The organism is Methylosinus sp. KRF6, from assembly GCF_018887255.1.
Lineage (GTDB): Bacteria > Pseudomonadota > Alphaproteobacteria > Rhizobiales > Beijerinckiaceae > Methylosinus > Methylosinus sporium.
The window spans coordinates 2,777,591-2,888,501 of sequence record NZ_JAHLJF010000001.1 but is presented as its reverse complement, the minus strand read 5'-3'; the positions used below and the strand labels follow the sequence as shown (position 1 = coordinate 2,888,501).

General features: G+C 65.7%; 106 protein-coding genes, 2 tRNA genes and 4 pseudogenes (1 of these 112 only partly in view). 57 read left to right on the top strand and 55 right to left on the bottom strand.

Annotated elements, in window-relative coordinates:
* Nucleotides 1-185 carry the 5' portion of a multicopper oxidase family protein gene (locus tag KP010_RS13820; protein ID WP_142863441.1) on the bottom strand. Its footprint begins 1,192 nt before the window's first position, so the window shows 185 of its 1,377 coding nt (coding positions 1-185); its start codon is at nt 183-185; its stop codon lies off the left edge, out of view.
* 20 nt (nt 186-205) lie between these two features.
* On the bottom strand, nt 206-1,567 hold the full coding sequence (locus tag KP010_RS13815; protein ID WP_246659895.1) for a TolC family protein: 1,362 nt from the start codon (nt 1,565-1,567) through the stop codon (nt 206-208).
* A 699-nt stretch (nt 1,568-2,266) separates the two neighbouring features.
* On the opposite strand from KP010_RS13815, the pseudogene KP010_RS23335 reads away from it, so the two are divergent.
* From KP010_RS23335 to KP010_RS13800, 4 genes and pseudogenes are all read left to right on the top strand, one after another.
* Nucleotides 2,267-2,365: pseudogene (locus tag KP010_RS23335) on the top strand (DUF2905 family protein); the annotation flags it as partial.
* Nucleotides 2,366-2,408: 43 nt separating this feature from the next.
* Nucleotides 2,409-4,628, top strand: a pseudogene (locus tag KP010_RS13805) (copper-translocating P-type ATPase); the annotation flags it as partial.
* Between the two features lie 90 nt (nt 4,629-4,718).
* A complete protein-coding gene (locus tag KP010_RS22790; protein WP_371824237.1) occupies nt 4,719-5,276 on the top strand; it encodes an OmpA family protein in 558 nt (185 codons plus the stop codon).
* Nucleotides 5,277-5,693: 417 nt separating this feature from the next.
* Nucleotides 5,694-8,543: a DEAD/DEAH box helicase gene (locus KP010_RS13800; protein ID WP_142863444.1), complete on the top strand. Its 2,850-nt coding sequence runs from the start codon at nt 5,694-5,696 to the stop codon at nt 8,541-8,543.
* 446 nt (nt 8,544-8,989) lie between these two features.
* Here the strand turns inward: KP010_RS13800 and KP010_RS13795 are convergent.
* Nucleotides 8,990-9,066, bottom strand: a tRNA-Met gene (locus KP010_RS13795).
* Nucleotides 9,067-9,410: 344 nt separating this feature from the next.
* On the opposite strand from KP010_RS13795, the gene KP010_RS13790 reads away from it, so the two are divergent.
* Nucleotides 9,411-9,758, top strand: a complete 348-nt coding sequence (locus KP010_RS13790) for a transposase family protein (RefSeq protein WP_185966480.1) — start codon at nt 9,411-9,413, stop codon at nt 9,756-9,758.
* A 13-nt stretch (nt 9,759-9,771) separates the two neighbouring features.
* Nucleotides 9,772-10,122, top strand: a complete 351-nt coding sequence (yidD, locus tag KP010_RS13785; protein ID WP_142862718.1) for a membrane protein insertion efficiency factor YidD — start codon at nt 9,772-9,774, stop codon at nt 10,120-10,122.
* Here the strand turns inward: yidD and KP010_RS13780 are convergent.
* Complete coding sequence (locus KP010_RS13780) at nt 10,086-10,919, bottom strand: hypothetical protein (RefSeq protein WP_142862719.1); 834 nt, start codon at nt 10,917-10,919, stop codon at nt 10,086-10,088. The two genes, yidD and KP010_RS13780, sit on opposite strands and share 37 nt — an antisense overlap.
* A 122-nt stretch (nt 10,920-11,041) precedes the next feature.
* Nucleotides 11,042-11,488 carry a hypothetical protein gene (locus KP010_RS13775; RefSeq protein WP_246659818.1) on the bottom strand — a complete coding sequence of 149 codons (447 nt, stop codon included), beginning with the start codon at nt 11,486-11,488 and terminating at the stop codon, nt 11,042-11,044.
* A 137-nt stretch (nt 11,489-11,625) separates the two neighbouring features.
* On the opposite strand from KP010_RS13775, the gene KP010_RS13770 reads away from it, so the two are divergent.
* Together KP010_RS13770 and KP010_RS13765 are read left to right on the top strand one after the other, a co-directional pair.
* Nucleotides 11,626-11,997 (top strand): helix-turn-helix domain-containing protein, encoded by a 372-nt coding sequence (locus KP010_RS13770; protein WP_108915322.1) that lies wholly within the window; start codon nt 11,626-11,628, stop codon nt 11,995-11,997.
* Nucleotides 11,998-11,999: 2 nt separating this feature from the next.
* On the top strand, nt 12,000-12,845 hold the full coding sequence (locus KP010_RS13765; protein WP_108915323.1) for a DUF6456 domain-containing protein: 846 nt from the start codon (nt 12,000-12,002) through the stop codon (nt 12,843-12,845).
* Here the strand turns inward: KP010_RS13765 and KP010_RS13760 are convergent.
* Nucleotides 12,840-12,986 carry a hypothetical protein gene (locus KP010_RS13760; RefSeq protein WP_158271721.1) on the bottom strand — a complete coding sequence of 49 codons (147 nt, stop codon included), beginning with the start codon at nt 12,984-12,986 and terminating at the stop codon, nt 12,840-12,842. The genes KP010_RS13765 and KP010_RS13760 overlap by 6 nt on opposite strands.
* A 222-nt stretch (nt 12,987-13,208) precedes the next feature.
* Between KP010_RS13760 and KP010_RS13755 the strand changes: the two genes are divergently transcribed.
* On the top strand, nt 13,209-14,990 hold the full coding sequence (locus KP010_RS13755) for an ABC transporter ATP-binding protein (RefSeq protein WP_108915591.1): 1,782 nt from the start codon (nt 13,209-13,211) through the stop codon (nt 14,988-14,990).
* A gap of 84 nt (nt 14,991-15,074) precedes the next feature.
* On the opposite strand, the pseudogene KP010_RS23330 reads toward KP010_RS13755, so the two are convergent.
* A pseudogene (locus tag KP010_RS23330) lies at nt 15,075-15,170 on the bottom strand (putative addiction module antidote protein); the annotation flags it as partial.
* A 12-nt stretch (nt 15,171-15,182) separates the two neighbouring features.
* Nucleotides 15,183-16,223: a RhuM family protein gene (gene rhuM / locus KP010_RS13750; RefSeq protein ID WP_216280971.1), complete on the bottom strand. Its 1,041-nt coding sequence runs from the start codon at nt 16,221-16,223 to the stop codon at nt 15,183-15,185.
* Here rhuM and KP010_RS13745 point away from each other — a divergent pair.
* A complete protein-coding gene (locus tag KP010_RS13745; protein WP_216280970.1) occupies nt 16,207-16,923 on the top strand; it encodes a helix-turn-helix domain-containing protein in 717 nt (238 codons plus the stop codon). The two genes, rhuM and KP010_RS13745, sit on opposite strands and share 17 nt — an antisense overlap.
* On the opposite strand, the gene KP010_RS13740 is transcribed toward KP010_RS13745, so the two are convergent.
* Nucleotides 16,902-16,991 (bottom strand) — tRNA-Ser (locus KP010_RS13740). The genes KP010_RS13745 and KP010_RS13740 overlap by 22 nt on opposite strands.
* Nucleotides 16,992-17,450: 459 nt before the next feature.
* Here KP010_RS13740 and KP010_RS13735 point away from each other — a divergent pair.
* The 6 genes from KP010_RS13735 (at nt 17,451) to KP010_RS13710 (ending at nt 24,259) form a co-directional block, all read left to right on the top strand.
* The gene (locus tag KP010_RS13735; RefSeq protein ID WP_216280969.1) at nt 17,451-18,857 is read left to right on the top strand and encodes a M23 family metallopeptidase; all 1,407 of its coding nucleotides are present in this window, start codon (nt 17,451-17,453) and stop codon (nt 18,855-18,857) included.
* Between the two features lie 80 nt (nt 18,858-18,937).
* The gene (locus tag KP010_RS13730; protein ID WP_216280968.1) at nt 18,938-20,752 is read left to right on the top strand and encodes an ABC-F family ATP-binding cassette domain-containing protein; all 1,815 of its coding nucleotides are present in this window, start codon (nt 18,938-18,940) and stop codon (nt 20,750-20,752) included.
* Between the two features lie 278 nt (nt 20,753-21,030).
* A complete protein-coding gene (gene rpiA, locus KP010_RS13725) occupies nt 21,031-21,738 on the top strand; it encodes a ribose-5-phosphate isomerase RpiA (protein ID WP_142862723.1) in 708 nt (235 codons plus the stop codon).
* A 48-nt stretch (nt 21,739-21,786) separates the two neighbouring features.
* Nucleotides 21,787-22,338 (top strand): DUF2059 domain-containing protein, encoded by a 552-nt coding sequence (locus tag KP010_RS13720; RefSeq protein ID WP_142862724.1) that lies wholly within the window; start codon nt 21,787-21,789, stop codon nt 22,336-22,338.
* Nucleotides 22,339-22,430: 92 nt separating this feature from the next.
* Complete coding sequence (gene gor / locus KP010_RS13715; RefSeq protein ID WP_142862725.1) at nt 22,431-23,798, top strand: glutathione-disulfide reductase; 1,368 nt, start codon at nt 22,431-22,433, stop codon at nt 23,796-23,798.
* A 98-nt stretch (nt 23,799-23,896) separates the two neighbouring features.
* Nucleotides 23,897-24,259, top strand: a complete 363-nt coding sequence (locus tag KP010_RS13710) for a cupin domain-containing protein (RefSeq protein ID WP_142862726.1) — start codon at nt 23,897-23,899, stop codon at nt 24,257-24,259.
* Nucleotides 24,260-24,403: 144 nt separating this feature from the next.
* Here the strand turns inward: KP010_RS13710 and KP010_RS13705 are convergent, their stop codons facing one another.
* Nucleotides 24,404-26,908 (bottom strand): TonB-dependent receptor, encoded by a 2,505-nt coding sequence (locus KP010_RS13705; RefSeq protein WP_142862727.1) that lies wholly within the window; start codon nt 26,906-26,908, stop codon nt 24,404-24,406.
* Between the two features lie 78 nt (nt 26,909-26,986).
* Complete coding sequence (locus KP010_RS13700; protein ID WP_142862728.1) at nt 26,987-27,367, bottom strand: DUF2946 family protein; 381 nt, start codon at nt 27,365-27,367, stop codon at nt 26,987-26,989.
* A 109-nt stretch (nt 27,368-27,476) separates the two neighbouring features.
* Between KP010_RS13700 and KP010_RS13695 the strand changes: the two genes are divergently transcribed.
* The 8 genes from KP010_RS13695 (at nt 27,477) to KP010_RS13660 (ending at nt 32,510) form a co-directional block, all read left to right on the top strand.
* Entirely contained in the window at nt 27,477-27,893 is a 417-nt protein-coding gene (locus KP010_RS13695; RefSeq protein WP_142862729.1) for a DUF2946 family protein, read from the top strand.
* Between the two features lie 179 nt (nt 27,894-28,072).
* Nucleotides 28,073-28,714, top strand: coding sequence for a MotA/TolQ/ExbB proton channel family protein (locus tag KP010_RS13690; protein WP_108915335.1), 642 nt, complete (start codon nt 28,073-28,075; stop codon nt 28,712-28,714).
* Entirely contained in the window at nt 28,714-29,226 is a 513-nt protein-coding gene (locus KP010_RS13685; RefSeq protein WP_142862730.1) for a biopolymer transporter ExbD, read from the top strand. The genes KP010_RS13690 and KP010_RS13685 overlap by 1 nt, the downstream gene beginning before the upstream one ends.
* A complete protein-coding gene (locus KP010_RS13680; protein ID WP_142862731.1) occupies nt 29,223-29,936 on the top strand; it encodes a hypothetical protein in 714 nt (237 codons plus the stop codon). Before KP010_RS13685 ends, KP010_RS13680 begins: the two co-directional genes overlap by 4 nt.
* Before the next feature lie 25 nt (nt 29,937-29,961).
* Entirely contained in the window at nt 29,962-30,474 is a 513-nt protein-coding gene (locus tag KP010_RS13675) for an energy transducer TonB (RefSeq protein ID WP_142862732.1), read from the top strand.
* A gap of 15 nt (nt 30,475-30,489) precedes the next feature.
* On the top strand, nt 30,490-30,702 hold the full coding sequence (locus KP010_RS13670; RefSeq protein ID WP_142862733.1) for a hypothetical protein: 213 nt from the start codon (nt 30,490-30,492) through the stop codon (nt 30,700-30,702).
* Nucleotides 30,703-30,799: 97 nt separating this feature from the next.
* Complete coding sequence (locus KP010_RS13665) at nt 30,800-31,159, top strand: energy transducer TonB (protein WP_142862734.1); 360 nt, start codon at nt 30,800-30,802, stop codon at nt 31,157-31,159.
* Between the two features lie 67 nt (nt 31,160-31,226).
* Complete coding sequence (locus tag KP010_RS13660) at nt 31,227-32,510, top strand: sialidase family protein (RefSeq protein WP_142862735.1); 1,284 nt, start codon at nt 31,227-31,229, stop codon at nt 32,508-32,510.
* Between the two features lie 19 nt (nt 32,511-32,529).
* On the opposite strand, the gene KP010_RS13655 is transcribed toward KP010_RS13660, so the two are convergent.
* The 5 genes from KP010_RS13655 to KP010_RS13635 all read right to left on the bottom strand — a co-directional run bounded on the left by KP010_RS13655 (nt 32,530) and on the right by KP010_RS13635 (nt 37,760).
* On the bottom strand, nt 32,530-33,072 hold the full coding sequence (locus tag KP010_RS13655; RefSeq protein WP_142862736.1) for a transcription termination/antitermination protein NusG: 543 nt from the start codon (nt 33,070-33,072) through the stop codon (nt 32,530-32,532).
* Between the two features lie 293 nt (nt 33,073-33,365).
* Complete coding sequence (locus KP010_RS13650) at nt 33,366-35,684, bottom strand: ATP-dependent helicase (RefSeq protein ID WP_246659820.1); 2,319 nt, start codon at nt 35,682-35,684, stop codon at nt 33,366-33,368.
* A gap of 125 nt (nt 35,685-35,809) precedes the next feature.
* Complete coding sequence (locus tag KP010_RS13645) at nt 35,810-36,601, bottom strand: DNA-binding domain-containing protein (RefSeq protein WP_142862739.1); 792 nt, start codon at nt 36,599-36,601, stop codon at nt 35,810-35,812.
* A complete protein-coding gene (locus KP010_RS13640) occupies nt 36,598-37,443 on the bottom strand; it encodes a DUF692 domain-containing protein (RefSeq protein ID WP_142862740.1) in 846 nt (281 codons plus the stop codon). The genes KP010_RS13645 and KP010_RS13640 overlap by 4 nt, the downstream gene beginning before the upstream one ends.
* Nucleotides 37,444-37,529: 86 nt before the next feature.
* Nucleotides 37,530-37,760: a hypothetical protein gene (locus KP010_RS13635; RefSeq protein ID WP_108915593.1), complete on the bottom strand. Its 231-nt coding sequence runs from the start codon at nt 37,758-37,760 to the stop codon at nt 37,530-37,532.
* 134 nt (nt 37,761-37,894) lie between these two features.
* On the opposite strand from KP010_RS13635, the gene KP010_RS13630 reads away from it, so the two are divergent.
* Entirely contained in the window at nt 37,895-38,062 is a 168-nt protein-coding gene (locus KP010_RS13630; protein WP_166141413.1) for a hypothetical protein, read from the top strand.
* A gap of 134 nt (nt 38,063-38,196) precedes the next feature.
* On the opposite strand, the gene KP010_RS13625 is transcribed toward KP010_RS13630, so the two are convergent.
* The 3 genes from KP010_RS13625 to moaA all read right to left on the bottom strand — a co-directional run bounded on the left by KP010_RS13625 (nt 38,197) and on the right by moaA (nt 40,940).
* Complete coding sequence (locus tag KP010_RS13625) at nt 38,197-39,072, bottom strand: NAD(P)-dependent oxidoreductase (protein WP_142862742.1); 876 nt, start codon at nt 39,070-39,072, stop codon at nt 38,197-38,199.
* Between the two features lie 63 nt (nt 39,073-39,135).
* Nucleotides 39,136-39,903 (bottom strand): transporter substrate-binding domain-containing protein, encoded by a 768-nt coding sequence (locus KP010_RS13620; RefSeq protein ID WP_142862743.1) that lies wholly within the window; start codon nt 39,901-39,903, stop codon nt 39,136-39,138.
* Nucleotides 39,900-40,940, bottom strand: a complete 1,041-nt coding sequence (gene moaA, locus KP010_RS13615) for a GTP 3',8-cyclase MoaA (RefSeq protein WP_216280967.1) — start codon at nt 40,938-40,940, stop codon at nt 39,900-39,902. Before moaA ends, KP010_RS13620 begins: the two co-directional genes overlap by 4 nt.
* 139 nt (nt 40,941-41,079) lie before the next feature.
* Here moaA and KP010_RS13610 point away from each other — a divergent pair, with 139 nt between their 5' ends.
* Entirely contained in the window at nt 41,080-41,457 is a 378-nt protein-coding gene (locus tag KP010_RS13610; RefSeq protein ID WP_108915594.1) for a gamma-butyrobetaine hydroxylase-like domain-containing protein, read from the top strand.
* A gap of 57 nt (nt 41,458-41,514) precedes the next feature.
* Here the strand turns inward: KP010_RS13610 and KP010_RS13605 are convergent, their stop codons facing one another.
* The 3 genes from KP010_RS13605 to KP010_RS13595 all read right to left on the bottom strand — a co-directional run bounded on the left by KP010_RS13605 (nt 41,515) and on the right by KP010_RS13595 (nt 44,656).
* On the bottom strand, nt 41,515-42,099 hold the full coding sequence (locus tag KP010_RS13605; protein ID WP_216280966.1) for a L,D-transpeptidase: 585 nt from the start codon (nt 42,097-42,099) through the stop codon (nt 41,515-41,517).
* 225 nt (nt 42,100-42,324) lie between these two features.
* Nucleotides 42,325-42,735, bottom strand: coding sequence for a MucR family transcriptional regulator (locus KP010_RS13600; RefSeq protein WP_216280965.1), 411 nt, complete (start codon nt 42,733-42,735; stop codon nt 42,325-42,327).
* A gap of 382 nt (nt 42,736-43,117) precedes the next feature.
* Nucleotides 43,118-44,656, bottom strand: a complete 1,539-nt coding sequence (locus tag KP010_RS13595; RefSeq protein ID WP_216280964.1) for an FAD-dependent oxidoreductase — start codon at nt 44,654-44,656, stop codon at nt 43,118-43,120.
* A gap of 221 nt (nt 44,657-44,877) precedes the next feature.
* On the opposite strand from KP010_RS13595, the gene KP010_RS13590 reads away from it, so the two are divergent.
* The gene (locus KP010_RS13590; RefSeq protein ID WP_216280963.1) at nt 44,878-45,366 is read left to right on the top strand and encodes a CDP-archaeol synthase; all 489 of its coding nucleotides are present in this window, start codon (nt 44,878-44,880) and stop codon (nt 45,364-45,366) included.
* A 97-nt stretch (nt 45,367-45,463) separates the two neighbouring features.
* Nucleotides 45,464-46,342: a c-type cytochrome gene (locus KP010_RS23325; RefSeq protein WP_216280962.1), complete on the top strand. Its 879-nt coding sequence runs from the start codon at nt 45,464-45,466 to the stop codon at nt 46,340-46,342.
* Nucleotides 46,343-46,361: 19 nt separating this feature from the next.
* Here the strand turns inward: KP010_RS23325 and KP010_RS13580 are convergent, their stop codons facing one another.
* Complete coding sequence (locus KP010_RS13580; protein ID WP_371824210.1) at nt 46,362-47,141, bottom strand: serine protease; 780 nt, start codon at nt 47,139-47,141, stop codon at nt 46,362-46,364.
* 123 nt (nt 47,142-47,264) lie between these two features.
* Nucleotides 47,265-48,224 carry a metallophosphoesterase gene (locus KP010_RS13575; protein ID WP_246659821.1) on the bottom strand — a complete coding sequence of 320 codons (960 nt, stop codon included), beginning with the start codon at nt 48,222-48,224 and terminating at the stop codon, nt 47,265-47,267.
* 177 nt (nt 48,225-48,401) lie between these two features.
* Between KP010_RS13575 and KP010_RS13570 the strand changes: the two genes are divergently transcribed.
* Together KP010_RS13570 and KP010_RS13565 are read left to right on the top strand one after the other, a co-directional pair.
* The gene (locus tag KP010_RS13570; RefSeq protein ID WP_142862748.1) at nt 48,402-48,923 is read left to right on the top strand and encodes an Hsp20/alpha crystallin family protein; all 522 of its coding nucleotides are present in this window, start codon (nt 48,402-48,404) and stop codon (nt 48,921-48,923) included.
* Nucleotides 48,924-48,987: 64 nt separating this feature from the next.
* Nucleotides 48,988-49,938 carry an endonuclease/exonuclease/phosphatase family protein gene (locus KP010_RS13565; protein WP_142862749.1) on the top strand — a complete coding sequence of 317 codons (951 nt, stop codon included), beginning with the start codon at nt 48,988-48,990 and terminating at the stop codon, nt 49,936-49,938.
* On the opposite strand, the gene KP010_RS13560 is transcribed toward KP010_RS13565, so the two are convergent.
* Both KP010_RS13560 and KP010_RS13555 read right to left on the bottom strand, forming a co-directional pair.
* Nucleotides 49,939-50,340: a DUF3775 domain-containing protein gene (locus KP010_RS13560; RefSeq protein ID WP_108915355.1), complete on the bottom strand. Its 402-nt coding sequence runs from the start codon at nt 50,338-50,340 to the stop codon at nt 49,939-49,941.
* Nucleotides 50,341-50,343: 3 nt separating this feature from the next.
* Nucleotides 50,344-50,952, bottom strand: coding sequence for a nicotinamidase (locus KP010_RS13555; protein WP_108915356.1), 609 nt, complete (start codon nt 50,950-50,952; stop codon nt 50,344-50,346).
* Between the two features lie 26 nt (nt 50,953-50,978).
* Here KP010_RS13555 and KP010_RS13550 point away from each other — a divergent pair, with 26 nt between their 5' ends.
* Nucleotides 50,979-52,013 (top strand): hypothetical protein, encoded by a 1,035-nt coding sequence (locus tag KP010_RS13550; RefSeq protein WP_142862750.1) that lies wholly within the window; start codon nt 50,979-50,981, stop codon nt 52,011-52,013.
* Here KP010_RS13550 and KP010_RS13545 read toward each other — a convergent pair.
* The 3 genes from KP010_RS13545 to KP010_RS13535 are packed head-to-tail and all read right to left on the bottom strand — an operon-like array spanning nt 51,997 to nt 55,540.
* Nucleotides 51,997-53,373, bottom strand: a complete 1,377-nt coding sequence (locus tag KP010_RS13545) for a nicotinate phosphoribosyltransferase (protein WP_142862751.1) — start codon at nt 53,371-53,373, stop codon at nt 51,997-51,999. The two genes, KP010_RS13550 and KP010_RS13545, sit on opposite strands and share 17 nt — an antisense overlap.
* Nucleotides 53,370-54,887 (bottom strand): ribose-phosphate pyrophosphokinase, encoded by a 1,518-nt coding sequence (locus tag KP010_RS13540; RefSeq protein ID WP_142862752.1) that lies wholly within the window; start codon nt 54,885-54,887, stop codon nt 53,370-53,372. The genes KP010_RS13545 and KP010_RS13540 overlap by 4 nt, the downstream gene beginning before the upstream one ends.
* Nucleotides 54,884-55,540, bottom strand: a complete 657-nt coding sequence (locus KP010_RS13535; protein WP_246659822.1) for a dienelactone hydrolase family protein — start codon at nt 55,538-55,540, stop codon at nt 54,884-54,886. Before KP010_RS13535 ends, KP010_RS13540 begins: the two co-directional genes overlap by 4 nt.
* A 119-nt stretch (nt 55,541-55,659) precedes the next feature.
* On the opposite strand from KP010_RS13535, the gene KP010_RS13530 reads away from it, so the two are divergent.
* The 4 genes from KP010_RS13530 (at nt 55,660) to KP010_RS13515 (ending at nt 58,559) form a co-directional block, all read left to right on the top strand.
* A complete protein-coding gene (locus tag KP010_RS13530) occupies nt 55,660-56,226 on the top strand; it encodes a cold shock domain-containing protein (protein ID WP_142862754.1) in 567 nt (188 codons plus the stop codon).
* 75 nt (nt 56,227-56,301) lie between these two features.
* Nucleotides 56,302-56,949, top strand: coding sequence for a phosphoribosyltransferase (locus tag KP010_RS13525; RefSeq protein ID WP_142862755.1), 648 nt, complete (start codon nt 56,302-56,304; stop codon nt 56,947-56,949).
* A 12-nt stretch (nt 56,950-56,961) separates the two neighbouring features.
* A complete protein-coding gene (gene ald, locus KP010_RS13520) occupies nt 56,962-58,077 on the top strand; it encodes an alanine dehydrogenase (protein ID WP_142862756.1) in 1,116 nt (371 codons plus the stop codon).
* 20 nt (nt 58,078-58,097) lie between these two features.
* Nucleotides 58,098-58,559 (top strand): YbhB/YbcL family Raf kinase inhibitor-like protein, encoded by a 462-nt coding sequence (locus KP010_RS13515; RefSeq protein WP_108915363.1) that lies wholly within the window; start codon nt 58,098-58,100, stop codon nt 58,557-58,559.
* A 9-nt stretch (nt 58,560-58,568) separates the two neighbouring features.
* Here KP010_RS13515 and KP010_RS13510 read toward each other — a convergent pair whose 3' ends face one another.
* The 5 genes from KP010_RS13510 to KP010_RS13490 form a co-directional block, all read right to left on the bottom strand.
* Entirely contained in the window at nt 58,569-59,195 is a 627-nt protein-coding gene (locus KP010_RS13510; RefSeq protein ID WP_246659823.1) for an LptA/OstA family protein, read from the bottom strand.
* Nucleotides 59,192-59,893 carry an LPS export ABC transporter periplasmic protein LptC gene (lptC, locus tag KP010_RS13505; RefSeq protein ID WP_142862757.1) on the bottom strand — a complete coding sequence of 234 codons (702 nt, stop codon included), beginning with the start codon at nt 59,891-59,893 and terminating at the stop codon, nt 59,192-59,194. The genes KP010_RS13510 and lptC overlap by 4 nt, the downstream gene beginning before the upstream one ends.
* Nucleotides 59,894-59,949: 56 nt before the next feature.
* On the bottom strand, nt 59,950-60,564 hold the full coding sequence (locus tag KP010_RS13500) for a ribonuclease D (RefSeq protein WP_142862758.1): 615 nt from the start codon (nt 60,562-60,564) through the stop codon (nt 59,950-59,952).
* A gap of 80 nt (nt 60,565-60,644) precedes the next feature.
* Nucleotides 60,645-61,118, bottom strand: a complete 474-nt coding sequence (locus KP010_RS13495; RefSeq protein WP_108915367.1) for a CYTH domain-containing protein — start codon at nt 61,116-61,118, stop codon at nt 60,645-60,647.
* A 19-nt stretch (nt 61,119-61,137) separates the two neighbouring features.
* Nucleotides 61,138-61,731: a hypothetical protein gene (locus KP010_RS13490; RefSeq protein WP_142862759.1), complete on the bottom strand. Its 594-nt coding sequence runs from the start codon at nt 61,729-61,731 to the stop codon at nt 61,138-61,140.
* Nucleotides 61,732-61,840: 109 nt separating this feature from the next.
* On the opposite strand from KP010_RS13490, the gene KP010_RS13485 reads away from it, so the two are divergent.
* From KP010_RS13485 to KP010_RS22780, 4 genes and pseudogenes are all read left to right on the top strand, one after another.
* Nucleotides 61,841-64,183 carry a tetratricopeptide repeat protein gene (locus KP010_RS13485; protein WP_371824236.1) on the top strand — a complete coding sequence of 781 codons (2,343 nt, stop codon included), beginning with the start codon at nt 61,841-61,843 and terminating at the stop codon, nt 64,181-64,183.
* A 100-nt stretch (nt 64,184-64,283) separates the two neighbouring features.
* The gene (ftsH, locus tag KP010_RS13480; protein WP_142862761.1) at nt 64,284-66,179 is read left to right on the top strand and encodes an ATP-dependent zinc metalloprotease FtsH; all 1,896 of its coding nucleotides are present in this window, start codon (nt 64,284-64,286) and stop codon (nt 66,177-66,179) included.
* Nucleotides 66,180-66,796: 617 nt separating this feature from the next.
* Nucleotides 66,797-69,088 (top strand): annotated as a pseudogene (locus KP010_RS13475) (heavy metal translocating P-type ATPase); the annotation flags it as partial.
* Between the two features lie 87 nt (nt 69,089-69,175).
* Complete coding sequence (locus tag KP010_RS22780) at nt 69,176-70,069, top strand: efflux RND transporter periplasmic adaptor subunit (RefSeq protein ID WP_370464666.1); 894 nt, start codon at nt 69,176-69,178, stop codon at nt 70,067-70,069.
* A gap of 130 nt (nt 70,070-70,199) precedes the next feature.
* Here KP010_RS22780 and KP010_RS13470 read toward each other — a convergent pair whose 3' ends face one another.
* From KP010_RS13470 to KP010_RS13430, 9 genes are all read right to left on the bottom strand, one after another.
* Entirely contained in the window at nt 70,200-70,943 is a 744-nt protein-coding gene (locus KP010_RS13470) for a cytochrome b/b6 domain-containing protein (protein WP_142862763.1), read from the bottom strand.
* 28 nt (nt 70,944-70,971) lie between these two features.
* A complete protein-coding gene (locus KP010_RS13465; protein WP_142862764.1) occupies nt 70,972-71,463 on the bottom strand; it encodes a cytochrome c in 492 nt (163 codons plus the stop codon).
* A gap of 29 nt (nt 71,464-71,492) precedes the next feature.
* Nucleotides 71,493-72,047, bottom strand: coding sequence for a peroxiredoxin (locus KP010_RS13460; protein WP_166141387.1), 555 nt, complete (start codon nt 72,045-72,047; stop codon nt 71,493-71,495).
* Between the two features lie 7 nt (nt 72,048-72,054).
* Complete coding sequence (locus KP010_RS13455) at nt 72,055-72,618, bottom strand: rhodanese-like domain-containing protein (protein ID WP_246659824.1); 564 nt, start codon at nt 72,616-72,618, stop codon at nt 72,055-72,057.
* A 16-nt stretch (nt 72,619-72,634) separates the two neighbouring features.
* The gene (locus KP010_RS13450) at nt 72,635-73,525 is read right to left on the bottom strand and encodes a dienelactone hydrolase family protein (RefSeq protein ID WP_108915376.1); all 891 of its coding nucleotides are present in this window, start codon (nt 73,523-73,525) and stop codon (nt 72,635-72,637) included.
* A 16-nt stretch (nt 73,526-73,541) separates the two neighbouring features.
* Nucleotides 73,542-73,955: a hypothetical protein gene (locus KP010_RS13445; RefSeq protein WP_142862767.1), complete on the bottom strand. Its 414-nt coding sequence runs from the start codon at nt 73,953-73,955 to the stop codon at nt 73,542-73,544.
* A 75-nt stretch (nt 73,956-74,030) separates the two neighbouring features.
* Nucleotides 74,031-75,488 carry a DUF1501 domain-containing protein gene (locus KP010_RS13440; protein ID WP_216280960.1) on the bottom strand — a complete coding sequence of 486 codons (1,458 nt, stop codon included), beginning with the start codon at nt 75,486-75,488 and terminating at the stop codon, nt 74,031-74,033.
* Nucleotides 75,489-75,505: 17 nt separating this feature from the next.
* A complete protein-coding gene (locus KP010_RS13435; protein WP_142862769.1) occupies nt 75,506-77,833 on the bottom strand; it encodes a DUF1549 and DUF1553 domain-containing protein in 2,328 nt (775 codons plus the stop codon).
* A gap of 220 nt (nt 77,834-78,053) precedes the next feature.
* Nucleotides 78,054-78,695: a helix-turn-helix domain-containing protein gene (locus tag KP010_RS13430; protein WP_142862770.1), complete on the bottom strand. Its 642-nt coding sequence runs from the start codon at nt 78,693-78,695 to the stop codon at nt 78,054-78,056.
* A gap of 300 nt (nt 78,696-78,995) precedes the next feature.
* On the opposite strand from KP010_RS13430, the gene KP010_RS13425 reads away from it, so the two are divergent.
* Nucleotides 78,996-79,490: a heme-binding protein gene (locus tag KP010_RS13425; RefSeq protein ID WP_142862771.1), complete on the top strand. Its 495-nt coding sequence runs from the start codon at nt 78,996-78,998 to the stop codon at nt 79,488-79,490.
* A 38-nt stretch (nt 79,491-79,528) separates the two neighbouring features.
* Here the strand turns inward: KP010_RS13425 and KP010_RS13420 are convergent, their stop codons facing one another.
* Nucleotides 79,529-80,494, bottom strand: a complete 966-nt coding sequence (locus tag KP010_RS13420) for an LLM class flavin-dependent oxidoreductase (RefSeq protein WP_246659825.1) — start codon at nt 80,492-80,494, stop codon at nt 79,529-79,531.
* A 282-nt stretch (nt 80,495-80,776) separates the two neighbouring features.
* Here KP010_RS13420 and KP010_RS13415 point away from each other — a divergent pair, with 282 nt between their 5' ends.
* The 8 genes from KP010_RS13415 to KP010_RS13380 all read left to right on the top strand — a co-directional run bounded on the left by KP010_RS13415 (nt 80,777) and on the right by KP010_RS13380 (nt 89,569).
* A complete protein-coding gene (locus KP010_RS13415; protein ID WP_142862773.1) occupies nt 80,777-82,252 on the top strand; it encodes an amino acid permease in 1,476 nt (491 codons plus the stop codon).
* A 4-nt stretch (nt 82,253-82,256) separates the two neighbouring features.
* On the top strand, nt 82,257-83,678 hold the full coding sequence (locus tag KP010_RS13410; protein WP_142862774.1) for a deoxyribodipyrimidine photo-lyase: 1,422 nt from the start codon (nt 82,257-82,259) through the stop codon (nt 83,676-83,678).
* A gap of 58 nt (nt 83,679-83,736) precedes the next feature.
* Nucleotides 83,737-84,843, top strand: a complete 1,107-nt coding sequence (gene ccmI / locus KP010_RS13405) for a c-type cytochrome biogenesis protein CcmI (RefSeq protein ID WP_142862775.1) — start codon at nt 83,737-83,739, stop codon at nt 84,841-84,843.
* 1 nt (nt 84,844) lies between these two features.
* On the top strand, nt 84,845-85,291 hold the full coding sequence (gene ccmE, locus KP010_RS13400) for a cytochrome c maturation protein CcmE (RefSeq protein ID WP_142862776.1): 447 nt from the start codon (nt 84,845-84,847) through the stop codon (nt 85,289-85,291).
* Nucleotides 85,288-87,249 carry a heme lyase CcmF/NrfE family subunit gene (locus tag KP010_RS13395; protein WP_142862777.1) on the top strand — a complete coding sequence of 654 codons (1,962 nt, stop codon included), beginning with the start codon at nt 85,288-85,290 and terminating at the stop codon, nt 87,247-87,249. Before ccmE ends, KP010_RS13395 begins: the two co-directional genes overlap by 4 nt.
* Before the next feature lie 182 nt (nt 87,250-87,431).
* On the top strand, nt 87,432-87,911 hold the full coding sequence (locus tag KP010_RS13390) for a cytochrome c-type biogenesis protein (protein WP_185966481.1): 480 nt from the start codon (nt 87,432-87,434) through the stop codon (nt 87,909-87,911).
* A gap of 90 nt (nt 87,912-88,001) precedes the next feature.
* The gene (locus KP010_RS13385) at nt 88,002-89,153 is read left to right on the top strand and encodes a DNA cytosine methyltransferase (RefSeq protein WP_142862779.1); all 1,152 of its coding nucleotides are present in this window, start codon (nt 88,002-88,004) and stop codon (nt 89,151-89,153) included.
* 5 nt (nt 89,154-89,158) lie between these two features.
* Complete coding sequence (locus KP010_RS13380) at nt 89,159-89,569, top strand: very short patch repair endonuclease (protein WP_142862780.1); 411 nt, start codon at nt 89,159-89,161, stop codon at nt 89,567-89,569.
* Between the two features lie 49 nt (nt 89,570-89,618).
* Here KP010_RS13380 and efp read toward each other — a convergent pair whose 3' ends face one another.
* The gene (gene efp, locus KP010_RS13375) at nt 89,619-90,188 is read right to left on the bottom strand and encodes an elongation factor P (protein WP_108915389.1); all 570 of its coding nucleotides are present in this window, start codon (nt 90,186-90,188) and stop codon (nt 89,619-89,621) included.
* Nucleotides 90,189-90,401: 213 nt separating this feature from the next.
* Between efp and epmA the strand changes: the two genes are divergently transcribed.
* From epmA to msrA, 3 genes are all read left to right on the top strand, one after another.
* On the top strand, nt 90,402-91,439 hold the full coding sequence (gene epmA / locus KP010_RS13370) for an EF-P lysine aminoacylase EpmA (RefSeq protein WP_216280959.1): 1,038 nt from the start codon (nt 90,402-90,404) through the stop codon (nt 91,437-91,439).
* An 80-nt stretch (nt 91,440-91,519) separates the two neighbouring features.
* On the top strand, nt 91,520-91,837 hold the full coding sequence (locus tag KP010_RS13365; RefSeq protein ID WP_108915601.1) for a hypothetical protein: 318 nt from the start codon (nt 91,520-91,522) through the stop codon (nt 91,835-91,837).
* A 72-nt stretch (nt 91,838-91,909) separates the two neighbouring features.
* Nucleotides 91,910-92,503, top strand: a complete 594-nt coding sequence (gene msrA, locus KP010_RS13360; RefSeq protein ID WP_305799960.1) for a peptide-methionine (S)-S-oxide reductase MsrA — start codon at nt 91,910-91,912, stop codon at nt 92,501-92,503.
* Nucleotides 92,504-92,533: 30 nt separating this feature from the next.
* On the opposite strand, the gene mepA is transcribed toward msrA, so the two are convergent.
* Nucleotides 92,534-93,448 carry a penicillin-insensitive murein endopeptidase gene (gene mepA, locus KP010_RS13355; RefSeq protein ID WP_166141373.1) on the bottom strand — a complete coding sequence of 305 codons (915 nt, stop codon included), beginning with the start codon at nt 93,446-93,448 and terminating at the stop codon, nt 92,534-92,536.
* A 242-nt stretch (nt 93,449-93,690) separates the two neighbouring features.
* Between mepA and KP010_RS13350 the strand changes: the two genes are divergently transcribed.
* Complete coding sequence (locus KP010_RS13350) at nt 93,691-94,275, top strand: L,D-transpeptidase (RefSeq protein WP_166141372.1); 585 nt, start codon at nt 93,691-93,693, stop codon at nt 94,273-94,275.
* Between the two features lie 15 nt (nt 94,276-94,290).
* On the opposite strand, the gene KP010_RS13345 is transcribed toward KP010_RS13350, so the two are convergent.
* The gene (locus KP010_RS13345) at nt 94,291-95,205 is read right to left on the bottom strand and encodes a LysR substrate-binding domain-containing protein (RefSeq protein ID WP_166141371.1); all 915 of its coding nucleotides are present in this window, start codon (nt 95,203-95,205) and stop codon (nt 94,291-94,293) included.
* Nucleotides 95,206-95,378: 173 nt separating this feature from the next.
* Nucleotides 95,379-96,872 (bottom strand): FAD-linked oxidase C-terminal domain-containing protein, encoded by a 1,494-nt coding sequence (locus KP010_RS13340; RefSeq protein WP_108915393.1) that lies wholly within the window; start codon nt 96,870-96,872, stop codon nt 95,379-95,381.
* A gap of 151 nt (nt 96,873-97,023) precedes the next feature.
* On the opposite strand from KP010_RS13340, the gene KP010_RS13335 reads away from it, so the two are divergent.
* Entirely contained in the window at nt 97,024-97,437 is a 414-nt protein-coding gene (locus tag KP010_RS13335) for a heme-binding protein (RefSeq protein WP_166141370.1), read from the top strand.
* 52 nt (nt 97,438-97,489) lie between these two features.
* Here KP010_RS13335 and KP010_RS23085 read toward each other — a convergent pair whose 3' ends face one another.
* On the bottom strand, nt 97,490-97,813 hold the full coding sequence (locus KP010_RS23085; protein ID WP_255461777.1) for a DUF3572 domain-containing protein: 324 nt from the start codon (nt 97,811-97,813) through the stop codon (nt 97,490-97,492).
* Between the two features lie 163 nt (nt 97,814-97,976).
* Here KP010_RS23085 and KP010_RS13325 point away from each other — a divergent pair, with 163 nt between their 5' ends.
* Entirely contained in the window at nt 97,977-98,348 is a 372-nt protein-coding gene (locus KP010_RS13325) for a response regulator (protein ID WP_108915396.1), read from the top strand.
* A 13-nt stretch (nt 98,349-98,361) separates the two neighbouring features.
* Nucleotides 98,362-99,732, top strand: coding sequence for a PleD family two-component system response regulator (locus KP010_RS13320; protein ID WP_216280957.1), 1,371 nt, complete (start codon nt 98,362-98,364; stop codon nt 99,730-99,732).
* 358 nt (nt 99,733-100,090) lie between these two features.
* On the opposite strand, the gene KP010_RS13315 is transcribed toward KP010_RS13320, so the two are convergent.
* The 6 genes from KP010_RS13315 to KP010_RS13290 all read right to left on the bottom strand — a co-directional run bounded on the left by KP010_RS13315 (nt 100,091) and on the right by KP010_RS13290 (nt 107,338).
* On the bottom strand, nt 100,091-100,453 hold the full coding sequence (locus KP010_RS13315) for a hypothetical protein (protein ID WP_142862790.1): 363 nt from the start codon (nt 100,451-100,453) through the stop codon (nt 100,091-100,093).
* 140 nt (nt 100,454-100,593) lie between these two features.
* Nucleotides 100,594-101,205, bottom strand: a complete 612-nt coding sequence (locus tag KP010_RS13310; protein ID WP_142862791.1) for a glutathione S-transferase family protein — start codon at nt 101,203-101,205, stop codon at nt 100,594-100,596.
* Nucleotides 101,206-101,311: 106 nt separating this feature from the next.
* Entirely contained in the window at nt 101,312-104,038 is a 2,727-nt protein-coding gene (acnA, locus tag KP010_RS13305) for an aconitate hydratase AcnA (RefSeq protein WP_216280956.1), read from the bottom strand.
* A gap of 252 nt (nt 104,039-104,290) precedes the next feature.
* Nucleotides 104,291-104,833: a hypothetical protein gene (locus tag KP010_RS13300; protein WP_108915401.1), complete on the bottom strand. Its 543-nt coding sequence runs from the start codon at nt 104,831-104,833 to the stop codon at nt 104,291-104,293.
* Nucleotides 104,834-105,144: 311 nt separating this feature from the next.
* Nucleotides 105,145-106,716, bottom strand: coding sequence for a 2-isopropylmalate synthase (locus KP010_RS13295; protein ID WP_142862793.1), 1,572 nt, complete (start codon nt 106,714-106,716; stop codon nt 105,145-105,147).
* A gap of 304 nt (nt 106,717-107,020) precedes the next feature.
* A complete protein-coding gene (locus KP010_RS13290; protein WP_108915403.1) occupies nt 107,021-107,338 on the bottom strand; it encodes a hypothetical protein in 318 nt (105 codons plus the stop codon).
* 204 nt (nt 107,339-107,542) lie between these two features.
* On the opposite strand from KP010_RS13290, the gene KP010_RS13285 reads away from it, so the two are divergent.
* Together KP010_RS13285 and KP010_RS13280 are read left to right on the top strand one after the other, a co-directional pair.
* Nucleotides 107,543-109,153: a SagB/ThcOx family dehydrogenase gene (locus KP010_RS13285; RefSeq protein WP_185966484.1), complete on the top strand. Its 1,611-nt coding sequence runs from the start codon at nt 107,543-107,545 to the stop codon at nt 109,151-109,153.
* On the top strand, nt 109,150-110,868 hold the full coding sequence (locus tag KP010_RS13280; RefSeq protein ID WP_142862794.1) for an ATP-binding protein: 1,719 nt from the start codon (nt 109,150-109,152) through the stop codon (nt 110,866-110,868). The genes KP010_RS13285 and KP010_RS13280 overlap by 4 nt, the downstream gene beginning before the upstream one ends.
* Nucleotides 110,869-110,911 lie beyond the last annotated feature (43 nt).

Genomic DNA, 110,911 nt, shown 5'->3' with positions numbered 1-110,911 from the left:
CTCCACCCGTTCAACGTCACGACGGGATGAAATTCGGGACCATTCGATGGGAACAGCGGAGGTTGCGTCTCCGCGCTCGTCGCATAATGCGCCTCCGGAATGCTCGCCGCCTGCGCACGGCCGCTCAGGGCGGCGACGCTCGCAAATCCAGCCGCGGCGCCGATGAAGTTCCTTCGAGACATCATTGTCTGTCTTCCCTCATGCGTCACTGGCCGATAGCATCCATCCGCGATACGGGCGCCTCTTCGACTCGCGTTTCGACGCCGCCGATGACCGCGGCCCGAAGATCGGCATTGGCGAGCCAGAAATCCCGTTTGGCCTCGATCGCCGCGATATTCGCCATTATCCTCTGGCGCACCTCGGCGAGCAGCGGGAAGACGTCGATCAGCATCGCATTGTAACGCCGCAGACTCTCATCCGTGATGATTTTGCGCAGCGGCAAAATCTCTCGCTGATAATGATTCGCTACGTCCCATGCGGAGCGATAGGTTTGATACGCTAGGCGCGCTTCCGACCGAACGTCGACCGCCTTCGCCGCGAGGCGGTTGAACGCCTGCATGACGCTCTGCTCAGCCTCGCGCGTGCGCGCCTCGCCAAAGTCGAAGATCGGAATCTCAATCGTGGCGCCCGGGCCAAAAACCCTGAATCGAACACGCTCGGTGTCGATCGTCCCGTCGCTCGAAACTCTGGTGACGATTTCGCGAGTGTCCTTGTAGATGCCGGACAATTGGAAAACATTCACGAAGCGGGTCGCTTCGACGAGCCCGTACGATTTTGCGAGCGCGTCGAGCTCTATGCCCGCCACGAAGAGATCGGGGCGGCGCGCCACCGCTTCCTGCTCGACCATGGGCATGTTGTTTGGACGAGAGGGCGGCGCCGGCAGAGCCGCGGGCAGCCTGAAATCGAGATCGGCGCCCCACAGGCCCAGCGAGCGGATCAGCTGCTCGCGCTCCGCGATCGCGCGCTGGCGAGCCTGCGCGAGCCGAACGGTAAGATCGGCATAGAAGACTTGCTCGCGCGCCTGATCGAGCTTGTTCATCGCGCCGGTTTCGCCCAAGGCTCTGGCGAGCTGCGCGGCCGATTCGGCCGTCGAATTCGCTTTGGTGAGAAAAGCGACGAGCTCCTGCGCCGCGACGGCGCGATAATAGTCTTTGCGCGCTCGGGTCGCGAGCCGGAGCGTTTCCTCGGCGGCGCGCAGCTGCGCCTGATGAAATCGATCTGCAGCGATTTCCGCCCGCGCCGGCAAAGTCGCCAATGCGAGAATATCGGCGGCGATGATCGCCTCGAGCTCCAATTTCAACGGTCCGGCGATCCGCGAAATGGAAAAGCTCGGGTTTGGCGGAAGGACCGCTTTCACCATCGCCGCTTCCGCGGAGCCCAGCGCATTATACTCCGCTTGGAGGCCGCGATTGTCGAGCAGGGCGATTTGCACCGCAGAGTCGGCCGTCAGCGCTCGCGAGAGCAGATGCTCGACACGAGCCCGAGCGGATGCGGCGTCCTCCGGCGTGCGAATCGCCAGCACATCCTTCTCGAGCCGGCTACCGGCGACGTCCGCGACAATGCTCATGCCGCCGTCGTCCGAAAAGCCGACACAAGCGGAAAGCGTCATGGCGGAGAGCAGCGCCGCGCCGGCTCGAAGCCTCAGACCACTGTTCCGCCACCGTCGCAGCGTCGATAGAGAGCATGGGAGCCGTTTCAATGCTCATGCTCCGAACCGCCGTGATGCGCTCGCTCCGATGATCGGGTCAGTTGCGCATTTTGCTCTTTCCAGGAGCCCGGCTGGATCGGCCGTTGGCTGGCATACGAACCGACCGTAGATCGATAATATGTAGCGGGCGCAGGCGCTCCGGCGTCGAACGGTTCAGGGGCGACGAGCGGTGGTCGAATTGGCGCGCAGCCATGCGCTGCTCCAACGATCAACGAAGCAGGGCCGAGTTTCCCGAGGATGTAGATAAAGAATAAATTCTGTCGCTTCGGCTCAGCGGCGGAAGCTCGTGCGCGCGACGACATTGAGAGACCTCGGTCGCAGGGGATTCTTACGCCAGCCACCGAATCACTACGAAAAACGCTAACTCGCTCGAGCAGGGAAAAGCTATTGGTCGCTTCACGAACCCTTCGGACGGCGCGTCGGCAGGCGCGCGCTGCAGAACAGTGTCATGCAGGGCATGGCGACCGCTCGTTCGTCGAAATCTTCTTTTTCGTTCCTCGTCGGGCTGGCGCGATTCGTCGCTAAGCGGTTCGCCCTCGGCCGCCACCCGGCGACCAAGCTGTCGAATGCGGCGATTTCCGCCCCTATATTCCCCTTACGACGTCGCTGATCGTCAGCGTGGCGCTCAGCGTCATGTTCTGGTTTTTCAGTCGGTGAAGTCTGCGCATTCTAAGTCGTAGCGGCGATTTAGGGGTTCTCCATGGCCCATGAACATGCCCATGAGCACGCCAACCGACACTCTCGCGAGGAGCATCTGCATTCTCCGGCGAGGGCGGCGCCCAGGGAACAGCGCGGCCGAGGCGCGTATCCAGAGGTGATCTACACCTGCCCGATGCATCCGCAAATCCGTCAGCCGAAGCCGGGCAATTGCCCGATCTGCGGAATGACGCTCGAGCCTGTCGTCGCAAGCGCCGAGACCCGGCCGAGCCCGGAGCTCGTCGACATGGCGCGGCGCTTCTGGATCGGCCTCGCCCTCGCCGTTCCTGTCCTCGCTCTGGAGATGGGCGGACATTTTCTCGGCCTGCATCGATTGCTTTCACCGCAGACCTCCAATTGGATTCAATTCGTTCTCGCGACACCCGTCGTTCTGTGGGCCGGGTGGCCGTTCTTCGAGCGGGCGGCGCGGTCCCTCGTGACGCGCAATCTCAATATGTTCACGCTCATCGCAATGGGCACCGGCGTCGCCTGGGCCTATAGTGTGCTGGCCACTTTTGTCCCGACGCTGTTTCCGCCGGCCTTCCGCAACGCGGATGGCTCGGTCCCGATCTATTTCGAGGCCGCCGCGGTCATCACTGTCCTCGTTCTGCTCGGACAGGTGCTGGAGCTGCGCGCGAGGGAACAGACCGGCGGCGCGATCCGCGCTCTGCTCGATCTCGCGCCGAAATCCGCGCGGCGCGTCGCCGCCGATGGATCGGACGACGATATTCCGCTCGAGCAAGTCGCAGTCGGCGATCGGCTCCGCGTGCGCCCTGGCGAAAAGATCCCCGTCGACGGCGAACTACTCGACGGCCGCAGCTCGGTCGACGAATCTCTGGTCACGGGCGAGTCGCTGCCGGTGTCTAAAAACGCCGGCGACAAAGTCATCGGCGGCGCGCTCAACCAGAGCGGCGGCTTCGTCATGCGCGCCGACAAGGTCGGCCGCGACACGATGCTGGCGCGCATCGTCGAGATGGTCGCCGCGGCGCAGCGCAGCCGCGCGCCGATCCAGCGGCTCGCCGATCAGGTCTCCGGCTGGTTCGTTCCGGCCGTCATCGGCGTCGCCGTCCTCGCCTTCATAGCCTGGGCCATCTGGGGACCGGAGCCGCGCATGGCCTATGGCCTCGTCGCGGCCGTGTCCGTCCTCATCATCGCCTGCCCCTGCGCGCTAGGCCTCGCGACGCCCATGTCGATCATGGTCGGCGTCGGACGCGGCGCGCAGAGCGGCGTACTCATCAAGAACGCCGAGGCGTTGGAGCGCTTCGAGAAGATCGACACTCTCGTCGTCGACAAGACCGGCACGCTGACCGAAGGCAAGCCTCGCGTGACAGACGTCCGACCAACGGCCGAGCTCGCCGAGAATGATCTACTGCGTCTCGCCGCCAGCCTCGAACGGGCGAGCGAGCATCCGCTGGCGCAGGCGATCGTGCAATCGGCGCTCGCGCGCGGGCTCGAGCTCTCCGAAGCGAAGGAGTTCGATTCGCCGGTCGGCAAAGGCGTGACGGGCGTGGTCGATGGTCGATCGCTGATTATCGGCAATCGCCGCTTCCTGGACGAGATCGGCGTCGACGCCGGCGCCGCCGATGCAGAAGCCGAGCGGCTCAGAGAAGACGGAGTCACCGCGATTTTCGTCGCCCTAGACGGCGTCGTCGTCGGCGTGATCGGCATCGCCGACCCCGTCAAGGAGACGACGCCCGTCGCCCTGCAGGCGCTGCGGAAGGATGGCGTGCGTGTCGTCATGCTGACGGGCGACAATTGGACGACCGCGCGCGCCGTGGCGAAGCGGCTCGGCATCGACGAGGTCGAAGCCGAGATTCTTCCAGAAGACAAGAGCGAGGTGGTGAGCCGGCTGAGAGCGGCCGGCCGTGTCGTCGCCATGGCGGGCGATGGCGTCAATGACGCGCCGGCGCTCGCCGCCGCCGATGTCGGCGTCGCCATGGGGACGGGAACCGATGTCGCGATCGAGAGCGCCGGAGTCACCTTGCTGAAGGGCGATCTGCAGGGCATCGTTCGCGGCCGACGGCTCTCGGCCGCGACGATGCGCAACATTCGCGAGAATCTCTTCTTCGCGTTCATCTACAACGCCGCCGGCGTGCCTGTCGCCGCCGGCGCGCTCTATCCCGCTTTCGGACTGCTGCTGTCGCCGACGATCGCCGCCGCCGCCATGGCGCTGTCGTCGGTGAGCGTGATCGCCAACTCGCTGCGGCTGCGCCGATCATGCATCGACGAGCCGGCCCCTACCGACGCCCTCCGCCGCTCGGCGGGCTCGAGACGCTCGATATGGGCGGGAGCGACGGCCGCCGCGCTGGCGATCGTGGCCGTTCTGGCGTTGTGGCGCCCATGGCGGCCGGGCCTTCCCGTTGCCGAAACGCCGCCGCTTCCATCAGCGCAGTCCGAGGCGGCGCCGACGGCCGGGCTCGTTCCGGCTCTCCCGACGGAGCGCTCAGCCGAAACGCAGAAAGCGGAAACGCGATCCAGCGTCGTTGCGAGCGAAGGGGTGGAGTCGAAGTTGCGCGCCTTCCTCGTCGGCGAGGCGCCTCCCGGGCGAAAAATTGCCTGGTTCGAGCTCGACGGCGTCGCTTTCGAGCCGCGCGGAGCGGCCCTTCGGCCCGCCGCGCAGACGCAATTGCGGGCGGTCGCCGACATTCTGGCCGCTCATCCTCGCGCCAGAGCGACGGTCGCGGCTTATGGCGACGCCAAGAGACTGTCGAAGCGGCGGGCGGAGGCCGTGGTCGCGGCGTTGACGCGCCTGGGCGTCGACGCCGCTCGTCTCCGTGCGCTGGCGCTCGCGTCGAAGCCCTCTGGCGCCACGGGATCGAGCGAAAATTCCGTGGCGGACAGCGGCTTGCTGCTCGGCGTGCGGCTGAAGTGAGATTTTGAAGGCCAGCGAATGCCAATATCCGTCGCAACGATGAATGCGAGAACTCCGCTGATGGTAGCGGCGCCAAGCCATGAGCGTTTTTACCTCATTTTTTGAGATGATGGAAAATATCTTTCGCTGGAACGCGCGGAGAATTGACGGCCTTGGTTAGCCCGAGAGCGGCTTCGCAAAGCCCGTAAGCGACGGGCGCGCCCACGTCGGAGCCTGGACATCGGACACGTGTGACGCCGTGCAGGCGTCGGATCGATGGGGACGCAACTAAATCTTGTGCATCCGTGCGCAGGGCGTGTTGCCGAGGAGATGCGACGTGGCCACAGTTGGACGAGACTGTAGACGGTCGACACGGCGTGGCCGCTCGCATGTCCCGGGCGTCGCGCCTTTAGGCGACCACGCGATAGAGAAGCCAAAATGTCGAGACAGACGAAAGCTGGTAGCCATGCGCCGCGCAAGGAGGCGAGCAAGGTCGCCCGAAAGAAGAAAGCCGCCGCCGTGCTCGAACGCAAACCCGCTCTCGGTTGGCGCACGAGCGACGAAGACGAGATCGATCTGCGGCGCTGGCGGGGCAGCACCGAAATCCTCGATGTCGTCGCGCGCGATTCGGCCTACGAATTTTTTGGCGATTTCCGGGTCCGCTCGACGAGCGGCGCCGATTACGAGGTGGAGATAAGAAGCCTCGACGGCCTCACGAATTCCTGCAGCTGCATCGACCACCGGGTCAATGCGCTCGGGACTTGCAAGCACATCGAGGGCGCGCTGGCGGCGCTTCGGCGTGGAAGGGCCCGGGCTTTTCGCGCGGCGGGGGCGCAAGGCAGCCCGAGGATCGAGATATTTCTGGATCGTCGTGGCGAGGCGACGCCGAAGATCGCCTGGCCGGAGACAGCCGAGGCGAAATCGCTGGCGAAGGCGCGCGAATGGCTGCATCCGTGGCTCGACGAAAACGAGGCGCTCGCCGCTTCGCCGCAGCGGATCGAGGAACTGACGGCGGCCCTAGCGAAGGCGCAGCCCGCCATGCGCGCGACCATCCGAATCTCCCGCCATTTCGCTCCCTGGCTGGAGCGGGCGAGACGCCGGCGCGAACGTGTCGAAGCGGCCGCCGCCTTCTCCGCCGATGTTGCCGCCGGCCGCGCGACGCTCGACGTCCTCACCCATCCGCTGTTGCCGTATCAGCGCGAGGGCGCGATGCACCTCGCTTTCGGCGAGCGCGCTCTGCTCGCCGACGACATGGGGCTCGGCAAGACCATCCAGGCCATCGCCGGCTGCGAGCTGCTGGCGCGGCGCAAAGGCGTCGAGAGGATCCTCGTCGTTTGCCCGGCGTCGCTGAAGGCGGAATGGGAAGAGCAGATCGCCCGCTTCAGCGCCCGCACGACCAGGCTCGTGTTCGGACCGCGCGCCCAGCGCCTCGCGACCTATCGCGCGCCGGCCTTCTTCACCATCGTCAACTATGAGCAGGTGCTGAGCGACGCCCCCGACATCAACGAAATATTGAAGCCGGACATCGTCGTGCTCGACGAGGCGCAGCGCATCAAGAACTGGCTGACGAAAACGGCGCGCCGCGTGAAGTCGCTCCGCTCGCCTTACGCCTTCGTGCTGACCGGCACGCCGATCGAGAACCGGATCGACGAGCTCTATTCGATCGTCCAATATCTCGATCCGGAGCTGCTCGGCCCGCTGTTCCGTTTCAACCGCGAGTTCTACGAGCTCGACGAGCGCGGACGTCCGATCGAGTACAAGAATCTGGCTGCGCTGCGCGAGCGCATCGCTCCGCTGATGCTGCGCCGGCGAAAGGCCGACGTCGAGAAGGAGCTGCCCGGCCGCACGGTCAAGACTTACTTCGTTCCTATGGCGGAAGAGCAGAAGCTTCGTTACGAGGACTACCGCCAGCCCGCGGCGCTATTGATCGCCAAGGCGCAGCGGCGTCCGCTGCGGCAGGAGGAGTTCGATCGACTCCAGCAATTGCTCGCCTGCATGCGCATGGTCTGCGACACCCCGGCGATCCTCGATCCGAGTTGCCGCATCAGCCCAAAGCTCGAGGAGCTGGAGAAAATCCTCGCCGATCTTCTCGATGAGCCGGATCGGAAAGTCATCATCTTTTCCGAATGGGAGCGGATGCTGACGATGGTGCGCGAACTCGCGGGCGAGATGGGCGTCGAAGTCGCCTGGCACACCGGCTCGCTGCCGCAGGAGCGCCGTCGCGCAGAAATCAACCGGTTCAAGCGCGACCCCGCCTGCCGGCTGTTCCTGTCGACCGACAGCGGCAGCGTCGGGCTGAACCTGCAGGTCGCGAGCGCCGTCGTGAACGTCGACCTGCCCTGGAATCCGGCGAAGGTCGAGCAGCGCATCGCCAGAGCCTGGCGCAAAAATCAGCCCCGCTCGGTAGCGGTCGTCAATCTCGTCACGGAAGGCAGCATCGAGCATAGCATTCTTCACTTGCTCGGCCAGAAGCAGGCCCTCGCCGATGGCGTGCTCGACGGCGCCGGCGACATTTCGGCGTTGAAAATGCCGTCCGGGCGCGGCGCTTTCATCGAGCGCATGCAAGCGGTGATGGGCGAGCCTTCGCACCGTGGACCGCGGATGGCTTCGGCGCAGGACGCATTCGTCGGGGATCTCGTCGAGCGTCTGGGCGAAAAGGCCTTGCTCGTCGAAGAGCGCCGCGGCGCCGACGGGAGGCCGCATCTGCTCGTCGTTCTCGACGCGGGTAACGAGGAATTGGCGGCCGAAGCCGCGCGCGCGGCGGAAGCCGACGCCTTCACCGCAGAATTCGTGGACGCGGCCGCATGGCGCGCCATGCGGCGCTTGGCCGCCGCGGGTCTGCTTCAATTCGCCTTCGAAGCGCGGGAGCTCCATCGAGCGCGCGGTCTGCCTGCGGAATCGCCCGTCGCCGCGAGCGCTGGGCCCCGAGAGGCCGAAGCCATGGCCGAGGCCGATCGCGCGCTGCGGATGGCGAAGACCTTGGCCGATGGCGGGTTTCCGAAGGAGGCGCCCGCGCTGCTCGCCAAATCGCTGCGCGCCATGGCGACGGCGTTGCTGGCGACGCGGGGAGAGGCGCCCGTCCACGGCCAGAGCGCCGCCGACAGCGACATCCGCCGCTTGGTCGATTGCGGGGCGCTGCCGTCGGAAGCCATGGCCCTTCTCGAAGAGATGCAATCGCTTTCGAGTGGCGCCGCGATCGACGGCGTGGCGCCGGCTCTCGCCGGGGCGGCGCGAATCCTCACGGCGATCACGCGCAACGAACCGCGTCTGACCACGCAAACGGTGTAGTCGTAGCGGCGCGAACGTCGGATCGGGAGCAGGTTTCGCTGACGGAACGATCGACCGCCGTCCGGGCGCTGCGCTTTTGCAAACTCCGACGAAAAAGGCCTCCATCGGCGAACTCGCATTATTCTGCGAGCGCGTACGCCACAATAAGAAAAGTGGTAGCGGGCGGAATCGGCGGCGCGCCATCTCAGGGCTCCGAATTCAGGTTTCCAATTGGTTAACAGCCGCGTCATGCCCACGCTTGTCGCGGGCATCCACGCCGCGACATCGCGGAGAACTGCGAACACAGGCAGAACAAATCCGCTTTGATGAAGCATTGCGGAACGTCTCGGCGTGGATGGCCGGGACAAGCCCGGCCATGACGGTGGAACGTCAACGGGTTGTTAACCCGGATTCGTTGCCCTGGCGCCATCTAGCAATATATTGATTATATTGCAATATTTATGAATTGGTAGCGGAGGAGGGATTCGAACCCCCGACACAAGGATTATGATTCCTCTGCTCTAGCCGACTGAGCTACTCCGCCTCGCGCCCTTTCGGGCGAGCGTCGGCGGGTATAGTCGACGCCCGTCAAAAGTGTCAAGCCGTGGTCCGGTCCCGCATTCGGTCCCGCATTCGGTCCTGCTGCGGGACCGGACAGGGCCGAGTCTCAAATCGTCAATGATTCGTTAGCTATGTTGGATTCGAAGGGGCGCGGGGGAACGCGCCATAGTGACGGATTTCTTGGCTCATATGCGGATTGTGCCGCACCACCGCATCCCCGGCATGGTGACGTGACCTATCCGCTCGACGAGATTTTGCTGACGGCCCTTGTCGGCGTCGTCTGCGAGGCCGACGATTGGAACGGCGTCGAGGAGTCGCGGCGGGGCCTTGGATTGGTTGCGGGGCTATCTGCCGTTTGAAAACGGCGTCGCCACCACCCAGACCCTGCGCAAGGTCTTCCGGCTGCTCGACCCGAAGGCGCTGGAGCGAGGTTTCGCCGCCTGGACGGCCTCGGTGCGTCCGCTCGCCCGCGAGGTCGTCGCCGTGGACGGCAAGACGCGGCGCGGATCGCGGCAGTCCGATGGAACCGGCGCGCTGCAGCGGCCTACGCCACCTGCGCCGGCGCAGCGCGCCGTCGACGGAAAACCGCCGGCATCCGCCGCCGTTGTCGTCGCCGATCGAGCGCGAGCGCGACTTTCGGCCCGGTCGGTCCTCGGTTGTGGAGCGCGGGCGTGATAGGCTCCGCATCATGCTCCGGTCGCTTCCCGCCCGCGCCGCTCGCGCGCTCATTCTGCTCTATCGGCTCAGCCTGTCGGCATTGATCGGGCGCGAATGTCGCTATCTGCCGAGCTGCTCCGAATATGCCGATGAGGCGATTTCCCGTCACGGCCTCTGGGCCGGCGGCTGGATGGGCTTTGCGCGCGTCTGCCGATGCCGGCCGAGCGGCGGCGACGGATATGATCCGGTTCCGCAGACGACGGCGGAGGCCGCGCATCCGCTCGCGCCTTGGCGCTATGGGGTCTGGCGCGGGCCGCGCGTCTGCGAGGCTGTCGAGCGCGGGGATCAGGACCGCGCCATCAGCTCCACGGCGAGGCCGTAGATGCGCAGGCGGACCGGCTCGGGCAGCGCGCGCAGCGCCTCGAGATAGGTCTGGCCGAGGGCGCAGGTTTTCTTGTCGTCGAAGGGCGGATCGGGCGTTTTGCCGTCGAGCAGCGAGTCGATCTCCGCCTTGCGCAGCCCGCGCGCGGCCAGAGCCTTCTCCAAGGCGCGAAAATCCTCCTCGCTCGGCGCCGAGCGCTCGAGCTGCTTGGCCTGGCCGCTGGCGATCGCCTCCAGGCCGACCAGCGCCATTTCCGCCACCAGCGCGCGCCGCCGCGCGGCGAAGCTGTGGAAATCCTGATCGACGCCGCCATAGAGAAAGGCGGCGCAGAGCTTTTTGTTCTCCGACGAAATGGCGCGCAGCACATCGAGCTGCAGATCGAAGACGCGGGCGAGGACAGAGGGCTCCGCTCGGGCGGCGAGCACGCCACGCGCCTGACGTAGCCGGCGCACCGATTCGGCGAGATAGAAATCGACGCTCGCCGCCTCCGCGCCGGCGGGCCGCTCCTGCGAGAAGGAATCGATCGCGGCGGCGTAATCGGCCGGAAAGTCCTCATGCAGACGCAAGAAGAAGGTCCGGTATTCCTCGGTGGCGGCGATCGCCCGCTCGACGCGGTCGCGCGCCGAAAGGAGCGGCTCGGCGGGAGCTTCCGCGGGCGCGGCTTCGGCGAGCGGCGCGTCATGCGCCGCCTCGGCGACGCGACGGCCGGGTCCGAGCGCCATCATCGTCAGTCCGAAGCCGAGACAGATCGCGACGAACGCGCCGGTCGCCAGAGCGAGCAGCCTCTCCAAGAACATGGTCGGTCTCTCGATTTGCCCACGACGCGAAATGGACCTTCGAACGCATCGACGAATGAAACCGCTTTTTAGCCCAAACCCGCCGGCCGACAAAGGGCGTCACGCGACACGGCGCCCCGGGATCACATGGCGGGACGAGCTGAATTGTCTCCCCCCTCGCCCGTTTCTTTGCCCGTTCCTTTGCGGGACGCCTTGCTGGACGCCTGGCGCGTCAGGCGCAGCGCGCGCGCCTGCTCGGCGCGATGGGCGACGAGAAGCGCGATATGGCGGGAGAGATCATAGGTCCAATGTCCGGCGCGGGCGCGTTCGGCTCGTAGCGCGCGCTCGAGCTCCTTCAGCACGGCGGCCGCCGCCCCCGGCGTCTCGGCGGCGATGGCGCCGCGCGACAGGCGATGAAACGAGCGCAGGAACTCCTCGCGACGATAGGCGCCCGCCCTCTCCCGCAGCGCGATCTGCAGGCTTTTGCGCGCAGCCGCGCGAAGGCGATCGCGGGCTTCCGAATGATCGCAGGTCCGGAAAGGATCTCGGGCCTGGATAGGATCATGGGCAGATGATGTTCGATACGGCATGGCGGTCCTCCAGCGCCGAGCATCGCCGAGGGGAGAGAGACGGGGATAAGTTTTTTATCCGTTGTATAGGATTAAATTCATGCTAGCCTCATGAGAGTCGCCGGCTGAGAGCCGCGACGCCTGCAAGGCGAGACCAAATGCGCCCCCGACGAAACGCCGCTATCCGCACTTCCCCACTCTGCGTCGCCGCCGTCGCGGCGGCCTGCGGCGTCGCCCCGCGCGAGCTCGGCGCGCGCAGTCGCGGCCGCGCCCCTGTCGCCGACGCCCGCCATCTCGCTCTCTATCTCGACCACGTCGCTTTCGGCGCGAGCCTTTCGGCCTGCGGGCGCGCCCTGTCGCGCGACCGCGCGAGCGTTCGCCATGCTTGCGCGCGCATAGAGGATCGCCGCGACGACGCGAATTTCGATCGCGCGGTCGTCGCTCTGGAACAGGCGCTCGGCGCGCAGAAGCGCCTGCTCGAGGCGCTCGCTTTTTCTTTCATCTCGCATCCGACCGGAGAGGAGTCATGAGCATGAGCCAGCGGCATAACGACAATGACGATACGCGCGCACTCCGCCGATTGTTGGAGGCGATGAGCGAGCCCGGCGCCGAGGCGATGACGGACCCGCTCGGCGCGCGCTCGATCGTCGTGGCGGCGCCTCGCAAGGGGATCACGGTGGCGCGGGCGCGCCTCTCCCGCTCCATCGCCGATGCGGCGGCCGCGCGCGGGCTGGCGCGCTGGGAGGGGGCGGAACAGGCGCGCCGTCTGCGTTTGACGGAAGCGGGCCGCGCGCATCTGAGGCGCCTCGCCGCGCCCGCCGAGGCGAATCCGTTTTTCGCCCAGCACAGCGATCTCTCGCCGCGCATAATGGAGAAAGGCGCGCGCCCGACGCTCGTCGACGCAGGGGAGAGCCCGCTCGCCTGGCTCGCCCGCCGCAAGGATCGCGCCGGGCGGCCCTTCCTCGCGCCGGAGCAGATCGAGGCCGGCGAGCGCTTTCGCCGCGACGTCACGCAGGCCGCTATTCTCCAGCGCGTCACCGCCGATTGGGAGGCCGCGCTCGGCTCGGCGCGCGGCGGCGGCGCCGGCGCGAATATCGCCGATGTGGCGATCGACGCGCGCCGGCGCCTCGCCCGCGCCTTCGACGCCGTGGGGCCGGAACTCGGCGGCCTGCTCACCGACGTCTGCGGCTATTTGAAAGGGCTGGAGTTGGTCGAAAGCGAGCGCGGCTGGCCGCAGCGTTCCGCCAAAGTGGTGCTGAAAATCGCGCTCGAGCGGCTCGCACTGCATTATGGGCTGGCCGGCGAGGCGCGAGGGCCCGCCCGTGCGCGCGATGTGCTGCATTGGGGCGCTGAGGATTATCGTCCTACGATCTCATAGGCCGGGCGTCAGGCGGCATGGTTGACAGAGCCGCGCTTTGGGCGCATGAGTCTCGCCATATTGCAGCGCAATATGGCGCATCGCCCAGGCGATGCGGTCGTCATCTTCGAATCGGGGAGTCGCCATGATGAAATTCGTCATGTCTCATCGTTCCCCGGGCCGCGCCTAGAGAGTTCAGGCAGTGAGCCCGGTTCAAAAAATCCGGGCTGTTCTCTCTCGCGCGTCATCGCGCCGACACTGTCGGCGCTGACGAGTTTCTCTCGAAAGACATTCCGGAACGAGCCGCGACGGGGCGCTGGAGCCCGCGTCGCTTTCCTTTCGTCGCAAAAAGGGATCGGGGCGTTGGCGCGTCCCGCAGGATTCATGTCCGCCTATTTGAAAACGCTGCGCTTCGCGCTCCGCTATTGGCTGCTCTCGCCGCGTCTGCTGGCGGCGATGCTCGTCGCTCGCCTCGTCTCCAATGTCGTCGACGTCTTCGTGCCGGTCGCCTCCGGCCATCTCGCCGATGTCGTCGCCGGCGAGAGCCGCGAGCTCACGCCCGCGCTCTGGGCGCTCGCCGCGTTTCTCGGCACGGTGCTGCTGTTTCATTGCCTGCGCAATTTCGTCGCCTTCTCCGTCTGCCATGTCGCGGCGCATGGCATGGCGGCGCTGGTGCGCGAGTCTTTCGCGCGCGTGCAGAGATTTTCCGCCGACTGGCACGCCAACGCCTTCGCCGGCGCGACGGTGCGCAAAGTCACGCGCGGCGTCTGGGCGTTCGATTCGCTGACCGACACGCTCATCTTCGGCATGTTGCCGGCGGCGACGGTCATTGTCGCGATCACGGCGCTGCTGTCCTGGCGCTGGCCGCTGCTCGGCCTCGTCGTGGCGATCGGCATAGCGCTGTTTCTGGCGATGGGAATCGGGCTGTCGCTCGGCTGGATCAGCCCGGCCGCGCAAGTCTCGCAGGCGCTCGACTCCACGGTGAGCGCGCGGCTCGCCGATTCGATCACCGGCAATCAGATCGTCAAAGGCTTCGCCGCCGAGGGGCGGGAGGATGCGAGCTTTGCGGCGCTGATCGCCGAATGGCGGAAACGCACGCTCGTCGCCTGGTATCGCGGCTCCACCGTGGGGCTGCTGCAGGCGATCGTGATGATCGTCATGCAGGCCGTGCTGCTCGGCTGCGGGCTGATGTTGTGGTCGCAGGGCGGCATGACGACCGGCGACGTGGTGAGCCTCATCGGCATACAAGGGCTCATCAACGGCTATTTGCGCGACATTGGCGAGCATGTGCGCAATCTGCAGCGCGCCGTCAACGAGATGGAGGATGTCGTCGAATTCGACGCGCAGGAGCCGGATGTGGTCGACGCCCCCGGAGCGACGCCGCTCGCAGTGACGCGCGGCGAGATCGTCTTCGACAATGTGACCTTCGGCTATCCCAATGCGCGCAGGAAGCTCTATGAGAATTTCTCGCTGACGATCAGACCGGGCCAGCGCGTCGGCCTCGTCGGGGCCTCGGGCGCCGGCAAGACGACCTTCGTCAAGCTGCTGCAGCGCCAATTCGATCTCGACGCCGGCCGCATTCTCATCGACGGCCAGGACATCGCCGCGGCGACTCAAGCCTCGCTGCGGCAGGCGATCGGCATCGTCGCGCAGGAGCCGATCCTGTTCCACCGGCCGCTCGGCGAGAATATCGCCTACGGCCGACCGGACGCCGCGCAATATGAGATCGCGGAAGCCGCGCGTCTCGCCCATGCGGACATATTCATCGAGCGTCTGCCCGACGCTTATGAGACTCTGGTGGGCGAGCGCGGCGTGAAGCTCTCGGGCGGCGAGCGCCAGCGTGTAGCGATCGCGCGCGCCATTCTCGCGGCGACGCCCATATTGGTGCTGGACGAGGCGACCTCCTCGCTCGATTCCGTGTCCGAATTCCATATTCGCGCGGCGATCGAGCAATTATCGGCGGGACGCACGACGATCGTCGTGGCGCATCGCCTGTCGACGGTGCAGCGGCTCGACCGCATATTGGTGTTCGATCACGGCCGTATCGTCGAGGACGGCTCGCATGAGGAGCTGCTGCGCCTCTCGGGCGGCGTCTATCGGCGCCTGTTCGAGACGCAAGTCGGCGCCGGCGACTCGCTGGAAGAGGCGATCGAGAGGGCGGGGTGAGAGCCCCGCCCCTTCGGCGATACGAATTTTCCGTTATCGAAAATGAATTGCCGTCACCATGAAAAAATGAAAGCGCGACGCTGGTCACGGCGTCGCCGAAGAGGCCGGAATCAAAGCGATCTTGACGTTCAACGCGCGCAAGACCGCGCTGATCGTCTCGAACCGCGGATGTGAGCCGGGGGCGAGGGCTTTTTATGGCTTACGACGCGTAGACTTCGGTAGTGATTTGTCGGACTGCCTCAATTCGGCGATTATACGATCGGCAGCTTTCTGTCGCTCAATCTTGCGTCCAGCGTCAAAGATTTCGTATTGCTTTTCCGCGCGCTTCTTGGCGTCGCTCATCTTGATCCGACCGCAATGCGCCAACACGGCGCGATTTAATGATCGTAGCTGTTGATCTAACAATCGCCGTGCGTCTTCCATGATGACGAGTCTGCCCAATTCGAGTTGGTCCTCGAAGATATCCAATAGAATCGTCGTTAATCGGTTCAGCTCTTTGATTTCCGCGTCAGCGAGATAGCTTTTTGACACGGCCACGTCTTGCTTACAGATGTTATCGTTCGGCCAATTGGTGAGGCCCATGTTTGTGGCCTTCGCATTGGCTCGCGCGGCGATGATCTCGGCGGGCGTATGAGTCGTGACGGCGTATAGAAGCTTTGCCTGGGTTGTCCGATAGAACTCCTGCCAAGTTTCGGATGACCCGTCATAATCCTGGCACATCGCGCAAATGCTACGCAGCTCACGGTAGACGTTCGCCTCGTCTGATCTGATATCTCGGATGATCTCGCGTAGTTCAGCGACCCTGTCGGCATGTTCTGGCTGCTTGAGACGATTGGTATCGACTACAAAGCCTTTGGTCGCGAATTGGACTAGCTTTTCGGTCGCCCACCGTCTGAAAAGCGTGGCCTGGGCCGAGGATACCCGATAGCCAACGGAAATCACCATATCGATGCTGTAGACCGTAGCGGGCCTACCGGGAGTTGTTTGCACTTTCTGCAAAGAAGTCGATTCGTCGAGCTCTCCTTCTTCCATCACATTTGCGATATGCCTTGAAATCGTTGAGACATCTCGTCCAAAAAGTTCGCCTATTTGAGATTGTGTCATCCAAAGCGTGTCGCCGGCGTATCGAATGTCGAGACGCAAGCCCTTATCTGTGCCGTAGACGAGAAACCGGTCACCCGTCTTCTCGTCTTCGATCAAATGGACAGGCTGGTTCTTGTCGTCGTTCGGCATGCGGATCGACCTGGCTGATTCAATGAGCGAGCATTATACGCCCTTCCTCAACGTCACGCCCGGCCCCTCGCTGCTCGCCGACGACGATCCCCTGCGGCCGTTTCTCAACCACAAGAGCCTCACGGCTTGGCCCGCCGTCGGCACGCTTGCCCGGCTCGCCGGCCTCTCTGTCCGAACCGTCCAGCGGCTCTTGCGCGCCATGAAGAGCGCCGGCCACCTGTCGATTGAGGACAACGCGGCTCGGTTCGGCTGCAATCTCTTCGGCGCTCGGCTCCTTCCCGAGACCGAGGCCGCCTTGGCGAAGCCCGCCGCCGATCGCCGCGAGGTCGAACTCCACCCGGCCGAGCCCCGCCCGGCCGAATTCGTCCCTCAATCCGCGTCGAGAAACCGGAAGCGCCGATCGCTGGCGAGATCCGCAGCCCCGCGCCGCCTGGACGTCCAGAGCCGACGAGCCGACCAGCCCCACCCGAGACATGCTGCAATCTTCCCGGCCTTGCGCCCGGCTCGCGCGGTTCTCGAATCGGCTCATAGACCCGCGCGCCCCAGGACTGCATTTCGCGCCCGAATGGATTGCGGCCGCGCGGGCGCTCGGAAAGGCCTCGCCGGCTCCGAAAGAAAGACCGATCGTCGCTCATTCGGTCGCGGGCTTTGTTTCAAAAGGCGTTTTCTGCGGAGCCTTGGCGGAGAGGGAGGGATTTGAACCCCCGATACGGTTGCCCGTATGCCGCATTTCGAGTGCGGTGCTTTCAACCACTCAGCCACCTCTCCGGAGGCGAAAGCGAGGACTTTGCCCCGCTCGCGGCGAAGCGCCCAATAGCACGCGTTCGCCTCGGCGATCAAGGCTCGGCGAAGCGATTGCAGGGCAACGAATCCGGGTTAACAACCCGTTGACGTTCCACCGTCATGGCCGGGCTTGTCCCGGCCATCCACGCCGAGACGTTCCGCAATGCTTCATCAAAGCGGATTTGTTCTGCCTGTGTTCGCAGTTCTCCGCGATGTCGCGGCGTGGATGCCCGCGACAAGCGTGGGCATGACGCGGCTGTTAACCAATTGGAAACCTGAATTCGGAGCTCGGCGAAGCGATTGGACGCTTCTCTTCGTTCGGCCTCGCTCCAGGCCGGCGGCGCAGATTTGCCGATCGTTAACCTTAATGAGGTCTAACGGATCGGCCTGCCTCCCTCGCGCGCTCGCGGCTCTCGCGTGAGGGCGGGCCTCTGGAACATGCGCATGACGCCCAAAGCCAATGAACCGAGACCGCGACGAGAGCGGCGTCCCTTCGTCATCGAATTCTCGCTCGGCGCGCATTCGCGGCGGGTGGAGCTCTCCGCCCCGATTCTGGTCGTCGCCGGCGCGGCGGCGGTCGCCGCGGGGTTGCTGGCGCCTTGCGCGGCCGCCTATCTCGCCTTTCGCGACGACATGCTCGCCGAGCTGGTCGATCGCCAGACTCAGATGCGCTACGCCTATGAGGATCGCTTGGCCGCCATGCGGCTGCGGCTCGATCAGGCGACGAGCCGGCAGTTTCTCGCCCAGGGCGATGTCGAGAGCAAGGTGCAGACCCTGGTCGCCCGCCAGGCCAAGCTGGAGACGCGGGCGGCTCTCGTGGCGCGGCTCGTCGACGGCGTCGCGTCCAAGGAGGGCGGGGTCCCCGTCGCCGCGCCGCGCCGCGCGAGCGTCGTAGCGCCTGCGGGATTGCCGTCCGGCGCCAGCGCCTATGCGCCGGCGCCCGAGGAGCGGCCGGAGCCTTTCGCCGGCTTCGACAAGCCGCAGCCGGAGGGTCTGGAGCTGCGGCTGCGACGCGAGGAGGACGCGCCGGCCAAGTCTACGACCAACTCTTCGGCCGAACGCGGCGGCGCCTCGGCAGCGCTCGCGCCGCAGACCGAATCGCCCCGCCTCGCCGCCGACGCCGGCCTGCCGATGCAGTCGCGCCTCGCGCATTTGGAGGCCGCGCTCAATCACGTCGAGCGCGAGCAGACCCAGCGGCTCGGCCGGCTGGTCGAGCCGATTCGGGCGGCGACCGCGAAGCTGCGACGCGCTTTCGATGTCGCCGGCCTGCCGGTCGAGCGCTTTCTTCCCAAGGGCCGCGCCAAGGCCGATGGCCAGAGCTTCGCCGGCGGTCCCTTCGTGCCGGCCGAGCGCAGCGATCTCTTCGAGCGCGAGCTCGGCGCCGCCGAGACCGCCGCCACCACGCTCGAGGGGCTGCGCAGCGCGCTGCCCAGCGTGCCGCTGCGCAAGCCGCTCGCCGGCGCGGTGGAGACCACCTCCGGCTTCGGCTATCGCACCGATCCTTTCTTCGGGCGGGCGGCGCTGCATACGGGCGTCGATCTGCGCGATGATTACGGCTCGCCCGTGCGCGCCACGGCGGGCGGCGTCGTCGTCGGCGCCGGGCCGAGCGGCGGCTATGGGCAGATGGTCGAGATCGACCATGGCTCCGGCCTCGCCACGCGCTATGCGCATCTTTCGGCCATTACCGTTTCTGTCGGCCAGGAGGTCGCTCCGGGCGAGACGGTCGGGCGGCTGGGCTCGACGGGCCGCTCCACCGGGCCGCATCTGCACTATGAGGTGCGGGTGGACGGCGAGCCGGTCGACCCCTCGCGCTTCCTGCGCGCGGCCTCGACTCTGGCGGAGAGCCGTTAAGCCGGGCTGGCGTTATGGGGCGAGTGCGATAAAAGACGCGGGGCCGGCCTCGTCCCGCCGGCGCGGACATATCGGACCCCATGGCCCCGCCACCTCTTTTGACGCTCCAGAATGTCGGGCTGACGCTCGGCGGCAAGCCGCTGTTCGAATCGGCTGATCTTTCCGTCTCGCCCGGCGAGCGGCTGTGCCTCGTCGGCCGCAACGGCTCGGGCAAATCGACCCTGCTGCGCATCGCCGCCGGCGAGGTGGAGGCGGATTCCGGCGCGCGCTTCCTGCAGCCGGGCGCGAGCCTGCGCTATCTGCCGCAGGAGCCCGATCTCTCGAAATTCGCGACGACGCTGGATTATGTGGTCGACGGCCTCGGCCCGACCGACGATCCCTATATCGCCAAGGCGCTGCTGCTCGAGCTCGGCCTCACGGGCGAGGAAAATACGCGCAGCCTCTCCGGCGGCGAGGGCCGCCGCGCCGCGCTCGCCCGCATCCTCGCGCCGGAGCCGGACGTGCTGCTGCTGGACGAGCCCACCAACCATCTCGATCTGCCGGCGATTCTCTGGCTCGAGGAGCGGCTCGCCGGCCTGCGCTCGGCGATGGTGATCATCAGCCATGATCGCCGCTTCCTGCAGGATTTGACGCGCTCGACAGTCTGGCTCGATCGCGGGCGGACGCGATATTTGTCGCGCGGCTTCAAGGATTTCGAGGCCTGGCGCGACCGCGAGTTCGAGGAAGAGGAAAAGCAGCAGCACAAGATCGACCGCAAGATCGTCGCGGAAGAGCATTGGCTGCAGCATGGCGTCACTGGCCGCCGCAAGCGCAATCAGAAGCGCCTCTCCGATCTTCACGAGATGCGCGCGCGGCGGCGCCGGCACGTCGGGCCGACGGGCGATATCAAGCTCGAGGTCGCCGAGGCGCAGACCTCCGGCGCGCTGGTGGTCGAGGCGCGGGGAATTTCCAAGGCCTTCGGCGAGCGGACCATTGTCGATAATTTTTCGACGCGGGTGATGCGCGGCGATCGGCTGGGCATTGTCGGCGCCAATGGCGCGGGCAAGACGACGCTCATCAAAATGCTGACGGGGACGCTGGCGCCGGACGGCGGCCATGTGCGGCTCGGCGCTTCGGTCGAGATGGCGACGCTGGATCAGAGCCGCGCCAGCCTCGATCCGCAGACGACATTGAAGGACGCGCTGACCGGCGGCGGCTCGGACTTCGTCGAGATCAACGGCCAGCGCAAGCATGTCATCGGCTATATGAAGGACTTCCTGTTCGGAACCGAGCAGGCGCGCACTCCCATCGGCCGGCTCTCCGGCGGCGAGCGCGGGCGACTGCTGCTGGCCCGCGCGCTGGCGCTGCCCTCCAATCTTCTGGTGCTGGACGAGCCGACCAACGACCTCGATCTCGAGACGCTCGATCTCCTAGAGGAGATGCTCGCCGATTATCCCGGCACGCTGATCGTCGTCAGCCATGACCGCGATTTTCTCGATCGCGTCGCCACTTCCGTGCTGATGTCGGAGGGGAATGGCCGCTGGCTCGAATATGCCGGCGGCTATTCCGACATGGTGGCGCAGCGCGGCGAGGGCGTGCAGGCGCGAAGCGCCGCCGCCGCCCCGCGCGAGGAGAAGGTGAAAGCGGCGAGCGCGCCGCGGCCGAAATCCGCCGCCAAGCCGCGCCTCTCCTTCGCCGAGCAGCATGCGCTGACGACGCTGCCGGCGAAAATGGAGGAATTGCGCGGCAAGAGGGAGAAGCTGCAGAAGTTTCTCGACGATCCCGGCCTCTATGCGCGCGATCCGGCGAAATTCGCCGAAGCCGGCAAGCTCCTCGCGAAAGTGGAGGAAGATCTCGCCGCCGCCGAGGAGAACTGGCTGGAATTGGAGATCAAGCGGGAAGAGATCGGCGGGTGAGGCTTCACCCTCCCCTTTATTTGCGCAGCGTCGACGCTCCGGCGCATTCTGACGGGGCGGCGAAGGCGCCCGACGCAAGAAGCCGGTATTTGCAGATGGCGGGCGCTTCCAAAGATATCTCCGCCGATTGGCGTGGATGGCCGGGACAAGCCCGGCCAGGACGGCCGCGAATGCGATAGCCTTCAGGCGGAGGGACGCGCTCCTTCCCCGCCGTTGCTTTCGGCCTGCGAAACGACTATCCGCCTTTTCTCCTAATCGACCGACAGAGGACGCCGCCCATGCCCGCCCCTTCCGCCGATGAGCTGAAACGACAGGCGGCCGCCGTGGCCCTCGAGGCCGTCGCGCCGGGAATGCGGCTCGGGCTCGGCACGGGCTCCACGGCGGCGCATTTCGTCGATCTGCTCGGAGCAAAGGTGAAAGCGGGGCTCGACGTGCTCTGCGTTCCCACTTCCGAGCGCACGCGCGCGCAGGCCGCCGCGCTGGGCGTGCCGCTGGCGACGCTGGATGAGGCGCCGGAGCTGGACCTCACCGTCGACGGCGCCGATGAGCTCGACGCGAAAATGCGCCTCATAAAGGGCGGCGGCGGCGCGCTGCTGCGGGAAAAAATCGTCGCTGCGGCGTCGAAACGCTTCATCGTCATCGCCGACGAATCGAAGAAGGTCGAGACGCTCGGCGCCTTTCCGCTGCCGGTGGAGATCGATCCTTTCGGCGCGAAGGCGACGCGGCTGCATGTGGAGCGCGTCGCGCGCGATCTCGGCCTGATCGGGACCGTCGGCCCGCGGCTGAAGCCGGACGGCCATGTTTTCGTCACCGACGGCGGCCATTTGATCCTCGATTGCGCATTCGGCGCGATTTCCGATCCCGACGCGCTGGCGGATCGCCTCTCCGCCATCCCCGGCGTCGTCGAGCACGGTTTGTTCATCGGCCTCGCCACGGCGGTGGTCGTCGCCGGCCGCGACGGCATCACGACGCTGGGCGCGGCGTAACCGAGCGACGCACAGCCGCCGAATTGGTTTCACGAGGAGACGTCCCGAGTGATTTTTCGCCTGACGATCGGTTTCGCCGCGCTCATTCTGGCGACAGCCGCCATCGCCGCCGAGCAGCGGCCCGGCGCCGTCCCTGCGGCGGCCGTCTCGCCGCCCATCGCCTCCGCTCCGACGGTCGCGGCCACGCCGGCGCAACTGGCGTTGGCGCGCACCATCGTCGTCGATTCCGGCATAGCCTCGTCTTTCCGGCTCATCATTCCGCAATATCTCGAGCAGATCGCCCTTTCGGTGACGCGCACGCGGCCCGAAATGGTGCCGGACCTCAATCTCGTGCTCGCCGCCGTGCGGCCGGAATTCGACAAAAAGGTCGAGGAGATGATCGACAGCGCCGCGCAGCTCTACACGCAGCGCTTCTCGCCCAAGGAGCTCGAGGATGTCGCGGCTTTCTTCAAGAGCGCCTCGGGCCGCAAATATGTCGGGATGCAGCCGGTGCTGATGAGCGACATGTTCGTCGCCATGCAGGCGTGGTCGCAGAAGATTTCCGTCGACATGATGACGCGCGTGCGCGAAGAGATGCGCAAGAAGGGCCACGAGCTCTAGCCGCCCCATGAACGGAGAAATCTGGAGCGGGCGAGCTCTGGCGGGACCCGTGCGGGCCGTTCGCCCTCGGGTCGCAGATTCCGGGGTTCGAAATGGCAGAGCATGATTATGAACTCGTCGTCATCGGCGCAGGCTCGGGCGGCGTTCGCGCGGCGCGCATCGCCGCCGGCTATGGCGCGAAAGTCGCCATATGCGAGGAGTTCCGCATCGGCGGAACCTGCGTGATCCGCGGCTGCGTGCCGAAAAAGCTCTATGTGATGGCGAGCCGCTTCCACGATGATTTCGAGGACGCCGCCGGCTTCGGCTGGCGCGTCGGCGAAGTGGCGTTCGACTGGAAGGCGCTGGTCGCCGCCAAGGAGGCGGAGATCACCCGCCTTTCCGGCCTCTATGCGCAAAATCTCGAGAAGGCCGGCGTGGAGGTCATTCGCGAGCGCGGGGTGATCGCCGGGCCGAATGAAGTGTCATTCGCCGGCGGCAAGCGCGTCTCGACGCGCTACATTCTCGTCGCCACCGGCGGCGCGCCGGTGCTGCGGCCGGAAATTCCGGGCCTCGAGTACGCCATCTCCTCCAATGAGATTTTCGATCTGCCGGAAATGCCGAAGAGCCTGCTCGTCGTCGGCGGCGGCTATATCGCCGTGGAATTCGCCAGCGTCTTCGCGCGATTGGGCTCCAAGGTCCATTTGTCGCTGCGCGCCGACCTGCCCTTGCGCGGCTTCGACGAGAATCTGCGCCGCCTGCTCGACGAGGGGCTCGTCAATGCGGGCATAGAGATTCACCGCGGCGCTCTGCCGACCGAGCTCGAGAAGACCGCGAGCGGACTCGTCGCGACGCTGCAGAATGGCGCGCGGCTCGACATAGACGCCGCGCTGCTGGCGACCGGCCGCGCGCCGCTGACGCAGGGCTTGGGGCTCGAGGCTTTGGGCGTCGCGATGAAGGAGAGCGGCGCGATCATCGTCGACGAGTATTCGCGCACCAATGTCCCATCCATCTACGCCGTCGGCGATGTGACCGACCGCATCAATCTGACGCCCGTCGCCATTCGCGAGGGCCACGTCTTCGCCGATACTGTGTTCGGCGGCAAGGATGTCCGCGTCAGCCACGAACTGGTGCCGACGGCGGTGTTCACCACGCCGGAGATCGGAACCGTGGGACTCGGTGAGGCCGAGGCGCATGAGAAATACGGCCGCATTCTCGTCTTCGAGACGAGCTTCCGGCCGATGCGCGCGACTTTGTCGAAGCGCGCGGAAAAAGTCTTCATGAAGATTTTGGTCGAGGCCGCCGGCGATCGCGTCGTCGGCGTGCATATTCTGGGGCCGGAGGCGGGAGAGATGGCGCAGCTTCTCGCCATCGCGCTGCGGCTCGGCGCGCGCAAGGCCGATTTCGACGCCACAATGGCGCTGCATCCGACGCTCGCCGAAGAGCTGGTGACGATGCGCGCGCCGAGCCGCATCGTGGAATAGCGTTTCCTGTCGAAGCGGACGCCGGCGCGGCGCCGCGACCGCGTTCGAAACGAGCCGATACGAGAACGAACGCCGATTTCCCGAGGAGTTCCCTCATCATGCAGCAAGGCGACATCGCCGCTAAATTTTCGGCGTTTTCGGAGCATTGGAGGCCGAAGGTCATCGCGTCCACGAATGGACAAGAGGTCAAGCTCGCGAAGGTTCAGGGCGTCTTTCCTTGGCATCTTCACGAAGACTGCGAGGAGATGTTCGTCGTCTGGAAAGGACGCTTCCGGGTCGAGTTCAGGGACAAGATCGTCGAGATGGGGCCAGGGGAATATATCGTCGTTCCGTGCGGCGTCGAACATCGCACAGCCGCAGACGAGGAGGCCGAAATCATCATCTTCGAGCCCGCGGAGACGCGCAATACGGGCAATGTCGTCGATGAGACCTTCACCGCTCCGCAAGGCGTCGTGATTTGATGTCTGCGACCTGCGGGCGAACAGTCATCGACCCGAATCTCTCGTGACGCGTCGCGACACCGCATGGGGAATCGTCTCGAGCAGAGGCGCTCGATCCGCGTGACGAGGCGATCCGAGCGTTTCGGATCGCCTCGCTTTTTACTCTTACTTCACGAAGGACACGTCGAACAGCGGCGGCTCGTCGCCCTCGAAGAATATGCCGCGCTCGCCCTTTTCGCGGCCGAACTCATACTTCGCCGACATCGTGTAGGTGCGCTGCGGGAAGGGGTGGAACAGGAAATATTTGTAGTTGCCGATGTTGTCGACGCCGAAGTCGAAGCTGATGTGCTTGTTCCATTTGTAATGGATTTTCGTGTCGACGACGAAGAAGCGGTCGAAGCTCTGATAGACGCCATGGGCGATGTCGTTATTGGCGAGCGTCGTCCACATCTGGCCTTGATAGCGCGCCGCGACTGTGAAGGCCCAATGATCGTCGGGCCGGTAGGTCGCCTGCATTGTGGCGCGCCAATCGGGCACATTGGGCACGCGCTTGCCGGCGACCGAGAGCGCCCAATTGTCGTAATTCGTGCCGCCCGAAGGCGCCCATTTGCTGTCGGAAATGACGCGGGCGTTGAGATAGGTCGCGCTGCCGACGAGCTCGAGCCCTTGCACGAGAACGTTGTCCTTGCGCGCCGCGACCTCGACGCCGCTGTTGCGGACGCGATCGACATTGGTCGTCTGCGACGCGGTGAAATTCTGTCCAGTGACGAAAGTGCTCTGCGAGATGATCGCGTCGCGCACTTCCTCGTCGAAGAGAGAGATGCGCACCGAGCCGTCCGCGCCGATCTTGCGCTCGACCGCGAGCTCCTTGCTGAGCGCCACTTCCGGCCGCAGATTGGGGTTGGGATTGACCAGCGTGCCCGAGGCGCCGGCGATCGTCGTCAGATTATAGAGCTCCTTGGCGGTCGGGAAGCGATTGGCGAGGCCGATCGAGCCGGTGATCGTCCAATCCTCGTCCGGCGTCCATTGCAACGAGCCCTTGGGCGAGAAGCGCGTGTGATTGAGAACAGGCTGATAAGTCGGCAACATGCTGAGCGCCGTGGCCGTCGAGCCGAAGCCATTGGCGTTGATGCTTCCGAGCGATTGATTATAGCCGTCCGACGCGACCCAATGCTCCCAGCGGCCGCCGACGGTGAATTTGAACTCTTTCGATATCCTCCACGCGTCCTGCGCCCATAGGGCCTGGGTGCGGGTCGTGCCTTGGCCGATGGAGGCCGCGACGCCATAGGACGAGGCCATGCCGCTCGTCCAATTGGTGGTGAGCCAGGTGGGATTGTTCAGATGGAACTGATCCCCATGCAGGCCGAAGCTGATGTCGTGGCCCGCGAGCACGCCGTCCGGCCGCAGAATGCCCTTGAGATCGAGCAGCGTCCAATAGGTGCCGTTGTAGCGGACATCCTTGCCGGTCGAGGAATAGCCCACCGGCGCCGCCGTGTAAGGCGAGCGCTGATCGGATTGCAGATAGGTGAAATGCGAGGCGGAGATTTCGAAATCGAAGGGTCCGCCCGTGTTGGATTTCACCGCCAGCGCATTGGTGAGCATCTTCTCCTGCACGCGGTAATAGCCGCTGCCGAAGCTCTGCATCGCCGCGGAGCCGATGCTGCCCGTTCCGCTCGTCGCGCCGAAGGCCTGCAGGCCGCCGGAGACATAGGATTGCGGAATGGAGGTTCCGTCATTGCTCCAGAAGCCGAGCGTGTAGGTCGCGCGGATGGTCGGCGAGAAGTCGTAGGCCAATTTCAGCTTGGCGTTGACCTGATCGTTCTCGAGATTGCCGGAGGAGCCGAGAACGGTGGCCGGCCCGCCGGATTTGGTGTTGCTGAAATAGGCGCCAGGCCAGCCGTAGAGGCTGCTCGACGTCACATAGGTGAGCGGCTGCGTCGTGCCATGGGCGTAATTGCCGGTGAGGAACCAGGAGAAATCGCCGATCTTGTCGCCGACGGAGGCGCTCGTCACCTCGGTGTGGAACAGCTTGCTCGTTCCATAGAGCGAGAAGTCCTGCAGCGAGACGCTCTGCTTGGCGGTGACTTCCAGCTTGTCGGGCATGCGCGTGGTGATCTGCAGCACGCCGCCCATCGAATTGCCCGGATATTGCGCCGAGAACGGCCCGTAGAGCATGTCGACGCGCTCGATCTCCTCCGGCGCGACGAGGCCCCAGCGCGGCGCGCCGATGCTGTTGTCATTGCCGATGAGGGCGGTGAGCAGCAGATCGTCGGCATAGACGAGACTGCGGGCGCTCGACGAGACGCCCCATGTGCGCGTCTGCAGCACGGCCTGCGTGTCGCCGTTGTTGCGTTTGCGCACGAACAGGCTCGGCAGATATTTGACCACGTCTTCCGTGTCGATGACGTTGATCGTCTCGTCGATCTGCTTGCGGGTGATGCTGGCGACAGTGTTCGGCAGAGCGAATTTCTGCACGAAGGCCGGTTTGCCGTCGGGAAGCGTCGGCGACCAGACGGAGGCCGGCGCGGGCCGTGACTGTGTGGGCCGCCCGTCCCCGGCGATGTCGATCGTCGGCAGCGCCTCCTGGGCGCGGGCCGGCGGAAGCGCCGCGGAACAGACGATGAAGAGCGCGCCGGCGGAGACGCCGCGCAGCAAATGATGGCGATGCATATTCGGATATCCTTCCCCTGACGCCCTCGCGAGGGCGCGCGTCGAATTGCGGCGCTCGCGCGCCGCGGTCATGTCGCGTCAGGAAAAGGAGGGGGAGGCGCGGGTCGGCGCGTTGCTGTCGTCGCGCGAGAAGGGAATGGCGGCGAATATCGTGGACGGGCGCGTCGTCGCCGCGCGCAAAGGCGGCGCGCCGACCCGCTCGGCGAGAGCGAGAAACGGGAGGCCGCCGGCGCCGAGCTCGCAAAAGCCGCAAGCGCCGTGCCGATGCGATGGATCGCTTTTGCGCGTGGGCTCGCCGCGATCGCTCGCCGCGGAAGCAGCGCTCGCCACGACATGGGCGACAACGCAGAGCCTCGTCGCCTCGCCGCCCGCGACATGCGCGCGCGCTCCGCCGAGAGGCGCGCTCAGCGCCTGACCCAGCAGTGCGAAAAGGAAGAGGAGCTTGGCGACCGCCGCCATCGCGCGCGTTGACTCTACCGATTAACCAGACGCGAATTAGCGCGCTCTTCCAAATAAATCCAAGATCCCGCAGATTGTCAGAAGTTAAAAAATCCATTAAGAGACATTTATGTCACACACGGGGGGCCAGCGCATAGAACTGCGGGCGATCTGCGCGATCGCCGCCGTTTTCGCGCTCGTTTTCGCTCTCCTCGTTTCCGGCGCGCCGCATCGGCTTTCGAGCGCCGCCGCCGATGGACGCGCGGGCGATCAGATCGTCCGCGGCGTGTGCCATGACGCGCTCACGGATGCGAATGTCGGAACGCCGGGCCGGCCTATGAAGAAAGGGGCGAATTGCCCCTGCTGCCTCGCCGCGCATTCCGGTCCGGCCGTGCTGCCCGACCGCATTTCCGCCGCCCTCCGCCGGGAGGTCGCGGCGCAGCCTGCCGTCTATCGAGTCTTCGCCGCCGCGCGGCCGCCTTTCGCTCTGTCGCAGGCGGTCAATGGCGCAAGGGCGCCGCCCGCCGGTCCGCTCGCTCTCTCCTGACGACAGGCGGGTTCCGCGCCGCTGGCGCGCGGGATCGGCGAAGACGGGCTTCGACGGAGCGTCCTCTTCCCTCGCGGACGGGACATTGCCGTTGGACGAACAAAATCACAAGCAACAACAATCTGCTGATCCGCGGCGGGCGCCGTGAGATCGGGGAACCCCAAGCGCGAGTGCGTCCTATGGAATACGGCTCAATTTCTCCTGTCACCATGTTCATCAACGCCGGCCCGGTAGGCAAGGTCGTGATGGCCGTCCTGCTCTTGGCCTCGGTATGGACCTGGGTGCTCATCGTCGAAGGCGTCGTCGCCTCCGTTCGCATCGGCAAGGCGGCGCGGATCGCGCGCTCGGGCGGGCCGGCCGGCCTGCTCGCGCCCATAGAGGCGGCGGGCGAACATGCCGCGGGCTTCGACCTTCCGGGCGAGTCGATCGGCGAGAAGCGCGAGCGCGTCGCCGAGATCATGAGCCGCGTCGGCCGCGAGCTGATGACCAAGGCGGAGGGCGGCTTGCCCAATCTCGCCGTCATTTCCTCGGTCGCGCCTTTCGTCGGCCTGTTCGGCACGGTGTGGGGCATTATGACGAGCTTCGCCGGCATCGCCCAATCGCAGGACACCAGCCTCGCTGTGGTCGCGCCGGGCATCGCCGAGGCGCTCGCCGCCACCGCCTATGGCCTCGCGGCCGCCATTCCCGCCTCGGTCGGCTATAACCGCATCGGCGCCTCCTTCTCGCGCGCCGGCCAGCAGGTCGCTCATTATGTCGAGGACAAGGCGCTCGCCGTCACCAGCGGCCACATCGTCGCCTCCAGAAAGCGGGAGGCTGCGTGATGGCCGGACTTCCGACGCGCTTCAAGAGCGGCGACAGCCTCTATCAGCCGCTTTCCGAGATAAATGTGACGCCGCTCGTCGACGTCATGCTGGTGCTGCTCATCATCTTCATGGTGACGGCGCCTCTGCTCGCCAAGGGCATGAAGGTCAATCTCCCGCAGTCCAAGGCGGCGCAGCCGCTCAATCCCAAGGAGCCGATCGTCGTCGCCGTCTCCAAGGACGGCAAGGTGGCGCTCGGCGCCGATGAAGTGTCGGCCGACGCGCTGGTCGACGGCATCAAGGCGATGATGGGCTCCGACACGAGCCGCATCGTTCATGTTCGCGGCGACAAGGAGGCCAATTACGGCGAGGTGATCGCCGTGATGGACAAATTGGCGACCAATGGCATCACCCATATCGCCATACTCACCGACTCGCGGCCCAAGGGCGCAGCGGCTGCGACGCCTGCCGCCTCCGCTCCTGCGGCCCCGGCTCCTGCGGCGGCGGTCCCAGCGGGAGGGGCGACGAAATGACGGATGCGATCCTCTCATCCTTCGAAAGCGGCGGAACCTCCATGGGCGATCCACCCTCCGTCAAGCCGGCGTGGCTGCGGCCGGCGAGCGTCGCGGGCGTGGTCGTCGCCCATGCGGCGGTCGGCTGGCTGCTGCTGAAACTGGCGGTGCCGAGCATCGCCAGCCTCGACTCGGTCAGCATGGAGCTCATCCCGCAGGGCGACTTCTTCGAATCGCAAGAAGTGAGCGCCGCGGAGGAAGAGCCGCCGCCGCCCGAGGAGATCGAGCAGCCCGATCTCGCCATTCCGCCGCCGCAAGTGATGGCGCCCGATGCGCCGTCGCTGCCGCAGCAGAAAGAGATCGTCGAGAAGAAAAAGAAAATCGTCGAGAAAAAGCGCGAGGTCGACCACGACAAGAAGCGCGAGGCGCAGGCGAAGCGCCGCATCGGCGCGCCGGAAGGCCAATCGCAGAGCGAGGGCATGTCGCAGAGCGCCTATAAGGCGATGCTCAGGAGAGCGATCCTAGAGCATACGCCGGGAAGCTCGGCGCTCGGCGAGGGAACCGCGCAGTGCTCCTTCCATGTGACGGCGGGCGGCAGCATCTCCAGCATTTCCGCGACCGGCTCGTCACCCGCCCACGCCGCGCTGGCGCGGCGCATATTGGCCTCCGTCCACGCCCCGCCGCCGCCCGGCGGAGCCTTTTTCGCGAGCCAGAATTTTCATTTCCACTGATCCGAAGACATATCGAGGACGTCCTATGAGAAAGATCGCTCTTGCAATAGCGGCCGGCCTGATCGCTGGCCCCGCCTATGCGGTGGAGAATGCAGCGCCGATATCGGCCGCCGCTCCCGCCGAGACCCCCACCGCCGCTCCCTCCGCCGCCGAACCTTCCCCTGCTGCTGCGCCCGCCGAGAGCAAGCCCAGGGCGGCCAAAGCCGAGACGCACGACAAGAGCAAGGACGCGGACAAAGACAAGAGCAAGGACAGAAAGCAAGCCGAGAAGGCGAAGCCCGCCGTCTCGAGGCAGGCCTATGTCAAGCTGCTCGCCGCGGAGATCAAGCGCCATGCGCCAAAGTCCTCGGAGGCGCAGACCGGCTCGATCCATGTCGCCTTCACCATCGGCTCCGCCGGCCGCGTCGTGTCGCACAAGGTGCAGAGCGCGTCCAATCCCGCGCTCGAGCCTGTCGTCACGCATATACTCGCTGCGGTCCGCACCGTGCCGCCGCCCGGCGGCTCCTTTTCCGCGGTGCAGGAATTCAACTTCCACTGATCGGCGGAAAGGCTAATGAAATCCCCGACCCTCGCGATAGCGCTCTCACTCTGCGCGGGGGCCGCCCTCGGCGGCGAGCCGAAGCATCCGACCGTTTATATCCTTCTCGTAAAGGGCGTGCTGGACCGGCAGACTTTTCCAGCGCCGCATCCCGCAGGACGGGTCGACGCCGAGATCGAGATAGGCGCGGACGCCTGTGGGGTTCCGATGCGCGCCTCGTGGCGTTGACGCGCGACAGGCTGGCGCGGGTCAGCCTGCCGCCGCCGCCCCGAGGACAATACCGCCTGCGTTATCGTTTCGTTTTCGTGCGTGAAGGACAGGCCAGATGAGACGCTCGATCTTTGTTCTCGCTTTTGCGCTCTTCGCCATCGCGGCGCAGGCCGCCGGCGACGCCAATGGCCCGGCTCCCGCCGCGCCGACCCCTTCGGGCCTCTCGCAGAGCAAGTTCCTCGGCTTGCTCTATAGCGAGATCGCCAAACGCACGCCGATGGCGAGTCCCGCCGGGCCCGGCTCGGCGACGGCCAGCTTCCACATCGACGCCGCGGGCAAGGTCGACAAGGTGACGATCGCCCAATCGAGCAGCCCGAAACATGCGGAGATCGTCCGCAAAATCCTCACCGGCCTCGAGACTCCGCCGCCGCCCGGCGGCTCCTTCGAAGGATCGCAGAGGTTCAACTTCCACTGACGCGCGGGAGGGCGGCGGCTCCATTCCCTCGACCAGATTTTCCGCTTCCGCTGAGAAAGACATCGCCATGAAACGCGCCGCGCTCGCTCTGCTGTCCCTTCTCGCCGCTTCGAGCGCGCTCGCGCAGGAAAAAGAAGCGGAGAAAGGCGCCCGAGAGAAAATGGGCCGGATGGCCCATGCCGCGGCGCCCGCCTGCGCCGATCCGCTGCCCAGATGCGCGGTCAGCGCGACGCCCTCCTTCGGCGCCGATGGGCGGCTGTGGCTGACCTATTCCGTCGCCGGCAAGGTCTATGGCGCAATGTCTCGCGACAATGGCAAGAGCTTCGCGCCGCCTTTCGTCATAGCGGCGCCGGCGGGAACGCTCGACGACAATGGCGAGGCGCGGCCCAAGATCGTCGCTCTGGCCGATGGGACCTTGCTGGCGAGCTACACCACGCGGCCCGAGAAAAGTTACGAAGGCACGGTCTTCGTCACGCGCTCGACCGACGAGGGCCGGAGCTTCGCGCCGCCGCAGCCGCTCGTCGACGACAAGGGCCAGCGCTTCGAGACCTTCATCCTCGGCCCCAAAGGGCGCCTCTTCGCCGCCTGGCTCGACAAGCGCGACGCCGCCAGAGCGAAAGCCGCCGGCGAGAGCTTCGAGGGCAGCGGCATAGCGGTCGCATGGTCCGATGATGCGGGCAAGAGCTTTTCCGGCAAGAGCATTCTGCTCGATCACAGCTGCGAATGCTGCCGCATCGGCGCGGCGCTCGATCGCGACGGCCAACCGGTTTTCATCTGGCGGCATGTGTTCGAGAATAATCGCCGCGACCATATGGCCGCCAAGCTCTCCGCCGACGGCAAGACGCTGACCGGCGCGCGCGTCAGCCTCGACGATTGGGCGACGAGCTGCCCGCATCAGGGCCCGGCCCTGGCGATCGACGCCGCCGGGCGCTGGCATATCGCCTGGTTCACGCGCGGCAAGACGCGCCAGGGCCTCTTCTATGCGCGCAGCGAGGATGGCGGCAAGAGCTTCTCCGAGCCCGAGCGCATCGGCGTCGCCGAGCGCGCGCCGCAGCGTCCGCAGCTGCTCGCCTCCGGCGGCGCGCTCTATCGCGCCTGGAAGGAGTTCGACGGAACGACGACGACGATCCTCGCGCAGATCTCGCGCGACGGCGGCAAGAGCTTCGACGCGCCGCGCGCGCTCGCGCAGACCGCCGAGGCTTCCGATCATCCGCTCCTCGCCGAGAGCAAGGGCGTCGTCTATCTCTCCTGGCTGACGCATGAGGAGGGCTATCGGCTGATCCCGCTGCAGCGCGACCATGCGCGAGCGCCCGCGCGCAACGCGACCGCGGGACTCGCGACGAAACAGTGAGCGGCGCCGACGCCGATCGTCAGCAGGCGACGAGCTGCGTCTGCGTCACTTTGACCTTTACGGGTCGATTGAGCAATTCCATCAGAACGACGATGCGATCACGCTCGTTCATATCGACGATCGTCGCGACGAAATCATGGAAGGCTCCGCCGGCGATGCGAACCTTCTGGCCGATCTCGAAGGCTTGCTCCGGCTTGGCGATCAAGCCGTCGATCTCTCTCGATCTGAGAGCCTCGACGAAATCCGACGGAAGGAAGCTCGGTCGATCTCCCAGGCGAACGAGCGTTCTCACGCCGAATGTCGAGCAGATCGGCGCCCATCGCGACTGCGGTGTCATCTCGACGAAAATATAGCCCGGAAACAAAGGCCGGGGGACGTCCTGCGTGCGGCGCGCATGTCGGACGCGCTTGAGCGCCAATGGGCAATAGGCGTGATATTGCTGACGCTGGAGATTTTCGAGCGCGACACGCTCTTGATGGGGCCGCGTGTTCACGACGACCCAACCATGCGCGCGGTGCGGGAAATCGATTTCGACAGTATCTCTTCCGACCAATGACGCCATGACAAACCTCGACTGCTTCTGCAATGCGGCGACGCCCCGAGCCGCTACCGATGCGGAGAGCCTGCGTCGGTTCGGACGATGCGATCGAAATTTCAAAAAGACGCAGCCGTTCGCTGCGCCGGGCGGCGAGACGTCGATACTCCTTTGCATGAGAGAGCCCAGGAACCGGTCGTGACGAGCCGCGGCGCGATCGAAATCGTGATCGCCCCGCTTTCCGTTCACGTAATGTGGCGATCATATACGGCCGAATCCGGCTCTGTAAATTGCCGGAATAAGCCTATGACCTGTGGCGATCACGTAGGTTCGACGAAGCTCTCCAGCACCATTTTGCGTCCGGCCTTGTCGAAATCGACCTGCAGCTTGTTGCCGTCCACATTGGCCACTGTGCCGGGCCCGAATTTCTGGTGGAACACGCGTGCGCCCGCCACGAAGCGCGCGCTGGCGGAGGATTTCGCGAGCACTTCGCCTTCGATCATCGGCGGCGCGCGGCGCGCGAGCTTGCTCGCGCCGCTCTCGCGCGCGGTCTGCGCGCGCTTCCAGCCCGGCGTCGAATAGCTCGAGCCATAGCTGTCCATATTGGCGAAGCGCGAGACGCCGTAAGAGCCGTATTGCGAGCCGCCGGAGGCTTCTTTCACCTCGACATTGGCGGCCGGCAGATCATCGAGGAAACGCGAGGGCAAAGTCGTTTGCCACAGGCCGTGAATGCGCCGATTGGTGGCGAAGAAAATCTTCAATCGCCGCTTGGCGCGCGTGATGCCGACATAGGCGAGGCGGCGCTCTTCCTCGAGGCCGGCGCGGCCGCTGTCGTCCAGCGAGCGCTGATGCGGGAACAGCCCCTCCTCCCATCCGGGCAGATAGACGGTCTCGAATTCGAGCCCCTTGGCGCCATGCAGCGTCATGATCGACACGCGCCGCTGATCGGCGGATTCATCCGTCTCCATCACCAGCGACACATGCTCGAGAAATCCCGCGAGATCGGGGAATTCCTCCATGGCGCGCACCAGCTCTTTCAAATTCTCGAGCCGGCCCGCCGCCTCCGGCGTCTTGTCGTCGCGCCACATTTGCGTATAGCCGGATTCGTCCAGCACCATTTCGGCGAGCTCGTTCTGCGGCGTCGTCTCGATGAGGCTGCGCCAGCGATCGAAATCGGCGATCAGCGTGCGCAATGTCGCGCGCGGCTTGGGCTTCAGCTCCTCCGTCTCGACGATCACGCGCGCCGCCTGCATCAGCGGCGCGCTCTCGCGGCGCGAATATTCGTGCAGTACTTGCAGAGTGGCGTCGCCCAATCCGCGCTTGGGCGTGTTGACGATGCGCTCGAAGGCGAGATCGTCGAAAGGCTGCGCGACGCAGCGCAGATAGGCGAGCGCGTCGCGTATCTCCAGCCGCTCATAGAAGCGCGGGCCGCCGATCACGCGATAGGGCAGGCCGAGCGTGATGAAGCGCTCCTCGAACTCGCGCATCTGGAACGAGGCGCGCACGAGAATGGCGATCTCCTCGAGATCATGCCCCTTGCGCTGCAATTGCTCTATGTCTTCGCCGATGGCGCGCGCTTCTTCCTCGCTGTCCCAGACGCCGGTGACGGTCGGCTTCTCGCCATCGGCGCCTTCGGTGAAAAGCGTCTTGCCGAGCCGTCCCTCATTGCGCGCGATGAGATGCGAGGCCGCCGCGAGAATATGCCCCGTGGAGCGATAATTGCGCTCCAGCCGCACGATTTTCGCGCCGGGAAAATCCTTCTCGAAGCGCAGAATATTCTCCACCTCGGCGCCGCGCCAACCGTACACGCTCTGATCGTCGTCGCCGACGCAGCAGACATTGTGCCGCCCCTGGGCGATGAGGCGCAGCCAGAGATATTGCGCTGTGTTGGTGTCCTGATATTCGTCGACGAGAATATATTTGAAGCGCTGCCGATATTCGTCGAGCACATCGGCGTTCTCGCGAAAAAGCCGCAGCGTCTCGAGCAGAAGATCACCGAAATCGACGGCGTTCAGCACCTTCAAGCGCTCCTGATAGAGCGCATAGAGCTTCTTGCCCTTGCCATCGGCGAAGCTCTGCGCCTCGCCCGCGGGAACATGATCCGGCGAAAGTCCTCTGTTCTTCCAGGCGTCGATCTGATGCGCCAGCGCGCGCGGCGGCCAGCGCTTGTCGTCGATATTCTCGGCCTGCAGCACCTGCTTGAGCAGGCGGATCTGATCGTCTGTGTCGAGAATGGTGAAATTGGATTTGAGCCCCGCCAGCTCGGCGTGGCGGCGCAGGATTTTCGCGCTGATCGCGTGAAACGTGCCGAGCCATTGCAGCGCCTCGGCGCCGGGGCCGGCCAAGCTCTCGATACGCTCGCGCATTTCGCGCGCGGCCTTGTTGGTGAAGGTGACGGCGAGGATTTCCCACGGCCGCGCCCGCCCGCTGGAGAGAATATGCGCGATGCGCGTCGTCAGCACGCGCGTCTTGCCTGTGCCGGCGCCGGCGAGCACCAGCAGCGGGCCGTCGATGGTCTCGACGGCGGCGCGCTGCTCTGGGTTCAGCGCCTCCAGAAAGCGCCCGCGTCCGGCGAGCGCCGCGGCGCGCGCGGCGACGCCTCCCTCGAGCGGGGTGAAATCTTCCGGCGCTGGTGACAAGGCGATTCTCCTTCGAAGCGCGGAGAATACAGGAGAACGGAAGGCGAATCACCGCCCGATTGGCGATATGCCCCCAAATGTGGAGACCGCAAAGCGCGACCGTCGCGGCTCGAAAGGCTGCGCCGTCAGCCCTCCTCGCGCGCCTTTGCGCCCACCACCAGCCCTTCCTGGAACCAGCCGGTGAGCATTTGCGCGAGGCGCTCCGGCGAGGCGTCCGCGAGATCGCGGAAGGCGGCCATTTGGCAGATGTCGCCGAAAGCGTGACCTTCCATCGCCAGCGACAGCGCCATGAATTCGTCCGCCTCCAGCGGGCAATGCACGGAGTCGAGATCGGCGCGCCAGATCGCGACATGGCCGCGGCCTTCGCCCGGCGGCGGCAGGTCCTGCTGCTCCATCGCCGCCTCATGCGTCGCGATCGTCCCTTCCTCCAGCTCCAGCAATATGAGGCTCGGGTGAAAGGCGAAGGAGAGGCGCGGCCATTGCTCGGGCGCGAAGGCGGCCAGCTCCTCGATCGGCAGAGCTTCGGCGTCGGGCGCGTCGAAAGCGTCGGTGAGCGCGCGCTCGAACATTGCGAGGTCGATCGCCCGCGCATTGTCGCGCCAAGCGTCCTGCTCGCGCAGGAAGTCGGGAAAGCGCGTCGTGTACCAGCGGGCGTTGCGCTCGCGCGAGGGCTGCGCGCCGATATAGGCGTCGGCGAGCGCGTCGAAGGCCGCTTCGCCGATGAGCGCGCGAAGGGCGGGGAAATCCGCCGCGAGAAATTCGGCAAGCCGCGCGTGATAGGCGTTCACATAGACGCCGAACAGCGTGGTGCGGTCGGCCTGACGCGAATTCTTCACCGATTCGAGAATGCGCGCGCCATCCTCGGCGCCGGCCAGCACGCCGGCCTGGAACATGGCCTGCAGATCGGCGAGCCTCATGCGGCGCTCCGCGTGTTTTCGGCGTCTATGCGGGCGGCGATCTCGCGCATATGGCCGAGTTCGGCGAGCAATTCGTCGAAAGGCGGAAAATTATCGTCGCGCTCGATCATCGTCGAGACGGCGCCGAAGCGTCGCCGCGCACGCTCATAGAGCGCCCACACTTCGTCGCAGACCGGCTGGTCATGCGTGTCGATGCGATGCGTGCCATTGTCGGTATGGCCGGCCATATGAAATTGCGCGACGCGATCGGGATCTATCGTGTCGATGAACTCATTGGCGTCGAAGCCGTGATTGAAGCCCGAGACGAAGACATTGTTGACGTCGAGCAGCAGCAGGCAGTCGGCGCGCCGCGCCAGCTCGTTGACGAAGGTCCATTCGCTCATCTCGGATTCGCGAAAGGCGACATAGGTGGAGGCGTTCTCGACGACCAGCCGGCGGCCGAGGAAATCCTGCACGCGCATCACGCGCTCGGCGACATGAGCGAGCGCTTCCTCCGTATAAGGAATCGGCAGGAGATCATGCAGCGTCACGCCATGCACGCCGGTCCAGGCGAGATGATCGGAGACCCAAGCGGGCTCGATACGCTCGGCGAGGGCTTTCAATTCGCTCAGATAGTCGAAGTCGAGCGGATCGGTAGAGGCGAGCGACATTGCGACGCCATGCATGACGATCGGATAATCGGCGCGCACGCGCTCCAGCATGGCGGTCGGCCGGCCGCCGCCCACCATGTAGTTTTCCGAGATGATCTCGAACCAGTCGACCGCGGGGCGGGTCGAGAGAATTTCGTCGTAATAGATCGGCCTCAGTCCGAGGCCGTGTCCCAAAGCGGGGGGTCTGGTCATGTCTCGCGCTCCACCTGCTCTTTCGCGTCGCCCCCGCCGCGAGATCGATCGCGCCCGACATCGGCGCGATCGACGGTTTCGACCTTTCAGCGGCCAGCGCAGGAGCCCTTGGCGCTGCAAGAAGCCTTATGGCTCTTCTTGTGCTTGCAGACGCCTTTCTTGGTCATGCACTTCGTCTTGCCGCCGCAATGGCCTTTTTCCATATTGCAGACATGTTTGGAATGCTTGGCGGAGGCCTGCGTCGAAACGCCGCCCGCGAGCGCCAGCGCGATAGCGGCCGCGGCGATGGTCGAGCCCGAAACGATCTTGGCTTTCATTTTTTTCTCCTTTTTCGCGCGCCGCCCGCGGGCGGCGCGCGCGACCCGGTTTTCCAGGGCCGGGCGGGACCATAACACTCGCGGAACGATTTGAAACGCCGCTTCGATTCCGCTCGCGGCGGCGGCTTCCCGGCATGGTCGACAGTTCCGCTTCCCATTCTTCCCGCGGCCGCCCGGTCGGGGCCGGCGGCAGCGCGGCGGCGGCCGGGCATGGCGCCATGACGGCGGAGCAGGCGATGCAGGATTATGTTCTCGTCGTGAACGCCTGCCTCGAGCGCCGGGGCTATCTGCTGCTGCGCTAGAGTATCCAGCCGCAGTGAACGCCGGTTCGGCGTTGGAAACGCGTCAAAACAAAGGCCTAGAGTCTTTCCCTGTTTCGATGAAACACGGATGCGAAGCGGTTTTTCGGAAAAGAGCATGAGAATTCGAGCGCGCGCTATTTGCGCAGCCGCGCCATGAGGCTCGACGTGTCCCAGCGTCGGCCTCCCATTTTCTCCACCTCGGCGTAGAATTGGTCCACGAGCGCGGCGACCGGCAGGCTGGCGCCATTGCGGCGCGCCTCGGCGAAGCAGATGCCGAGGTCCTTGCGCATCCATTCGACCGCGAAGCCGAAATCATATTCGCCGGCCAGCATGGTCTTGTGGCGATTCTCCATCTGCCAGGATTGCGCCGCGCCATTCTTGATGAGATCGACGACCGCGGCGCCGTCGAGCCCGGCGCGGGTCGCGAAATCCAGCGCTTCCGCGAGTCCCTGGACGAGGCCGGCGATGCAGATCTGATTGACCATTTTGGTGAGCTGTCCGGCGCCGGGCGGCCCCATCAGCCGGCAGGCGCGCGCATAGGCCGCGACCACCGGCTCGATACGGGCGAAATCCTCCGCGTCACCGCCGCACATCACGGTGAGCGCGCCATTCTCGGCGCCCGATTGGCCGCCGGAGATCGGCGCGTCGATGAATCCGAAGCCGGCCCGTTTCGCGTGCGAATAGAGCTCGCGCGCCACCTCCGCCGAGGCGGTGGTGTGATCGACGAAGACCGCGCCGGCTTTCAGCACGTGAAAGGCGCCGTCCGCGCCGATCGCGACCTGGCGCAGATCATCGTCATTGCCGACGCAGGAGAAGACGAAATCCGCGCCCTCGGCGGCGAGGCGCGGCGTCGGCGCCGTCTTCGCGGAAAATTGCGCGGCGAAACGCGCGGCCTTCTCCGGCGTGCGATTGTAGACGACGACTTTGCGCCCGCCGCGCGTGGCGAGATGGCCGGCCATCGGATAGCCCATCACGCCCAATCCGATGAAAGCGACGGTCGGCTCGGTCATTGGTCGGTCCTCTCGGGTGAGATGCGCGCGCGAGAAAGCAAGGCGGAGGCCGGCCGCTTCCCGTCAGCGTATGTCGAAATCGAAATATTTGCTGCGGATCGTGCGATAGGTTCCGTCATTGACGATGGCGTCGAGCGCCGCGTCTATGGCGCTCTTCAAGGCTATATCGCCTTTGCGCAGGCCGAAGCCGAAGCCGCCGCCGAAATAGGCGGCGTCCTGCGGCAGATCGGCGACGATGCGGCAGCAGCGCCCCTCCTTGCGCTCGCGCAGAAAATCGACGGCGGCGAGCTTGTCCTCGGCGACGATGTCGACGCGGCCCTCGGCGAGGTCCAGCACGGCGGCTTCGAGCGTCGCATAGCGCTGCACCTCGCTTTCTTCGAGCTTGTCCTCGGCGTAGGCCTGCTGGGCGCTGTCCGCGACGACGCCGATACGCTGGCCCCGCAGCGCCTTCGGCTCCGCGCTGGCGAGCGCCGACTGCCGCTGCGCGATCAGCGCCGAGGGCGTATGCGCATAGGGCTTGGAGAAGACGATCTTGCGCAGCCGGTCGTCGTTTATCTCCATGGCGGAGGCGACGAGATCATATTGCTTGCTCTCGAGCCCGGAGATCAGGCTCTCCCACTCTTGCGTGACGAAGACGCAATCGGCCTCGATCCGCCGGCAGATTTCGCGCGTCAGCTCGATCTCGAAGCCGGCGAGCTGATTATTGGCGTCGAGATAGTTGAAGGGCGGCCGCGCGCCCTCGCTGGCGACGCGCAAATGGCGCGGCTCGGCGGCGGCCGGCGCGAAGTGGAGGGCGATCGTCGCCGCGGCGAGGACGAAGCGCCGGCTCATCCCCCGGTCGTGCTCATATGCCGCGCGACGGCCGGCGCCCGCGTGGCCCGGTCGATGACGAAATCATGGCCCTTGGGCTTGCGGGCGATGGCCTCGTCTATGGCGGCGTTGAGCGAGACGTCGCTCGGATCGGCGCGCAGCGGGGCGCGCAGATCGGCGGCGTCCTCCTGGCCGAGGCACATGAACAGCGTGCCGGTGCAGGTGACGCGCACACGATTGCAGGATTCGCAGAAATTATGCGAGAGCGGCGTGATGAAGCCGACGCGCCCGCCGGTCTCGGCGACGCGCATATAGCGGGCCGGGCCGCCGCTGCGATAGTCGATCTCCGCCAGGGTGAAGCGCTCGGAGAGACGCTCGCGCACCAGGGTGAGCGGGACATATTGATCGATGCGCTCGCCGCCATCGATCTCGCCGAGCGGCATCACCTCGATGAAGGTCATATCCATGCCGCGCTCATGGGCGAAACGCGTCAGCGCGACGAATTCGTCCTCATTGACGCCCTTCAGCGCCACGGCGTTGAGCTTCACGGAAAGGCCGGCGCGCAGCGCGGCGTCGATTCCGGCGAGCACGCGCGCATGATCGCCGGTGCGCGTCAATTGTCGGAAACGCTCCGCATCGAGCGTGTCGAGCGAGACATTGATGCGATTGACGCCGCAATCGGCGAGCGCTCGCGCGAAACGCTCGAGCTGCGAGCCATTGGTGGTGAGCGTCAGCTCTTCCAGCCGGCCGGAGAGGAGATGGCGGGACAGACGCTCGAACAGCGAGAGAATGTCGCGCCGCATCAAGGGCTCGCCGCCGGTGATGCGCAGCTTGCGAGTTCCCCGCTCGATGAAGGCGGCGCAGAGACGGTCGAGCTCCTCCAGCGTCAGCAGATCGCGGCGGGGCAAAAATTGCATGTGCTCGGACATGCAGTAGACGCAGCGGAAATCGCAACGATCCGTGACCGAAACGCGCAGGTAGGAAATAGCCCGTCCGAACGGGTCGAGAAGCGGCGCGGGGGCCGTCGGATCATAGGCGATTTTCGGATGCGGATTCATATGGTCGACCGTTTGCGGCGTTCCGTCCGGCGTATAGGGTCCCGAGAGGGTTCCTATATATTGACGGAATGGCCGCGCGTGAAGCCCCGAGTGACGAGTGGAGAGGGCGGGCGGGCGACGAGCCGAGCGGGAGAAGGATATGGCCGACGCGGATATATGGCCGAGCGAGATACGCCTCATGGAAGAGGGGCGCAAGCTCAAGGTGAGCTTCGAGGATGGCGCGAGCTATGATCTCTCTGCCGAGCATTTGAGGGTGCGCAGCCCCTCGGCCGAGGTGCAGGGCCATTCGCCGGAGGAGCGCAAGACGGTCGGCGGCAAGCGCAATGTCGCCATAATCGGCGTCGAGCCGGTGGGCCATTACGCCGTGCGGCTCGATTTCGACGATCTGCACAATACGGGCATCTACACCTGGGGCTATCTCCACGAGCTCGGCGCCGGCGGCGCGGCGGATTTCGCGGCCTATGAGCAGGAGCTCGCGGAAAAGGGCCTCGATCGGGATCGGCCCGGCGAGCGATAAAAAAATGCGCGCCGGACCCTTGCGGGCCTCGGCGCGCGATTTTTACGTGTTTGGAGATCAGCGGTTGACGATGACCCGCGCGCCGACGCGCACGCGCTCGTAGAGATCGACGACATCCTCATTGGTCATGCGGATGCAGCCGGAGGAGACCGCCTGGCCGATGGTCTCCGGCTCGTTGGAGCCGTGGATGCGGTAGAGCGAGCCGCCGAGATACATGGCGCGCGCGCCGAGCGGATTGGCGAGCCCGCCCTGCATGTGGCGCGGCAGGTCGGGACGTCGGCGCAGCATTTGCGCCGGCGGCGTCCAATCCGGCCATTCGCGCTTGCTGGAGACGACGCGCGTGCCGGTCCATTCGAAGCCCGGCCGGCCGACGCCGACGCCATAGCGGATCGCCTGATTATTGCCGAGCACGTAATAGAGCCGCCGCTCATTGGTCGAAACGACGATGGTGCCCGGCGAATAGCCGCCGGGATAGGACACGATCTCGCGGGCGACGGCGGTCGCCTGCGGCCGGCCGTCGGCCGGCTGCTGCTGTCCACGCGGACTCAAATCGAACAATCCGGCCAAGCCCCCTGTTTCGTACGCAGACCCGGCCGAGCAACTCGTGAATAAAATGCACAGAGCAACTGCGATACGCCGCATGAGCTTCCCCCATTCGCCTCAGTGACAACAATCGAGCGGCCGCGGCCGCTGGCGCGACCGCGTTGCGAGGCCGGGTGTCGGATCCGGCGTCGTTTCTTCGCACGCCCTCGCTCGAGGCGAAAGCGCGCGGGATGATCGTTTAGACTCTCGCGGCGACGAAGCGATTGCGGCGGAGCCGTCGCCCTCGGGCGCGCCGGAGCCCGGCGCGCCTCGTCGACTCGCGGATCAGCGGCTGCTGCGGCGGCGACGCTGCTGGCCGAGGCCCATCTGCTTGGCGAGCGTGGAGCGCGCCTTGGCGTAATTGGGAGCGACCATCGGATAATCGGCCGCAAGACCCCACTTCTCGCGATATTCTTCCGGCGAGAGACCGTATTGCGTGCGCAGATGGCGCTTGAGAGACTTGAACTTCTTACCGTCCTCGAGGCAGACGATGAAGTCGTTCGTCACCGACTTGCGCACCGAAATGGCGGGTTTGGGCGCTTCGGCCGGCTCGACGACCACGCCGGAGCCAACTCGCATGAGCGCGCCATAGACTTCGTTGATGAGGCCCGGGAGATCGCCGGCGGGAACCGAGTTGTTGCTCACATAGGCGGAAACGATGTCGGCCGCGAGTTCGATGTTGTTCGTCGATGTCATCTCTTCACTCTTCACTTTCTCGTTTCGGCGCCGCTATTCCTGACAGGCGGCGCGGTCGAAGGGCCGAAGCCCGGCAATTTCCAGGGCGAACTAGTCTGCGCCGTATCGACCGCAAAGACATTGTCAGCTATACATCAATGCTCTACCCCTCGCAACTAATTCCTAACCAAGCTCCACTAAATCTGGGCATAAATATTTGCTGCGACTGCTACGTAGAACTACGCTCGGAAATCGAGCGGCCGTCGACGCCGCCGTTTGACTTCGACAGCAGGGTCCGCAGGCGTAACGCGAAAGGAACCCGCCGTCATTCGGCAGAAGAATTGGCCGAATTCAAGTCGCGGATCGAAGTCGAATGCAGCGCCTGCGCGCAGACTATGTTCATTCAACCGCCGGTCGACTCCTCGAGCTCCACTTCGGCGCGCAAATTGTCCAAGTCGCGGCCGATCGTCGCCACGGCCATTCTGTGATCGCGACAGAAATAGGCGACGACGCAATCCTTTTTCTCGACGCTGCCGGCGATTTCGACGCGATCCCATGCGCGGGCGTGTCCGACATAAGCGATCGTCATGTCGTAATGGCGGCTCCAGAAGAAGGGCGCCGCTTCGAAGCGCTCTCGCGCGCCCAGCATGTTGCGCGCCGCTGTCTGGCCTTGGCGTTCGGCGGTGACGAAATGTTCGATTCTGATCTTTTCGCCGCTGCGGCGATCCGGCCAGCGCGCAATGTCGCCGGCCGCGAAGACGCCGCGCGCGCTGGTTTCGAGATATTCGTCGACGAGGACGCCCCGATCCGCCGCGAGTCCGGCGTCTTCGGCGAGGCGCGTGAGCGGGCGAACGCCGATTCCGACGACGACGAGATCGGCGGCGATCTTCGCGCCGCTGGCCAGAACGACATGATCTTCGCCGATCGCCGCGACGCTCTCGCAAAGATGAAAGACGACGCCATGCGCCTCGTGCTCGGCGCGCACCAGCCTGCCTATGTCCTCGCCGAGAGTCTTCTGCATGGGCGTCGCATCCGGCGCCACGACATGGACCTCGAGCCCGCGCTCGCGCAGCGCGGCCGCGGTCTCGAGGCCGATGAAGCTCGCGCCGATCACCGCGACGCGTCGCGCGGGCGGCGCCGCCGCGGCGATGAGCGCGCGGCTGTCGGCGAGGCTGCGCAGATAATGCACATGCGGCAGCGCGGCGCCGGGAATGGCGAGGCGCAGCGGCTCCGCGCCGGTCGCGAGCAGGAGCGCGTCATAGCGCAGCGGCTCGCCATGCTCGAGCGCGACGAGGCGCGCGCGGGGATCGATGGCGCGCACGCGCGTCTCGAGCAACAGCTCTATGCGCCGATTTTCGTAATAATCGCGCGGGCGCAGCGGCAGCCATTCCTCCGGCGCCGAGCCTGCGAGGTAATCCTTCGACAGATTGGGCCGGTCATAGGGCGCGGCGGCATCGGCGCTGATCATGACGAGCGAGCCGGAATAACCCTCTTCCCGCAACTCGTGGGCGGCGGCGAGGCCCGCCGCTCCGCCGCCGATGATGACGATGCGGCCGAGGCGCGGCGGCGGCGGCGGCGGCGGACGCTCGCGCTCCGTCGGATCGATCTTCTCGACCGCGAAAAGGAGCGCGCCGCGCCTTTCCGTCCGCCAGCAGGGAACGGGGTCGAGCGCCGGCGCCCGCAACGCCGCTCCATTGCGCAGGCTGAAGCAGGCGTGATGCCACGGACAGCGGATCGTGTCGGCGACGACGAGGCCCTCGGCGAGCGGGCCCTGATAATGGGCGCAGACGGCGCCGATCGCGAAAAACTCGTCGCCACGGCGAATGAGCAGCGCCGGCTCGGAGCCGACGCGGCCGACGCGCATCGCGCCGTCGGCCATATCGGCGACGGCGACGCCGAGCGAGAAATCGGGGCCCTCGGCCGCCACTGCGTCCTCGCCCATAGTCCGCCTCGAACACCGCGCCACGCGGGATTTCGGTCGTCATGTAGAGAGGAGAGAGTCCGCCGACAAGGTCACGACGCATGAAAAGGCGCCTGATCGGATCGAGCGGCTATTCGCGCCCATGACGACGCCGCGGCGCCCGCTATATGGCGAGGAAGCCATGAGCCCTGGCGTGGGTTTCGTCTGGTGCGGTTAGGAGCGCCGCAGGCGAGGATGCGCGCATGGATGGAGTTCTGATTCTCCGTCTGCTGTTTCTGCTGATCGTCGCCAATGGCGCGCCGGTCCTCGGCAAGCGGCTGCTGGGCGCGGCTTTCGCTCGGCCGATCGACGGCGGCGCGCGCTTTTTCGACGGGCGGCCGCTGCTGGGCGCGGCGAAGACCTGGCGCGGCGTCGCTCTCGCCCTCGTCGCGACCGCCGTCTGCGCGCCGCTCGTCGGATTGCCGGCCGGGCTCGGCGCGCGGCTCGCGGCTTTCGCCATGGCGGGCGACCTCTTGTCGAGCTTCGTCAAACGCCGGCTCGCACTGCCGGCCAGCAGCCGCGCGCCCGGCCTCGATCAAATTCCCGAGGCGCTGCTTCCGCTGCTCGCTATCGCCGCGCCCGCTGGCCTCGGCGCGGCGGAGATCGCCATCGTCACAGGCCTGTTCTTTTTCGGCTCTCGAGCGCTCTCGCGGGTGATGTTCGACCTCCGCGTGCGCGAGCGCCCGTTCTGAGCGGGAGAATTCGCCGAGCTTTTCGAGACTTTTTTGAAATGAAGCGCGCCGCGCCGCTGTCTATTTTAGCGCGACATTCCGATCGATTGGATAGGCTGTGTCCGCCACCTCCCTCCGCCTCCGGGCGCGCCGCGTTCTTTCGCCGCTCTGTCTCGCTCTCGCCCTCGCCGCCCCGGCCGCCGCCGATATCGAGCGCGGCCGCTATCTCGTCGAGGCGCTGACCGCCTGCGACAATTGCCATACGCCGCGGGGGCCCGACGACGGCTATGTGCGGGAGAAGCGCTTCTCCGGCGGGCCGCAGACTTTCAACGGGCCGAATTACAGCGTCCGCGGGCCGAATATTTCGTCCGACGCCGTGTCGGGAATCGGCGTCTGGAGCGACGATGCGGTGAAAGCCGCCATCGTCGCCGGGATCGGCCCGGATGGGCGCCTCGCGCCGGCCATGCCCTCCGAATATTACCGCATTCTCACCATGCGCGACCTCGAGGCGGTGGTCGCCTATCTGCGCGAGGCGGCGCCCGTCGCCTCGGCGCGGCCGGAGCAGCGCCGCGACGGCGAGCCGAGAGCCGAAACCTTCCCCGGCGCCGAGGCGCCCATCGAGGAGAAGGCGCTCGGCGATCCGCTGCGGCGCGGCTTTTATGTCGCGACTCTGGCGCGCTGCATGGAATGCCACAGCGGCGAGACCAATGGCGCGCTCGACCATAGAGAGAAGCTCGGCGCCGGCGGCAAGCTGTTCCGCACGCCGGCGGGAACGGCGGTCGGCGCCAATATCACGCAGCATCGGACTGCCGGGATCGGCGCCTGGAGCGACGAGGAGATCAAGGCCGCCATCACCAAGGGCGTGGGCCGCGACGGCCGGCCGCTGAAACCGACCATGGCCAATCTCTCCAAGGCGCATTTCGCCAAGATGACGCCGGAAGATTTGGATGCGCTCATCCTCTGGCTGCGAACGATTCCGCCGCGCGCGGCGCCGTGAGCCGCCAGGCCATACACGTTCAGCGCGCGTCCGCGCGCAGATTCGCCCGAATGGCGTCCAGCAATTCGCCCTCGAACAGCAGCGCCATGCCGAAATGGCGCTCCAGGTCGAAATCTCGGCGCGAATTCATATCCAGCGAGGCGCTGTGCATGGCGATGAGCCGTCCGTCATCGGCGAAAACCCCAGAGCCCGAGCCGCCATAGCCGTCGTTGCAATCATGCCGCGCACGGCGAATCCCGGCCTCCGTCGGCGCGTCGATCTGGTGAATTTGGCATTCTTCTATGCTGGTCGCGCGGCGGAAATTGGAGTGGCCGGCGGGCGACACCATCACCACGCGCAGGGTCCCGACGCCGGTCGGCAGCATCGGCCCGTCGGGGATCGGCTGCGGCGCTATGGCCGCATCGACCGGCTCGCGCAGCCGCACCAGTGCCCAATCGTCGGTGATGTTCAGCGCCTTGGCGTCACGGCCAAAACCGAAACGCAGGCTCTCCGTCTCGAAGAAATACTCCTTCTCGCCGATGAAAAAAGTGCAATCGTCGATGGGATGGGTCGGCCGCAGCTTGCGATCGACGAAATTATGGGCGTTGAGGACGACGAGCCCGCGGTCGCCGATGAGCCAGGCGGCGGCGGCCCGCTCGGGAACGCCTTCCTCGGTCCGGCACATCAGCACGCCGGCGCCGGGATAGCGCCGAAAATCCTCCTCCGCCATGAAACGCCGCGCCTCGCGCGGATAGAGCGCCGCAAAAGCCGCCGCTACGCTGGCCGCGAGCAGCAGCGCCGCGCCGATCGCCGTTCGCAAGCCGCGACGCCCCGCGCCCGTCCTTCGCACACCGCCTCGCATCGAACGCCCTTTCCTTCACGCTAGCGTCATATTCTAGCGGGGGCCGACAAGCTCGACCAGATGCGCGGGCGAATTCGTCTTTCAGGCCGTCATCAGCCGATGAAGCGTGATCTCCGGCGGGCAATTGAAGCGCACCGGCAGCACGGAGGAGCCGGCGCCGACCGAAGTGTAGCCCTGCATGTCGTGATATTTCCAAGCGCCGGCGCCATAGGCGCGCGGCAGCGCGGAGTCGAGCGTGAGCGCGACGCCGCCCGGCAGGCAAATCTGCCCGCCATGGGTGTGGCCGGCGAGAAGAATGTCGAAGCCGGCATGGGCCGCCTGGCGGAAAATCTCCGGCGTATGCGAGAGGAGAATGGAGAATTCTCCTTGCGGAATTCCCTCCCCGGCCTTCTCTATATTGTCGACACGAAAATAATGCGCGTCGTCGACGCCCGCGACATGAAGACATGCGCCTTCGCGCCAGAGCGTCTCGCGTTCATTGAGCAGAACGCGCATTCCCATTTGCTCGAGCCGCGGCGTCATCATGATCGTGTCGTGATTGCCGAGCACGGCGAGGATCGGCGCGCGCAGAACGTCGCGCAGCTCCGCCATGCCGGCGAGCGCGGCCTCGTGCGGACCGTGCGTCGCGCCGCGATAATCGCCGGTCAGCACGCAAAGATCATAAGTGAGATCCGCGACGAGCGCGCGCACGCGCGCCATCGCCTGCGGACACATATCGACATGCAGATCACTCAAGTGAAGAATCGTGTAACCGTCGAAGGCGCGCGGCAGCCTCGCGCTGACGATCGTATTCTCGCGCAGCCGCACATTCTCCGCATTGCCCAGGCCGCGGCGATAGAGTCCGGCGATCGTGAGCGCGGCGCGGATCAGCAATGGCGAGGCGGCGAGATTTTCCGGATGGAAGAAATTGAGGCCCTGGCCGAATATCTGCGCCTCATGGTCGCGCTCTATGCCGAGCCGCTGGCGCGCATGGAGACGCCCGAGCCGCGTCTCCAGCGCGCGCATGATGTCGTCTTCGGTCATCGCCGGCTCTTCGGACATGTCGCAGCGCTCCGCCTGTGATCAATATAAACGGCTGCGACCATTTGCCTATGCGGCCCGAAGGCCGCTCGCGCCCGATTGTTTTTTTTCGCCGCTCTCCTACGTCTGAGGCGTCGTGCGAGCGCGATGCGCCGGCGCGCCAGCGCCGGTTTCCCAGACTTGCATCAGGAGGCGGAAATGGCGGAAGCGCAGACGAGAGTTCCCGTGAAAGAATCGAAGGAGACGCTGCCGAACTATGGCTTGTTCGATTGGCATCCTCTGGAAACCTTGCGGCGGCAGATCGACCGCTTGTTCGAGGACGCGCCTTTCCAGAAGGGAGCGACGCCCGATCTCGAGCCCTTCGGCCGCTTCACCATAGGCTGGGCGGCGACGCCTGCCGTCGATCTCGTCGAGAAGGACCAGGAATATCAGATCACCGCGGAAATTCCCGGCATGGACGAGAAGAATGTCGAGGTGAAGCTCTCCAATGGCTCGCTGATCATCAGCGGCGAGAAGAAAGAGCAGCGCGAGGAGAAGGACAAGGGCTATTTCCTGTCCGAGCGTCGCTATGGCTCTTTCCGTCGCGCCTTTCGCGTGCCGGAGAATGTCGAGGCCGACAAGATCGACGCCAGCTTCGCCAAAGGCGTGCTGACCGTCCGCCTGCCGAAATCCACGCAGGCGCAAAAGGCCGAGAAGACCATCGACATAAAGGCCGCGTGACGCGGACATTTGCAATCTTCCTCTCCCGCAGCGCGCGGGAGAGGGCGCGCCGGACTTCCGACGAATGGCGGGCCGCTTTCGCCTCGCGACTTTCAACATAGAGAATTTGGACTGGTCGCCTTCGGCGCAGGACGAATTCGAGCGGCGCCTCGCCGTGTTGCGGCCGCAGCTCGCCGCCATCGACGCCGATATTCTCTGCCTTCAGGAAGTCGACGCGCAGCGTCCGAGCGCGCATGAGCCGCGCCGCTTCGTCGCGCTCGACCGCCTCGTCGCGGGCGGCGGCTACGAGCGTTTCTTCCGCGCGACGACATTGCGGCCGGGCGGAGACGCGCCGGCGGACATCCATAATCTCGCCCTGCTCTCGCGCTGGCCGATCGTCGAGCGGCGCCAGCTCTTTCACGACATTGTCGCGCCCTGGCGCTGGATGCCGCCCGCCGATCACGCTGTCGCCCAGCCGATCGATATTTTGTTCGAACGTCCCATTCTCTATGCGCGCATCGCGCTTCCAGGCGGCGCGGCCTTGCATGTGCTCGATCTGCATTTGCGCGCGCCGCGCGCCGTGCCTCTGCCGGGAGAAGCGGATCGCAGAGCCGGTCGCGGCTATGCGGAGGGACAATGGCTCGCCGCACAAAAGCGCGAGGGGCAGGCGCTGGAGGCGCGGCTCTTCGTCGATCGGATATTCGATGCGGAAAGCGCGCCGCTCATCGCGCTCTGCGGCGATCTCAACTGCGACGCCTATGACGCGCCCGCGCGCATATTATGGGGCGCGGAAGAGGCAGCGGACGGGCCGCGCAGCCTGACGCCGCTCGCCATGCGTATCGCAGAGCCGGCGCGCTTCACCGTGATTCACGCCGGCAGAAAGACGCTTCTCGACCAGATAATGGCCTCGCCCGCGCTGGCGGCGCGCTGCGAGGACGTGACGATATTGAATCAGGGCCTCGCGGACGAAGCGACGGCGCCGGACCCGATCCTCGGATCGCTGCACGCGCCGCTCGTCGCGCGCTTTCGCTTGTGATTATTGCCGATCGTCCTCGAAGCCTTCGCAACTCTCGTCGAATTCATCGAGTCCCGCTTCGAGATAGCTCGCGAGCAACGGAATGCCGAGCAGATATTTCGACGTCGGGCCTTTGCGCCGCTCCTTCGCCTGTATGACGGCGGAATCCCAATCATCGGCGGTGAAATCGCCGCGCCCCACCCAGCAGAGCGCGACCAGCTCCGCCTGCTCGTCGTCATCCATCGCCTCGATGAATTCGACGAGCTCGCGGCGATTGGGCGACCATCCTTCTTCCGTCAGCACGCTCACGAATTTATCGTCGGATGGATTGGACGCGTCGGGCCGCATTCCTTCATCCTCGGCCTCGAGCTCTCGCGCTTTGACGATGACGAAACACACTTTGTCGGTATTGATCTCCGGCATGGCTCATATCCTCGATAGGTGATCGACATCTTGGGGGGAGCGCGACGACTCGATCACCGTCACGCCCGCGGCGCGCATTTCCGCGCGCGCACTCTCGCCGCCCTCTCGCGTCACCGGACGCGTGGCGGCGCGCAGAACATGTGTCTCGAAGCCGAGCCGCGCGGCGTCGATCGCGCTGCATTTCACGCAGAAATCCTCGGCGAGGCCGACGACGAAAATGCGATCGATCGCGCGTCGGCGCAGCTCCTCGGCGAGGCTGGTGCCGTCGAAATCGGAATATTGCTCGCGCTCGGGACGCTTGGCCTTGGAGACGAACAGCACGCCCGCCGGCAGGCGCAGCTGCGGATGAAATTCCGCGCCTCTGGTGCCACGCACGCAATGCTGCGGCCAATCGCCGCCCTGGGCGGCAAAGCTGATATGATCCGGCGGATGCCAATCGCGCGAGACGATGATCTGCGTTCCCGACTTGCGCGCTTCGTCGACGAGATCATTCACGACGGGAAGAATCTCTTCGGCGTGCGGAACCGCGAGCTTGCCGCCCGAAAAAAAGTCGAGCTGCAGATCGACGATCAGCAGAGCATCGGTCGAGCGCAGCCCTATCTTCTTTCTCATCGCGACCTCCTCCGATGAAGCCGCACATGCTTTCGGACCCCAGCCGAGCACAGATCGATCGCCCGTCTCTCGCCGATGAGCTGAAGCGTCTCGCCGAGCCTTCGGCCTATCCGCACGCGCCCGCGCGCGTCGATCTCCTCGAGACACATATGTCTCACTTGTTCCTCGCGGGAGACCGCGTCTACAAAATGAAGAAGCCGGTGCGCTTCGCCTTCCTCGATTTCTCGACGCCGCTCGCGCGCGAGGCCGATTGCCGCGCCGAGCTGCGGCTCAACCGGCGGCTCGCCCCGGATGTCTATCTCGATGTGGTTCCGCTGACGTTCGACGCGGGAAAATTGTCGATCGGAGGCGAAGGCGAGACCATCGACTGGCTCGTCGTGATGAAGCGCCTGCCCGCCGAGCTGATGCTCGATCGGCTGCTCGCGAGCGGGGACGTCGATACGGGCCGGATAGAGGAGCTCGCGGCGCGACTCGCCGAATTCTACGCAGCCGCCGCGCGCTCGACGATTTCCGAGCGCGATTACATCGCGCGCTTCGTTCGGGAGCAGGCGGAAAACCGCCGCATCATCGCCATGCGCGACTTTGCGCTCGATCATTGCGACGCAAAGGCTGTGCTCGACGAGGCCGATCGGCTGCTCGTCGCGCAAGAGCCGGCGCTCGCGGCGCGCGTGCGCGAAAAGCGCATCGTCGACGGACATGGGGATTTGAGGCCAGAGCATATCTGCTTTTGCGAGCCGCTGGCGATTTTCGATTGTCTCGAATTCAATGATCGATTGCGTCAGGTCGATCCTTTCGACGAGCTCGCCTTTCTCGCTCTCGAATGCGATTTGCTCGGCGCGCCGCAGATCGGCGCGGCGATCGTAGCCGCCACGGCGCAGCGTCTCGGCGGCGCGCCGCCGCCTGCGCTCTTTGCGCTCTATGGCGCCTGTCGCGCGCTTTTGCGCGCGCGTCTTTGTCTCGCTCATCTGCTCGATCCCGCGCCGCGTCGAAAAGAGAAGTGGGAGCCGCTCGCGCGCCGCTATCTCGCGCTCGCGCGCGCGCGCCTCACGAACATCGGGTGAAATGCGGCTGTCTCGCGCGCGGCCACGTCCGCCGCGCCAGAGAGGCCTCTACTTCGCGCTCATATTCGACGAGACGCAGGCTGATCGTCACCGGATAAGGCGAGGCGCAAGGCGCGAGGCCGCGCACATCGGCCGGCAGCCCCGCCATAGCGGCGCGCGCATGGTCGCGAATCTCGGCGAGGCTCGACGGCGCCTTCACGATCTCGCCGTCGCGCATCACGGGCTCGAGCAGCGGAACGCCGGAATAGCGCTCGTCTTCGCGCGCGATGACGTCGCGCACGGCGACGCCGTCGTGGAATTGGCGGAAGATCTGCTTGCGGCCGGGAAGGCTGCGCTTTCCGGGCGAGAGCTTCATGCGTCCTTCGCCGGCGTATTCGACGAGCTTATAGGCGATGTCGAGCGCGGGCGCGTCTGTGGAGGCGGCCATTTCCGTGCCGACGCCGAACAGGTCGATCGGCGCATGGGCGGCGGCGAGGCGATCGATGCGCGCTTCATCGAGTCCGCCGCTGGCGACGATCTCGATATGGGTGAGGCCGGCTTCGTCCAATATGCGCCGCGCCTGCCGCGACAGCGCGAGGAGATCGCCGGAGTCGAGCCGGATCGCATGGACGTCGAAATCCGCACCCATCTCCCGCGCCAGCGCGACGATTTTGCGCACGCTTTCGAGCGTGTCGTAAGTGTCGACGAGCAGCGTGGTTCGGGGAAAAATGCGGGCGTAGGCCTCGAAGGCGGCGGCCTCTGAAGGACAGGCCTCGACGAAGCTGTGCGCCATTGTTCCGGCGACGGGAATTTTATGCGCGCGGCCGGCGGCGAGATCGGAGGTCGCGGCGACGCCGGCGATATGAAAGGCCCGTGCGCCTTTCACGGCGGCGTCGAAGCCCTGCGCGCGGCGCGCGCCGAAATCGACGATCGCGCGTCCCCGCGCGGCGAAGACCATGCGCGCCGCCTTGGAGGCGAGCATCGTCTGCAGCCCGATCTGATTGAGGATCAGCGTCTCGACGATCTGCGCTTCGCCGATCGGCGCCGTGACTTCGAGTATGGGCTCATTGGCGAAGACGGGCGTTCCCTCGGGCAGCGCGCGAATGTCGCCAGTGAATCGCAATCGTGCGAGCCAGTCGAGAAACTCCGCCGGAAATGAGCCAAGCGAAGCGAGATAGCGCAAATCGTCGTCGTCAAAGCGAAGCGCTCGCAGCTCTTCGAGCAGATCGGCGAGGCCGCAGGCGAGCAGGAAATTGCGCTCCTGCGGCAGGCGCCGGACAAAGAGGCCGAAGCTGGCGCGGCGCTCCGCCATGCCGAGCTCGAAATAGGCGCGCAACATGGCGATCTCATAGAGATCGACGAAGAGAGCAGAGGCCGTCATGGGGCGCCTTTCGGACCAGCGTCGAGCAATTCGTCTATGGAGCCGCCGCTGTGCAGACAGACGATCGCTTCGGCGAGCAGCGTCTCGACGCCGAGCGTGACGAGACGTCCACGCAGACGCAGCGCGGCGGCCTCGCTCGGCGCGACAGTGTCGGTGACGACGATCTCCTCGATCGGCGCCTCGCGCAGCGCGGCCTCGGCGTCGCGCGCGAATAGCGCATGGGTCGCGGCGAGAAATATGCGCGTCGCGCCATTGGCTCGGCAGGCGCGCGCGGCGCGCGCCATGGTGGCGCCGCTGCTGATGAGATCGTCGAGAATGACGACGGCGCGGCCGGCCACATCGCCGGCAAAAATCTCGCCGGTGATCTCGCCCATGCTGCGATGCTTGTCCATGAAGCCTTTGGCGACCGGCCGCGCGAGAATGGTCTCCAAGCGCTGCCGAAACAGCTCGGCGCGCTTCTCGCCGCCGAGATCCGGCGAGACGACGGCGACCGGATCGCCGCCGAGCCGATGCGCGAAATAGCGCGCGAACAAGGCTTGCGCGTCGAGCGCGACGCTTTCGATGCGGAAGGCGTTCTCGAAGGCCGCGACATTATGCGCGTCTATGGTCGCGATGCGATCGGCGCCGACGCTCTCCAGCAATTGCGCGACATAGCGCGTCGCGACGGGATCGAGCGGCTTGGTGCGGCGATCCTTGCGCGCATAGCAGAGATAGGGCGCGACGACGGTGATGCGCGCGGCGCCGGCGTCGCGCAGCGCGCCGATGAAGAAGAGAAGGCGCAGGAGCTTGTCGGCGCCGCTGTCGCCCGTCTCGCCCTCGAGGCTCGAGAGGACATAGACATCCTTGTCGCGCACGCCGACGAGCGGCCGGACCTTGCGCTCGCCGTCCTCAAATCGGCGCTCTTCATGCGGCGCGAGCGAGCAGCCCATTTCATGCGCGATTCGTTCGCCGAGCGCGCGGCTCGAGCCGAGCGCGAATAGGAGGATTTGCTCGTCGCTCTCAGGGAGCGGCTCGCGCGACGGCGCCGGCGTTTCATAGCGCTCTATGTTCAGCGCGCCCAGCACGGCGCCGAGCGTTCCGTCGGCGAGCGCGAGCGGCGCGGCGAGGAGCTCGACGCCGGCGCGATCGCGGCCTTTTGCGACGAGCGTGAATTCGACGAGCGCCGGCTCGCCGGCGCGCAGGACTTCGTCGAAGAGCCGGCGCAGGCGCACGGCGCCGCGTCGATTGGGCGCTTCGCTCAAGCGCGCGCCGTCCGCCACCGCGCCGAGCAGGGCGGCGGCCGCCTTGGCGCCGATGACGATCTCATAATCGCGCGCGTCGGGAACGGCGCGAAAGGCGAAGCCGCAATGGCGGAGATCCGCGACGACATCGGCGAAGGTCGGAGCGACGCCGCGGCGCGACGTCAGCCAATGGTCGAGCGCGTGCTTCGTCTGAACGCCGATCGGCCGCGGCGCGAAATCGAGGCGCTCGAAGAGACGCTTCAGAAAGGGTCGCGTCTCGGCCAGCGTCGTCATGCGAACCTCTCGCTGTGATCGCGCCGCGTCAGCTTCTCGGCGAACCATGTCGCGGCCAGCGCGACGACCTGCTCCAGAGTTCCAGGCTCCTCGAACAAATGTGTCGCTCCGGGCACGATGTCGAGGCGGGCGTCGGGCAGACGTCCCGCGGCCGTGCGATTGAGATTAAGAACTTGCGAATCGCGGCTGCCGACGATGAGCAATGTCGGCGCGTGCGCTCGCGCCAAAGCCTCGCCCGCGAGATCGGGCCGACCGCCGCGCGAAACGATCGCCTGCACGTTTTGCGGACGCTCCGCCGCCGCCATGAGCGCCGCCGCCGCGCCCGTGCTCGCGCCGAAGAGGCCGATCGGCAATTCACAGAGCAGAGGCTCGTCCGCAGCCCAGTCGATCGCCTCGACGACGCGCTCGGCGAGCAGAGGGATGTCGAAGACATTGCGGCGATCCTGCGCTTCGGCCTCGGTCAGGAGATCCAGCAGCAGCGTCGCAAAGCCGCGCTCATGTAATGCTGCGGCGACGAAGCGGTTGCGCGGGCTGAATCGCGAGGAGCCCGAGCCATGGACGAAAATCACCAGTCCGCGCGCCTGTTGCGGAATGGCCAGCGCAGCGCCGAGGCGATACTGGCCGATGGCGACCTCCGATTCCACGATGGTCATGACGCGCATCCTTCATCGTCGCTGCCGCGTATGATGCGCTCTCGCGCCCGCCCTATCTAACTATCGCGCCGCCGCGCGAGCGTCGGCGAAATTCGCGTCACGAGGACGGAGGCTCGGCCATGCAGACGACGCCCGAAATCGACTTTCAAGGCATGGAGGCTTCGCCGCAGGCGCAGGCGCGCGTCGCGCGCCATATAGACGAGCTCGAGACGCGCTTCGGCCGCGTCACCGCCTGCCGCGTCGTGGTCAAGGCGCCGAGCGCGCGCCATCAGACGGGTGGGCAATATGAGATCAATATTCGTCTCGCTCTGCCGGATGGGCGCGAGGCGATCGTCGAGCGCACGCCGCCCGAGGACGAGCGCTATCAGGATTTCGACTTTGCGCTGAATGACGCCTTCAAGCGCGCGCGGCGGCGCTTGCAGGATCAGGTTCGTCGGCTCGAGGGGCATGTGAAGCAACATGCCGAGCCGGCGATCGGCGTGGTGCGACGGCTGATGCGCGAGGACGGCTATGGATTCTTAGAAGGCGAAGATGGACTCGAACTCTATTTTCACCGCAATAGCGTCGAAGGCGCGGGATTTGCAGCGCTCGAGCGCGGCGATCGCGTGCGCTATGTGCCTGAAGACGGTGAGAAAGGCCCGCAGGCGAGCGCAGTGCGGCCGCTCGGCGAACGGGCGCCTTCGTGAGCGTGCGGCCTTCGCATCGGCGCGGCGCTCGATTATATCGAGCGCGTCGCGCATTTCCGCCGGAGCCGCTACGCCATGCCGTTTCGTGATCGTGACGACGCCGGTCGTCGCCTCGCCGATGCGCTCGGCGCCTATGCGGGAGAAGCGGCTGTGGTCTATGCGTTGCCGCGCGGCGGCGTTCCCGTCGCCGCGCATATCGCAGAGCGGCTGAAGGCGCCGCTCGATCTCGTGCTGGTGCGCAAGATCGGCGTTCCCTATCAGCCAGAGCTCGCCATGGGCGCGCTCGCCGATGGCGGCGCGCCGATCATCGTGCGCAATGAGGATGTGATCGCCGCGGCGGAAGTGACAGAGTCGGTCTTCCAGGCCGTTTGCGCGCGCGAGCGCGCCGAGATCGAGCGGCGGCGCGAAGCCTATCTCGGCGGCAGGGCGCGGCCCGATCCGGCCGGCAAGCTCGCCGTCGTCGTCGACGACGGCGTCGCCACCGGCGCGACGACGCGCGCCGCGCTGCGCGCCGTGCGCGCGCTGCATCCGCGCAAGCTCATTCTCGCTATTCCCGTCGCGCCGACCGATGCGCTCGCCGCATTGCGTCACGAAGCCGACGCGATCGTCTGCCTCGAACATTATCGGGACTTCGGCGCGATCGGATTTTTCTATGAGAATTTTCATCAAGTCGACGATGAAGAGGTGATCGCCGTTCTCGATCGCTTCACGCCGCTTTCATGATGGGAGACGCTGATGCGCGTCGGCGCGCCGAGGGAAGTCAAGGACAATGAGTTTCGCGTGGCGTTGACGCCGGCGGGCGTCTATGAGCTCGTCCAGCGGGGCCATTTCGTCATGGTGGAGCGCGGCGCCGGCGTCGGCGCCGGGATTTCCGACGGCGAATTTCAGACGGCGGGCGCAGCTCTCGTCGAGGGGCCGGAGTCGATTTTTTCCTCCGCCGATCTCATCGTGAAAGTGAAGGAGACGCAGCCGCAGGAGCGCGCGCGCTTGCGGCCGGGGCAGTTGCTGTTCGCCTATCTGCATCTCGCCGCCGATCGCGCGCAGGCGCAAGAGCTCATGATTTCCGGCGCGATCTGCATCGCCTATGAGACAGTGACGTCGCCCTTCGGCGGCCTGCCGCTGCTCACGCCGATGTCCGAGATCGCCGGGCGTCTCGCGCCGCAGGCGGGCGCGCGCTGTCTCGAAAAATCCATGGGCGGGCGCGGCGTGCTGCTCTCCGGCGCGCCGGGCGCGCCGCCGGCGGAAGTGGTGATTCTCGGCGCCGGAACAGTGGGAACGCAGGCGACGATGATCGCGCTCGGCATGGGCGCGAGCGTCATCGTCGCCGATCGCGGTGCCGAGCCGTTGCGGCGCCTCTCCGCGCGCTTCGGCTGCGCGGCGCGCACGATATTCTCGACGCCGACGGCGATCGCAGAGCTCGTGCGCCGCGCCGATCTCGTCATCGGCGCCGCGCTCATTCCAGGCGCGGCGGCGCCCAAGCTCGTCAGCCGCGGCATGATCGCAGGCATGAAAGCCGGCGCGGTCATCGTCGATGTGGCGATCGATCAGGGCGGCTGCTGCGAGACGTCGCGGCCGACGACGCATAGCGATCCGACCTATGTCGTCGACGGCGTCGTTCATTATTGCGTGACCAACATGCCCGGCGCCGTGCCGCGCACCTCCACTTTCGCGCTCGCCAGCGCGACTTTGCCTTTCGTGCTGGCGCTCGCCGACAAAGGGCTCGGCGCATTGCGCGACGATCCTCATCTCGCTGCGGGCCTCACAGTGGCGCGCGGCGCGATCGTCAACGCCTCCGTCGCCGCGGCGCTCGGCCTGGCTTTCACGCCGGCGGAAGCGTTTTTGAAAGCTTGAGGTTCCACGAGGAGCGTCACATGCGGTTGCAATCGTCCGCCTTCGCCCATGGCGAAGAGATCCCCCGCAAATACACCTGCGACGGCGCCAATGTCTCGCCGCCGCTGAGCTGGAGCGGCGCGCCCGCGAATACGAAGAGCTTCGTTCTGCTCTGCGACGATCCCGACGCGCCGGCGGGCGTCTGGCGTCATTGGGCGGTCTATGATCTCTCGCATGACGCCGCCGGGCTGCCCGAGGGCGCCGGGCGTCCCGGGCCGCAGCGCGGCTTCTCGCAAGGGATCAATGATTTCGACGGTTCGGGCTATGGCGGGCCCTGTCCGCCGCCGCGCCATGGCGCGCATCGCTACCGCTTCCGCCTGATGGCGCTCTCGACGGCCTCGCTGCCGGTGGCGCGCAAGGAGCCGAGCTGTCTCGAGGTGGAGCGCGCCGCCAATGAGGCCCTGCTCGAGGAGACGGCGCTCGTCGGCGTCTATCGGCGCTGAGAGCTGGGCTCAGTCGGCGCGGCGCTCCGCGGCGGGGGCCTGCTCTTTTTTCTCCTTCTTCTCGCCCTTGGCCTCGCCGGGCGTGAAGATGCTGCGCACGCGCTGGCCGGGCTTTTCGATCACCGTCGCCTGGCCTGTCGAGGTGTCGTAGATGAGCTTGTCGCCTTTCACGACGCTGTCGCCCTGCGTGAGCGTCACATTGCCGATGAGATAGACCTTATTGTCGTTGCGGTCGTAGCTGCCGCGGTCGCCGGTTCCGATCTGGTCCTTGGAGACGAGCGTCACCGGCCCTTCCGCGTCGATGTGGCGAACGCGGTCGCTGCCGCCATTGCCCTCCTGGCCCTGCTGCGCCTTGTCCAGCAGCAGAATGAGGCGAGAGGCCTTCAGCGTGGACGGGCCGTTCACGACGACGACGCCGCCCGAATAGACGAGCTTCTGCTCCTTGTCGAAATAGTCGAGCTTGCCCGCATCTATGTCGACCGGATCCTTGGCGCTGGAGCCGGGGAGAATGCCGCCGGAGCGGCCTTTGGCGGCGATTGGCGCAGCGGCCAGAAGCGCGGCCATGGCGACGGGGAGGACAATGACTTTGAGGGAGCCGATTTTCATGGAGACGATTTTCATAGAGACGATTTTCATGGAGCCGATCCTTGCGCCGCGCCGGTCTCCGCGTCGTCGTCGCCGGGCAGCGTCGTATGCACGGCGCCGGAAAATGTCGCGCGCCGCTCGTTCTGCGAGAATTCGACCGATCGCGCCGTCACGATCGATTTGTCCAACGTCAGCCTCGTGGGCTGGTCCGAGGTGACGATATTGCCGCGAAAGTCGATGACGGCGGCGTCGGTGCGCAAGTCGTAATGCTTGCCGTCATAGAGGTGGGCGCCGCCGGAGAGATTGGCGCGGTCCTTCTTGGCGTCATAGAGGCCTTTTTCCGCCGTCAGCACGACATTGGACTCGTTGTCGCTCTGTATGCGCACTTCGAGCCGCTCCAGCTCGAACACATCGGGCTTGGCGATATCCTGCACGCCGGTGCGGGCGCGCAGCTCATAGGGGCGGCCGTCCTTGCGATAGCCGACGAGCTTGGGGCTCTCTATGGTGATGCGCGTGCCCTCTGTGGCAATGCGCGAAAAGCGCAGATCGGCCGGCAGAAAGCGCAGCGAATGGAAGGCGACGCCCACGGCCACGGCGGCGATGATCGCGCCGCTGCCCCACAGCAGCCAGCGCCGCAGCCGGGCGACGCGCTGCGAATGGCGCCGCGCCTGCGGAATGGCGTCGCGGCGGGGGGCGATGATGGAGGCGAGCCGATCGCGTCTATCGGTCGGCGGCGATGCGTCGTTCATTCGGTCCCTGCTCGAGCCCCGCGAGATAACGCCGGCCGCATGGCGAATTCGAGGCGTCATTCATGCGAGAAAATATCTGTCTCCGGCCAGCCCGCGAGATCGAGCCGCGCGCGCGTCGGCAGAAAGTCGAAGCAGCGGGCGGCGAGATCGACGCGCCCCTCGCGGGCCAGCGTGGCGTCGAGCTTCTCGCGCAGCGCGTGGAGATAGAGCACGTCGGAGGCCGCATAGGCGAGCTGGGCGTCCGAGAGCGTCGCCGCGCCCCAGTCGGAGGATTGCTGCTGCTTGGAGATTTCCACGCCGAGCAATTCGCGCACGAGATCCTTCAGCCCATGCCGATCCGTATAGGTGCGGGTGAGCTTGGAGGCGATCTTGGTGCAATAGACGGGCTCCGCCGTCACGCCGAAGGTCTTGGCGAGGATAGCGATGTCGAAGCGCGCGAAATGAAAGAGCTTCAGCACTTTCGGGTCGGCCAGCAGACGCGTCAGATTGGGCGCGGCGGTCTGGCCCGGGGCGATGCGCACGAGATCGGCGTCGCCGTTCCCGCCGGAGAGCTGGACGAGGCAGAGCCGGTCGCGATGCGGATTGAGGCCGAGCGTTTCCGTATCGATGGCGACGACGGGGCCGAGATCGGCGCCGTCCGGCAGGTCGCCCGAATGCAGGCGGATGGTCATGGCTTTTGATTCGCTTTCTCGAGGGAGAGCGAGCTTTAGCCGATTTCCGGGGGTTTTGTCGAAGCGGGGCGGCCCGCGGCCTATGGCGCGTCCCAATAGCCGAAGGGCCGTTTGGACAATTCCGAGTTGAAATAGCGCGGATCGCCCGAGACTTCGCGGCCGAGCCAGCCGGGGCGGTCGAAAATCTCCTCCTCCGAGCCGAGCTCGATCTCGGCGACGATCAGACCGTCATTCTCGCCCTGGAACACGTCGACGGTCCAGATATGGCCGCCGAAAACCTCCTCATAGCGCGTCTTCTCGATGAGCGGGCGCTCGCAGAGGCGATCGAGCATGAGCTGCGCATCCTCGACGGGAATGGGATATTCGAATTCCGAGCGGGTGACGTTGGACGTGCGGCCCTTGATCGTCAGAAAGGCGGCGCCGCCAGCGGTGCGCACGCGCACCACGCGATCCTCGACGCGCGAGAGATAGCCCTGGCGAAAGGCGACGCCGTCGTTGCGCGGCCGCCACAGCTCGCGCGTCACCAGAAATTTTCGCTCGATCTCCACGCCCATTCCATCCTCCTCCTCGTGATCAGCTCGCCAGAGCGGCGGCGCGTTCGACGCCTTTGGGAAAATTCACATTGACCCGCGGATCGGCGTCGAGGGCGGCGAGCGCTTCGGCGAGCCGCCGCTCGTCCGCGCTCTCGAGCGCGACGCTCTCCATCGGCGCGGGGCCGATCTGCAATCGCACGAATTCCGCCGCGCAACCGTGAAAGCAAAAGCGCAGACGCGATTTTCGCACCGCGACGGCGCGCAGAGCGGGGCAAGGGGCGACGACCTCCTCGAGAAAATGCGCCTCGTCGTAGGCGCTGCGATCGAGACGGCTCGGCGGCAGCGCCAGAGCGGCGGCGGCGGCCGCCAGACGCTCCGCCGTCAGCGGAAACGCCGCTCTGAAAGCCGGCTCCCATAATTCCAATCCGTCGTCGACGCGCAGCAGACGCTTCACCTCGAGCGCCGCGTCGCGAATCTTGGCCGAATGCGGCGTCAGCGCGTTCAGCAGATAGATTTCGTCGCTGCGGCGCGGCGGGCTCGTCGGCGAGCCGAGCCTGGCCTCCAGCGCCGCGAGATCGGCGCCGAAGATGCGCCATTCCCAGCGGGGAGCCGCATTCGGCTGGAGCGCGTCCATTGGACCTCTCACTCTCACGGCGAGCGCCGCCGGCGAACGACCTACCGAGGCTTGCAATGTCGCCTCGCGTCCCACCGACATCTAGCGCGGCGCAGAGCATGGCGCATTCATTCGCGTTTCAGAAACACGCCGAACAAGCTGGCGCAACAGCTATGGCCGAGATAGAGCAAAGATTGCGATCCAGCCCGATTCGGGCGCGACCGACGCGGGACGATTCGCGACGCTCATGAACGATGTTACGCCGGATTCGGCTTTTCGAGAGGCGCGCGCGCGCCATGAGGCGGGCGAGGTCGAGGAAGCGGCCGCGCTCTATCGCGGCGTTCTCGCTTCGCATCCGAGACATGCCGACAGCCTGCATCTTCTCGGTCTGCTCGAGGTGGAGCGCGGCGCGATGGAGGCCGGCCTCTGCTTGATCGACGAGGCGATGGCGATCGCGCCGGGCCATGCGATCTATCACCACAGCCGCGCGCTCGCGCTGCGCTCGCTCGGGCGGCGCGACGAGGCGGTGGAGGATTATCGCGCCGCCGTGGCGCTGCGTCCGGGCTCGGGCGAGCTGCATTGCAATCTCGCCATCGCGCTGGCCGAGCTCGGCCGCCGCGCGGAAGCCGCCAGGCATTACGCCGAGGCCGCGCGCTGCGCGCCGGACCGGCCGGAAATCTGGTACAATCTCGCCAATGCGCTGGCCGAGATCGGACCGGCCGCGCAGGCGGAAGCGGCATTTCTGCGCGCCATAGAGCTCGAGCCGCGGCTCGTCGAGGCGCAAGGCAATTTCGGCGCCTGGCTGATGCGGCGCGGACGCTGGAGCGAAGCGGCGACGCGGCTCTCGATCGCCGTTCGTCTCGCGCCCGGCGACGCCGCTTATTGGAACAATCTCGCCGTCGTGCTTCAAGAGCTCGGCCGCCATACGGAAGCGATCGTCTGCTATGAGAGCGCGCTCGCGCTGAAGCCCGACCTGTCCGACGCGCATTATAATCTCGGCTGCCTGCTGCATCTCGAGGGACGCACGGATCACGCGGTCGCACGTCATCGCGCCGCGATCGCGGCCGATCCGCGTCACGGCGGCGCGCGCATCGCGCTCGCAATGGCCGAGCTGCCGATCCTCTATGACACGCAGGAGGAGATCGCCCTGCGCCGCGCGCGCTATGCGCAAGCGCTCGATCGTCTCGCCGAGTCTTCGCAGGATGCAATGATCGCCGCCACGCTCGCGCCGGCGATCGGCGCGACGCAGCCCTTCTTCCTTCCCTATCAGGGCGAAGACGATCGAAAATTGCAGACGCTCTATGGCGAATTCGCCTGCCGCGTTCTGGCGCGGGCCTATCCCGCGGCGCCGCTCGCCGCGCCGCCGGCGGCCGGCGAGCGCATACGCGTCGGCATAGTGAGCGGCTTCTTCTGCCGTCACACGGTTTTTCGTCTCTTTCTCGAGAGCTGGATCGCCGAGCTCGACAGCACGCGCTTCGAGCTCATCGGCTTTCATACGGGCAAGACCGAGGACGCCGACACGATTCGCGCCGCGCAGGCCTGCGAGCATTTTCCGCGCGAGCCTTCGACGCCAGAAGGCTGGCGCGACGCCATCGTCGCCGCCACTCCGCATGTTCTGCTCTATCCCGAGATCGGCATGGATCCCGTGTCCGGCTGGCTGGCGGCGCAGCGTCTCGCGCCCGTGCAATGCATGGCCTGGGGCCAGCCCGAGACGAGCGGACTGTCGACGATCGATTATTTTCTGTCGAGCGCGCTGATGGAGCCGGACGGCGCCGAACGCTTCTATACGGAGCGCCTGGCGCCTATGCCCAATCTCGGCCTGCATTATACGGCGGAGACGCTCGCGCCGCAAAAGCTCGACCGCACGCTCTTCGGCGCGGAGCCCTATGCGCCGATCTTCTTCTCGGGACAGGCGCTCTACAAATATCTGCCCTGCTACGACGCCGTCTTTCCGCGCATCGCCGCCGCGGTCGGTCCGTGCAAATTCCTCTTCATCGCCTTCGCCAAGAGCGAGGCGGTGACGGCGGCGTTTCGCGCGCGGATGGAGCGCGTCTTCGCCGCGGCGGGGCTCCGTGCGGACGACCATTGCGTGATCCTGCCGCAGATGCCGCAGGAGCTGTTCATCGCGGCCGCGGCCGCTTCCGACGTCATTCTCGACACGCCCGGCTGGTCGGGCGGCCGCTCGACGCTCGACCTGCTCGGCGCCGATCGCCCGATCGTGACGCTGCCGGGCGATTTCATGCGCGGGCGCCATACGGCGGCGATATTGCGCCGCATCGGCTGCGAGGAGACGATCGCCTCTTCGCTCGACGATTATGTCGAGATCGCCGTGCGCCTGGGACGCGACCGCGCCGCGCGCGCTTCGCTCGCCGGCTTCGTCGCCGCGAACAAGCACAGGGCTTTCGAGGATATGGATTACATCCATGCGCTCGAGGATTTCCTCGAGGCCGCGGCGCGCGGGCGCCTCGTCTGAGCGTGCGGTCGTCGCGGAGTGGATAAGCTCGCGTCGGCGCCTATATGTAAACGGCTCGCCTCTCCGTGCGAGCCACATAGAGCGACGACGAGGCCCGACGATGGAGAAGCCCCCGAAAGACAAGGCTTGGTCTTTTCACATCGCCTATTTTCTTCTGGCGCTGACCGGCGTGCTCATATTGCAGCAGATGTGGACAGTCTATCGCCAGACCGAGGTGGTTCCCTATAGCGAGTTCCAGACCCTTCTGCGCGACAGCAAGATCGCCTCGGTCGAGGTCGGCGCCGACATCATGCGCGCGACTCTGAAGGAGCCAATGAAGGATGGCCGCAAGCAGATCGTCGCCGTGCGCGTGCCGACCGACGTCGCCGCGGAGCTGGAGGCGGCGAAGGTCCAATATTCCGGCGTCGTCGAAAACACATGGGTTTCGACTCTGCTCTCCTGGGTCGTGCCGATCGCGCTGTTTTTTCTCGTCTGGAGCTATTTGTCGCGCCGCATGACGCAAGGTCTCGGCTCGGTCATGCAGATCGGCCAGAGCCGCGCCAAGATTTTCGTCGAGACGGATGTGAAGGTCGGCTTCGCCGATGTCGCCGGCGTCGACGAGGCGAAGGAGGAATTGCAGGAGATCGTCGCCTTTCTGAAAGATCCCAAGACTTATGGGCGTCTCGGGGCGCGCGTTCCCAAAGGCATTCTTCTCGTCGGCCCGCCCGGCACCGGCAAGACCCTGCTCGCCCGCGCCGTGGCGGGCGAGGCGGGCGTGCCCTTCTTCTCCATCACCGGCTCGGAATTCGTGGAGATGTTCGTCGGCGTCGGCGCCGCGCGCGTGCGCGATCTCTTCACGCAGGCGCGCGCCTCCGCGCCCTGCATCATCTTCATCGACGAATTGGACGCGCTCGGCCGCGCGCGCGGAATCTCCGGCCTTTCCGGCGGGCATGACGAGAAGGAGCAGACGCTCAATCAATTGCTCGCCGAATTGGACGGATTCGATCCTTCTTCCGGCGTCGTGCTGCTCGCCGCCACCAATCGGCCCGAGGTGCTCGATCCGGCGCTGCTGCGCGCCGGGCGCTTCGATCGGCAGATTTCTGTCGATCGGCCGGACAAGATCGGCCGCGCCGCGATTCTCGGGGTGCATTTGCGCAAGATCAAGCTCGGCGCCGATATCGATCCCGCGCAGATTGCGGCGATGACGCCGGGCTTCACCGGCGCCGATCTCGCCAATCTCGTCAATGAGGCGGCGACATTGGCGACGCGGCGGCGCGCGGTCTCGGTGACGTTGGACGACTTCACTTCTGCGATCGAGCGCGTGATCGCGGGGCCGGAGAAGCGCAATCGCCTGCTGCATCCGCGCGAGCGGCGCATCGTCGCCTATCACGAGATGGGCCATGCGATCGTCGCCATGGCGCTGCCGGATATGGACCCGATCAAGAAGGTCTCGATCATTCCGCGCGGCATGGGCGCGCTCGGCTATACGATGCAAATGCCGACCGAGGATCGCTATCTGATGACGCGCTCGGAGCTGATGAATCGCATGACGGTTCTGCTCGGCGGCCGCGCGGCGGAGATGAATGTGTTCCACGAGGCGACGACCGGCGCCGCCGACGATCTGCAACGCGCCACCGAAATGGCCCGCTCCATGGCGACGCGCTACGGCATGGAGCCCGCGGTCGGTCAGGCCTCCTATATCGCGGAGCGGCCGCGCTATCTCGACATCGGCGATCTCGGCCAGCGCTCTGAGGCGAGCGAGGAGACCAGCGCCCGCATCGACCGCGCCGTGCGGGAGCTGGTGAACGACGCTTTCATCCGCGCGACTGGGATTTTGAAGGCGTGCGCGAGCATTCATGAGGAGTCGGCGAAGCGGCTGCTCGATAAGGAGACCTTTTCGGAGGAGGAGTTGGAGCCGATCCGCGCGGAGGTGGAAGCGAGCCTGAAGACTCGCGGTCCGATCCGCTCCCCGGACCGCGAGCCTTCAGGCTCGCTTTCCGCGGCGAGCGGCGAGTGACCGCTTTCCTCGGAGCCGCCTCCCGTTCCGCCATCCGCTTCCTGGTGTCGCCTGCGTAGGCGGGCATGGCTGCTGGCGTCCAAGCTGAGGATCGTAGAGGAAGCGAGCGCGCGCCGACGCGCCATAGTCATTAGAGCCGCATCGCGCTAAGTTGGCGGCGCGAGGGCTCCGGCTCGACGAATTTGCCGGGCAGCGCTCGCAAAGCGTGACGACCGCTCGCGATCGAAGGTCTTCGGGCTTTCGAATCCGCTCGCTACGAAGGAGCCGCCTTTCCGGGTTTCACCGCCCGGACTCATTGAAGCATCGAAATGGTCATTGTCGAGCTCCGTAGCAGGGGCTGCGCCTTTCGCCGAGCGTCTGCTGCGTCTGTCCAATGCAGAAGCGGCGGCTCGAGGCGGCGCTGCGAAGCTCGATCTTCGCGACGGGCCTCGCCTTATTGGCGTTCCGAGTTGCAAAAGGATATTTCAACCGGGTGGGTCGTGCGCGAGCCGCCTTTCAGACCTCGATCGTGGGAGGATTCGCAGCTGCGGCGGCCTTCGGATCGGCTCGTGCTTTCGGTCGAGCCGCTCTTCGGCGATCCGCGCGCGGGTCCGTCGCGACGTTTCGGCGTGGACAGAATGAGTCCGACAGCGAAAGAACGGTTCTGGCGCCGAGCCCTGATCCTATTTTCCCTCGCATCTTTGATGGCGGGCCTCGTCGTCGCTTTCATCGGATCGCCCGGCGTCGCGCGCTGGATCTGGGCCGCGGGCGCGGTCCCAGTTGCAGCGAGCCTCGCCATCGCGATCATTCGCGACCTTCGCGCCGGGCGCACCGGCGTCGACGCCATCGCCTTTCTGTCCATGGCGGCGGCCTTGGCGCTCGGCGAGACGCTGGCCGGCGTGATCGTGGCCGTCATGTATGCGGGCGGCAATGTGCTGGAGGATCTCGCCGTCGGGCGCGCCGAGCGCGATTTGAGATCGCTGGTCGATCGCGCTCCTCGCTCCGCCCATCGGCGCGTCGCGCAAGAGATCGAGGACGTCCCCATCGATGCGATCCGGGTCGGCGACATGCTGCTGGTCCGCGCCGGCGAGGTCGTCCCGGTCGATGGCCAGATCGCCAGCTCGGAAGCCTCGCTCGACGAATCGGCGGTGACGGGCGAGCCACTGCCGGTCATTCGCCACGCCGGCGAAGCCGTGCTGAGCGGAACCGTGAACGCCGGCGAAGCCTTCGAGATGCAGGCCTCCGCTCTGGCGGGGGAGAGCGCTTACGCCGGCATCGTCGCTCTGGTGACGGCGGCGCAGAGCGCCAAGGCCCCCTTCATGCGGATGGCGGATCGCTATGCGCTGCTGCTCTTGCCCGCCGCGCTCCTGGTCGCCGGCGCCGCATGGGCGCTCTCGCAGGACCCGGTTCGCGGCTTGGCTGTGCTCGTCGCAGCGACGCCCTGTCCTTTGATCCTCGCCGCGCCGGCGGCTTTCATCGCGGGCGCCTCTCAGGCCGCGCGGCGCGGCATATTGATCAAAGGGGGCGGGCCTCTGGAGGCGCTCGCCCGCACCCGCACAGTCATGTTCGACAAGACCGGGACGCTGACGGTCGGCGGCGCGCGGCTCGTCGCGATCGAGACGGCCCCGGACGAGGCGCAAGATGAAGCGCTGCGGCTCGCCGCCTCGCTCGAGCAGGCGTCTCATCATGTAATCGCCGCCGCCATCGTCTCCGCCGCGACGCAGCGGGGCCTCGCGCTGCAGGTTCCGCGCAATGTCCGCGAGACGCTCGGGACCGGAATCGCAGGCGAGGTCGAGGGCGCCGCGCTGCGCGTCGGCTCCCTTTCATTCGTTCACCAGGGGACGCCCGTCGCGGACTGGGCGGCCCGCGCCGCGCGTCGCGCCTCCTGGCGCTCCGCTCTCACGGTCTTCATATCCGTGGACGGACGGCCCATCGCCGCGCTGCTGCTCGCCGACGAGCTTCGCCGCGAAGCGCCGCGCGCGGTTCGCGCCCTTCGCGACATCGGCGTCTCGAAGATCATCATGGTGACGGGCGATAGGCCGGACGCGGCCGAAACGATCGCGGCGGCTCTCGATCTCGACGCCGTGCTCGCCGACAGAGTCCCCTCCGATAAGGTCGACGCTGTCGCGATGGAGCAGCGGCTCGCGCCGACTCTGATGGTCGGCGACGGAATCAATGACGCCCCCGCTTTGGCTGCCGCCGATGTCGGGGTCGCCATGGGCGCGCGCGGCGCCAGCGCCTCCTCGGAGGCCGCCGACGTCGTCATTCTCGTCGATCGCATCGACAGCGTGCCGGAGGCGGTGGCCATCGCGCGCCGCACCCGCGCCATCGCACTTCAAAGCATAGTGGTCGGGATGACGCTGTCCGGCGTGACGATGGCCGCCGCCGCTTTCGGTTTCGTGACCCCGGTCGCTGGAGCGCTGATCCAGGAGGCGATCGACATCGCCGTGATCCTCAATGCGCTGCGCGCGCTCGGCCCCGGCGTCGCCGCTGGCCGAACGCCGATGCCGGAGACCGCCGCGCGCGCCTTGCGGAAGGGCCATGAAGAAATCACAGCGTGTCTCGATCGCCTGCGGCAGATCGCCGACGCATTGGACGAGGCGCCGCCGCAGCGCGCGGCCGATTATATCCTCGAGGCCGATCGGCTCGTCGGCGAGACGATCCTCGCGCATGAGCGCGAGGACGAGAGCGCCATCTATCCGCGCATTTCGAGCTTTCTTCCGGACGGCGCGGCGCTCGGCGCCATGAGTCGCGCCCATCGCGAGATTCGTCACCAGGCGAGGCTCCTGGCGCGCCTGTCGGACGGACTGCGCGACAATGAGCCCGACAAATATGCGATCCGCGACGGGCAGCGCATCATCGAGTCGATCGAAGCTCTTGCGCGCCTGCACAATGCGCAGGAGGAGGACATTTACGAGCAGGCGGCTTCGCCGCCGCTCGGTCGGGAGCGAGCTCGGACTATCGAACGCGCGAGAACCGAAGGAGCCGCGTCGGCGCTCGACCGGGTCTCGGACGCGATGCGCGGCGCGAGATGGCGCCGACGGCTGGCGCTCGGCGCGCTCGCGCTCGCGATCATGCTGGGAAGCGTCTGGCTCTATGGCCGGTGGGGGAGCCCCTTTCGTTCGCCGTCGGTGACGGCGGAAGGCGTCGTCGAGGCGATCGGCGCGACGCCGATCGAGACGCGTATTTCGGGAAGGATCGAAGCGGTCTATTGCGATCGTGGAACCAAGGTCGTGGCGGGCCAGATCTGCGCCGAGATCGATCCTGGGCCGTATCGGACCATCGCCTCGCAGAGCAAGGCCGATCTCACCTCGGCGACACGCCGGCTCGAGCAGGCGAAGGCCCATCTGGCGCGCGTCAGGAAGCAGATCGAAAGCGGCCGGCCGAAGGCCCGTTTTATGACGATGCTCGAAGCGGCGCAGCGACGCGTGGCGGCGGAGGAAGAGTCCTACGCCTCGAGCCGCGCGGCTCTGCGCGCAGCGGAAGACGATCTCGCCCGAACGAAGATCGCGGCACCGGTCGCGGGAACAGTGGTCGCGCGTGACGCGGAGGTCGGACAAACGGTCGGCGACGCGCACAAGGCGCTTTTCCTCGTCTCCACCGACCCCGGCGTCGTGAAGATCGACGCGATCCTGCATGAAGCGGACGAGATAGGAGAGGTGAGAATCGGAAGCCCCGCGACCTTCGTCGTCGCGTCTCTCCCGAAACGCGTCTTCTCCGGACAAGTGACGCAAATCTCCAGGCTGGCGCCCGGCGCCGCCAAAGCCGCTTCATATAGGATCGTTCTCGACGCTCCCAATGCGGACTTGCTGCTCGCACCAAAAATGACCGCGACCATCGCCATCGAGCCGGAAAAAAACGCGCCATCATTTCATCGCCCGAGCGGCGTCGAACCACGTCCCATCGAATGACGACGCCTGGCGCCGCTGTCTCGCTCCATTCTTGTCGAACTCGGGGCGCAGGTCGATTTCCGCTGCGGCGGGCTCGACGCCGGACGCCGCAGCGCCGGCGCTTTTTCGTCGCCGCGGCGCCGCTCTCTGCTCAAAACCCATCGCCCCCGGCGCCGACGACAGGCGCGAGCGAGGTCAGCGCGGCGAGCGCGAGAGCGACGAGAAGCAGCAACAGCGCCGCCAGCGGCAGGCGGGAGCTCGTGATCTCATCCTTCGGATGGACGGATTCGGCGCGCTTATAGCCGGTGATCATGGCGCGCACGAGGTTTTCGCGCTTCACCGCCAGATAGGCGATCACCGCCGCGACATGAATGAAAACCGCGGCCGCCAGCACATAGAAACCCCTCTTGTGCAGAGAGGTGAGCAGAAGGCTCGTCTCCTTGCTCACCGCGCTGGCGAAGGGGCCGACATTGAAAATCTCGTCATTGGCGAACAGCCCCATCGTCGCCTGCGCCAATAGGCCGAGCAGCAGAGCGACGACCATCAGCGCGCCGAGCGGATTGTGCCCGGGGTAGAGCGGCGCCTCGTTACGCAAAAGGCGACGCCCATAGAGCCACGCCTCTCGCGGATGCCGCAGAAAGCTCGCGAATCGCGCGTGCTCGGCGCCGAACAGGCCCCAGAGCGCGCGAAAGACGACGAGCGTGAGGACGGCGTAGCCGAATCGCACATGCCAATCGAACCAGGCGACTCCGAGCCTGTTGGTCACATAGGCGCCGATGAAGGAGACGACGAGCGACCAGTGGAACAGCCGCAAAGGCAGATCCCACACCAGCCGCCGTTCTTTCGATTGCGCGGCCGCCCCTGTGTCGGGCGGCCTGTCGATTACTGCTGTCATTCGTCTCGTCGCGCTGTCGCGTTCGGGCTCACTTCGCCTTGTAGGAGTCGTGACAGCCCTTGCAGTCCTGGCCGAGGTTCGCCACCGCGGTCTTGAAGGCTTCGGTCGCGCCTTTCTCCTTGGCGACCGTCTCCGCGAAGATGCGGGCGTCGTCCTTGAATTTGGCGAGCTTCTTGTCGAAATCCGCCTTCTCTTTCCAGACCTCCGGCTTCGCCTTGCTGTCCGGCTCGCCGACATTGGAAATCTCGGGGAAGGATTCGTCGAGAAACTCTGCGAGATAAGCGATGCGCGCGGCGCGCTTCTTCGCCTCGGCCTCGTCATAGGGGGCGTTGCCCCTGGCGACGGCGCCGAACCAGCGGAAGAAATTGCCGATGAGCGTGAATTCCGCCTTGCGATTCTCGACCGCGATTTTCGCCGGAGAGGGGCCGGGCGCCTGCGCATCGGCCGTGCTTATCGCAACGCAAGCGGCGACGAGCGCGCCGCCGACGAGCGCGCGCGCGGTATTGAAATGCCGACTCATATTCGTCCCTTTATGCAGAGGTTGGGCTTTCAGTGCTTGTGGCTGTCCCGCCATTGTCGTACGAATTGCAGCGTTTGTGAGACATGCTCGAGCGGATCGGCGCTCACAAAGGTCGAGCCGATCTTGCCGTCCGGCGTCACGACATAGGAGATGCGGTCCGAGACCGCGGCGCCATTCTGCGCCGGGCGGTCGCGCTTGGCGTCATAGGCGTCGATGATGGAGAAATTCGGGTCCGCGGCGACGGGGAATTTGTCGCGGCACTCCTTGGTGGAGAATTCGCGCTGCGTCGCGATCGAATCGGCGGAAACGCCGATCAGCGATGCGCCGGCCGCGGCGAAATTGTCGTAATTTTCGGCGAACTCATGCGCTTCTATCGTGCAGCCGCGCGTGAAGGATTTGGGGTAGAAATATAGGACCACGGGTCCTTTCTTCAGCGCCTCGGCCAAAGAGAAGACGAAGTCCTTTCCGCCGATCGCGGCCGGCGCGCTGAAATCGGGCGCGGCGGCGCCCGTCTTCAGAGCGGCAGAGGCGGGAGAAGCGGCGAACGCCGCCAGCATCGCCGAGAGAATTGCAGATTTACGCATCTTCGCCTCACTTGGCGCTATTGGCCGGCGCCGCAGCGGCGGCCGTCGGCGCCGGGGGCTCGATCTTGGTCAGAACTCCGCCCTCGTCCTGATAGTCCCGCACGCCGATCGCGCCGACGACATGATAGCCGAGCCCGGCGAGAATATCGCCCACGGCGCCGGCCCGATGCGCGCGATTGGAGACGGTGACGATCAGCCGGTCGCGCGGAATGAAGGAGAGATATTTCTGAATGTCTTTCGTCTGAATGCTCAGATAGGCGGGGAAGCCGCCGATCTTGGTCAGTTCGTCGGGCCGGCGAATGTCGAGAACCAGCAGCGTCTCCGGCTTCGCCAGCAGCGCGTCGAAGGCGGCGCGATTGAGGCGCAGCGTCTTATAGGTATAGGCCGGATCGTTCTGCGGCGTGACGGGCGCGGCGGCTGCAGGAGCAGCGGGCGCAAGAGCAGCAGGCGCTGTAGCCGCGGGCGCAGGAGCAGCGGGCGTCGCCGCCTGCTGCGCAAAGGCGCCGGCGGCGAATAGCGCCGTCGAGGCGGCGCCGAGCGCGAGGCCGAGGAAGAGCGTCGTGGCTTTCATAGCGTGTCCTATCCGGTCAGGCGCGCAGACGCGCGTTGAAGAAATCGACGGTGCGCTTCCAGGCGAGCTCGGCGGCCGCGGCGTCATAGCGCGGCGTCGTGTCATTGTTGAAGCCGTGCTGCACGCCCGGATAGACGAAGGCCTGATAATCGACGTGAGCGGCTTTCAGCGCCGTCTCATAGGCGGGCCAGCCGGCGTTGATGCGATCGTCGACGCCCGCATATTGGATGAGCAGCGGGGATTTGATCTTCGCGACCTCCTCGGCCGGCGGCTGCGCGCCATAGAAGGGAACGCCGGCGGCGAGGTCGGGCAATTTGGTGGCGAGGAAATTCACCACGCCGCCGCCATAGCAGAAGCCCACAGCGCCGACCTTGCCATTGCCGAGCGGGGAATTCTTCAGCGCGCCGAAGGCGGCGATGAAATCATTGCGCGTCTTCGGCTGATCGAGCTTTTGGAAGAGCTGGCGCGCCTGGTCCTCGTCGCCGGGATAGCCGCCGAGCGGCGCCAGCGCATCCGGCGCGAAGACGATGAAATCGGCGAGCGCGAGGCGGCGGGCGATATCCTCTATGTGCGGATTGAGACCGCGATTTTCGTGGATCACCAGCACCGCCGGCAATTTGCCCTGCGGCTTGGCGGGCTGCACGAAATAACCCTTCGCCACGCCATTGCCCTCCGGCGAGGGAACCTCGATCGTCTTGCCGATGATGCGCGGATCGTCCTTCTTGACCACTTCCGCCTCGGCGAAGCGCGGCTGCAGCTCCTCGAGGAAGGCCGTCGCGGCCGCGGCGCCGATGGCGAATGTCTTGGCGCCTTCGACGAAGCCGCGGCGATCGATGTCGCCATGCACGAAGAGATCGAAGAGTTTCAAAATTCCGGGCGGGAACTCGTTTGCGGTCTTACGCGTCATCGAAATTTCCTCTGGCTCAGCGTGCGAGACGGGGCTTGTAGATTTCATGGCAGGATTTGCAGACTTGCGTCGCCTCGCGCGCCGAGGCGGCTGCGGCTTCGAATTCGCCGATGTCGACCTTGGCGACGACATCCGCGACGAGGCGCGCGCCGTCGCGGGAGATCGCCACGGCGTCGTCCTTGCCGCGCTTGGCGAAATAGTCCTCCGTATAGCGAAATCCATCGAGCAGCACTTCCGCATCCTCTTTCGCCGCCTGCGCATTTTGCGCGGTGATGTCCGGCTCGAAATATTTGATGGTCTTTTCGAGATCGCGCATCAGATCGTCGTCGTAATCGCGCAGGTCCAGCGCCGCCAGCGCCGGCGTGGCGACGAGGATGGCGCAGAGCGCCGAACGTGTGAGGAAAATGCGATAGGCGGGATTGCGGCTCATGACGCTGCTTTGAAATCCTGCTCGAGGTTTTCGAATGCGGGGCGCGCCGGAGCCCCATGGCTCCGGCGCCTCTCGTCAGGCGAGAATGTCGTTCACGACCTTGCCATAGACGACCGTCGGACGCTCGGCGCGGCCGGCGCGCAGATAGATCGTCTTCAGATGATCGAGGCCGAGGAGCTGCAGCACAGTTGCGTGAAGGTCATAGGTGTCGACCGGATTCTCGACCGTCTTGAGGCCGAGCTCGTCGGTGCGGCCATAGGTGAGGCCATGCTTCAAGCCGCCGCCGGCGAGCCATTGCGTATAGCCCCACGGATTATGATCGCGCCCATCGCCGCTCTGGCCGTAGGGCGTGCGGCCGAATTCCGACGTCCACACGACGAGCGTGTCGTCGAGCAGGCCGCGCGACTGCAGATCGGCGAGCAGGCCGGCGACCGGCTTGTCGATCGCGCGCGCATGATTGCCGTGATTGCGCTCGAGCGCGCGATGCGCATCCCAGCTGGCGTCGTCGCCCTGGCCGAGCGCATTGATCGGGCCGGACACGACATGCACGAAGCGCACATTGCGCTCGACGAGACGACGGGCGCGCAGCAGCACCGTGCCCATGTTGACCGTCGCCTCATTGTCGAGGCCGTAGAGCGCCTTCGTGGCCTCGGTTTCCTTGGAGAGATCGACGGCCTCCGGCGCGGTGGCTTCCATACGATAGGCGAGATCGTAGGAATTGGTCCGCGCCGCGAGCTCGCTGTCGTCGGGGCGCACGGCGGAGCGAAGATCGTTGAGCCGATGCAGGAGGTCGAGGCTCTCGCGCTGCTGCTCCAGGCCGATCAGCTCCGGCGGCGCCTGATGCAATATCGGCTGCGCGCCGGGACGGAACGCCGTGCCTTGATAGACCGCCGGCAGAAATCCCGAGCTCCAATTGACCGAGCCGGCGCGCGGCTCGCGCTGGCCGCCATAGAGCACGACATAGGGCGGCAGATCTGGGTTCGCGGCGCCGAGCGCATAAGCCACCCAGGCGCCGAGCGAGGGACGGCCGGGGCTCAAATCGCCGGTGTTGAGCTTCAAGATCGAAATGTCGTGCGTGGCGCCGACAGTGACGCTGGATTTGACGAAGGTCAGCTTGTCGGCGTGCTGGGCGAGATTGGGCAGGAGGTCGGAGAACCAGGCGCCGCTCTCGCCATATTGCTTCCAGCTGCGCTTGTTGGAGACGAAGAGCTTGCCGACGCCGCCCTGAGTCGAGGTCTTGATGCCCTCGAGGAAAGAGGCCGGAGTGTCCTGCCCGGCGAGCCGCTCGAGCTCGGGCTTGTAGTCGTAGAGATCGAGCGTGCTCGGCGCGCCGTCCATATGCAGCCAGATGACCGATTTCACCTTGGCCGGGAAATGCGGCTGCGTGGCCGCCAGCGGATCGACGAAGCTCGCGGCGTTGGCCTGCGGAACGCCGAGCCAGCCGCCGCCGGGCATCATGCCGCCGACGGCGAAACCACCCACTCCATAGGCTGCGCTGCGCAGCCATTCGCGACGCGATGTCTCGATGAGCATTGTCTGCTCTCCCTGGTTCAGAAGCGATAGACGAAGTCGTTGCTGTTCACGACGGTGTGCACGAGATCGACGAAGGCCGACGCCCGCAGCGGATCGACGAAACGCGCTTTCGTCGTCACTGGAACGGCGAGCGACAATTTGCCGTTCTCCGCCTTGGCGGCGATCGTCTTTTGATGCTGGTCGAGGAAGGCGTTCAGCGCCTTCGTCTCCGCCTCGCTCGGCTTGCGACCGAAGAGGACCAGATAGAGCCGCTCGATCTGCGCGCGCTCATTGTCGCCCGCCTCCTCGATCACCCGGCCCGCGAGCGCCTGCGACCATTGGAAGACGAGATCGCTGTTGTAGAGCGTCAACGCCTGCAGCGGCGTCGTCGTCACATCGCGCTTGCTGTGGATCTGCTGCGGATTCGCCATGTCGAAGGTTTCCAGCAGCGGATAGGGCAGGCTGCGCCGCGTGAAAATATAGAGACTGCGACGCACGTGATCCTGCGGGTCCTTCGAGGTCGTCCAGGAAGGATCCGTATTGTTGAAATTGCCGCTGCCGACGAGATTGGCGGGGATGGGCGGAAACACGCTCGGTCCGCCGACGCGCTCGTTCAGATGGCCGGACGCCAGCAGAATGGAATCGCGAATCTCTTCCGCCTCGAGACGCTTGCGCGGGAAGACGGCGAGCAGCTTGTTCTCGGGATCGGCCTTGGCGACATCCTCACGATAGTCGGAGGATTGACGATAAGTCGCCGAGAGCAGGATGGAGCGATGCAGCCGCTTCACACTCCAGCCGTCCTTCACGAAAGTGAAGGCGAGATGATCGAGCAGCTCCTGATTGGTCGGCTTGTCGCCGGCCTTGCCGAAGTCACTGACCGTGCCGACGATTCCCTTGCCGAAATATTGGTTCCAAACACGATTGACGAAGACGCGGGCGGTGAGCGGGTTCTTCTCGCTCACCAGCCAATCGGCGAGCGCGGTGCGGCGGCCGGAGGAGGTCGCCGTCGGCTTTATGTCCGGCGTCTCGCTCGTCATCGCATCGGGGAAGGCGGGCTGCACCTCCTCGAGCGGCTTCTCGTGATTGCCGCCGAAGAAAATATAGGTGGGCGGCGCATCGCTATGGCCGAGCTCGGTGGCGGCGGTATAATTGAGCGAGCCCTTGTTCGAGCGCACATTCTGGAACTTGCGCAGCTCTTGGGTCAGCTTTTGATATTCGTCCGCCTTCTCGACGATCTCCTTGCTGTGCTCGGGCGCGCTCTTGTCATCGGCGGCATAACGCAGAAAACCGGCGAGGGCGGCGTCGTTCGTCACCGAATCGAGACGGTGGTTGACCCAGCGGTCCAATGCGGTCCATTGGTCCTTCGGCTTGAAGATCGATTCGCGGCTGTCGGTGAGATAGCGCTCCTTGTGATATTTGAGCGCCGCCTCGCGGACCGAGTCGATGATCTCCTTCTGCCGCGCGCGAATGGCCCTGGTCGCCTCGTTATAGACGGCCTGCTCCTTCTGGAATTCGGCTTCCACCTCGCCCTTCTTGGCCGGCAGCCGCTCGTCGAAGGCGGTGTTGGCGAAGAAGGCCTGCAGCGAGTAATAATCCTTCTGCGTGAACTTGTCGGTCTTGTGATTGTGGCAGCGCGCGCAGCCGACCGTCGTGCCGAGGATCGCCTGGCCGACCGTGTCCACTATATCCGTCGTGATCTGATATTTGCGCTGCACCAGATCGCGCGAATTGCTGTTGTCCGGATAGCCGGCGAGAAATCCGGTCGCGACCAGGGCCTCCTGATCGCCCGGCGCGATCTCGTCCGCCGCGATCTGCTCGCGGATGAATTGCGAATAGGGCTTGTCCGCGTTGAAGGCGCCGATCACATAATCGCGGTAGCGAAACATGTTGAGGCGATTATTGTCGTTCTGGAAGCCGGCGCTGTCGGCGTAGCGCGCGAGATCCAGCCACAGCCGCGCCTGCCGCTCGCCGTAGCGCGGCGAAGCGAGCAGACGATCGACGAGCGTCTCATAGGCGTCGGGGCTGGCGTCGCTCTCGAAAGCCGCGACCTCTTCGGGCGTCGGAATGAGGCCCCAGGCGTCCAACGTCGCGCGGCGGATGAAAGTGGCGCGATCGGCCTCCGGCGACGGCGTCAGTTTGCGCGCTTCGATCTTCGCGAGCACGAAGGCGTCGAAGGACGCGCGCGCCCAATCCTTCTTTTGCACATCGGGCGCGAAGGGCTGATAGACCGGCTGCCACGCCCAATGCGGCTTGCTCGCGCGCGGCGAATCCTGGGCCGGAGCCTTCTGCTCCTCGGCGATCGCGAGGGCGGCCACGGAGGCGCTCAACATCATTGCGATCACGGATCTTTTCAATGTCTTCGTCATGAGCCCGCAACCCTCGTTTCTCTACGGCCTATCGACTGCATGTGCTTTCGTAAGAGGTAGCCTCTGAATTCCGCGACATGCACGGCTAATTTCCGATGCTGTAAGTGGAGTTTAAGCGGGGCGATTCATAAAGTCTACAAAAAAGACAGGATTATGGTCGAAATTTTGCCCGCTCCACGCCGCCGCTGTCACGACGTCGGGCGCAGCCGCATTCCCTCGATCAATCGTCGATCGTCGCTTCGGGGTCTGCGTAGGACATCACCAAAAACATTATCGCCGGCGTCTCGCCGAGATTGCGATAGCTGTGTGGCACGTCGGCGAGGAAATCGACCGCATCGCCCGCTGCGAGTCGCACCGGCGGCTCACGTCCCGCGACGATCTCGATCTCGCCCTGCGCGATGACCAGCGTCTCCTTCGCGCCCGGCGCATGGGCCTCGGCGCGCTCGCGATGCAGCGGCGCTATGGTGACTTCGTAGAACTCCACAGGACGCGCGCTGTCGTAAGGAAACAAAGGGCGGGACAGAAAATTTCCGTCCTGCGATCCGATGACCTGCGGGCTGGCCTTGCGCATCACGAGCACGCCGCTGCGCTCCTTCGCGGCGACGAGGCTTCCGAAGGGAACGCCGATCGCATTGGCGATACGCCACAGATGCGCGATCGTCGCCGCCGTCGATCCGTCCACGATCGCGCGCAGCTCCGCGGCGTCGACGCCGCTCAATTCGGCGATGCGCTCCAAGCTGCGTCCCTTGCGCGTGATCAATCGCTCGAGCCGCCGCGCGACCGTATCTGCGAGGCGCTCGGAATTTTCCATCCCACTGCGGAGCGGCGGTTCGGCGACGGCGGAAGGCTTCGATTTCGTCATCTATAAATCCCATTTGGAACATATTTTGTAATGGGCGATTTCGGCCGTGGTCAAGCATTTTTGGCCGCATCGTTCGACGATGGCGCCGCATCCGCGTACAACGAATTATCCTTCTTTTATTGGGTATAATGAGAGAATTATCGTCTCGCAGCGCCGACGCTCGAAGAATGGGAGCCGCGCAGCCAAACCCTAGCAAATCGCTTGACTTGAAATATAGTCTATAGCAATTATCGATTTATCGTCCCATTCGGGTTCGATCGAGACATTCCGTCACGACATCGCGCATTCCCCGGAGTGACTATGAAGTCGAAAATCCTCGCCTCTTTCGCCGCCGCCGGCGCGCTCATTGCGACGCTCGCTCCCACCCATGCCGAACTCGTCACGCAGAAAACTCTTTCGACGCCGATCGCGCTCGCCATCGCGCAGACCGCTTATGACGCCTGCTATCAGCAGGGCTATCGCATTTCGGTGACGGTGGTCGGCGAGCAGGGTCAGATTCTCATCGCCATTCGCGGCGACGGCGCCTCGCCGCATACTTTCGAAAACAGCCATCGCAAGGCCTACACCTCGCGCACATTCCGCACGCCGTCGGGCGAATTCGCGCAGCGGGTGAAGGACAATCCGACGACGAGCGCCGTGCATCTCGCCAATGTGATCGCGGCGCAGGGCGCTCTGCCGATCAAGGCGGGCGATGTCGTGATCGGCGGCGTCGGCGTCTCCGGCGCGCCGGGCGGCGACAAGGACGAGGCCTGCGCCAAGGCGGCGCTCGACAAAGTCGCCGATCAGCTCAAGTGAGAAATAGCGAGAGCCGCTGGCGGGAAGCGGCTCCCGCCTCAATCCACCGGCAGGCGCAGACGGATTTCGTCGACGAAGGCCGCGAGGCAGCGCTTCACCGTATCGAATTGCGCGCTCGTCGGAATGACCGCGATTCCATGCACGCCGAACTCCTCGTTCAGCCTGTTCACATGGTCGGCGACCTCCTTATAGCTGCCGACCAGCGACATGGACAAAAGCGCCTGCGGATCGAGCGCCTCGCCGACGCGCGTCGCATTGGCCTTGGCGCAATAATCCTCGAGATAGGGCGTGGCGATCGACACCGCCTCGTCGCGTTCCTGCGTCGCAAAGCCGAAACGCGCCAGAATGAGACGCGGATCGCCCTCCGGCGCCTCGCTTTTATAGATGTCGAGAATGCGACGTAGCTCTTCATTGCCGCAAGTCGCCGCGGCCATGAGCCCATAGCCCTTGCGCGCGGCGAGACGAATCGTGCTCTCCTCGGTCGTCGCGATCCAGCTCGGCACCTTCTGCTCGGGCCGCGGCGCGAGGCTCAGCTTCTCGACCGAGAAATATTTGCCCTTATGCGTGACCTCGCTCTCGGCGAACAGGCGCTCGACGAGCTCCAGCGCCTCCAGCCCGCGCGCATTGGCGTCTTCCGGCGCAATGCCGAAATCGACCGTCTGCTTGGGAAAATCCGCGCCGCTGGCGACGCCGAAATTGAAGCGCCCCTTGGTCAGGAGATCGATGCTGGCGACGTCTTCCGCGAGTTGGACCGGATCGTGCAGCGCCGGCAGGAAGGACGCCGAGCCGATGCGCGCGCGCATGGTGACGCCGGCCGCATAGCCGAGCATCACCGAGCAGGCGCCGCTCGGAAAATAATCGTCGAAATGATGCTCGGCGAACCATATGTCGTCGAAACGCATTCGCTCGGCTTCGCGCACCAATATGAGCTGGCGCGTCAAGGCGCGGCCGGCCTCCGAGGTCGGATTGTCGAACAGGCAGAGATAACCAAAACGCGGATTCATCGCGCCGCTCCAGCTGGCCCGGCCGGGCGCCGGGGGAGTATCGGCGAAGACTTGCAACAACCGAGCCGCGCGCGAGCGCCTCGGCGTTTCGCGACCGAAACCGCACGATTCGGCTCTTTCGGCGAAGTCGCGCGGCGGCCCGCGTCGGAAACACGACAATTCCGCCATGGCTCCGGTCGCGCCTGCGCCTCTTGTATCCTATTCACAGCGCAACCATAATCGCGGCCCGATCACGGGCTGCGCGATTTCGCGTCGGCGCCGATGCTGAGAAGGGGTCTCCTCGTGGTGCAAGACACGACGACCGGCGCGCCTGCGCCGACGCGCAATTTTTTCGCTCGCAAGAGCGTAGATGAAATTCTCGCCGAGAATCATCTCGAGGACGGCGGCAATTTCGCGCGCGCGCTCGGGCCCTTCTCGCTCACCGCGCTCGGCATAGGCGGCATCATCGGCGCCGGCATTTTCGTGCTCACCGGCACTGTGGCGGCGAAATTCGCCGGGCCGGGCGTCGTCTTCTCCTTCGCGCTCGCCGGACTCGCCTGCGCCTTTGTCGCGCTCTGCTATTCCGAGCTCGCGGCGCTCATTCCCGTCGCGGGCAGCGCCTACACCTATACCTACGCCACGCTGGGCGAAATTTTCGCCTGGATCATCGGCTGGGATCTGGTGCTCGAATATGGCCTCGGCGCGGCGACTGTCGCGGTCGGATGGGCCGGCTATTTCAACCGCGTTCTGCATGGATTGGGAATTGATTTGCCGCCGGAATGGACGACGGCCTATTTCGCCGATCCGAGCCATGCGGGCGCGGCGGCCGGCCATGGCGTCTTCAACCTGCCGGCGGCGCTGGTGGTGCTGGCGCTCTCTCTGCTGCTCGCGCGCGGCACGCACGAATCCTCGCGCTTCAACAATTTCATCGTCTTTGTGAAGCTCGCCGTGGTGCTGATCGTCATCTTCTTCGGCGTCTCCTATATCGATCAGGCGCATTGGACGCCTTTCGTACCGGAGAACACGGGCGAATTCGGCCATTTCGGCTGGAGCGGCGTGTTGCGCGGCGCCTCCGTCGTCTTCTTCTCCTATATCGGCTTCGACGCGGTCTCGACGGCGGCGCAGGAGGCCAAGCTGCCGCAGCGCGACGTGCCGATCGGCATCATCGGATCGCTGGCCATCTGCACCATTCTGTTCGTCGGCGTCGCCGCGGTCGCGACCGGCGTCGTCTCCTATACGACGCTCAATGTGCCGGATCCGATCGCCGTGGCCATGGACGCCACCGGCGCCTCCTGGATGGCGTGGATCGTCAAGATCGGCGCGCTCGCCGGCCTCACCACCGTCATTCTGGCGCTACTCTTCGGCCAGACGCGCGTCTTCTACTCCATGGCGCATGACGGCATGCTGCCGCCCGTCTTCGCCAGGCTGCATCCGGTCTATAAAACGCCGGCGATCAGCCAGATCGTCGTCGGCGCGCTGGTGGCGATCGCCGCCGGCCTGTTCCCCATAGAGATTCTCGACGAGATGGTGTCGATCGGCACGCTCTCCGCTTTCGCGCTCGTCTGCGGCGCGGTGCTCTATCTGCGTAGCAAGAATCCGGAGCTGCATCGTCCCTTCCGCGCGCCGGGCATTCCATGGGTGCCGATTTGCGGCATTTTCTCCTGTCTCGCGCTGATGGGCGCGCTGCCGATCGAAACATGGATCCGCCTCTTCGTCTGGATGGCGGCCGGGCTCGCGCTCTATTATTTCTACGGCAGCCTGCGCACCCGCCGCAGGTGAGGCGTTGAGCGCGCCGGCCATAATCTGGTTTCGGCGCGATCTGCGGCTCGCCGACAATTCCGCCCTGAGCGCCGCCGTCGCCTCTGGCGCGCCGCTGATCCCCGTCTTCATTCTCGATGAGAAAGAAGGCGGCGAATGGCGGCTCGGCGGCGCCTCGCGCTGGTGGCTGCACGAGAGCCTCGCCGCCCTCTCGCGCGATCTCGAAAAGCGCGGCGCGCCGCTCACGCTGCGGCGCGGCGACGCGCAGGCGGAGCTGTTGCGCCTCGTCGCAGAGACCGGCGCCGCCGCCGTCTATCGCAGCCGCATCTATGAGCCCTGGGCGACGGAATGCGACGCGCGGATCGACGCGAGGCTGCGCGAAAAAGGCGTCTCGACGCAAAGCTTCGCCGGCGCGCGGCTCGCCGAGCCGGGCTCGATCCGCAATGCGCAAGGGAAGCCATTCCGCGTCTTCACGCCCTTCTGGCGCGCGCTCGCCGAGCTTCTGCAGCCGGCGCCGCCACTGCCCGCGCCGAAAAAGCTCCTCGCAGCGCCTGCCCCCGCGAGCGATCGGCTCGACGATTGGCGGCTGCAGCCGAAAAAGCCGGATTGGGCGAAAGGCCTGCGCGAGAGCTGGCGGCCGGGCGAGGCCGGCGCGCAGCGGCGCCTCGCCGATTTTCTGCGCGATGGCATAGGCGCCTATGCTCTGCTGCGGGATTTTCCGGCGAAAGACGGCGCCTCGCGCCTCTCGCCGCATCTCCATTGGGGCGAGATTTCGCCATTGCAGATCTGGAGCGCGACCGCCGCTGCGCCAGAGGCGGGGCGCAGCGCCTTTCTGCGCGAGCTCGGCTGGCGGGAATTTTGGCGCCATCTGCTCGCCGCCCATCCCGATATGCCGGAGGCGCCGCTCGACAAATCCTTCGCGCACTTCCCCTGGGCGAATGACGCAGGCGCCCTCGCCGCTTGGCGAAAAGGCGAGACCGGCTATCCGCTGGTCGACGCCGCCATGCGCCAGCTGTGGCGCACGGGCTTCATGCACAATCGCCTGCGCATGGTGGCCGCCTCCTTTCTGGTGAAGCATCTGCTGCTTCCCTGGCGGGAGGGCGAGCTTTGGTTCTGGGACACGCTTGTCGACGCCGATCTCGCCAATAATTCCGGCAATTGGCAATGGGTCGCCGGCTGCGGCGCCGACGCCGCGCCCTATTTCCGCATCTTCAATCCCGTGCTGCAGGGCGAGAAATTCGATCCCGACGGCGCTTTCGTCCGCCGTTTCGTCCCGGAGCTGGCGCAGCTCGGCGCCAAATACATCCACAAGCCCTGGGCCGCGCCGGAGCGCATTCTGCGCGAGGCCGGCGTGACGCTCGGCGAGACCTATCCGCGCCCCATCGTCGATCACGCCGCCGCGCGCCAAAGAGCGCTCGAAGCTTTCGCGACGCTCCGTTCGCGGTGACGCACGGAAATTCTATCTCCCTTCCCTCTCAGTCGGATTCCCTCTAAACAGCCGGGCCATGATCTGGCTTCTCTTCGCTCTCCTGACCGGCGCCGCAGTCATGAGCGTGCTATGGCCGCTCGCCCGCAAAAGCGACGCCGCGGACGCCGCCGCCCCCGACATCGCCTTTTTCGAGGAGCAGATCGCCGAGATCGAGCGCGAGAGCGCCGAGGGGCGCCTTTCCGCCGCCGACGCCGAGACCGCGCGGACCGAGGCCGCCCGCCGCCTGCTGCGCGCCCGCGGCGCGAGCTCTGGCGCCGCCGCCTCCTCCCGCCGCAACGCCATTGTGGCGGCGGCGAGCGCGATCATTCTGATCCCCGCACTCGCGCTGCTGCTCTATGGCAAGCTCGGCCGTCCCGATCTGCCGGACGCCTCGCTCGAGGCGCGGCTGGAGGCCAAGCCCGGCCACACCGACATTGCGAGCGCCGTGGCGCGCATCGAGGCGCATCTCGCCGAACATCCCGAGGATGGACGCGGCTATGAGGTGATCGCTCCCTTCTATCTGCGCAATGGCCGCCCGGCCGAGGCCGCCGCCGCCTATGAGAAAGCGCTGCGCCTGCTGGGGCCGACGCCGCATCGCCACAATGCGCTGGGCGAAGCGCGCGTGCTGGCCTCGGAAGGCCGCGTGACGGCGGAGGCCATGAGCGAGTTCGATGCGGCGCTGGCGCTCGACCCGAAATCCGCCATGGCGCGCTTCTACAAGGGCCTCGAGGCGGCGCAGACGGGCGCGCGCGAAAAGGCCGAGCAGATCTGGTCCGAGCTGCTCGCCGACGGTCCAGCCGACGCCCCTTGGCGTCCGCGCGTCGAAACGCTGCTCGCGCAATTGCGCGGCGCGCCTGCGCCCGAATCCGCGCCGGCGAGCGAGGAAGGCGCGAAGATCGCCGCAATGCCCGAGGCGCAGCGAATGGACGCCATTCGCACAATGGTGGAGCGGCTGCGCGGCAAGCTCGAGCAGGACGGCGCCGACGTCGAGGGCTGGCTGCGGCTCATTCGCGCCTATAGCGTGCTGGCCGAGACGGAAAAGGCCAAGACCGCGCTCGACGGCGCCCACAAGGCGCTGGCGCAGGACAAGGATGGGCTCGCCCGCGTCGATGCGCTGGCGCGCGAATTGGGCGTTGGAGGTTGACATGACTCGCAAGGGCAAGAGGCTCGCGCTCATCTCCGGCGCGCTCGCGGTTCTCGCTATCGCCGTCGGGCTGGTGCTGTTCGCGCTGCGCGACAATATCGTGTTCTTCTATTCGCCCGCAGAGCTCGCGCAAAAACATGTCGCGCCGGGAACGCGGCTGCGCATCGGCGGACTCGTCAAGGAAGGCTCGGTGCAGCGCGGCGATGATCGCAATGTCGCCTTCACCGTCACCGACAGAACCGCCGATCTCGGCGTCACCTATAAGGGCCTGCTGCCGGACCTGTTCCGCGAGGGACAGGGCGTCGTCGTCGATGGGACGCTCGGCGCCGACGGCGCCTTTCGCGCCGACAGCGTGCTGGCCAAGCATGATGAGCGCTACATGCCGCGCGAAGTCGCCGACTCGCTGAAGAAGCAGGGCGTGTGGCAAGGCGAAGGGACGAAGAAATGATCGTCGAGACCGGCCATTTCGCGCTCGTTCTGGCGCTGGCTCTCGCGCTGGCGCAGACCATTCTTCCCTTCGTCGGCGCGCGGCTTCGCGATGTGTCGCTGATGCGCGTCGCGCGCCCCGTGGCGGTGGCGCAATTTCTCCTCGTCGCCACGGCCTATGGCGCGCTGACCTATGCGCATGTCGTCTCGGATTTCTCGCTCGTCAATGTGATCGAGAACTCCCATTCCTTGAAGCCGATGATCTATAAAATCTCCGGCGTGTGGGGAAATCACGAAGGCTCCATGCTGCTGTGGGTGCTGGTGCTCTCCTCCTGCGGCGCGGCCATCGCTCTGCTCTCGCGCGCCATGCCGGATGTGCTGCGCGCCGATACGCTCGCCGTGCAGGGATTGATGGGCGCGGCCTTTCTCGCCTTCATCCTGCTGACCTCCAATCCCTTCGCGCGCGTCGCCGATCCGCCCTGGCAAGGGCGCGACCTCAACCCCATTCTGCAGGACCCCGGCCTCGCCATTCACCCGCCGCTGCTCTATCTCGGCTATGTCGGCTTCTCGATCGTCTTTTCCTTCGCCGCCGCGGCGCTGATCGGCGGACGCATAGACGCCGCCTGGGCGCGCTTCGTGCGGCCATGGACGCTCGCCGCCTGGATCTTCCTGACGCTCGGCATCGCAATGGGCTCCTACTGGGCCTATTACACTTTGGGCTGGGGCGGGTTCTGGTTCTGGGATCCGGTCGAGAACGCTTCGCTCATGCCCTGGCTCGCCGGCACGGCGCTGCTGCATTGCGCGGCCGTGATGGAGAAGCGCGAGGCGCTGAAGGTTTGGACGATCTTCCTCTCCATTCTCGCCTTCTCGCTGTCGCTGCTCGGCACTTTCCTCGTGCGCTCGGGCGTGCTCACCTCCGTGCACGCTTTCGCCAGCGATCCGCAGCGCGGCGTGTTCATTCTCGCCATACTCGTCGCCTTCATCGGCGGCGCGCTGGCGCTCTTCGCCTTTCGCGCCAGCGCTCTGCCGACGGGCGGCCTCTTCGCGCCGATCTCGCGCGAGGGCGCGCTGGTCGTCAATAATCTGCTGCTGACGGTCGCTTGCGCGACCGTCGTCATCGGCACGCTCTATCCGCTGGCGCTGGAGGCGCTGACCGGCGACAAGATTTCGGTCGGCGCGCCTTTCTTCGACACGGTGCTGATCCCGATCGCTCTGCCGCTCGTGCTGCTGATGCCGATCGGCCAAATGCTCGCCTGGAAGCGCGGCGATCTCGCCGCCGCGCTGCAGCGCCTGCGCGCGGCTTTCTCGGCGGGCGTCGTCGCACTGGCGGCTTTCGGCGCGCTCTATGGCGCGCCGGCTCTCTCCATCGTCAGCGCGGGCCTCGCCGTTTACCTGGTCATCGGCGCCTTCACCGACATTGCGCAGCGCGCCGCGCAAGGCAATGCGCTCGCACGTTTGCGCGGGCTGCCGCTCTCGGCCTGGGGAACGTCGATCGCCCATGCGGGAATGGGGCTGTCGCTGCTCGGCCTCGCCGCGACCGGCTGGGGCGTCGAGCAGATCGTCGCCATGAAGCCCGGCGTCGCCCAAGAGGTCGGCCCCTATCAAGTCACGATCGAGGACATCGCCTCCCGCGCCGGCCCCAATTATGCGGAAACTTACGCCGTCATGGCGCTGCGCAAGGGCGGCGAGACGATCGCGCGCATAGAGCCGGCGAAGCGCTTCTATCAGGCGCGGCGCATGGCGCGCACGGAGGCGGGCATCGTCACGCTCGGCCTCGGCCAGGTCTATGCGGCGCTGGGCGAGCAGCATGAGGACGGCACGCTGGACGCGCGGCTCTATTACAAGCCGCTGGTGCTGCTGATCTGGCTCGGCGCCGTGGTGATGGCGCTCGGCGGCGGATTGTCGCTCGCCGATCGGCGCCTGCGCATCGGCGTCGCCAGCCGCGCCCGCACGGCTGCGCAGCCACAGGCGGCGGAGTGATGAAATATTTCCACTCGCTCGGGGAGCGCCCCTTCTCCCGCTCGCGGGAGAAGGTGTCGCACGAATGCGCGACGGATGAGGGCGTCGGCGCGGACCCTCACCCGACTCGACTTCGTCGAGCCACCCTCTCCCGCAAGCGGGAGAGGGGAACGCCCTTTCTTTTGTCACTCGCGCTCGGCGCCATGCTCCTGTCTCCCGCTCTCGCGGTGGAGCCTTCCGAAAAGCTCGCCGATCCCAAGCTCGAGGCGCGCGCCCGCGCCATCGCGACCGAATTGCGCTGCCTCGTCTGCCAGAATCAATCCATCGACGATTCCGACGCGCCGCTCGCCAAGGACCTGCGCGTCATCGTGCGCGAGCGGCTGAAGGACGGTGCGAGCGACGCCGAGGTGCGCGATTATGTGGTGGCGCGCTACGGCGATTTCGTGCTGCTGCGGCCGCCGGTGAAGCGAGAGACTCTGCTGCTCTGGGCGGCCCCCGCGCTGGCGCTGATCGGGGGCGTCTGGGCGATCTTCGCTGCGGTGCGCCGCGGGCGTCGGCGCATCGATCCAGCGATGCTCACCGCGGAAGAACGCGCGCAATTGCAGGCGCTGGGCGTGGAGCCCCCTCCCTCTCGAAGCGACGCGGGAGAGGGAAACGGCAAAGGCGACGCGCAACCTTCATGAAGCGCCGAGTCCGCGCTCTCTCCCGCATAGCGGCGGAGGGCTGGACAAGGGGGCATGTCGCAGCCTCTCGAATCGCGCTAGACTCGCCGCATGGACAGACCGAGCTATTACGAATTCTTCGCAGGCGGCGGCATGGCGCGCGCCGGACTCGGCGCCGGCTGGCGATGCCTCTTCGCCAATGATTTCGACTTGAAGAAATGCGAGAGCTATCGCGCCAATTGGGGCGGCGAAGAGCTCTTCCCCGGCGATGTGCGCAAGGTGACGACCGCCGATCTGTCCGGCCGCGCCGATCTCGTCTGGGCCTCCTTCCCCTGTCAGGACCTCTCGCTCGCCGGCGCCGGCGCGGGACTGAAGGGCGAGCGCTCCGGGACCTTCTGGCCTTTTTTCGAGATCGTCAAAGCGCTGCGCAAGGAAGGGCGCCATCCCCCGCTGCTGGTGCTGGAGAATGTCTGCGGCGCGCTGACCTCGCATGGCGGGAAGGATTTCGAATCGCTCTGCGGCGCGCTCGCCGGCGAAAACTATCGCTTCGGCGCGCTGGTCATAGACGCGGCGCTGTTCGTGCCGCAATCGCGGCCGCGCTTGTTCATCGTCGCGCTGCATGGCGATTTCGTAGCCCCCGCCGAGCTGACGACTGCGGAGCCCTCGCCGTTCTGGCATACGCGCGCGCTGCTCACGACGCAGGAGCGTCTGCCGCACGCGCTCCGCGAGAAGTGGATTTGGTGGCGCCTCGCCGCGCCCGCCGCGCGCAACACGCGCCTCGCCGATCTTATCGACGACAGGCCGGAAGGCGTCGCCTGGCATGATCGCGAGGAGACGGAAGCGCTGCTCGCCAAGATGAGCGATCTCAATCGCGCCAAGGTGGAGGCGGCGAAGCGCGCCGGGCGGCGCATGGTGGGAACGCTCTATCGCCGCACGCGCTACGGCGCCGATGGCGTGAAGATTCAGCGCGCCGAGGCGCGTTTCGACGATCTCGCCGGCTGCCTGCGCACGCCCGCCGGCGGCTCCAGCCGGCAATTCGTGCTGATCGTCGAGAAGGGCCGCGTGCGCTCGCGATTGATCTCCGCGCGCGAGACGGCGCGGCTGATGGGCCTGCCCGAGGACTACCAGCTGCCGCGCAATTACAACGAAGCCTATCACCTCACCGGCGACGGCGTCGTCGCGCCCGTGGCGCGCCATATAGCGGCGCATATTCTCGAGCCGCTGCTCACTACGCTGCGCGGCCTCTCGAGAGCAGCCGCCTGACGGCGATGGCGGAAGACCCCGCCAAACGCTCCGCCATCATGCGCGCGGTGAAGTCGCGCGACACCTCTCCGGAAAAAGCCGTGCGCGAGATGCTGCGCGGCTTCGCGCCGCATTACCGACTGCATCGCGAGGATGTGCCGGGCAATCCCGACATCGCCTATGTGGGGAGAAAGCGCGCCATATTCGTGCATGGCTGCTTCTGGCATGGACATGATTGCGCGCGCGGCGCGCGAATGCCGAAAACCAACGCCGATTATTGGCGCGCCAAGATCGCGCGCAATCGCGCGCGCGACATTGCGCATCAGGAAAAGCTCGCGAGCCTCGGCTGGCGCGCGCTCATCGTGTGGGAATGCGAATTGAAAGATCGCGCTTCGCTGGAGGCGAGGCTTCGAGAGTTTTTGGCGAATAGCGAATAGCGAATAGAAGGAACTCTATTCGCTACTCCCTACTCGCTATTCGCTCTCATCAATCCTTCGCGCGCTCGACGTAAGAGCCGTCTTCCGTCTGGATGACGATGCGCGTGCCGGCCTGAATATGCGGCGGCACCATCACGCGGGCGCCGTTGGAGGCGATGGCGGGCTTATAGGAAGAGGAGGCCGTCTGGCCCTTCATCGCCGGCTCGGTCTCGGTGATCTCGAGCGTCACGCGGGCCGGGAGCTGGATCGCCACCGCCGTTCCGTTGAACAACGACAGAATGCAGACCATGCCTTCCTGCAGCCATTGCGCCTGATCGCCGATGACGTCCTTGGGCACGATGACCTGATCATAGGTCGCCGTGTTCATGAAGGTGTAGCCATCGTCATCGCCGAAGAGATAGCTGAAATCCTGATCCTCGACGAAGGCGCGCTCGACCTGCTCGGTGGTCTTGTAGCGGTCGGCGACCTTCACCCCGTCGGCGAGGCGGCGCATGTCGATCTGCGTCGTAGGAGTGCCCTTGCCGGGGAAGAAGCTCTCGGCCTTCAGAACGACATAGAGATGGCCGTCGTCTTTCTCGATGATATTGCCCTTTCGGATCGAACTGGCGATGACTTTCACGTGTTTTATCCTCGATTGCTGGCCGCGTTCGGCCGGTCTATGAACGCCTTGGACTCTTTTCCGATCCGAAGGGATCGGAAAAGAGTCCAATTTGCAGGGAGCGAATTCTGATCACTCGAACGGTCCCGTTCGAGCGGAAAGCGCTCTGATGGCTCGTCCGCGCGTCTCGCGCGGGTCCCGGCCGCCGCCCTCGAACCTATGATGGCCCGACGAATGACGCGAGTGTCGCCCTGGTGGGCCCGGGATGTTTACGCCGATCGCAAGCCATTTCTCAAGGCTCGCGCGAAGATCGCCGCCGCCCTGCGGCAGTTTTTCTCCGCCCAAGGCTTCGCCGAGGTGGAGACGGCGGCCCTTCAGCTCTCGCCCGGCAATGAGACCCATATCAGCGCTTTCGGCGTCGATCTCGTCTCCGATGCGGGCGCGGCGAGCCGGCTCTATCTCCATACGTCGCCGGAGTTTTCCTGCAAAAAGCTGTTGGCGGCGGGGGAGGAGCGCATCTTCACCTTCGCTCGCGTGTTCCGCAACCGCGAGCGCAGCGCCCTCCACCATCCCGAATTCACCATGCTGGAATGGTATCGGGCGCATGAGCCGCCGGAGCGGCTGATGGAGGATTGCGCCGGCCTGCTCGCCGCCGCGGCCGAGGCGCTGGGCGTCGAACGATTCGCCTATAGAGGCGCGAGCGTCGATCCTTATGAGGAGCCGGAGGCGATCTCCTGCCGCGAGGCCTTCGACCGCTACGCCGGCATGGACATCGCCGCTCTGCTCGGCGACCGCGACGGCCTCGCCCGCGCCGCCGCGCTGGACGGGATCCGCGTCGCCGAGGATGATGATTGGTCCGATCTCTTCAGCAAGATTTTGTCCGAGAAAGTGGAGCCGCAGCTCGGCCGGGCGCGCGCGACGCTGCTCTGCGATTATCCGGCGAGCGAGGCGGCGCTGGCCCGGCCCAAGGCGGACGACCCGCGCTTCGCCGAGCGTTTCGAGCTCTTCGCCTGCGGGGTGGAGCTCGCCAATGGCTTCGGCGAGCTGACCGACCCCGCCGAGCAGCGCCGCCGCTTCGAGGAACAGATGGAAAAGCGCGCCCGCATCTATGGCGACCGCTATCCGGTGGATGAGGATTTTCTCGCCGCGCTCGCCCATATGCCGCCGGCGAGCGGGATCGCGCTCGGCTTCGATCGGCTGGTCATGCTGGCCAGCGGGGCGGAGCGCATCGAGCAGGTTTTGTGGACGCCGGTGGCGGAAAAGGGGACGTAGCGGCGCCCCGTAGCCGCCTCCATGGACAGACGCCCCCGCCCATTCTATTCATGAGCCTGCGCATCGGGGTCGAAACCGCCATGCTGAGATTGCTCATTCGTTTTCTCGGTCTTCTCCTCCTCGCCGGCGGATTCGCGGCGCTCATCGTCGACGGCACGCGCTCGCTCGCCGGGGACGGGCTCCATGTCACGCCGCTGAGCGAAGGCGCGGCCGATCTCTTTCCGGCTCAGATGAAGGCTTTCCGCATCGCCTTGGAAGAAAAGGCCCCGCAAATCTGGGCCTCTATCGTCTTCGCGCTTCTGCTCGCGCCTTTGAGCCTCACGCTCACCGGCCTCGGTGGCCTGCTCATTGCTTTGAGCCGCAAGCGCCGCCGGGCGATCGACTATCCTTTACGCTGACCGCCCTTACGCCGCCGGCGCCGCAGGGCCATATCGAGGTCTCGGCGCTCAATGAGCGAAAGGTCGACAGAGATGACCGATCACTTCGTCAATCATCACCCGATCCGCGGTCCCTTCCCGCCGGGGCTGGAACAGGCCGTCTTCGGCCTCGGCTGCTTCTGGGGCGCGGAGCGGCGCTTTTGGAAGCTCGGCGAGAGCGTCTATACGACCGCCGTCGGCTATGCCGGCGGGACCACGGAGAACCCCACCTATAAGGAGGTCTGCACCGGCCGCACCTTCCATGCGGAAGTGGTGCTCGTCGTCTTCGATCCGGCGAAAATCTCCTATGAGGAGCTGCTGCGCGTCTTTTGGGAGAGCCATGACCCGACGCAGGGCAATCGGCAGGGCAATGACGTCGGCACACAATATCGCTCGGCGATCTTCTGCTATTCGGACGAGCAGCTGCGGATCGCCGAGGTGTCCAAGCGCGCCTATGGCGAGGCGCTGGCGGGCCGAGGCTTCGGGCCGATCACGACGCAGATCGCGCCGGCCCCGCACTTCTATTACGCCGAGGAGTATCACCAGCAATATCTCGCCAAGAACCCCGACGGCTATTGCGGCCTCGGCGGGACGGGCGTCGCCTGCCCCGTGGGGCTCGGCGTCGAGCCGGGCGCGAATCCAGGCTGAATTCAATTCACCTATCGCGCCTTCAACGAGCTACTTCGCCTTCAGAACCTGGCGGCATTCGGCGGGCAGCTTGGACATGGTCATGGGCGGCCAGGTCTTGGTCGATTTCTTCGGGTGCAGCGCCTCGTCGGTGAACCACCAGGCGAGGGATGAATCGCAGCCGTCGCCCGCCGGCACGGGGTCCTGATCCTTGCAGCTCTCCGCATCCTTCGGGCAATAGAGCCTTATGTGGAAGTGGTAATTGTGCCCGAACATGGGGCGCACCTTGGCGAGCCAGGAGCGATCGCCGGTCGCCTGCCGGCACAGCGCCCTTTTGATGGCGGCGTTGACGAAGATACGCTGCACCTCCGGCGCGCGCGCCGCCGTGCGCAGAACGGCGAGATGGCCCTCGGTCCAGACCTCGGGATCGATATCGAGCCGATCCTCGCGCACCATATCGGTGGCCGACATCTCCTCCCGCTCGGCGCGCGACAATTCCCGCTGCGGCATGGGGGTGAGCCAAATGTCGGCGTCGAGGCCGATCTGATGCGAGGCGTGGCCGGTGAGCATGGGGCCGCCGCGCGGCTGCGAAATATCGCCGATGAGCAGGCCCGGCCAGCCGGAGGCCTGCGACGCCGCCGGGGCGAGGCGTTGCAGAAAGCCGATGAGCGCCGGATGGCCCCAGAAGCGATTGCGCGACAGGCGCATGATCTGCCAATTCGGACCGTTCACCGGCAGCGCCTCGGCGCCGGCGAGACAGCCATGCGAATAAAAGCCGACCGGATCGGGATCGAGCGGGGCCGGGCCGGTCGCGCGGCCGAACAGCTCCTTGGCGGGCGTCGATGGATCATCGGGATGGGCGAGCGGCGGCAAGGGCTTGGGATCCAGCGTGCCCTTGTCCTGCGCGAAGGCCGGGGCGATCGCGGCGAGCCAGAGAACGAATGCGGCCGATCTCGGTTGGATCATTTTTGCGGCCCTTCGCAGCGATGAGGGGGGAAGGTAAAGCGAGAATCGGTCGGAATCTGGTCGCTTTTCGGTCTTTTCGCCAGTCCGCGCAGCATCGGAAAGAGAAGGCGAATCGAATCGCCTCGTTTTTCGGCTTTCGCGTCAACCTTACCCTCGGATATAGATTGCCCCTACGTAAGAGGCGCCATTTTATGCCGCCCTAACTGTGCGGCATGTGTCTCGTGTTCGTGGGGAGTGTTGTGATGCGTTGTTTCAAAGCCCTCGGGCTCGTTCTCGTCGCGCTGTTCGCATCGATCGGCGCGGCTCAGGCGACCGTGCAAATCCATATCGATCTCTCGACCCAGAGAATGCAGGTCGAGTCCTCCAAAGGCTCCCATAGCTGGCCTGTCTCGACGGCGCGCGCGGGCTATGTGACGCCGCGCGGCGTCTATTCGCCGACCAGCCTGCAAAAAATGCATTATTCGCGCAAATATCACAATTCGGCCATGCCGCATTCGATCTTCTTCAACGGCGGCTATGCGATCCACGGCACCAATGCGACCGGCGCGCTCGGCCGTCCGGCCTCGCATGGCTGCGTGCGCATCTCGCCGGCCAACGCCGCGACGCTCTACAAGCTCGTTCAACAGGAAGGCGCGCAGATTTCCATCACCGGCTCGTCGCCCACGCGCTATGCGGCGCATAAGACGCATCGCGCCCAGGTGGCGAAGCTGCATCGGCCGCACCGCTCCCATGCGCTCGCCTATGGGCCGAGCCAGCGCTATCGCTCCATCACCTCGAGCGTGAAGAGCTGGCAATCCGCACCGATGACGAGCCCCTTCGGCTATTGACGTCGCGCAGCCGATTCAGCCGAGCGCGGCCTTTGCCGGCTCGGTCGCGAATTCGGCGACGGCCCAGTCTTTGAGCGCGGCGACCGCCGGACGGTCATCCGCGCCGAGCGGGTGGACGAAGTCATATTGCAGCCCGTCGAGCACGGGGCCGAAGGGCTGCGTGAGCGCGCCGGAGGCGAGTTCGGCGGCGACCAGCGACAGGCTGGCGAGCGCCACGCCTCGACCGGCGACCGCGGCGCGAATGGCGCTCTCCTCGTCCGCGACGACGATTCCGAGTTCCGGGTCGAAGCTCTTGGCGCCGCGCTCGTCGGCCCAGCGGCGCCAGCTCGGCAGGCGCGGGCCATTGGCGTGCGGGCCCCATTCGCGATGAATGAGCGTCGCCCCGGCGAGATGCTTGGGGCGGCGTATGTCGAGACGCGGGCTGCATACGGGCGCATAGCGATCGGTGAACAGCGGCGTCGCCACCTGGCCGGAATAGTGGCCGACGCCGCAGCGAATCGCGGCGTCGGCCTCGCCGGCGCGCAGATTGGCCGGCCGGTCGGAGGCGTGCAGCCGCAAGTCCCAGCCGGGATTGCGGCCGCGGAAGGATTCCGCGCGCGGCGCCAGCGCTCGCGAGGTGAAGGCGACAGTCGCAGAGAGGGTCGCCGCCTGCTTGCGCTCGGTCGGCCGGCGCGCGCGATCCACCGCCTCGGCCATGGAATCGAAGGCGACGCGCAGATCGAGATAGAGCGCCAGCCCTCGCGGCGTCAGCGCGACCTCGCGCGCCTTGCGCGTGAAGAGACGCAGGCCGAGCTCGGTTTCGAGGCCCTTGATCTGATGGCTGATCGCCGTCGGCGTGACGCCGAGCTCGGCGGCGGCGAGCTTGAAGCTCTCCCGCCGCGCGGCCGCCTCGAAAGCCCTCAAGGACACAAGCGAGGGCAGAGCCCGCATCGCCGCCTCTCATAAATGAGATTTATTCATCTCATGAAGGCGATCGGTCCGTTTGTCAAAGGCTTTGCCGTAAGATGATGAATGAATCCATTTCATCTGACAGCCCCTCCTTCTCCCGCTCGGCGGGAGAAGGAGCGCGCACGGAGATGGTTGAAAACCGGCATTCATCGCGCTCAAAACCTCGGCAGCTCTGGGAACGGCAGCTTGCCGCTCTGCACATGCATCATGCCGAGTTCGGCGCAGCGATGTAGAGTCGGAAACACTTTTCCCGGATTGAGCCTGTGCTGCGGATCGAAGGCGCATTTGACCCGCTGCTGCTGCGCCAGATCAGTCTCGTCGAACATCTCGCCCATCAGATCGCGCTTCTCGACGCCGACGCCATGCTCGCCGGTCAGCACGCCGCCGACTTCGACGCAGAGGCGGAGAATATCGGCGCCGAGCTTTTCGGCCCGTTCGATATCGCCCTCCTTGGAGGCGTCATAGAGAATGAGCGGATGCAGATTGCCGTCTCCGGCGTGGAACACATTGGCGACGCGAAGCCCGTGAAACTTCGCCAGTCCGTCCATGCGCGTGAGCACCTCCGGCAGCCGGCCGCGCGGGATCGTGCCGTCCATGCAGAGATAATCCGGGCCGATGCAGCTCACCGCCGGAAAAGCGTTCTTGCGTCCGGCCCAGAAGCGTAGCCGCTCCGCCTCGTTCTGCGAGACGCGCGTCTGCGTTGCGCCTTCATCGCGAGCGATGCTCTCGACGACGGCGACGAGATGATCGACCTCGGCCGGCGTGCCGTCCAGTTCCACGATGACGATGGCGCCGGCGTCGAGCGGATAGCCGCAGGGCTGGAAATTCTCGACAGCGCCAATGGTGGCGGCGTCCATCATCTCGAGCCCGCCCGGAATAATGCCATGCGCGATAATGGCGCCGACACAGCGCGCGCCGGCCTCCACTGTGGGAAAAGCGAGCAGCAGGCCGCGGGCGGAAACCGGCTTTTGCAGCAGCCGCACCGTCACTTCCGTCACCACGCCGAGCAGCCCTTCCGAGCCCGTCATCAGCCCCATGAGATCATAGAGCTCGCTGTCCAGATGCTTGCCGCCGAGGCGCAGCACCTCGCCGCCCATCAGCACCATCTCGAGGCCGAGTATGTTGTTGGTGGTCAGCCCATATTTCAGGCAATGCACGCCGCCGGCGTTCTCGCCGACATTGCCGCCTATGGTGCAGGCGATCTGCGAGGAGGGATCGGGCGCATAATAGAAGCCCGCATATTCGACGGCTTTCGAAATGGCGAGATTTTGCACGCCGGGCTGCACGCGCGCGCAGCGATTCTCGAAATCCACCTCCAATATGCGATTGAACTTGGACATTCCGAGCAGAATGCCGTCCTCGAGCGGCAGCGCGCCGCCGGAGAGCGAGGTGCCGGCGCCGCGCGGCACCACTTTCACACTCATCTCCTGCGCCAGCGCCATGATCGCGCTCACCTGCGCCACCGTCTCCGGCAGCGCCACGACCAGCGGCAGAGCGCGATACATGACCAGCGCGTCGCATTCATAAGCGCGGCGCGCGGTTTCGTCCGCGATGACATTGGCTGCGGGCAGAATGGCGCGAAGGCGCGCGATCAGCTCCTCGCGGCGCGCCATTATCGCCTGCTCGGGCAGCGGCATGAGGAGGGACATGCGGTCTCACTAAATTGCCGAAACTGCGGCTCGGCGCTGCGGCCGGCTTGCGCGTCCCGGCCGTGTCGTGCTCGTAACCTCCCTATTCGAGCGGGCGCCGACGTGCAAGAGCGGCGCTCGCTGCGGTTGCGAAGAAGAGGACTCCCAGACGATGAAGACCAGATTCGCTCTCACTCTCGCCGACGCCAGACATGTCGCCGCCACGGCCGAGGCCGAAGCGGTGAAGAATGGCTGGAGCGTCGTCATCGCCATCGTAGACGAGGGCGGTCATCTCGTGCTTTTGCAGCGCATCGACGGAACGCAGCCCGCCTCCGCCGAGATCGCGACGCAGAAGGCGCGCACAGCGGCCTTGTTCAAGCGTCCGAGCAAGGCGCTCGAGGACATCGTCGCCGGCGGCCGCGTCGCCATGCTCAGCCTGCCCGGGATCACGGCGGTGGAAGGCGGCCTGCCGCTCGTCTATCGCGGCGATATTGTGGGAGCGATCGGCGTCTCCGGCGTGCAATCCTTCCAGGATGGAATCGTCGCGAAAGCGGGGGCCGATAGCCTGGATGATGGGCAATCATGACGAAAAGCGGCGATGATTCGGCGCTTCGACTCCGTTGCGCCGCTTTCGCGCCTCAATCCATTATGGGGCCGGATAGCGCCATCAGCGCCGCGACGACGCTCTCGGGCGAAATATTTTCTCCGCTGGCGAAATCGATGAGCAGCGGCTCGTCGCCGCAAATATGCGCGAGCAGAGCGATCTGAAAGCCTTCCTCGCCCATCAGCGCGCGAATATCGCCAGGATCGACGCCGGTGAGCGCCAGAAAGCGACCCATGCGATCATCATCCGCAGCCAGAAAGACCAATGATCGCAACGCCATAGATCGGGCTTCCGATTTCGATGGCGCGGCTGCCCGCTTTTCGCCACCGAGACGGTGTCTAGTCTTTTCGATTTTCATTTCATCAATCTTCATCTGCTAACCCGAAGGCGAGATCGTCTTCGAATGCACCGGCTTTCGATTTCGAGACGAGACGGAACCTTCCGCCGCCGCCTTCGGGAACGAGACGCCAATGGGCGCGCGCCGCGCCGAAACGAGAGCAGAATCGCGAGAGTCGCAGCCAATGCCGAAAACAGTCCTCATCGTAGAGGATAATGAGCTCAACATGAAGCTCTTCAACGATCTCCTCGAGGCCAATGGGCATTCGACGCTGCAGACAAAGAGCGGCGTCGAGGCGATCGCGCTGGCGCGCAGCCACTCGCCGGACCTCATTTTGATGGACATTCAGCTGCCGGAAATCTCCGGGCTCGAGGTCACGCGCTGGCTCAAGGACGACGAGCAGCTGCGCTCCATCCCGATCATCGCCATCACCGCCTTCGCGATGAAGGGCGATGAGGAGAAAATTCGCCAGGGCGGCTGCGAGGCCTACCTCTCGAAGCCGATCTCCGTGGCCCGCTTTTTGGAAACAGTGAACGCTTTTTTGGTGGACAGGTGAGAGGCCGAGCGTCATGACCGCACGCATTCTGATCGTCGACGATCTTTTGCCCAACATCAAATTGCTCGAGGCGCGGCTGACCGCCGAATATTTCGACGTCCTCTCGGCGACCAACGGGCCGGAGGCGATCGCGCTCTGCCGCGAGGGACGCTGCGACATCGTGCTGCTCGACGTCATGATGCCCGGCATGGACGGCTTCGAAGTGTGCCGGCGCCTCAAGGCGGATCCCGTCACCGCGCATATTCCGGTGGTGATGATCACGGCGCTCGATCAGCCGGCCGACCGGCTGCGCGGCCTCGAGGCTGGCGCCGACGACTTCCTCACCAAGCCCGTCGACGAGATCGCGCTCATCGCGCGCGTTCGCTCGCTCGCACGCCTCAAGGTGATGCTCGACGAATTGCGCGCCCGCGCGGACACTTCCGCCAGCCTCGGCCTCGGCGACAAGGGCGCGCGCGCAATGGCCGACGCCGGCAAGAACGGCCGCATTCTCGTGCTCGAGGATCGCGGCGGCTCGGCCGAGCGAATCACCATTGCGCTGCGCGATCAGCATGAGGTGACGATCGTCTCCGATCCGCAGGACGCGCTGTTCCGCGCCGCGGACGGCGATTTCGACCTCATCGCCGTCAGCCTCGACCTCGAGGGCTTCGACGCGCTGCGCTTTTGCAGCCAGATTCGCTCGCTCGAGCGCACGCGCGCGCTGCCCATTCTCGTCATAGCCGAGACCGACGACCGCAATCGCGTATTGCGAGGGCTCGATCTCGGCGTGAATGATTATATTCTGCGTCCGATCGACCGCAACGAGCTGGTCGCCCGCGTGCGCAGCCAGCTGCGCCGCAAGCGCTACGCCGACAGCCTGCGGTCCGATCTGCAGGCCGCCATCGAGCTCGCCGCCGTCGATTCGCTGACCGGCCTCAACAACCGGCGCTATCTCGAGAAGCATCTCGCCGCTCTGCTCGACCAGGCCGCCCATAAGGGCCGCGCGCTGACGCTGATGATGCTCGACATCGATCACTTCAAATCGGTCAACGACACCCACGGCCATGACGCCGGCGACGAGGTGCTGAAGCATTTCGCGCAACGCATGAAGCGCGTGGTGCGCAGCGCCGATCTCATCTGCCGGCTCGGCGGCGAGGAATTCGTCATCGTGATGCCAGACACGCCGCTGGTCGTCGCCGCCAAAGTGGCCGAGCGCGTGCGCGCCGCCATACAGTCCGAGCCTTTCTGCATCGACCGGAACGGCCGCGCCATTCCGGTGACGACCTCGATCGGCATCGCCGAGCGCGGCAAGGACGCCAACGCCGAGGCGCTGCTGCGCCGCGCCGACAAGGCCCTCTACGAGTCGAAGAGCGGCGGGCGCAATCGCGTCACCGCCGCCGCGGCCTGATTTCTCCCCCTACCCTGCCAAAAAAAGACCCGCCCGAGACCATCGTCATCGGGCGGGGTTGAAAGTTGGGAGCCCCACTCGGAGGAGAGCTTCCGAGTGAAGAGGAGAGGCGCGCGCCATCTATGGGCGCTGCGCCGATGGGATCGCCCGATGAGCCTGCGAGCCCACGCGTTCGAGACGCGCGATCGCTCGGCGAGACACAGGCGGAAATTCATCGATTGAAGGACGGGGAAGAGTCGATCGCTCTCCAATCCCGCTTTCAGGCGTCGCGATCGGCGGCGAGAGGCGCTTCGATCGTCAGACGCGGCCTGTTCCCGGCTCGGAGACGGCGAAACGCGTCCCCGATGTCACAATGGGATCAGGCGAAGGCGGCGGGTGGCGCGCGTGGCGAGAGGGGCCGCAATTCCGGCGGCGCAGCGGCAGCCACGGCCGTCCGATCGTCGAAGACCGGGGGAGAGGCCGCAGGGAAGTCGAAAGCGAGGACGATGACCACCGCATCGGAGCCATCGACCTCGGCCGCCGAGCTGCAATGGAGCATGCAGCAAGGGCCGACATGCTTCTCGACAGGCGCGGTGTCGGAGGAGGGAGAACCCGGCTGAGCGGTGACGCAGACGACGCCGAACGCGCCGTCCTGGGCCATCGCCCCGGTCGCGAAGCCGATGGCCACGATCTGCGACAGAAGGACAGCAACCGTCATCATGCCGACGACGGCTCTCGCCATTCTGAAGATCGAAAGGGTCTCGACTTGCACGGGCCGCCTACTCCGAGCTGCGAGAGGCCACGCTAGGGGAGCGGCCGCGAAGGGTCAAGGCGCCCTCGAAGGCTCTCCTGCGGCAAGTTGTCGCGCGCAAAGGCAGAAGCTCAGCGATAGCCTTCCTCGGCCAGCACCTGCCGCACAGCGGGCCGCGTCTTCATCAGCTCGTAATGGGCGCGGCAATTGACCGGCAGCTCCATGCCGATCTTGTCGGCCCAGAACTCCACATAGAACAGGCCCGCATCGGCGATCGAGAAGGCGCCGACGGCGTAGCTCTCGCCGTCGAGGTCGCCGTTCACTTTCGAGAGCGCCTCGGCGACGATCTCGCGCCCCTGCGCCTTCACTGCCTCTATGTCGCCCGCGACGGCGTAGCGCTCCGGCGTGAAGACGCGGCGGAAGCCCTCGCCATGAATGTAGCGCGTCGCGAAATTGAGCGCTTCCATCGCCCGCTCCTTGCCGGCGGGGTCCTCGGGCAGCAGCTTGCGGCGCGGATAGGTCTCGGCGAGCCATGTCGCGATCGAGACAAAATCGCAGAGCGCCGTGCCGTCGTCGCGCACCAGCGTCGGTATCGTGCCATGCGGGTTGATGGCTAGATATTCCGGCTCGAGATGATCGCCCCGCGGCAGATTGAGGATATAGGCCTCGAAGACGAGGCCGATCTCCTCGAGCAGAATGTGAATTCCGGTCGAGCAGGACCCCGGCGTCATATAGAATTTCATCGCGCGCCTCCGCTATCGCGGGAAGCAAGTTGCGCGCCGAAAGGCCCATCCGTCGCGCATTCGCGCTCTTCCTTCTCCCACGAGTGGGAGAAGGAAGAGCGGCGTATCAGTCTGCGAGCTGCCTCAGCACATAAGGCAGAATGCCGCCATTCTTGAAATATTCGAGTTCGTCCAGCGTATCGATGCGCGCCAGCAGGGGAACGCTCAGAACCTTGCCGTCGGGATAGACGATCTCGGCGTTGAGCGTCTGACGCGGCGCCAGCGTGTCGCCGGCGAGACCACGGATCGTCACCTTCTCCGCGCCGGTGAGGCCGAGCGAGGCCCAGCTCGTCCCCGCCTCGAAGGTCAGAGGCAGGATGCCCATGCCGACGAGATTTGAGCGGTGGATGCGCTCGAAGCTCTGCGCGATGACGGCGCGCACGCCGAGCAGCATGGTGCCCTTGGCCGCCCAGTCGCGCGAGGAGCCATTGCCATATTCGGCGCCGGCGAAGACGACCAGCGGCGCGCCCTCCTCGGCGTATTTCGCCGCGGCGTCATAGATGGAGAGCGTCTCGCCATCGGGGAAATGCTTGGTGTTCCCGCCTTCCGGCACATTTCCGGCCTCGTCGCGCAGAATATGGTTCTTGATGCGGATATTGGCGAAAGTGCCGCGCATCATCACCTCGTGATTGCCGCGGCGCGTGCCATATTGGTTGAAGTCCGCCGGCGCAACCTGACGCTCGGTGAGCCAGCGTCCGGCCGGCGAGGCGGCTTTGATCGAGCCGGCCGGCGAGATGTGGTCGGTGGTGATCTTATCGCCGAACAGCGCGAGAATGCGCGCCTCGACGATATCCGTGACGGGCTTGGGCTCTTTGGTCAGCCCCTCGAAATAGGGCGGGTTGCGCACATAGGTGGAGCCGCCCGACCATTTATAGGTCTCGCCCGACGGCGCATCGACCTTGCGCCAATGCTTGTCGCCCTCGAACACATCCGCATAGGTGTCGCGGAACAGCGAGCGCGTCACATTCTTGCGGATGTATTTCTGAATGTCGGCGTTGCTCGGCCAGATGTCGCGCAGGAACACCGGCTCGCCCTTCTTGTCATGGCCGAGCGGCTCCTTGGTCAGATCCTTGGCCACAGAGCCCGCCAGCGCGAAAGCGACGACCAGCGGCGGCGAAGCGAGGTAGTTCGCCTGCACATCCGGATTCACGCGGCCCTCGAAATTGCGATTGCCCGACAGCACCGCCGCTGCGACGATGTCGTGGTCATTGATCGTCTTGGAGACGGGCGCCGGCAGCGGGCCAGAATTGCCGATGCAGGTGGTGCAGCCGAAGCCGACGAGATTGAAGCCGAGCTTGTCGAGATCCTTCTGCAGCCCGGCCTTGTCGAGATATTCGGCGACGACGCGGCTTCCCGGCGCGAGCGAGGTCTTCACCCAGGGCTTTACCTTGAGCCCGCGCTCATGGGCGGCGGCGGCGAGCAGACCGGCGCCGATCAGCACGCTCGGATTCGAGGTGTTGGTGCAGGAGGTGATCGCCGCGATCACCACATCGCCATGGCCGAGATCGTAATTCGTCCCCTCGACCGAGAAGCGCTGCGTCACATCGCCGGGCTTCTTATATTCACTCGCGAGCGCGCTCGCGAAAGCGGTTCCCACATCCTCGAGCGCGACGCGGCCCTCCGGGCGCTTCGGCCCGGCGAGGGACGGAACCACGGTCGAAAGATCGAGCGAGATTGTGTCGGTGAATTCCGGGTCGGGCGTGTCGGCCTCGCGGAAGAGACCTTGCGCCTTTGCATAGGCCTCGACGAGATCGATGCGCGAATTGGAGCGGCCGGACATTTTCAAATAATCCAGCGTCTCCTCGTCCACCGGGAAGAAGCCGCAGGTCGCGCCATATTCCGGCGCCATATTGGCGATGGTCGCGCGATCGGCGAGCGAGAGATGCGGGAGCCCCTTGCCGAAGAACTCGACGAATTTGCCGACCACGCCCTTCTTGCGCAGCATTTGTGTGACAGTGAGCACGATATCGGTGGCGGTCACGCCCTCTTTCGGCTCGCCCGTCAGCTCGAAACCGACGACCTCGGGAATGAGCATCGAAAGCGGCTGGCCCAGCATGGCGGCCTCCGCTTCGATGCCGCCGACGCCCCAGCCGAGCACGGCGAGACCGTTCACCATTGTGGTGTGCGAATCGGTGCCGACCAGCGTGTCCGGATAGGCGTATTCGATCGTCTCTTTCTTGCCATTGGCCTTAATCTTCTCCTTCTTCGTCCAGACGGTCTGGGCGAGATATTCGAGATTGACCTGATGGCAAATGCCCGTGCCCGGCGGCACGACGCGGAAATTGTCGAAGGAGGATTGGCCCCATTTCAGAAAGCGATAGCGCTCACCATTGCGCTCATATTCGAGCTCGACATTGGCCTCGAGCGCTTTTTTCGTGCCGAATTCGTCGACGATGACCGAATGGTCGATGACGAGATCGACCGGCACCAGCGGATTGATCTTCTGCGGATCGCCGCCGAGCGCGACAAAAGCGTCACGCATCGCCGCGAGATCGACGACGGCGGGAACGCCGGTGAAATCCTGCATCAGCACGCGGGCCGGGCGGAAGGCGATCTCACGCTCGGCCTTGCCCTTCTCGGTCAGCCATTTGGAGAAGCCTTCGATATTCTCCTTGGTGACGGAGCGGCCGTCCTCGTTGCGCAGCAGATTCTCGAGCAGCACGCGCAAGGAATAGGGGAGGCGCGAAACGCCCTCGAGGCCATTGGCCTCGGCCGCCTTCAGCGAGAAAAAGTGATAAGTGTCGTCTCCGACCTTTAGCGTCTCGAGGGATTTGAAACTGTCGAGCGACGGCATGGGAATTCCTCGCAGAGAGCGAACCGGGCATTTCGCGTCTTGTAGGAAATTCCATGCCGTACGGCTATTGGAAAAAACCTGCCTTTTCGTCTGGAGCGGCGGCGTGGGCGCGCCGTCGCTCGCGCTTCGGCGCGCCCTCTGTCTTCGGTCGTGAAACGGCTTCGTTCGGGTGACGTAAGTCGTCACCCGAACGAGTTCGCGGCAGCGCTGCGATCGCTTCGCCTTCACCGACCTGATGGGCGGCGGCGGCGATCACGACAGATAGAAGTAGCCGTACACGTCGCCCGAGAAATTCCGCGCTCCCTGCCAACCGGCATATTGCGTGGCCGCGATCAGCGTTCCGACCGGCGTAAAATTCTCATAGACATAGATCGTCCCCGAATAGGGGGTGATCTCGATATGCAGGCGCACCTGCACCCCCACCAGGCTCTCGGCCGGGGGCAGCTGTCCCGAGAAATACACATTCGACATATTGATCCCGTCGGGCTGGAAGTTGGCGCCCGTCCCGGTGAAGGTGACGTTCCGGTTGCCGATGGCCATCGGGCCGGCGGTCACGACGATATTGCCCGGCCCGCAGGCGCAGGGGCTCGCGCTGATGCAGAAATAGCCGCAAGCTTGCACTTTGGGTTGGCATCCGCATTTGGACTCCGGCTGAGATCGCAGCAGGGTCCCGATCGCGGCGTTTTGCTTCCCCGCCGCTTCGCTGCGGGCGATTTCCTGATCGAGCGCGGTTTTCGACAGAATGGCGAGAGCGTCCGCGTGTTCCTTGCTGACCTCTTGGAGGGTATTCGACATGTCTCACTCCGATTTTGAATCTTTAAAAATTTTGTATTTTCCAAAAATGGCCCGCATCTCCGTGAACTCTCACGAGGCACGGTAGCATAGGGCCGATTGACACAAGTCTAAGTTGTGTCGGGGCGCAATATCGCCGCGGAACCGCGTCCCGGCAATTGGTGCATGGCCTCAACTCGGAATGTTTTTTCCCCTAAGCGCCAGCCACCAAAAAAATTGCCTCCGGAGCGCCATTGCGATCGCGCTGGCCCGGCGCCGAATGGAACGCGAAGCCGCGCCCCGCTCGGCGTCCGAGCCGCCCGTCGGCGCGGCGCTCACCCGGCCTTCATCGCCTCGGGCTTGGTCTTGGCGCGCTTGACCATCAGCCGGTTCAGCGCCGCCACGTAAGCGCGCGCCGAGGCGACCAGCGTATCCGGATCGGCGCCGCGGCCCGTCACCGATTTGCCGTCCTCCGAAAGACGCACAGAGACTTCCGCTTGGGCGTCGGTGCCTTGCGTTACGGCATGGACCTGGAACAATTCGAGCGCCGCCTCATGCGGCGCCAGCGCTTTGATGGCGTTGAAGATGGCGTCGACGGGACCATTGCCGGTCGCCTGATGCGTTTTCTTCTCGCCGTCTATGTCCAGGGTCAGCGCCGCCGTCTGCGGGCCGGCGGTGCCGGCGATGACGGTGAGCGCCGCGACCTTGATATGGTCATTGGCGGTCACGATCTCGTCGTCGACCAGAGCCACGATGTCCTCGTCATAGACGAGCTTCTTGCGATCGGCCAAATCCTTGAAGCGCTTGAAGGCGTCCTCCAGCGCATTCTCGCCCAGCTCATAGCCCAGCTCTTTGAGCTTCTCCTTGAAGGCGTGGCGGCCGGAATGCTTGCCCATCACCAGCGAGGTCTTGGACACGCCGACGCTCTCCGGCGTCATGATTTCGTAGGTATGCGCATTTTTGAGCATACCATCCTGATGGATGCCGCTCTCATGCGCGAAGGCGTTCCGGCCGACGATGGCCTTATTATATTGCACCGGGAATGACGTCACCGCCGAGACGAGTTTCGACGCGCGCGTCAGCAGCTCGGCGTCGATATTGGTGCGGAAGGGCAGCGCATCGGGGCGCGTGCGCGTCGCCATCACCACTTCTTCCAGAGCGGCGTTGCCGGCGCGCTCGCCTATGCCGTTGATGGTGCATTCGATCTGCCGCGCGCCGCCGCGCACGCCGGCCAGCGAATTGGCGACCGCGAGGCCGAGATCGTCATGGCAATGGACCGAGAAGATCGCCTTGTCGGCATTGGGCACGCGCTCGCGCACCATGCGGAACAGCGCCTCATATTCCTGGGGCGTGGCGTAGCCCACCGTGTCGGGAATGTTGATCGTCGTCGCGCCCGCATTGATCGCCGTCTCCACGCAGCGGCACAGGAAATCATGTTCCGTGCGCGTGCCGTCCTCGGCCGACCATTCGACGTCCGCGACGTGATTGCGCGCCCGCGAGACGGAGGAGGCGATCATCTCCAATACTTTTTCCGGCTCCATCTGGAGCTTGTATTTCATATGGACGGGCGAGGTGGAGATGAAGGTGTGGATGCGCGCGTTGCGGGCGTGACGCAGCGCCTCGGCGCAGCGGTCTATGTCCTTGGCGGCGGCGCGGGCGAGGCCGGCGATCGTCGCGTTCTTCACGCGCTTGGCGATCTCGAGCACCGAATCGAAATCGCCCTGGCTGGCGATGGGGAAGCCGGCCTCGATGATATCGACGCCCAGCTCGTCCAGAATATCGGCGACCTCGAGCTTCTCCTCGAAGGTCATGGAGGCGCCGGGCGATTGCTCGCCGTCGCGCAGAGTGGTGTCGAAAATGACGACGCGATCGGCGTCGCGGGTGGCGGAAGCGTTATTGTCGGTCATGATATCGTCCTGAACTGCTCGGCCCGCTCTGCGGGCGCTCTCGTTTCGTCTTAGCTCGGCAGTCCCCTGAATGCCTGGGCCGGGCGGCCCTGGGGGCGTTCAGGGGCGACTAAGAAGCAGCAGGCTCGAAAGAAGACGTGCGGCATCACGCGCCGAGGAGCGCGCCGCGTCTTTCGTGATGGAGGCCATTGCCGCCAAGTTCAGTTCCTCGGTCTCGTCGGCGCTTCGCGGATCTGCTCATGAAAATACGCGCCTTCGTCTCGGGTTGCAAGCATGAGGACGCAAGAGGAAAAATGCAGCCCGCTCAGCCCGCCAGCTTCGCCAGCGCCTCGGCCAGAGCGCGCGTCTCTATCCAATCCAGAAAAACATCCGGGCAGCCTGGAGCCTTCACCGCGACCCCCTCCGGATGCGCCAGCGCCTCGAATTCATGATCGCTGGCGATGGGGCTCATGAAAATTTGCTTCTCGAGGCTGGCGCCATCGGCGACCGCCTTCAACGCCCGCGAGAGAATGCCGGCCTCATTGGGGGTCAGTCGCCGCACCGGCTGCTCGCCCATGCGAATCGTCACCAATGCGCCAAAATGCCGATGCTCGGCGGCGGCGACTTCGACGATTTGCGACATTCGCAGGCTCCTTTTGTCCGAGCCGTTCCCCAATCGATACGGCTGCATTTAACTATCAGACTGATTTTGCTGGCGCCGATCATTTTTTTGCGGCGCAGCGAACAAGGCACGATCCTTGAATCCCATCGGCTACGGGTCGGGCTCCGGTCGAGCGTCCGACAATCAAAATCCATACCTTCCCCGCCTGGGGGAGCGGGAGACGAGATGAGCTTCGACGATCGCGACACCATGCCGACGGACATTCGCGGCTACCATCGTCGCACGAAACATGCGCCGAACCGCTATGCGATGGGGCCGGGCTTTCTCGATTGGACGTCGCAGCCCTCGCCCTTCCGCCTCTTCGAAGGCGTGCGGCAGACGCCGCTGCCGATCATCGACGAGACCCCGGCCTTCCCCGGCCCTGCGCCGCAGCCTTCCGCGCTCGATCTTCGGGCGCTCGGCCTGTTTCTCGAGCTTTCCTTCGGCATAAGCGCCTGGAAGAGCTATGAGGGCTCGACCTGGGCGCTGCGCAACAATCCCTCCTCCGGCAATCTCCACCCGACCGAATCCTATGTGCTGCTCGATGCGGTGGAAGGCCTCGGCGGGAGCGCCGCTCTCTATCATTACGCGCCGCTGCTGCACGCGCTCGAGGAGCGCGCGACCTATTCGGCGCCGCGCGTGCTGCCCAAGGGCGGCTTTCTGCTCGCCCTCTCCTCCATTCCCTGGCGCGAGGCGTGGAAATATGGCGAGCGCGCCTTTCGCTATTGCCAGCTCGACGCCGGCCATGCGATCGGCGCCGTCGCCCAGGCCGCCGCCGCGCTCGGCTGGCGGGCGCAGGCGCTGGCCGATCCGTCCGACGGCGAGATCGCCGCGCTCATCGGCCTCGATCGCGACGACGCCTGGCACAGACGCGAGCCAGAGCATCCCGATCTGCTGATGTGGATCGCGACCGAGCCGGGACCGGCGACGCCGCTCGATCTCTTCGCTCTCATCGACGCGCCGCGCGAGTTTCGCGGCCAGGCCAATCGGCTGAGCGAGGATCACGACGGCTGGCCGATCATCGATCTCGCCGGGCAGTTCTGCCGCAAGCCGCGCCAGCCCAAGCCCCCGGTGCCGACGCGCGCGCAATGGCCGGCGCCCGGTTTCGAAGGCGTCTCCATCGGCGCCGCCGTGCGCAAGCGCCGCAGCGCGCAGAAGATGGATGGAACCACCTCCATCTCGCGCGAGGCCTTCGCCGCGCTCATCGCCTCGACGCTGCCGAGCGAATCCACTCTGCTCTCCGCCTTCCCCTGGGGCGCGGCGATCACGCTCATCCTCTTCGTGCATCGCGTCGATGGCTTGGAGCCCGGCCTCTATGCGCTGCAGCGCGACAGCGACGTCGCCGCGCGGCTGCGCGAAGCCTCGCGCAAGGATTTCGAATGGGCGCTGGTCGAGCTGGAAGGCCTGCCGCTCTATCGGCTCTATGCGGGCTCGGTGGAGAAAGAGGCGACCAAGCTCGCTTGTCTGCAGCCCATTTCCGGCAAGGGATGCTTCAGCGTCGCGATGATCGCCGAATTCGATCGCGCGCTCGCGGCGGACGGCGCCTTCGCCTATCGGCGCCTGCATTTCGAGGCCGGCCTCATCGGCCAGGCTCTCTATCTCTGGGCCACCGCGGCGGGGATCGCCGGCACCGGCATCGGCTGCTTCTTCGACGACACGGTCCATGAGCTTCTGGGCCTGACGCCGGGCGATATGCAGTTTCAGGACGTCTACCACTTCACCGTCGGAGGGCCTGTCGAAGACACGCGCATTCTGACGCTTCCCCCCTATCCCGATGACAGACGAGAGCGGCGATGAATATTCAGATCGAACGCCAATATGTCGAAGCGCTGATGGCGCGATTCCCGGCTCGCGCCGGGCTCGCCGAGCAATTGCGCTTCAGCGACAGGGTCGAAATCGACTTCGCCCATCTCTCCGACGAGGAGCTGACCTTTCTCGAGGAGCTCTATCGCGCGGCCGGCCCGGACATGCGCGCCCGCGCCGCGCAGCTCGCGACGCTGCGCGACGCGCTGAAGGCCGGCGGCAAGCGCTTCGAGGCCAATGAGCTCGAGCAGGTGCTGCCGGCGATGGTGCGTTATCTGACCGCAGACGCCATACGCGGCTGGCTGTTCACGGCGAGCGTCGCCTCCAAGCCTCTGCCTTACGTCATCACCCGCTTCGACTATGTGCCGGCCTCCAACGACGAGGCGGGCAAGGTGATGATCGAGCTGAAATCCAACGCCAAGGGCGTGCTGACCACCAACGCCATTCGCATCATGGCGGCGGAGGTCGCGGGGCGCACGATCAACGAGATCCTCGCCGCCAAGGGCTATATTCGCGAGACGCCGGAGCTGGTCGAAGCCTTCGACGCTGCCACCGAGACCTATTTCGACTGGCGCGGCCGCTATGGCCAGCAGTTCACCGGCCGCGGCACCGGCTTTCACGCCGAGGACCCCAACGCCTCGCATCGCGACACGGATTGGTCGCGCAAGGATGTCGTGGTGCTGTCGACCAGCGGCGGCGACGCGCGCCTCGTCAATGACGAGGCCATTCTCTCGGCACGCAGCCTGACGCTGGAATCGCCCGGCGACGTGCTCGGCAATTTCATCCGTAAAGCGTCGAAGAGCAATAAGTTCACTGTCGAGGACGAGCTCGCAGTGATGCAGCAGCAAATTCCGGAACATTTGTTCAAGCGTATTCCGGTGCATCCTTACATTCTGATGTTCCATCTCGATCTGCATCACCATGTGTGGGTGCATGTCGACGAGATGAAGCTCTATGAATATAAGCCCGCGCTGAAGCAGAAGCTGGTGCTGCCCGCCGAGCAGACCGATCTCATCGACATTCTGACCGCCGAGATGGACGTGCTGATGGACGATATCGTCGCCGGCAAGTCGGGCGGCACCACAGTGCTCTGCGCCGGCCCGCCCGGCGTCGGCAAAACCCTTACCGCGGAAGTCTATTCGGAGATCATTCAGCGGCCGCTCTATCGCGTGCATTCCGGCCAGCTCGGCCTCAATGTCGCGACGATGGAGACCGCGCTGAAGGAAATCCTCACCCGCGCGCAACGCTGGGGCGCGGTGATGCTGATCGACGAGGCCGACGTCTACATCAAGCGGCGCGACGACAATATCGCCATGAACGCCGTGGTCGGCGTGTTCCTGCGCGTGCTGGAATATTTCAACGGCCTGCTGTTCCTGACGACCAATCGCGTCGACGATATCGACGAGGCGATCGTCTCCCGCTGCATCGCGCTCATCAAATACAGCCCGCCGGACGATGACGCGAAGCGCCGCATCTGGCGCGTGATGTCGGATCAGTTCGAGCTGAAGCTCGCCGATGCGCTGATCGACGATCTCGTCACCGTCTTCCCCTTTGCGACGGGCCGCGACATCAAGGGCCTCGCCAAGCTGACGGCGAAATTCTGCCATCAGAAGCAAGTCTCGCCCGACATCGCCGTGTTCCAGCGCTGCGCGATCTTCCGCGGATTGGATGTGGTGCGCGGGGAGGAATTGAAGACCGCCGCGGAGTAGAAACGGGCGAGGTCTCGAGAGGAAGGGCGCTTCCTTCTCCCAC

Coding starts and splice junctions, on each gene's coding strand:
- lptC (WP_142862757.1), bottom strand. CDS start 59,893: ATGAACGACGCATCGCCGCCGACCGATAGACGCGATCGGCTCGCCTCC.
- KP010_RS13760 (WP_158271721.1), bottom strand. CDS start 12,986: ATGACGAATTTCATCATGGCGACTCCCCGATTCGAAGATGACGACCGC.
- KP010_RS23085 (WP_255461777.1), bottom strand. CDS start 97,813: ATGAAAATCGAAAAGACTAGACACCGTCTCGGTGGCGAAAAGCGGGCA.
- KP010_RS13430 (WP_142862770.1), bottom strand. CDS start 78,695: ATGACGAAATCGAAGCCTTCCGCCGTCGCCGAACCGCCGCTCCGCAGT.
- KP010_RS13385 (WP_142862779.1), top strand. CDS start 88,002: ATGGACAGACCGAGCTATTACGAATTCTTCGCAGGCGGCGGCATGGCG.
- KP010_RS13700 (WP_142862728.1), bottom strand. CDS start 27,367: ATGGCGGCGGTCGCCAAGCTCCTCTTCCTTTTCGCACTGCTGGGTCAG.
- KP010_RS13550 (WP_142862750.1), top strand. CDS start 50,979: ATGCTTTCGGACCCCAGCCGAGCACAGATCGATCGCCCGTCTCTCGCC.
- KP010_RS13335 (WP_166141370.1), top strand. CDS start 97,024: ATGAAGACCAGATTCGCTCTCACTCTCGCCGACGCCAGACATGTCGCC.
- KP010_RS13735 (WP_216280969.1), top strand. CDS start 17,451: ATGACGCCCAAAGCCAATGAACCGAGACCGCGACGAGAGCGGCGTCCC.
- KP010_RS13775 (WP_246659818.1), bottom strand. CDS start 11,488: ATGCCGTATCGAACATCATCTGCCCATGATCCTATCCAGGCCCGAGAT.
- rhuM (WP_216280971.1), bottom strand. CDS start 16,223: ATGCCGAACGACGACAAGAACCAGCCTGTCCATTTGATCGAAGACGAG.
- KP010_RS13290 (WP_108915403.1), bottom strand. CDS start 107,338: ATGTCGCAAATCGTCGAAGTCGCCGCCGCCGAGCATCGGCATTTTGGC.
- KP010_RS13755 (WP_108915591.1), top strand. CDS start 13,209: ATGTCCGCCTATTTGAAAACGCTGCGCTTCGCGCTCCGCTATTGGCTG.
- KP010_RS13635 (WP_108915593.1), bottom strand. CDS start 37,760: ATGAAAGCCAAGATCGTTTCGGGCTCGACCATCGCCGCGGCCGCTATC.
- KP010_RS13395 (WP_142862777.1), top strand. CDS start 85,288: ATGATCGTCGAGACCGGCCATTTCGCGCTCGTTCTGGCGCTGGCTCTC.
- moaA (WP_216280967.1), bottom strand. CDS start 40,940: ATGAATCCGCATCCGAAAATCGCCTATGATCCGACGGCCCCCGCGCCG.
- KP010_RS13595 (WP_216280964.1), bottom strand. CDS start 44,656: ATGGGCGAGGACGCAGTGGCGGCCGAGGGCCCCGATTTCTCGCTCGGC.
- KP010_RS13545 (WP_142862751.1), bottom strand. CDS start 53,373: ATGACGGCCTCTGCTCTCTTCGTCGATCTCTATGAGATCGCCATGTTG.
- ftsH (WP_142862761.1), top strand. CDS start 64,284: ATGGAGAAGCCCCCGAAAGACAAGGCTTGGTCTTTTCACATCGCCTAT.
- KP010_RS13800 (WP_142863444.1), top strand. CDS start 5,694: ATGTCGAGACAGACGAAAGCTGGTAGCCATGCGCCGCGCAAGGAGGCG.
- KP010_RS13590 (WP_216280963.1), top strand. CDS start 44,878: ATGGATGGAGTTCTGATTCTCCGTCTGCTGTTTCTGCTGATCGTCGCC.
- KP010_RS13695 (WP_142862729.1), top strand. CDS start 27,477: ATGTCACACACGGGGGGCCAGCGCATAGAACTGCGGGCGATCTGCGCG.
- KP010_RS13455 (WP_246659824.1), bottom strand. CDS start 72,618: ATGAAAGCCACGACGCTCTTCCTCGGCCTCGCGCTCGGCGCCGCCTCG.
- KP010_RS13440 (WP_216280960.1), bottom strand. CDS start 75,488: ATGCTCATCGAGACATCGCGTCGCGAATGGCTGCGCAGCGCAGCCTAT.
- KP010_RS13315 (WP_142862790.1), bottom strand. CDS start 100,453: ATGGCGAGAGCCGTCGTCGGCATGATGACGGTTGCTGTCCTTCTGTCG.
- KP010_RS13500 (WP_142862758.1), bottom strand. CDS start 60,564: ATGACCATCCGCCTGCATTCGGGCGACCTGCCGGACGGCGCCGATCTC.
- KP010_RS13465 (WP_142862764.1), bottom strand. CDS start 71,463: ATGAGTCGGCATTTCAATACCGCGCGCGCGCTCGTCGGCGGCGCGCTC.
- KP010_RS13365 (WP_108915601.1), top strand. CDS start 91,520: ATGCTGAGATTGCTCATTCGTTTTCTCGGTCTTCTCCTCCTCGCCGGC.
- KP010_RS13470 (WP_142862763.1), bottom strand. CDS start 70,943: ATGACAGCAGTAATCGACAGGCCGCCCGACACAGGGGCGGCCGCGCAA.
- KP010_RS13425 (WP_142862771.1), top strand. CDS start 78,996: ATGAAGTCGAAAATCCTCGCCTCTTTCGCCGCCGCCGGCGCGCTCATT.
- KP010_RS13665 (WP_142862734.1), top strand. CDS start 30,800: ATGAGACGCTCGATCTTTGTTCTCGCTTTTGCGCTCTTCGCCATCGCG.
- KP010_RS13525 (WP_142862755.1), top strand. CDS start 56,302: ATGCCGTTTCGTGATCGTGACGACGCCGGTCGTCGCCTCGCCGATGCG.
- KP010_RS13295 (WP_142862793.1), bottom strand. CDS start 106,716: ATGACCGACAATAACGCTTCCGCCACCCGCGACGCCGATCGCGTCGTC.
- KP010_RS13515 (WP_108915363.1), top strand. CDS start 58,098: ATGCGGTTGCAATCGTCCGCCTTCGCCCATGGCGAAGAGATCCCCCGC.
- KP010_RS13770 (WP_108915322.1), top strand. CDS start 11,626: ATGCGCCCCCGACGAAACGCCGCTATCCGCACTTCCCCACTCTGCGTC.
- KP010_RS13655 (WP_142862736.1), bottom strand. CDS start 33,072: ATGGCGTCATTGGTCGGAAGAGATACTGTCGAAATCGATTTCCCGCAC.
- KP010_RS13710 (WP_142862726.1), top strand. CDS start 23,897: ATGCAGCAAGGCGACATCGCCGCTAAATTTTCGGCGTTTTCGGAGCAT.
- KP010_RS13490 (WP_142862759.1), bottom strand. CDS start 61,731: ATGGACGCGCTCCAGCCGAATGCGGCTCCCCGCTGGGAATGGCGCATC.
- KP010_RS13390 (WP_185966481.1), top strand. CDS start 87,432: ATGCTCCTGTCTCCCGCTCTCGCGGTGGAGCCTTCCGAAAAGCTCGCC.
- KP010_RS13640 (WP_142862740.1), bottom strand. CDS start 37,443: ATGACCAGACCCCCCGCTTTGGGACACGGCCTCGGACTGAGGCCGATC.
- KP010_RS13565 (WP_142862749.1), top strand. CDS start 48,988: ATGGCGGGCCGCTTTCGCCTCGCGACTTTCAACATAGAGAATTTGGAC.
- KP010_RS13570 (WP_142862748.1), top strand. CDS start 48,402: ATGGCGGAAGCGCAGACGAGAGTTCCCGTGAAAGAATCGAAGGAGACG.
- msrA (WP_305799960.1), top strand. CDS start 91,910: ATGACCGATCACTTCGTCAATCATCACCCGATCCGCGGTCCCTTCCCG.
- KP010_RS13675 (WP_142862732.1), top strand. CDS start 29,962: ATGAGAAAGATCGCTCTTGCAATAGCGGCCGGCCTGATCGCTGGCCCC.
- KP010_RS13340 (WP_108915393.1), bottom strand. CDS start 96,872: ATGTCCCTCCTCATGCCGCTGCCCGAGCAGGCGATAATGGCGCGCCGC.
- yidD (WP_142862718.1), top strand. CDS start 9,772: ATGCTCCGGTCGCTTCCCGCCCGCGCCGCTCGCGCGCTCATTCTGCTC.
- acnA (WP_216280956.1), bottom strand. CDS start 104,038: ATGCCGTCGCTCGACAGTTTCAAATCCCTCGAGACGCTAAAGGTCGGA.
- KP010_RS13660 (WP_142862735.1), top strand. CDS start 31,227: ATGAAACGCGCCGCGCTCGCTCTGCTGTCCCTTCTCGCCGCTTCGAGC.
- KP010_RS13670 (WP_142862733.1), top strand. CDS start 30,490: ATGAAATCCCCGACCCTCGCGATAGCGCTCTCACTCTGCGCGGGGGCC.
- KP010_RS13575 (WP_246659821.1), bottom strand. CDS start 48,224: ATGTCCGAAGAGCCGGCGATGACCGAAGACGACATCATGCGCGCGCTG.
- KP010_RS13730 (WP_216280968.1), top strand. CDS start 18,938: ATGGCCCCGCCACCTCTTTTGACGCTCCAGAATGTCGGGCTGACGCTC.
- KP010_RS13325 (WP_108915396.1), top strand. CDS start 97,977: ATGCCGAAAACAGTCCTCATCGTAGAGGATAATGAGCTCAACATGAAG.
- KP010_RS13685 (WP_142862730.1), top strand. CDS start 28,714: ATGGCCGGACTTCCGACGCGCTTCAAGAGCGGCGACAGCCTCTATCAG.
- KP010_RS13600 (WP_216280965.1), bottom strand. CDS start 42,735: ATGACATCGACGAACAACATCGAACTCGCGGCCGACATCGTTTCCGCC.
- KP010_RS13645 (WP_142862739.1), bottom strand. CDS start 36,601: ATGAGGCTCGCCGATCTGCAGGCCATGTTCCAGGCCGGCGTGCTGGCC.
- KP010_RS13460 (WP_166141387.1), bottom strand. CDS start 72,047: ATGCGTAAATCTGCAATTCTCTCGGCGATGCTGGCGGCGTTCGCCGCT.
- KP010_RS13555 (WP_108915356.1), bottom strand. CDS start 50,952: ATGAGAAAGAAGATAGGGCTGCGCTCGACCGATGCTCTGCTGATCGTC.
- ccmE (WP_142862776.1), top strand. CDS start 84,845: ATGACTCGCAAGGGCAAGAGGCTCGCGCTCATCTCCGGCGCGCTCGCG.
- KP010_RS13630 (WP_166141413.1), top strand. CDS start 37,895: ATGGTCGACAGTTCCGCTTCCCATTCTTCCCGCGGCCGCCCGGTCGGG.
- KP010_RS13310 (WP_142862791.1), bottom strand. CDS start 101,205: ATGAAATTCTATATGACGCCGGGGTCCTGCTCGACCGGAATTCACATT.
- KP010_RS13280 (WP_142862794.1), top strand. CDS start 109,150: ATGAATATTCAGATCGAACGCCAATATGTCGAAGCGCTGATGGCGCGA.
- KP010_RS13610 (WP_108915594.1), top strand. CDS start 41,080: ATGGCCGACGCGGATATATGGCCGAGCGAGATACGCCTCATGGAAGAG.
- KP010_RS13620 (WP_142862743.1), bottom strand. CDS start 39,903: ATGAGCCGGCGCTTCGTCCTCGCCGCGGCGACGATCGCCCTCCACTTC.
- rpiA (WP_142862723.1), top strand. CDS start 21,031: ATGCCCGCCCCTTCCGCCGATGAGCTGAAACGACAGGCGGCCGCCGTG.
- KP010_RS13605 (WP_216280966.1), bottom strand. CDS start 42,099: ATGCGGCGTATCGCAGTTGCTCTGTGCATTTTATTCACGAGTTGCTCG.
- KP010_RS13535 (WP_246659822.1), bottom strand. CDS start 55,540: ATGACCATCGTGGAATCGGAGGTCGCCATCGGCCAGTATCGCCTCGGC.
- KP010_RS13690 (WP_108915335.1), top strand. CDS start 28,073: ATGGAATACGGCTCAATTTCTCCTGTCACCATGTTCATCAACGCCGGC.
- KP010_RS13350 (WP_166141372.1), top strand. CDS start 93,691: ATGCGTTGTTTCAAAGCCCTCGGGCTCGTTCTCGTCGCGCTGTTCGCA.
- KP010_RS13380 (WP_142862780.1), top strand. CDS start 89,159: ATGGCGGAAGACCCCGCCAAACGCTCCGCCATCATGCGCGCGGTGAAG.
- ald (WP_142862756.1), top strand. CDS start 56,962: ATGCGCGTCGGCGCGCCGAGGGAAGTCAAGGACAATGAGTTTCGCGTG.
- KP010_RS13450 (WP_108915376.1), bottom strand. CDS start 73,525: ATGACGCGTAAGACCGCAAACGAGTTCCCGCCCGGAATTTTGAAACTC.
- KP010_RS13540 (WP_142862752.1), bottom strand. CDS start 54,887: ATGACGACGCTGGCCGAGACGCGACCCTTTCTGAAGCGTCTCTTCGAG.
- KP010_RS13705 (WP_142862727.1), bottom strand. CDS start 26,908: ATGCATCGCCATCATTTGCTGCGCGGCGTCTCCGCCGGCGCGCTCTTC.
- KP010_RS13285 (WP_185966484.1), top strand. CDS start 107,543: ATGAGCTTCGACGATCGCGACACCATGCCGACGGACATTCGCGGCTAC.
- KP010_RS13435 (WP_142862769.1), bottom strand. CDS start 77,833: ATGACGAAGACATTGAAAAGATCCGTGATCGCAATGATGTTGAGCGCC.
- KP010_RS13815 (WP_246659895.1), bottom strand. CDS start 1,567: ATGAGCATTGTCGCGGACGTCGCCGGTAGCCGGCTCGAGAAGGATGTG.
- gor (WP_142862725.1), top strand. CDS start 22,431: ATGGCAGAGCATGATTATGAACTCGTCGTCATCGGCGCAGGCTCGGGC.
- KP010_RS13495 (WP_108915367.1), bottom strand. CDS start 61,118: ATGGGCGTGGAGATCGAGCGAAAATTTCTGGTGACGCGCGAGCTGTGG.
- KP010_RS13510 (WP_246659823.1), bottom strand. CDS start 59,195: ATGAAAATCGTCTCTATGAAAATCGTCTCCATGAAAATCGGCTCCCTC.
- KP010_RS22780 (WP_370464666.1), top strand. CDS start 69,176: ATGCGCGGCGCGAGATGGCGCCGACGGCTGGCGCTCGGCGCGCTCGCG.
- mepA (WP_166141373.1), bottom strand. CDS start 93,448: ATGATCCAACCGAGATCGGCCGCATTCGTTCTCTGGCTCGCCGCGATC.
- KP010_RS13625 (WP_142862742.1), bottom strand. CDS start 39,072: ATGACCGAGCCGACCGTCGCTTTCATCGGATTGGGCGTGATGGGCTAT.
- KP010_RS13765 (WP_108915323.1), top strand. CDS start 12,000: ATGAGCCAGCGGCATAACGACAATGACGATACGCGCGCACTCCGCCGA.
- KP010_RS13530 (WP_142862754.1), top strand. CDS start 55,660: ATGCAGACGACGCCCGAAATCGACTTTCAAGGCATGGAGGCTTCGCCG.
- KP010_RS13320 (WP_216280957.1), top strand. CDS start 98,362: ATGACCGCACGCATTCTGATCGTCGACGATCTTTTGCCCAACATCAAA.
- KP010_RS13345 (WP_166141371.1), bottom strand. CDS start 95,205: ATGCGGGCTCTGCCCTCGCTTGTGTCCTTGAGGGCTTTCGAGGCGGCC.
- ccmI (WP_142862775.1), top strand. CDS start 83,737: ATGATCTGGCTTCTCTTCGCTCTCCTGACCGGCGCCGCAGTCATGAGC.
- KP010_RS13780 (WP_142862719.1), bottom strand. CDS start 10,919: ATGTTCTTGGAGAGGCTGCTCGCTCTGGCGACCGGCGCGTTCGTCGCG.
- KP010_RS13560 (WP_108915355.1), bottom strand. CDS start 50,340: ATGCCGGAGATCAATACCGACAAAGTGTGTTTCGTCATCGTCAAAGCG.
- KP010_RS13420 (WP_246659825.1), bottom strand. CDS start 80,494: ATGAATCCGCGTTTTGGTTATCTCTGCCTGTTCGACAATCCGACCTCG.
- KP010_RS13680 (WP_142862731.1), top strand. CDS start 29,223: ATGACGGATGCGATCCTCTCATCCTTCGAAAGCGGCGGAACCTCCATG.
- epmA (WP_216280959.1), top strand. CDS start 90,402: ATGACGCGAGTGTCGCCCTGGTGGGCCCGGGATGTTTACGCCGATCGC.
- KP010_RS13445 (WP_142862767.1), bottom strand. CDS start 73,955: ATGAGCCGCAATCCCGCCTATCGCATTTTCCTCACACGTTCGGCGCTC.
- KP010_RS13300 (WP_108915401.1), bottom strand. CDS start 104,833: ATGTCGAATACCCTCCAAGAGGTCAGCAAGGAACACGCGGACGCTCTC.